96 protein-coding genes and 3 tRNA genes (2 of these 99 running past the window's edge) are annotated in these 115,343 nt (G+C 51.3%); 41 read left to right on the forward strand and 58 right to left on the reverse strand.

Annotated elements, in window-relative coordinates:
- The 4 genes from dapB to greA form a co-directional block, all read left to right on the forward strand.
- Positions 1–318, forward strand: the 3' end of a protein-coding gene (dapB, locus tag AGRI_RS15215) for a 4-hydroxy-tetrahydrodipicolinate reductase (RefSeq protein WP_008985766.1). The gene continues 492 nt to the left of window position 1, outside the view; only the last 318 of its 810 coding nucleotides appear in the window; its start codon lies off the left edge, out of view; its stop codon occupies positions 316–318.
- Positions 319–568: 250 nt separating this feature from the next.
- Positions 569–1,693: a glutamine-hydrolyzing carbamoyl-phosphate synthase small subunit gene (gene carA / locus AGRI_RS15220; RefSeq protein ID WP_008985767.1), complete on the forward strand. Its 1,125-nt coding sequence runs from the start codon at positions 569–571 to the stop codon at positions 1,691–1,693.
- Between the two features lie 30 nt (positions 1,694–1,723).
- Positions 1,724–4,945 carry a carbamoyl-phosphate synthase large subunit gene (carB, locus tag AGRI_RS15225; RefSeq protein ID WP_008985768.1) on the forward strand — a complete coding sequence of 1,074 codons (3,222 nt, stop codon included), beginning with the start codon at positions 1,724–1,726 and terminating at the stop codon, positions 4,943–4,945.
- Positions 4,942–5,418: a transcription elongation factor GreA gene (gene greA / locus AGRI_RS15230; protein WP_008608787.1), complete on the forward strand. Its 477-nt coding sequence runs from the start codon at positions 4,942–4,944 to the stop codon at positions 5,416–5,418. Before carB ends, greA begins: the two co-directional genes overlap by 4 nt.
- Positions 5,419–5,465: 47 nt before the next feature.
- Here greA and AGRI_RS15235 read toward each other — a convergent pair whose 3' ends face one another.
- The 6 genes from AGRI_RS15235 to radD all read right to left on the reverse strand — a co-directional run bounded on the left by AGRI_RS15235 (position 5,466) and on the right by radD (position 12,274).
- Entirely contained in the window at positions 5,466–6,599 is a 1,134-nt protein-coding gene (locus tag AGRI_RS15235) for an RNA polymerase sigma factor (protein ID WP_008985769.1), read from the reverse strand.
- 7 nt (positions 6,600–6,606) lie between these two features.
- Positions 6,607–7,557, reverse strand: coding sequence for an alpha/beta fold hydrolase (locus AGRI_RS15240; protein ID WP_008985770.1), 951 nt, complete (start codon positions 7,555–7,557; stop codon positions 6,607–6,609).
- 331 nt (positions 7,558–7,888) lie between these two features.
- A complete protein-coding gene (locus AGRI_RS15245; protein ID WP_008985771.1) occupies positions 7,889–9,040 on the reverse strand; it encodes a site-2 protease family protein in 1,152 nt (383 codons plus the stop codon).
- Positions 9,041–9,136: 96 nt separating this feature from the next.
- Positions 9,137–9,210: transfer RNA gene (locus AGRI_RS15250), tRNA-Gly, on the reverse strand.
- Positions 9,211–9,262: 52 nt separating this feature from the next.
- Positions 9,263–10,474: an FIST signal transduction protein gene (locus AGRI_RS15255; protein ID WP_008985772.1), complete on the reverse strand. Its 1,212-nt coding sequence runs from the start codon at positions 10,472–10,474 to the stop codon at positions 9,263–9,265.
- Between the two features lie 66 nt (positions 10,475–10,540).
- The gene (radD, locus tag AGRI_RS15260; RefSeq protein ID WP_008985773.1) at positions 10,541–12,274 is read right to left on the reverse strand and encodes a DNA repair helicase RadD; all 1,734 of its coding nucleotides are present in this window, start codon (positions 12,272–12,274) and stop codon (positions 10,541–10,543) included.
- Positions 12,275–12,362: 88 nt separating this feature from the next.
- Here radD and AGRI_RS15265 point away from each other — a divergent pair, with 88 nt between their 5' ends.
- The gene (locus AGRI_RS15265; protein WP_008608770.1) at positions 12,363–12,758 is read left to right on the forward strand and encodes a hypothetical protein; all 396 of its coding nucleotides are present in this window, start codon (positions 12,363–12,365) and stop codon (positions 12,756–12,758) included.
- Between the two features lie 5 nt (positions 12,759–12,763).
- On the opposite strand, the gene yhbY is transcribed toward AGRI_RS15265, so the two are convergent.
- Positions 12,764–13,060 carry a ribosome assembly RNA-binding protein YhbY gene (gene yhbY / locus AGRI_RS15270; RefSeq protein ID WP_008985774.1) on the reverse strand — a complete coding sequence of 99 codons (297 nt, stop codon included), beginning with the start codon at positions 13,058–13,060 and terminating at the stop codon, positions 12,764–12,766.
- 81 nt (positions 13,061–13,141) lie between these two features.
- Here yhbY and rlmE point away from each other — a divergent pair, with 81 nt between their 5' ends.
- The 17 genes from rlmE to AGRI_RS15355 all read left to right on the forward strand — a co-directional run bounded on the left by rlmE (position 13,142) and on the right by AGRI_RS15355 (position 30,554).
- Positions 13,142–13,771: a 23S rRNA (uridine(2552)-2'-O)-methyltransferase RlmE gene (gene rlmE, locus AGRI_RS15275; protein WP_008985775.1), complete on the forward strand. Its 630-nt coding sequence runs from the start codon at positions 13,142–13,144 to the stop codon at positions 13,769–13,771.
- Between the two features lie 57 nt (positions 13,772–13,828).
- A complete protein-coding gene (gene ftsH, locus AGRI_RS15280; RefSeq protein ID WP_040292087.1) occupies positions 13,829–15,751 on the forward strand; it encodes an ATP-dependent zinc metalloprotease FtsH in 1,923 nt (640 codons plus the stop codon).
- A gap of 82 nt (positions 15,752–15,833) precedes the next feature.
- Entirely contained in the window at positions 15,834–16,667 is an 834-nt protein-coding gene (gene folP / locus AGRI_RS15285; protein ID WP_008985777.1) for a dihydropteroate synthase, read from the forward strand.
- A gap of 3 nt (positions 16,668–16,670) precedes the next feature.
- Positions 16,671–18,005, forward strand: a complete 1,335-nt coding sequence (gene glmM, locus AGRI_RS15290; RefSeq protein WP_008985778.1) for a phosphoglucosamine mutase — start codon at positions 16,671–16,673, stop codon at positions 18,003–18,005.
- A gap of 102 nt (positions 18,006–18,107) precedes the next feature.
- Positions 18,108–18,845, forward strand: coding sequence for a triose-phosphate isomerase (gene tpiA / locus AGRI_RS15295; protein ID WP_008985779.1), 738 nt, complete (start codon positions 18,108–18,110; stop codon positions 18,843–18,845).
- A gap of 2 nt (positions 18,846–18,847) precedes the next feature.
- Positions 18,848–19,183, forward strand: coding sequence for a preprotein translocase subunit SecG (gene secG, locus AGRI_RS15300; RefSeq protein ID WP_008608759.1), 336 nt, complete (start codon positions 18,848–18,850; stop codon positions 19,181–19,183).
- A 7-nt stretch (positions 19,184–19,190) separates the two neighbouring features.
- Positions 19,191–19,275 (forward strand) — tRNA-Leu (locus AGRI_RS15305).
- 63 nt (positions 19,276–19,338) lie between these two features.
- Positions 19,339–19,415: transfer RNA gene (locus AGRI_RS15310), tRNA-Met, on the forward strand.
- A gap of 236 nt (positions 19,416–19,651) precedes the next feature.
- Positions 19,652–20,107, forward strand: coding sequence for a ribosome maturation factor RimP (gene rimP / locus AGRI_RS15315; RefSeq protein WP_008985780.1), 456 nt, complete (start codon positions 19,652–19,654; stop codon positions 20,105–20,107).
- A 34-nt stretch (positions 20,108–20,141) separates the two neighbouring features.
- Positions 20,142–21,638, forward strand: coding sequence for a transcription termination factor NusA (gene nusA, locus AGRI_RS15320; RefSeq protein ID WP_008985781.1), 1,497 nt, complete (start codon positions 20,142–20,144; stop codon positions 21,636–21,638).
- 25 nt (positions 21,639–21,663) lie between these two features.
- Positions 21,664–24,351 (forward strand): translation initiation factor IF-2, encoded by a 2,688-nt coding sequence (gene infB, locus AGRI_RS15325; protein WP_008985782.1) that lies wholly within the window; start codon positions 21,664–21,666, stop codon positions 24,349–24,351.
- Between the two features lie 93 nt (positions 24,352–24,444).
- On the forward strand, positions 24,445–24,855 hold the full coding sequence (gene rbfA, locus AGRI_RS15330; RefSeq protein ID WP_197408368.1) for a 30S ribosome-binding factor RbfA: 411 nt from the start codon (positions 24,445–24,447) through the stop codon (positions 24,853–24,855).
- Positions 24,855–25,805 carry a tRNA pseudouridine(55) synthase TruB gene (gene truB, locus AGRI_RS15335; RefSeq protein WP_008985783.1) on the forward strand — a complete coding sequence of 317 codons (951 nt, stop codon included), beginning with the start codon at positions 24,855–24,857 and terminating at the stop codon, positions 25,803–25,805. Before rbfA ends, truB begins: the two co-directional genes overlap by 1 nt.
- A gap of 99 nt (positions 25,806–25,904) precedes the next feature.
- Positions 25,905–26,174, forward strand: coding sequence for a 30S ribosomal protein S15 (gene rpsO, locus AGRI_RS15340; RefSeq protein ID WP_008608749.1), 270 nt, complete (start codon positions 25,905–25,907; stop codon positions 26,172–26,174).
- Positions 26,175–26,343: 169 nt separating this feature from the next.
- Positions 26,344–28,464 (forward strand): polyribonucleotide nucleotidyltransferase, encoded by a 2,121-nt coding sequence (gene pnp / locus AGRI_RS15345; protein WP_008985784.1) that lies wholly within the window; start codon positions 26,344–26,346, stop codon positions 28,462–28,464.
- Between the two features lie 43 nt (positions 28,465–28,507).
- A complete protein-coding gene (nlpI, locus tag AGRI_RS15350; RefSeq protein ID WP_231728886.1) occupies positions 28,508–29,359 on the forward strand; it encodes a lipoprotein NlpI in 852 nt (283 codons plus the stop codon).
- Positions 29,337–30,554: a hypothetical protein gene (locus AGRI_RS15355; RefSeq protein ID WP_008985786.1), complete on the forward strand. Its 1,218-nt coding sequence runs from the start codon at positions 29,337–29,339 to the stop codon at positions 30,552–30,554. Before nlpI ends, AGRI_RS15355 begins: the two co-directional genes overlap by 23 nt.
- A gap of 13 nt (positions 30,555–30,567) precedes the next feature.
- Here AGRI_RS15355 and AGRI_RS15360 read toward each other — a convergent pair whose 3' ends face one another.
- The 14 genes from AGRI_RS15360 to leuS all read right to left on the reverse strand — a co-directional run bounded on the left by AGRI_RS15360 (position 30,568) and on the right by leuS (position 43,668).
- Positions 30,568–30,927 carry a PilZ domain-containing protein gene (locus AGRI_RS15360; protein WP_008985787.1) on the reverse strand — a complete coding sequence of 120 codons (360 nt, stop codon included), beginning with the start codon at positions 30,925–30,927 and terminating at the stop codon, positions 30,568–30,570.
- Between the two features lie 26 nt (positions 30,928–30,953).
- Positions 30,954–31,919 (reverse strand): lipoyl synthase, encoded by a 966-nt coding sequence (gene lipA, locus AGRI_RS15365; RefSeq protein WP_008985788.1) that lies wholly within the window; start codon positions 31,917–31,919, stop codon positions 30,954–30,956.
- Position 31,920: 1 nt separating this feature from the next.
- Positions 31,921–32,586: a lipoyl(octanoyl) transferase LipB gene (gene lipB, locus AGRI_RS15370; protein WP_008985789.1), complete on the reverse strand. Its 666-nt coding sequence runs from the start codon at positions 32,584–32,586 to the stop codon at positions 31,921–31,923.
- A 65-nt stretch (positions 32,587–32,651) separates the two neighbouring features.
- Positions 32,652–32,933, reverse strand: a complete 282-nt coding sequence (gene ybeD / locus AGRI_RS15375) for a DUF493 family protein YbeD (RefSeq protein ID WP_008985790.1) — start codon at positions 32,931–32,933, stop codon at positions 32,652–32,654.
- A gap of 74 nt (positions 32,934–33,007) precedes the next feature.
- Positions 33,008–34,171: a D-alanyl-D-alanine carboxypeptidase family protein gene (locus AGRI_RS15380; protein ID WP_008985791.1), complete on the reverse strand. Its 1,164-nt coding sequence runs from the start codon at positions 34,169–34,171 to the stop codon at positions 33,008–33,010.
- 35 nt (positions 34,172–34,206) lie between these two features.
- Positions 34,207–35,094 carry a septal ring lytic transglycosylase RlpA family protein gene (locus AGRI_RS15385; protein ID WP_008985792.1) on the reverse strand — a complete coding sequence of 296 codons (888 nt, stop codon included), beginning with the start codon at positions 35,092–35,094 and terminating at the stop codon, positions 34,207–34,209.
- 1 nt (position 35,095) lies between these two features.
- Positions 35,096–36,217, reverse strand: coding sequence for a rod shape-determining protein RodA (gene rodA / locus AGRI_RS15390; RefSeq protein ID WP_008985793.1), 1,122 nt, complete (start codon positions 36,215–36,217; stop codon positions 35,096–35,098).
- A complete protein-coding gene (gene mrdA / locus AGRI_RS15395; RefSeq protein WP_193353442.1) occupies positions 36,210–38,078 on the reverse strand; it encodes a penicillin-binding protein 2 in 1,869 nt (622 codons plus the stop codon). The genes rodA and mrdA overlap by 8 nt, the downstream gene beginning before the upstream one ends.
- A 2-nt stretch (positions 38,079–38,080) precedes the next feature.
- Positions 38,081–38,551 (reverse strand): 23S rRNA (pseudouridine(1915)-N(3))-methyltransferase RlmH, encoded by a 471-nt coding sequence (gene rlmH / locus AGRI_RS15400; RefSeq protein WP_008985795.1) that lies wholly within the window; start codon positions 38,549–38,551, stop codon positions 38,081–38,083.
- A gap of 6 nt (positions 38,552–38,557) precedes the next feature.
- Positions 38,558–38,878: a ribosome silencing factor gene (gene rsfS / locus AGRI_RS15405; RefSeq protein ID WP_008949876.1), complete on the reverse strand. Its 321-nt coding sequence runs from the start codon at positions 38,876–38,878 to the stop codon at positions 38,558–38,560.
- A 37-nt stretch (positions 38,879–38,915) separates the two neighbouring features.
- Entirely contained in the window at positions 38,916–39,575 is a 660-nt protein-coding gene (nadD, locus tag AGRI_RS15410) for a nicotinate-nucleotide adenylyltransferase (RefSeq protein WP_008985796.1), read from the reverse strand.
- Positions 39,562–40,605 (reverse strand): DNA polymerase III subunit delta, encoded by a 1,044-nt coding sequence (gene holA / locus AGRI_RS15415; protein WP_008985797.1) that lies wholly within the window; start codon positions 40,603–40,605, stop codon positions 39,562–39,564. Before holA ends, nadD begins: the two co-directional genes overlap by 14 nt.
- On the reverse strand, positions 40,605–41,081 hold the full coding sequence (locus AGRI_RS15420) for an LPS-assembly lipoprotein LptE (protein WP_008949873.1): 477 nt from the start codon (positions 41,079–41,081) through the stop codon (positions 40,605–40,607). The genes holA and AGRI_RS15420 overlap by 1 nt, the downstream gene beginning before the upstream one ends.
- A gap of 1 nt (position 41,082) precedes the next feature.
- Positions 41,083–43,668, reverse strand: coding sequence for a leucine--tRNA ligase (gene leuS / locus AGRI_RS15425; protein ID WP_008985798.1), 2,586 nt, complete (start codon positions 43,666–43,668; stop codon positions 41,083–41,085).
- Between the two features lie 160 nt (positions 43,669–43,828).
- Between leuS and AGRI_RS15430 the strand changes: the two genes are divergently transcribed.
- The 4 genes from AGRI_RS15430 (at position 43,829) to AGRI_RS15445 (ending at position 47,415) form a co-directional block, all read left to right on the forward strand.
- Complete coding sequence (locus AGRI_RS15430; protein ID WP_008985799.1) at positions 43,829–44,293, forward strand: zinc ribbon-containing protein; 465 nt, start codon at positions 43,829–43,831, stop codon at positions 44,291–44,293.
- Between the two features lie 393 nt (positions 44,294–44,686).
- Complete coding sequence (locus AGRI_RS15435) at positions 44,687–46,171, forward strand: SulP family inorganic anion transporter (RefSeq protein WP_008985800.1); 1,485 nt, start codon at positions 44,687–44,689, stop codon at positions 46,169–46,171.
- Between the two features lie 2 nt (positions 46,172–46,173).
- Entirely contained in the window at positions 46,174–47,028 is an 855-nt protein-coding gene (locus tag AGRI_RS15440) for a universal stress protein (protein ID WP_008985801.1), read from the forward strand.
- 36 nt (positions 47,029–47,064) lie between these two features.
- Positions 47,065–47,415 carry a putative quinol monooxygenase gene (locus AGRI_RS15445; protein ID WP_008985802.1) on the forward strand — a complete coding sequence of 117 codons (351 nt, stop codon included), beginning with the start codon at positions 47,065–47,067 and terminating at the stop codon, positions 47,413–47,415.
- Between the two features lie 36 nt (positions 47,416–47,451).
- On the opposite strand, the gene AGRI_RS15450 is transcribed toward AGRI_RS15445, so the two are convergent.
- The 6 genes from AGRI_RS15450 to AGRI_RS15475 all read right to left on the reverse strand — a co-directional run bounded on the left by AGRI_RS15450 (position 47,452) and on the right by AGRI_RS15475 (position 51,887).
- Complete coding sequence (locus AGRI_RS15450; RefSeq protein WP_008985803.1) at positions 47,452–48,408, reverse strand: methylenetetrahydrofolate reductase; 957 nt, start codon at positions 48,406–48,408, stop codon at positions 47,452–47,454.
- A 139-nt stretch (positions 48,409–48,547) separates the two neighbouring features.
- Positions 48,548–49,303: an HvfC family RiPP maturation protein gene (locus tag AGRI_RS15455; RefSeq protein ID WP_008985804.1), complete on the reverse strand. Its 756-nt coding sequence runs from the start codon at positions 49,301–49,303 to the stop codon at positions 48,548–48,550.
- Positions 49,300–50,148 carry an HvfB family MNIO-type RiPP peptide maturase gene (locus AGRI_RS15460; RefSeq protein ID WP_008985805.1) on the reverse strand — a complete coding sequence of 283 codons (849 nt, stop codon included), beginning with the start codon at positions 50,146–50,148 and terminating at the stop codon, positions 49,300–49,302. The genes AGRI_RS15455 and AGRI_RS15460 overlap by 4 nt, the downstream gene beginning before the upstream one ends.
- 6 nt (positions 50,149–50,154) lie before the next feature.
- Complete coding sequence (locus AGRI_RS15465) at positions 50,155–50,631, reverse strand: HvfA family oxazolone/thioamide-modified RiPP metallophore (protein ID WP_008985806.1); 477 nt, start codon at positions 50,629–50,631, stop codon at positions 50,155–50,157.
- A 114-nt stretch (positions 50,632–50,745) separates the two neighbouring features.
- Positions 50,746–51,471, reverse strand: a complete 726-nt coding sequence (locus AGRI_RS15470) for a cytochrome c biogenesis CcdA family protein (protein WP_008985807.1) — start codon at positions 51,469–51,471, stop codon at positions 50,746–50,748.
- Positions 51,472–51,482: 11 nt separating this feature from the next.
- Entirely contained in the window at positions 51,483–51,887 is a 405-nt protein-coding gene (locus AGRI_RS15475; RefSeq protein WP_008985808.1) for a thioredoxin family protein, read from the reverse strand.
- Positions 51,888–52,078: 191 nt separating this feature from the next.
- Between AGRI_RS15475 and AGRI_RS15480 the strand changes: the two genes are divergently transcribed.
- Together AGRI_RS15480 and AGRI_RS15485 are read left to right on the forward strand one after the other, a co-directional pair.
- A complete protein-coding gene (locus AGRI_RS15480; protein ID WP_008985809.1) occupies positions 52,079–52,618 on the forward strand; it encodes an RNA polymerase sigma factor in 540 nt (179 codons plus the stop codon).
- Positions 52,615–53,244 (forward strand): NrsF family protein, encoded by a 630-nt coding sequence (locus AGRI_RS15485; RefSeq protein WP_008985810.1) that lies wholly within the window; start codon positions 52,615–52,617, stop codon positions 53,242–53,244. Before AGRI_RS15480 ends, AGRI_RS15485 begins: the two co-directional genes overlap by 4 nt.
- 17 nt (positions 53,245–53,261) lie before the next feature.
- On the opposite strand, the gene AGRI_RS15490 is transcribed toward AGRI_RS15485, so the two are convergent.
- Complete coding sequence (locus AGRI_RS15490; RefSeq protein ID WP_008985811.1) at positions 53,262–53,537, reverse strand: hypothetical protein; 276 nt, start codon at positions 53,535–53,537, stop codon at positions 53,262–53,264.
- A gap of 134 nt (positions 53,538–53,671) precedes the next feature.
- Between AGRI_RS15490 and AGRI_RS15495 the strand changes: the two genes are divergently transcribed.
- A complete protein-coding gene (locus AGRI_RS15495) occupies positions 53,672–56,071 on the forward strand; it encodes a Lon protease family protein (protein WP_008985812.1) in 2,400 nt (799 codons plus the stop codon).
- 59 nt (positions 56,072–56,130) lie between these two features.
- Here the strand turns inward: AGRI_RS15495 and AGRI_RS15500 are convergent, their stop codons facing one another.
- The 11 genes from AGRI_RS15500 to AGRI_RS15550 all read right to left on the reverse strand — a co-directional run bounded on the left by AGRI_RS15500 (position 56,131) and on the right by AGRI_RS15550 (position 71,660).
- Entirely contained in the window at positions 56,131–57,777 is a 1,647-nt protein-coding gene (locus AGRI_RS15500; RefSeq protein WP_008985813.1) for a S8 family serine peptidase, read from the reverse strand.
- A 185-nt stretch (positions 57,778–57,962) separates the two neighbouring features.
- On the reverse strand, positions 57,963–59,459 hold the full coding sequence (gene lnt, locus AGRI_RS15505) for an apolipoprotein N-acyltransferase (protein ID WP_008985814.1): 1,497 nt from the start codon (positions 59,457–59,459) through the stop codon (positions 57,963–57,965).
- A gap of 47 nt (positions 59,460–59,506) precedes the next feature.
- Entirely contained in the window at positions 59,507–60,376 is an 870-nt protein-coding gene (locus AGRI_RS15510; protein ID WP_008985815.1) for an HlyC/CorC family transporter, read from the reverse strand.
- Between the two features lie 52 nt (positions 60,377–60,428).
- Complete coding sequence (gene ybeY / locus AGRI_RS15515) at positions 60,429–60,890, reverse strand: rRNA maturation RNase YbeY (protein ID WP_008985816.1); 462 nt, start codon at positions 60,888–60,890, stop codon at positions 60,429–60,431.
- Entirely contained in the window at positions 60,887–61,909 is a 1,023-nt protein-coding gene (locus AGRI_RS15520) for a PhoH family protein (protein ID WP_008985817.1), read from the reverse strand. Before AGRI_RS15520 ends, ybeY begins: the two co-directional genes overlap by 4 nt.
- A 32-nt stretch (positions 61,910–61,941) precedes the next feature.
- Positions 61,942–63,366 (reverse strand): tRNA (N6-isopentenyl adenosine(37)-C2)-methylthiotransferase MiaB, encoded by a 1,425-nt coding sequence (miaB, locus tag AGRI_RS15525; RefSeq protein WP_008985818.1) that lies wholly within the window; start codon positions 63,364–63,366, stop codon positions 61,942–61,944.
- Between the two features lie 92 nt (positions 63,367–63,458).
- Complete coding sequence (locus AGRI_RS15530; RefSeq protein ID WP_008985819.1) at positions 63,459–64,307, reverse strand: DMT family transporter; 849 nt, start codon at positions 64,305–64,307, stop codon at positions 63,459–63,461.
- A gap of 78 nt (positions 64,308–64,385) precedes the next feature.
- The gene (locus AGRI_RS15535; protein WP_008985820.1) at positions 64,386–68,900 is read right to left on the reverse strand and encodes an EAL domain-containing protein; all 4,515 of its coding nucleotides are present in this window, start codon (positions 68,898–68,900) and stop codon (positions 64,386–64,388) included.
- A gap of 113 nt (positions 68,901–69,013) precedes the next feature.
- Entirely contained in the window at positions 69,014–69,952 is a 939-nt protein-coding gene (locus AGRI_RS15540; protein ID WP_008985821.1) for a cobalamin biosynthesis protein CobD/CbiB, read from the reverse strand.
- A 6-nt stretch (positions 69,953–69,958) separates the two neighbouring features.
- On the reverse strand, positions 69,959–70,669 hold the full coding sequence (mtnN, locus tag AGRI_RS15545; protein ID WP_008985822.1) for a 5'-methylthioadenosine/S-adenosylhomocysteine nucleosidase: 711 nt from the start codon (positions 70,667–70,669) through the stop codon (positions 69,959–69,961).
- 118 nt (positions 70,670–70,787) lie between these two features.
- Complete coding sequence (locus AGRI_RS15550) at positions 70,788–71,660, reverse strand: pirin family protein (protein ID WP_008985823.1); 873 nt, start codon at positions 71,658–71,660, stop codon at positions 70,788–70,790.
- 197 nt (positions 71,661–71,857) lie between these two features.
- On the opposite strand from AGRI_RS15550, the gene AGRI_RS15555 reads away from it, so the two are divergent.
- The 3 genes from AGRI_RS15555 to AGRI_RS15565 all read left to right on the forward strand — a co-directional run bounded on the left by AGRI_RS15555 (position 71,858) and on the right by AGRI_RS15565 (position 74,515).
- Positions 71,858–72,394 (forward strand): membrane protein, encoded by a 537-nt coding sequence (locus AGRI_RS15555; RefSeq protein WP_008985824.1) that lies wholly within the window; start codon positions 71,858–71,860, stop codon positions 72,392–72,394.
- A gap of 147 nt (positions 72,395–72,541) precedes the next feature.
- Complete coding sequence (locus AGRI_RS15560; RefSeq protein ID WP_008985825.1) at positions 72,542–72,886, forward strand: HopJ type III effector protein; 345 nt, start codon at positions 72,542–72,544, stop codon at positions 72,884–72,886.
- Positions 72,887–72,958: 72 nt separating this feature from the next.
- Complete coding sequence (locus AGRI_RS15565; RefSeq protein WP_008985826.1) at positions 72,959–74,515, forward strand: methyl-accepting chemotaxis protein; 1,557 nt, start codon at positions 72,959–72,961, stop codon at positions 74,513–74,515.
- A 52-nt stretch (positions 74,516–74,567) separates the two neighbouring features.
- Here AGRI_RS15565 and AGRI_RS15570 read toward each other — a convergent pair whose 3' ends face one another.
- A complete protein-coding gene (locus AGRI_RS15570; RefSeq protein WP_008985827.1) occupies positions 74,568–74,762 on the reverse strand; it encodes a hypothetical protein in 195 nt (64 codons plus the stop codon).
- Positions 74,763–74,919: 157 nt separating this feature from the next.
- Positions 74,920–75,579 (reverse strand): DUF2726 domain-containing protein, encoded by a 660-nt coding sequence (locus AGRI_RS15575; protein ID WP_008985828.1) that lies wholly within the window; start codon positions 75,577–75,579, stop codon positions 74,920–74,922.
- Positions 75,580–75,781: 202 nt separating this feature from the next.
- On the opposite strand from AGRI_RS15575, the gene aceB reads away from it, so the two are divergent.
- A complete protein-coding gene (gene aceB / locus AGRI_RS15580; RefSeq protein ID WP_008985829.1) occupies positions 75,782–77,386 on the forward strand; it encodes a malate synthase A in 1,605 nt (534 codons plus the stop codon).
- 80 nt (positions 77,387–77,466) lie between these two features.
- Here the strand turns inward: aceB and AGRI_RS15585 are convergent, their stop codons facing one another.
- Positions 77,467–78,405: a LysR family transcriptional regulator gene (locus AGRI_RS15585; protein WP_008608671.1), complete on the reverse strand. Its 939-nt coding sequence runs from the start codon at positions 78,403–78,405 to the stop codon at positions 77,467–77,469.
- A gap of 194 nt (positions 78,406–78,599) precedes the next feature.
- Here AGRI_RS15585 and AGRI_RS15590 point away from each other — a divergent pair, with 194 nt between their 5' ends.
- From AGRI_RS15590 to AGRI_RS15605, 3 genes are all read left to right on the forward strand, one after another.
- The gene (locus AGRI_RS15590; RefSeq protein WP_008985830.1) at positions 78,600–80,192 is read left to right on the forward strand and encodes an isocitrate lyase; all 1,593 of its coding nucleotides are present in this window, start codon (positions 78,600–78,602) and stop codon (positions 80,190–80,192) included.
- A 221-nt stretch (positions 80,193–80,413) separates the two neighbouring features.
- Positions 80,414–81,340, forward strand: a complete 927-nt coding sequence (locus AGRI_RS15600; RefSeq protein ID WP_008985832.1) for a type 2 periplasmic-binding domain-containing protein — start codon at positions 80,414–80,416, stop codon at positions 81,338–81,340.
- A 7-nt stretch (positions 81,341–81,347) separates the two neighbouring features.
- Positions 81,348–83,774: a putative bifunctional diguanylate cyclase/phosphodiesterase gene (locus AGRI_RS15605; protein WP_008985833.1), complete on the forward strand. Its 2,427-nt coding sequence runs from the start codon at positions 81,348–81,350 to the stop codon at positions 83,772–83,774.
- Here AGRI_RS15605 and AGRI_RS15610 read toward each other — a convergent pair.
- The gene (locus tag AGRI_RS15610) at positions 83,742–84,446 is read right to left on the reverse strand and encodes a tRNA-uridine aminocarboxypropyltransferase (protein WP_008985834.1); all 705 of its coding nucleotides are present in this window, start codon (positions 84,444–84,446) and stop codon (positions 83,742–83,744) included. The two genes, AGRI_RS15605 and AGRI_RS15610, sit on opposite strands and share 33 nt — an antisense overlap.
- A gap of 106 nt (positions 84,447–84,552) precedes the next feature.
- On the opposite strand from AGRI_RS15610, the gene AGRI_RS15615 reads away from it, so the two are divergent.
- On the forward strand, positions 84,553–85,437 hold the full coding sequence (locus tag AGRI_RS15615) for a pseudouridine synthase (RefSeq protein WP_008985835.1): 885 nt from the start codon (positions 84,553–84,555) through the stop codon (positions 85,435–85,437).
- A gap of 13 nt (positions 85,438–85,450) precedes the next feature.
- Here AGRI_RS15615 and AGRI_RS15620 read toward each other — a convergent pair whose 3' ends face one another.
- From AGRI_RS15620 to AGRI_RS15635, 4 genes are all read right to left on the reverse strand, one after another.
- Positions 85,451–85,903 carry a YaiI/YqxD family protein gene (locus tag AGRI_RS15620; protein WP_008985836.1) on the reverse strand — a complete coding sequence of 151 codons (453 nt, stop codon included), beginning with the start codon at positions 85,901–85,903 and terminating at the stop codon, positions 85,451–85,453.
- 4 nt (positions 85,904–85,907) lie between these two features.
- Positions 85,908–87,656: a bifunctional isocitrate dehydrogenase kinase/phosphatase gene (gene aceK / locus AGRI_RS15625; RefSeq protein WP_008985837.1), complete on the reverse strand. Its 1,749-nt coding sequence runs from the start codon at positions 87,654–87,656 to the stop codon at positions 85,908–85,910.
- A 39-nt stretch (positions 87,657–87,695) separates the two neighbouring features.
- Positions 87,696–88,283, reverse strand: a complete 588-nt coding sequence (locus AGRI_RS15630) for a CAP domain-containing protein (protein ID WP_008985838.1) — start codon at positions 88,281–88,283, stop codon at positions 87,696–87,698.
- A 147-nt stretch (positions 88,284–88,430) separates the two neighbouring features.
- Positions 88,431–89,879, reverse strand: coding sequence for a YfcC family protein (locus AGRI_RS15635; RefSeq protein ID WP_008985839.1), 1,449 nt, complete (start codon positions 89,877–89,879; stop codon positions 88,431–88,433).
- A gap of 315 nt (positions 89,880–90,194) precedes the next feature.
- Here AGRI_RS15635 and AGRI_RS15640 point away from each other — a divergent pair, with 315 nt between their 5' ends.
- The gene (locus AGRI_RS15640; protein ID WP_008985840.1) at positions 90,195–92,213 is read left to right on the forward strand and encodes a spermidine synthase; all 2,019 of its coding nucleotides are present in this window, start codon (positions 90,195–90,197) and stop codon (positions 92,211–92,213) included.
- Between the two features lie 81 nt (positions 92,214–92,294).
- On the opposite strand, the gene AGRI_RS15645 is transcribed toward AGRI_RS15640, so the two are convergent.
- The 6 genes from AGRI_RS15645 to gltB all read right to left on the reverse strand — a co-directional run bounded on the left by AGRI_RS15645 (position 92,295) and on the right by gltB (position 106,310).
- The gene (locus AGRI_RS15645; RefSeq protein ID WP_008985841.1) at positions 92,295–94,247 is read right to left on the reverse strand and encodes a cyanophycinase; all 1,953 of its coding nucleotides are present in this window, start codon (positions 94,245–94,247) and stop codon (positions 92,295–92,297) included.
- Positions 94,248–95,453, reverse strand: coding sequence for a beta-aspartyl-peptidase (gene iadA / locus AGRI_RS15650; RefSeq protein WP_008985842.1), 1,206 nt, complete (start codon positions 95,451–95,453; stop codon positions 94,248–94,250).
- Positions 95,454–95,463: 10 nt separating this feature from the next.
- On the reverse strand, positions 95,464–96,948 hold the full coding sequence (gene yfcC, locus AGRI_RS15655; RefSeq protein ID WP_008985843.1) for a putative basic amino acid antiporter YfcC: 1,485 nt from the start codon (positions 96,946–96,948) through the stop codon (positions 95,464–95,466).
- A 50-nt stretch (positions 96,949–96,998) separates the two neighbouring features.
- The gene (locus tag AGRI_RS15660; protein WP_008985844.1) at positions 96,999–99,968 is read right to left on the reverse strand and encodes a TonB-dependent receptor domain-containing protein; all 2,970 of its coding nucleotides are present in this window, start codon (positions 99,966–99,968) and stop codon (positions 96,999–97,001) included.
- 455 nt (positions 99,969–100,423) lie between these two features.
- Positions 100,424–101,836: an FAD-dependent oxidoreductase gene (locus tag AGRI_RS15665; RefSeq protein ID WP_008985845.1), complete on the reverse strand. Its 1,413-nt coding sequence runs from the start codon at positions 101,834–101,836 to the stop codon at positions 100,424–100,426.
- A 10-nt stretch (positions 101,837–101,846) separates the two neighbouring features.
- Positions 101,847–106,310: a glutamate synthase large subunit gene (gene gltB / locus AGRI_RS15670; RefSeq protein ID WP_008985846.1), complete on the reverse strand. Its 4,464-nt coding sequence runs from the start codon at positions 106,308–106,310 to the stop codon at positions 101,847–101,849.
- A gap of 536 nt (positions 106,311–106,846) precedes the next feature.
- Here gltB and AGRI_RS15675 point away from each other — a divergent pair.
- Positions 106,847–109,141, forward strand: coding sequence for an ATP-binding protein (locus AGRI_RS15675; protein ID WP_008985847.1), 2,295 nt, complete (start codon positions 106,847–106,849; stop codon positions 109,139–109,141).
- Here the strand turns inward: AGRI_RS15675 and arcA are convergent, their stop codons facing one another.
- Together arcA and AGRI_RS15685 are read right to left on the reverse strand one after the other, a co-directional pair.
- Positions 109,142–109,849 carry a two-component system response regulator ArcA gene (arcA, locus tag AGRI_RS15680; protein WP_008985848.1) on the reverse strand — a complete coding sequence of 236 codons (708 nt, stop codon included), beginning with the start codon at positions 109,847–109,849 and terminating at the stop codon, positions 109,142–109,144.
- A gap of 179 nt (positions 109,850–110,028) precedes the next feature.
- The gene (locus AGRI_RS15685) at positions 110,029–111,675 is read right to left on the reverse strand and encodes a sensor histidine kinase (protein ID WP_040292104.1); all 1,647 of its coding nucleotides are present in this window, start codon (positions 111,673–111,675) and stop codon (positions 110,029–110,031) included.
- A 193-nt stretch (positions 111,676–111,868) separates the two neighbouring features.
- Here AGRI_RS15685 and AGRI_RS15690 point away from each other — a divergent pair, with 193 nt between their 5' ends.
- Positions 111,869–112,210, forward strand: a complete 342-nt coding sequence (locus tag AGRI_RS15690) for a DUF3293 domain-containing protein (protein ID WP_237713105.1) — start codon at positions 111,869–111,871, stop codon at positions 112,208–112,210.
- 5 nt (positions 112,211–112,215) lie between these two features.
- Here the strand turns inward: AGRI_RS15690 and AGRI_RS15695 are convergent, their stop codons facing one another.
- Genes AGRI_RS15695 through trmB form a run of 3 tightly spaced genes read right to left on the reverse strand, consistent with a single transcriptional unit; the run spans position 112,216 to position 114,279 of the window.
- The gene (locus AGRI_RS15695; RefSeq protein ID WP_008985851.1) at positions 112,216–112,536 is read right to left on the reverse strand and encodes a hypothetical protein; all 321 of its coding nucleotides are present in this window, start codon (positions 112,534–112,536) and stop codon (positions 112,216–112,218) included.
- Position 112,537: 1 nt separating this feature from the next.
- Positions 112,538–113,545, reverse strand: a complete 1,008-nt coding sequence (locus AGRI_RS15700; RefSeq protein ID WP_008985852.1) for a class I SAM-dependent methyltransferase — start codon at positions 113,543–113,545, stop codon at positions 112,538–112,540.
- Positions 113,545–114,279 (reverse strand): tRNA (guanosine(46)-N7)-methyltransferase TrmB, encoded by a 735-nt coding sequence (trmB, locus tag AGRI_RS15705; protein WP_008985853.1) that lies wholly within the window; start codon positions 114,277–114,279, stop codon positions 113,545–113,547. Before trmB ends, AGRI_RS15700 begins: the two co-directional genes overlap by 1 nt.
- A 109-nt stretch (positions 114,280–114,388) precedes the next feature.
- Here trmB and mutY point away from each other — a divergent pair, with 109 nt between their 5' ends.
- Positions 114,389–115,343 carry the 5' portion of an A/G-specific adenine glycosylase gene (gene mutY, locus AGRI_RS15710; RefSeq protein ID WP_008985854.1) on the forward strand. Its footprint extends 116 nt past the window's final position, so the window shows 955 of its 1,071 coding nt (coding positions 1–955); the start codon lies at positions 114,389–114,391; its stop codon lies beyond the right edge, outside the window.

Raw genomic sequence — 115,343 nt, forward strand, 5'->3', positions numbered from 1 at the left:
ACCGCAATGGCAATAGGTGCCAGCATTGCCCGTAGCCTTGGCCGTAACCTGAACGAGGTTGCCGTCTATGGTCGCGAAGGCATGATTGGTGAGCGGCCGCAACAAACTATCGGCTTTGCTACAGTAAGGGGCGGCGACATTATTGGCGATCATACCGCGCTGTTTGCAGATCTTGGTGAAAGACTGGAAATTACCCATAAAGCATCAAGCCGTAACACCTTTGCGCAAGGCGCACTGCGCGCTGCTTTATGGTTGCAAAATAAGCAGCCAGGACTTTATACCATGCAACAAGTGCTGGGTTTGCCAAAGTTAGATTAAACTTTTGCGGCATTTAACAAAAAAACGTGTTAAAGCCGCTATTTTTGTAAAAACAAAAAATAGTCATAGCCAAATTAGCGCTTATCACCTAAAATAAGCAGGTTTGCCCGTACGCTGGAAGATGTCCTGGTTTTGTTATCATTACCGGGAACTGTTAGCGCACGGTAAATACGGGTATCAGAATTTTAGGTCAAAACGGGTTGTAAAACGCCACTGGTTTTCGCCCGTTTTTTGCTGTTTGGAGGTTATTTTGACTAAGTCCGCCCTGCTCGTACTGGAAGACGGCACCGTATTTCGCGGTACAGCCATTGGCGCCGAAGGAGTTTCTGTTGGTGAGGTAGTATTTAACACCTCGATGACCGGGTATCAGGAAATTTTAACTGACCCCTCATACGCAGAACAAATTGTGACTCTTACCTATCCTCATATTGGCAATACCGGAACCAATGAGGAAGATGAGGAATCCGGCAAGATTTGGGCGAAAGGCCTAATCATCCGTGACCTCCCGCTGTTAGCCAGCAATTTCCGCAACCAACTCTCTCTTAGTCAATATCTTAAAAATAACCATATTCTCGGCATCGCCGATATCGATACCCGCAAATTAACCCGGATCCTGCGTGAAAAAGGCGCCCAGAACGGCTGTATTATGGCCGGTGATAACCTGGATGAAGCTAAAGCACTGCAACTCGCCAAAGGCTTTCCGGGTTTATCGGGGATGGATTTGGCAAAAGAAGTCACTGTCAGCGCACCTTATCAGTGGACCGAAGGTAGTTGGCAGCTGGGCGTGGGCCATCAGGCCGCTGCCGCCGAGCGCTTCCATGTCGTAGCGTATGACTTTGGTGTGAAACGCAATATCCTGCGGATGTTAGCGGACCGCGGCTGTAAACTGACCGTAGTACCGGCGCAAACCCCTGCCGCTGACGTACTGGCCTTAAACCCGGATGGTATTTTCTTATCTAATGGTCCGGGTGATCCAGCACCTTGTACCTATGCTATCGAAGCCATTAAAGCCTTTTTAGAGACCGATATTCCGATCTTTGGTATCTGCTTAGGTCACCAGTTACTGGCACTAGCCAGCGGCGCCAAAACGGTAAAAATGGCGTTAGGCCATCATGGTGGTAACCACCCGGTACAAAACCTTGATAGCAAGCGGGTACTGATTACTGCGCAAAACCATGGTTTTGCGGTAGAAGAAGCCAGTTTACCGGCCAATTTACGCGCTACCCATAAATCGTTATTCGACGGCACCCTGCAAGGGATCCACCGTACTGATAAACCGGCATTCAGTTTTCAAGGCCACCCGGAAGCGAGCCCAGGCCCGCACGAAGCCTCAGAGCTGTTCGACCACTTTATCGCGCTGATGCAAAAAGCCTAAGCAAAGAAAGAATTACGGAGATCTACTGCAATGCCAAAACGTACCGACCTAAAAAGTATTCTGATCTTAGGCGCTGGCCCTATCGTGATCGGCCAGGCCTGTGAGTTCGACTATTCAGGCGCTCAAGCCTGTAAAGCATTAAAAGAAGAAGGCTACCGCGTTATTCTGGTGAACTCTAACCCGGCCACCATTATGACCGATCCGGAAATGGCCGACGCCACCTATATCGAGCCAATCCACTGGCAGGTAGTAGAAAAGATTATCGAAAAAGAGCGCCCGTGCGCTGTACTGCCGACCATGGGTGGCCAGACAGCACTGAACTGCGCGCTGGATTTAGAGCGTCACGGTGTACTGGCGAAATACAACGTCGAAATGATCGGCGCCACGGCGGATGCCATTGATAAAGCTGAAGATCGCAGCCGCTTCGATAAAGCCATGCGCTCTATCGGTTTAGCCTGTCCACGCGCTGGTTTAGCCCACTCGATGGAAGAAGCCTATCAGGTACTGGAAACGATCGGTTTCCCTTGTATTATCCGCCCGTCATTCACCATGGGTGGCTCAGGTGGCGGTATTGCCTATAACCGTGAAGAATTTGAAGAAATCTGTACCCGTGGTCTGGATCTGTCGCCGACCAAAGAGCTGCTGATTGACGAGTCGTTAATCGGTTGGAAAGAGTACGAGATGGAAGTGGTGCGCGACAAGAACGATAACTGCATTATCGTCTGTTCGATTGAAAACTTCGATCCGATGGGCGTTCACACCGGTGACTCGATCACCGTAGCGCCGGCGCAAACCCTGACTGACAAAGAATACCAGATTATGCGTAATGCCTCGTTGGCGGTATTGCGTGAAATCGGCGTAGAAACCGGTGGCTCAAACGTACAGTTTGGTATTAACCCGGTTGATGGCCGGATGGTCATTATCGAAATGAACCCGCGGGTATCGCGCTCATCAGCACTGGCCTCAAAAGCTACTGGCTTCCCAATCGCCAAAGTAGCCGCCAAGCTGGCGGTAGGTTATACCCTGGATGAACTGGCCAACGATATTACCGGTGGTGTTACCCCTGCGTCTTTCGAGCCGAGCATCGACTATGTGGTTACCAAGGTGCCGCGCTTTAACTTTGAAAAATTTGCCGGTGCTAACGATCGCTTAACTACCCAGATGAAATCAGTAGGTGAGGTAATGGCCATCGGCCGTAACCAGCAGGAATCGCTGCAAAAAGCCCTGCGTGGTTTAGAGATTGGTGTCTCGGGTTTAGATCCGATCATTGATATCAATGCCTCGGAAGCCAAAGAAAAGATTATCCGTGAACTGCGGGAGCCGGGCGCGCACCGTATTTGGTATATCGCCGATGCTTTCCGCTTTGGCATGAGTATGGACGAGATCTTTACCCTGACCAAGATCGACCCCTGGTTCCTGATACAAATTGAAGATCTGGTAAAAGAAGAACAGGCGCTGAGTGTCGACGGCTTCGCCGCGCTCGACGAAACCCGGATTGCCCGCTTAAAACGCAAAGGCTTTGCCGACAAGCGCATTGCAGAGGTGCTTGGCGTCAGTGAAACTGAAGTGCGCAAAAAGCGCTACAGCTACAATATTCACCCGGTTTATAAGCGGGTTGATACCTGTGCCGCTGAATTTGCCTCTAACACCGCTTATATGTACAGCACTTACGATGAAGAGTGTGAAGCAGCACCGAGCAACCGCGATAAGATTATGATTATCGGTGGCGGCCCGAACCGTATCGGCCAGGGTATCGAGTTTGACTATTGTTGTGTGCACGCGGCGTTAGCGCTTCGCGAAGACGGTTATGAAACCATTATGGTGAACTGTAACCCGGAAACGGTTTCTACTGATTACGACACTTCAGATCGTTTGTATTTCGAGCCGATTACGCTGGAAGATGTGCTGGAAATTGTGCGCAAAGAACAGCCGAAGGGTGTCATAGTGCAATACGGTGGCCAAACGCCACTGAAGTTAGCTCGTGCTTTAGAAGCGAACGGCGTGCCAATTATTGGTACATCACCGGATGCGATTGACCGCGCCGAAGACCGTGAGCGCTTCCAGCAAGCGGTGAATCGTTTAGGCTTAAAGCAGCCGAAAAACGTCACCGTTACCAGCTTTGATGAAGCCTTGGCTAAAGCGCCGGAAATCGGCTACCCGATGGTGGTGCGCCCATCTTATGTATTGGGCGGCCGGGCAATGGAAATCGTTTATGACGAGCAAGACCTGCGCCGTTATATGAACGAAGCGGTAAGCGTGTCGAATGACTCGCCGGTATTGCTGGATAACTTCCTGGATGATGCTATTGAAGTTGATATCGATGCCATCTGTGACGGTAAAGAGGTCGTGATCGGCGGCATTATGGAACATATCGAACAAGCCGGTGTGCATTCAGGTGACTCGGCTTGTACGCTGCCACCACATAGCTTGTCGCAGCAAATTCAGGATCTGATGCGTGAGCAGGTGCGTAAACTGGCACTGGAGCTGGGCGTAGTTGGCCTGATGAATACCCAGTTCGCAGTTAAAGATGGCGAAGTATACTTAATTGAAGTCAACCCGCGTGCTGCCCGCACCGTGCCGTTCGTCTCGAAAGCCACCGGTGTCGCCGTAGCCAAAGTCGGTGCCCGCTGCATGGCAGGCCGTTCGCTGGCAGAGCAGGGCATTACCAAAGAGATTATCCCGCCGTACTTCTCGGTAAAAGAGGTGGTTATTCCGTTTAACAAGTTCCCGGGCGTTGACCCGATCCTTGGCCCGGAAATGCGTTCTACCGGTGAAGTAATGGGTGTCGGCGATACCTTTGAGGAGGCCTTTGCCAAAGCGGAACTGGGCTGTGGCATTGTGATCCCGACCGGTGGCCGTGCCTTGCTTTCTGTACGCGACAGCGATAAAGTGCGCGTGGTTGAGTTAGCTAAACGTATGGTGGAATCTGGTTTTGAACTGGATGCCAGTGGCGGTACGGCGACAGCGTTAAAAGCAGCCGGTATTGAGTGCCGTGTAGTTAATAAAGTGTTCGAAGGTCGTCCGAATATGCTGGACCGGATTAAAAACGGTGAATATAGCTATGTGGTGAATACCACCGAAGGACGCCAGGCCATTGAAGACTCCAAAATGCTGCGCCGTGGCGCCTTACAGCATAAGGTTAACTACACGACAACACTGAATGCCGCTTTTGCTACGGTCAAAGCCAATGCGGCCAGTGCTTTTGCTAATGTCGTATCTGTACAGGAATTGCATAAGAGAGTTAACGGATGAGTTTAATCCCGATGACAGTTCAGGGCGCAGAAGCACTGCGCGCTGAGCTGAACGAGCTAAAAACGGTAAAGCGCCCGGCGGTGATCCTGGCGATTGCCGAAGCGCGTGCGCATGGCGATTTAAAAGAAAACGCCGAGTATCATGCCGCCCGCGAACAGCAGGGTTTTATTGAAGGCCGCATTCAGGATATTGAAGCCAAGTTGTCCAATGCGCAAATCATTGATGTGACCAAGCTGCCAAATAGTGGCAAGGTGATCTTTGGCGCTACCGTCACCATTCTGAATCTGGATACGGATGAAGAAGTGACCTACCGGATTGTCGGTGATGACGAAGCGGATATTAAAAATAATCTGATTTCGGTGAATTCGCCGATCGCCCGCGGCCTGATTGGCAAAACAGCAGATGAAGTGGTTAATATTACGACGCCCAAAGGCGTGGTGGAATATGAAATCACGGACGTTCAGTATCTGTAAGTCTTGAATGCTGAATTAAAAACGCCGGCGCTGATGCCGGCGTTTTTTTACCCCCAAAACCAGCGGCCGTTTTTAACCAGCCCCGCTATCAAGCCAGCAAAGCCGGCTGTCGCACCACCGAGCATCCCAAACCAACACCAGAGCAGATTATTGCGATACTGCCGTTTTGCTGCTGCACTCTGTGCGGCTTTTGCCAATAAGCGCGGTTTAATCGTTTGCCATACCCGAAGTTGCAGATAAACCACACCGGTCATAAAAAGGCCAAAGGCCAGCAGCGGTGCCATAGCGCCGGCGGTAAACTCGTATGCGGCAGCCAGCAGTAAGCCTGAGAGGCCAACCCAAGCCAAAGCCTGATTGCGATAACGCAATAAGCGACTGCGCTCGTGATCACTGGCGGCATTTTTCAGTGGCGCGCGCATCCCCAGTACCACACCGAGCATACCGCCGAGCGCGCCAAGTAGCGCCCCACTAAATAGCCAGCCAAATTTTGCCAGGCCACTGCTCTGTGCTGCCATCGCACTGGCAGTTGCGGCAGCGGCAGGTGGACTACCGACTAATAAAGCGCTAAGCACAGCACTGCTCAGGCCAACACCCGGTGCCGTGCTTAAAATCAGCTTGCCGTATCTGGCTAATAGCTGCTCTTTTAGTAATTCCCTAACCCGCTGCAGTTTTTTCCGGACATTGGCTTCAGTCAGCCCTAATAAACTGGCAACCTGTTGGCTGTTTTGTTCTTCACGGTAAAACAGCAGTACGATTTCCCGGCTCTCAGGCGGCAGCTCATCCAGCAGATTGCGGATCAGCATGGCTTGTTCGCTGCGCAGTAATTCGTCTGTCGGGCTGCTGTCGCTGGCAAAAGTCTCCAGCAAGGCTTCAGCGTCAGTACCACGCTCGGTTTGTGCATCCCGTTGTTCGCGCAGATAGCTATAGGCGCGATAACGGGTGATCTGGCGCAGCCACGGCAAAAAGCTGGCCGGATTCTGCAGGCTGTTCAGTTGCTGCCAGGCAGCAATAAATACCTGCTGACAGACCTCTTCACTGGCATCTAAATCTTTCACAATCGCCAGCGCAATACTGCTGATACCATTTTGGCAGCGCTGTACCAGGCGGCTAAAGGCCTGCATATCGCCGGCGATGGCAGCGGTAACATCGGGTTGTAATTGTTGTTCTATGCTAACCGACATAATCAGCTTACTCCTGTAACGCCTGACGCAGCGTACTGACAAACCACTCTGGCTCATCCAGCATCATAAAATGGCGACTATCAGTATTCATCAGTAGGGTAGCATTAGCAATGCCGGCAATTTGCTGCTGATAAAGGGCGGCGGCTTGTTGCTGTTGCGCAGCGGGCAGGGCACCACTGGCGCCCAACAGCCAGACTTTACTGGTAATAACGGCAACCTCAGGGCGTAAGTCCGTGGTGAGCAGTTCGTACATCGCCTGACCAACGCTATTTGCATCGGAAGCGGCAGCCATTTCCAGTACCAGTTGCTGATGCTCCGGCGCCCTGGCCTGAATAAAAATGCCCTGTGCCGCACCGGCTTTAAGTTGTTCGCCATTCAGTTGCTGATAATAAGCTTTAATTTGCAAAGCTTGTTGCTGCATATCGGCAACCTGGGTCGCCGGATTGCGGCTAAAAATTGGCGCAATATAGGGCAAGCCATCGACCGCGACTACAGTGCCAATTTGCTCAGGAGCGCTACTCGCCAGTGAGAACGCCAGAAAAGCTCCCAGGCTATGACCAACAATAGCCGGCTGCTGCAGTTGTTGCGTTGCAATATATTGCAATAAATCCTGTTTTAACCGCGGTAACAGTTCGCCCGCAATGGCCGGTGCACCGGCAAAGCCAGCCACGCTAATCAGGTGCAACTGATAATCCTGCTTTAGAGCTGCAGCAGTGTGCTGCCATACCCGGCTATCAGACATTAAACCGGGGATCAGTAATACCGGTTTGCCTTCACCTATTACCTCGACCTGAAAACTGGGGACGGTTTCGACTTCAGCGGCTTTTAATTGCGGTGCTATTACGCCGCCGAAAATGGACATAAAAATGGCGAAAAAAAACCAAAAGCCAGGTTTGGTTTTGGCGGCTTTGTTATCAACAAGGGAGCTTTTTGGGGCTGGCTGCTTAGGGTTTGTCATGACGGTATCCTTGGTTAAGTAGGGGTTACCTTAACAAGTCGCCGCAGCTCGCTTGGGTGTGACAAAAAATTTTAATTATTATTGGAAAATAAAATGGCGCTGAAAATAGTGCACATAAAAACAGCGTATTTCTGTTATACCCGTCGATTTCGACGGGTATAAAGTAACAACGTTTTGCCTGTGAAAGTACTTGAAGTGACTGCTTAAGCATTGCCAATAGAAACAGTATATTACTTTTAACCCCATCGAATTCGATGGGGTTAAGCTTACCGCGTGTTGCAGGCTAAAGTCCTCGAATTCGATGACTTTTGCAGTGCGCCGATGTGGCTCCTTAGCTGGAGATAAAAATCAGTGGCAAGTTAGTACCTGGAATACCGCTGTCTGCCATTAATACTGAAAGCCAAAGCAAAATGGCCAACAAGCCGCAGTAGGCCAGAATAGTGACTAAAATACCGGTGTCGGTCATGGGCTGCAGGGCTTTATCGCGTTCGTTGGCGTCACTTAATAAGTCGAAAGTGCCGAGGATGCCAAACAGCATTAACAGGTAAAAGCCAAAATACCAGGCGGCGCAAGACAGGCCGCCGGTTATCAGCAGTAAACCTATTTTCGCGGCTTTACCTTTTCTGCTATAGGCGGCAGCTTGCACGATCCGGCCACCATCTAGCGGCACCATGGGTAATAAATTAAACAGGTTAAGCAATAAACTGATCGCAGCAAATAGCGCCAGTGTTGGCTGCCCGGTTTCCAGCCAGAGCCAGTAGGCAACGAGTGCCCCTGCAGTACCAAAAGCTGGCCCGGCTATGGCAATTTTAAAATCCTGCCAACGGCTTACCGCGCGTTCACTGACGGCAACGCCACCAATAAAGGGTAGCAGGTAAATGCCCTTTACTTTTAAACCCGAGCGCTTCATCGCATAAACATGCCCATATTCATGGATCAATAAAGCCAGAATCAAACTGATCGCAAATTCAAGATTAAATAACCAGGCCCAGCCGGCCAGGGCAGTGCCGGCGAGTGCGGCTTTAATAGCGCCCGCACTTTTTGACAACTTTAACAGCAATATGCCAAGCACCAGTAAGGGTCTAAACCAGTTACGATCGCTTTTATTATTTATCGTTGCGACAGGTTGAGCAGTGGCTAGTGGTTCAGTGACGTCAACAGCCGGCTGCTCTGGCTCGGGTGAAAGTTTCTGTTCTAATTTACCCAGCCATTTTGGTGGTATGGCCTTGGCTTTACCCTCGCAGAGTAAGGCTGCACTAGTCTCCAAGCGGTAGCTTACTTCAGCAGTTTTTAACGACACTTTAAAGTACAACCGCATTGGCCCATGGGTCGGGCATAAAAAACGGTGATCATTGCTGGTACTAAAAAAAGCCCGTCCCTCAGAGACCAACTGACCATTGCGGAATACTTGCTCTTTACCGAAGTTATTCGCTTTTACCTGATATAAAACCTGGTCGTGATAAAACTCAAATAGCGTTTGCATAAGAACGAACTGGAACTGAAAAAATGAATAACGCAGTTTAACAAATTTAACACTTAAGTTAACGCGCAAAGGGAAAAAGATAAAGAATTGACAAGATGGAGCGGGTGACGGGAATCGAACCCGTATCTCGAGCTTGGGAAGCTGGCATTCTACCACTGAACTACACCCGCAACGCAAAGCGCTAAGATACGGATTGCGCTGCAGGTCGTCAAGCATCATGCACTAACGGCAAAGCAGAATTAGCACTGCGCTCCAATCCAGACTGCGACTATGCAGGCCTATGGGCGCAATTTCAACGCCGCAGTAAATCCCCAGCAGTGGGATATTCGCTGCGGTTAAGCGTTGCTGCACGAGCTTTGCTTCTGGGGTGCCACTGTGAAGTCGTCCTGCACAATCAAAATACAAGGCAGCGACTGCGGTGCTTTGCTCGATTTGCATTTGAGTTAGCACTGCGTCCAATTGTCGCTGGGTTGCTGTGACAATACTGGCACTGCTGCGCTGCATCAGTTGCACTTTACTGCCTTCCACCAAATCAGGCTCAAACAGGATAATGCCTTCATCATTCGGCAGTATGCCGTTTATTAGCCGTGTAACATAAGGCGTGCTATAGCGACTATTGCTCTGTTGCGGGTAGCGTACACCCAGTGCGAAATCGCTAACCGGTTTCTGATTGCGCCATTGCCGGTTACCAATGATCTCGTCCAGCAGTCTGCATACCGGTTGTTGATCCAATTCGTAGATAAATTGGCCGAAACTGCGGCTAATAGTGAAGTGCCGCGCAGTAAAAGGCTCACAACCATGCATCGCTACAATATAAGGTTTGAGGTTGCCGCTTAATTGCAGTGCGACGGCCGAGTCAGTTATGGCTTGTTGTTGATAAAATTGTTGAGTGCTACCAAACACCTGATCGGCCAAAAGCCCGGCGCCGGCAATAATAGCAGGTAAAGGCGCCAGATGTTTGCGAAGCCCCAATAGCAACGGCGGCGACGGATTAAGTACTGCCGGCTGCAGCCCATTCCCGGCATAGCGCACCGAGTCGTAAAACAATAATAGTAATTTTGCAGATATTGATGAGGGTAAAGCCTGGGCCAACGCTTTACCTGCAACATAAGGGTCGCGGCTTAGCTGTTCTGCCACAGCAGCTTGAAACTGAACATCGGTAGCAGAAATAGCCATAGCCACAGCCGGCTGCCCGGTACTAACGATATGTTGATTGGTAATAACGCCTACGGCAGAGCCGCCGATAATAATGGTGTTGCCGCCACAATATTGCCGCGCACCATCCAGCAGGCGCTGATAGTCGGTCGTGGCACTGCAAAATAGCAGTAATACGGCAACTTCGGCAATATTAGCCTGCGTTGCGGCGTCCCGGGCTAGTTGAAACCCGGCCGCAAAGGGCACTTTGGCATCGCAGTAAGCCACTCCGGCTTGCATAGTAAAATCCTTTTTAGCAAAGTGCTGCTATTTTAATCTTGTATAGTGCTTTTTGTAACTTTATTTTTATATTTTATCCCGATGCAGAAAACGCCCCTGATAATCAAAAAATGCCTCGACCAGCTGCCAGTGCTTTTGCTGCTTCTGCAACAATAAAAGCTGGGGTGGCCGAAAACAGGCCGCCAGTGCAGCCAGCTCAGTCGCGTTGGTGAATGCGGGCAGCGGTAAGCCAGGTGCTTTACTGTGTGGCTTGATAAAAACAGCGTAAAGCGCCCGGCGCTGAGCCGCAGTGTCCAGTTTAAACCAGCGATAAAACGGCGTGCCATCCACATCATAATAGGTAACTTTTAGCTGACCTTCTTCGGCACTAAGTTGCATAGCGTCACAGCGAAATAGATGATGATGTTGCTGACTTAACACCTCACGCAGTCGTTTGTCGGGATCAACCAGAACTGATTGGCATTGTCCACAACTGCGGGCCGCGATGTCGTTCTCGGCACCACAATCCGGGCATTGGCGGCTGCGAAAGCGAAAGTCGCACTGTTGTTGGCTGTCGGCAATTAAACCCTGACAACGGCGGCCGTAGTGTTCGATAATATCGCCATCCTGGTCAGTCAGACCCCAGAATAAGTTAGCAAACCCACAACTGGGGCAGGGCACCTGTACCGGTTTTGCTTTACTATGCGGCTTCGGCGCCCCGACTTCCGGAAAAAAAATATCATAGCCATTCGCAGCATAGTCAATGATCAAACATTCGTCTTTACCGGGCGAGAGCCGTAAGCCACGTCCTACCATCTGCTGAAATAAACTGACTGAGGCGGTTGGTCTTAATATCGCAATAAAATCGACATGCGGTGCGTCAAAGCCAGTGGTCAGTACAGCAACGTTTACCAGAAACTTCAGTTGTTGTTGTTTAAACGCCTCTATCAACGCATCCCGCTCTGGATCCGGAGTATCGGCGGTAAGGATGGCGGCGGATTCATCAGCTAACAGTGTCATTATTTCTTTGGCGTGCTTAACGGTAGCCGCGAAAATAATCACTCCGCGGCGGTTAGCGCCTAAGTCGCGGATTTGTTTTACAATTAAGGTGGTGGCACGGCCCATTTTTCCGAGCAGAGAATCGACAGCAGTTGCTGAATAATCGCCATCCGGTGCCGGTGATAAGGCACTGAAATCGTACTGCGCGCTTAGCCCATCTAATAAACGCGGTGGTGTTAAGTACCCTTGTTTGATCAGTGGTCGTAATGGGTAATCAAACACACAGTGTTCAAATGCCGGATTGTCGGTATTACCGATTTTTCCAAAATAGTGGCTACGATAGATCCAGCCACTACCCAGCCGGTAGGGGGTGGCAGTGAGTCCCAGCAGTTTCAGCTGTGGATTAACGTTTTTCAGATGGCTAAGTAATTGTTGATACTGACTGTTTTCGCTAAGGCTAACCCGATGACATTCGTCGATAATCACCAGTGAAAAAGGCTGGTTGAACAATGTTTTGTTGGGTGTCGCAGACTGGACACTCGCAACCACGGTTTTTCCGGTGGGATCTCGCTGTTGTAAGCCCGCAGAAAAAATACTGGCGCTCTGACCCAGCTGAGCAACCTTGTCTGCATTTTGTGCCACCAGTTCTTTAACATGGGTTAGCACCAATACCCTGCCACGCGCCTGGCGGGCTAACTCGGCAATCACCAGACTTTTACCAGCGCCGGTTGGCAATACAATAACTGCAGACTCATCACGTTGTTTAAAGTGTGAGATGGCTGCCTGTACCGCTTGTTGTTGATAGTCTCGAAGTTTAATCATGGGGTTGTGATGTTCTACTCGGACCAGGTAACACTATATTTCTTGAACATTCCGGTTATAGTAACAAGACGTTCCACCGGAGGTGTACATGTTATCTAAAAAACCTTTTGCGCTTAAACTGGAGCAGCGAGTTTTATGGGTTTCTGCGCAAGGTCTTTGGACCACTGCCAATGCCGAGCAGTATGTGCAGGAATTTCGGAACCTGGTCAAACCCATAGTCGCAGCGCCATGGGCATTGGTGCTCGATATTCGCCAGTGGCAGATTTGCCCGGCAGATGTACTCAAGCTTTGTGTGGAAAATACCGAGTGGTGCTACCGGCACCGATTGGCACATGTTGAAACTATTTATGCTGACAACACTATGGTGCTATGGCAGTTTGCTAAGGCAACCGCAGCCAGTAAACCAGAACAGTTGGTTAGCCAGGCTGCTGCAGATGAACAAAGCGCGCGTCAGGCACTGCAGCGTGCTGGCTTTCTTCAGTAAGCCGCCTAGCCGCGAGGCAGCTGAATTTTCTTATCTTCTGACTGCCGGTAAAGCACCAGAATTTTACCAATGACTTGTACTTTTTCGGCTTTGCTCTCGCGGATAATCGCATCCATTATCAGGACTTTTTGCTCGCGATCTTCACCTGGAACTTTGATTTTAATCAGTTCATGAAAGTTTAGCGCGCTGTCGATTTCCGCCATTACGCCTTCCGTAAGCCCGTTAGCACCGAGCAAAATAACCGGCTTTAAATCATGGGCTTTGCTTTTTAAGAACTGTTTTTGTTTATTGGTTAAACTCATAAGGTTAGAATATCCGGTAAAATCTTGAATTATGCCTATTGTAGCGCCATCTAGGGCATAAGACTATTTAAGAGTGGTAACATGACCAAGAAAAAACGCTCCGCCAGTTCAACCCGCTGGTTGAAAGAGCATTTTGATGACCATTTTGTGCAAAAAGCGCAAAAGCTTGGTCTAAGATCGCGGGCCTCCTTTAAGTTGGAGGAGATCCAACAGCAGGATAAGTTAATTCGCCCCGGTATGAACGTGGTGGATCTGGGTTCAGCACCAGGTAGTTGGTCGCAGTATGTCGCAGGCATCGTCGGGCAACAGGGTACTGTTATTGCGTGTGATATTTTGCCAATGGACCCGTTAGCAGGTGTCGCGTTTTTACAGGGCGATTTTCGGGAGGAAGCGGTTTTAAATGCGCTACTGAGCCGGATCGGCGGTAAAAACGTAGATGTGGTACTATCAGACATGGCGCCGAATATGAGTGGTAATGATACCACTGACCAGGCGCGTTCGATTTATCTTGTCGAGCTGGCGCTGGATATGTGTCACAAAGTGTTGAAGCAAAATGGCAGTTTTGTGGTCAAAGTGTTTCAGGGCGATGGCTTTGAGCAGTACCTGAAAGACGTAAGAGCAGTGTTTAATACGGTAAAAATACGTAAGCCCGAGTCGTCACGTGCCCGTTCGCGTGAGACATATATCGTGGCGACCGGCTTCAAACTTTAGTAAAGTGGGCCGATATTTCGATTTCTAGTAAATGATGAGGTTATAACCTTGAGCGACATGGCAAAAAATCTGATTGTCTGGTTAATTATCGCTGTGGTGCTGATGTCAGTATTTAACAGCTTTAGTCCAAATGAAAATGCGGACCGCCAGACCAGCTACACCCAATTCGTAAAGGAAGTAAACCAGGGGTTGGTCCGCGAAGTGAAGATTGAACGCACTGGGGTCATTTCCGGCGTTAAACGCAGTGGAGAACGTTTTGAAACCGTGATCCCGGGTGGCTATGATGAAAAGCTGCTGGATGACCTGATTCAGAATGACGTGCGCACTTTAGGTTCTAAACCTGAGGAAACCAGCTGGCTGGCCACGATCTTTATCTCCTGGTTCCCGATGCTGTTATTGATCGGCGTCTGGATTTTCTTTATGCGCCAAATGCAGGGCGGTGGTGGTAAGGGCGCGATGTCCTTTGGTAAAAGCAAAGCCCGCCTGATGAGCGAAGACCAGATCAAAACCACCTTTGCTGACGTTGCTGGTTGTGACGAAGCGAAGGAAGAAGTGTCGGAGTTGGTGGATTACCTGCGCGACCCTTCCCGTTTCCAAAAGCTGGGTGGCAAGATTCCGAAAGGTATTCTGATGGTTGGCCCACCAGGTACCGGTAAAACTTTGTTAGCCAAGGCGATTGCCGGTGAAGCCAAGGTGCCGTTCTTCACAATTTCGGGCTCAGACTTCGTAGAAATGTTTGTCGGTGTCGGTGCCTCACGGGTACGCGACATGTTCGAGCAAGCCAAAAAAGCGGCACCTTGCATTATCTTTATCGATGAGATTGACGCGGTAGGCCGGCAGCGTGGCGCCGGTTTAGGTGGTGGCCATGATGAGCGGGAGCAAACCTTAAACCAGATGCTGGTTGAGATGGACGGCTTCGATGGTAATGAAGGTATTATTATTATCGCCGCCACCAACCGTCCGGATGTATTGGATGCTGCCTTATTACGTCCAGGTCGCTTCGACCGTCAGGTCGTCGTTGGCTTGCCAGATGTGCGTGGCCGTGAGCAAATTCTGAAAGTCCATATGCGTAAAGTGCCGATTGCCGATGATGTGAAAGCCAGTGTCATTGCTCGCGGTACACCAGGCTTTTCCGGTGCAGATTTAGCCAACCTGGTTAACGAAGCCGCACTCTTTGCTGCCCGTGGTAACCGCCGCGTGGTTAGTATGGAAGAGTTTGAGCGCGCTAAAGATAAGATTATGATGGGGGCGGAACGCCGTTCTATGGTAATGACGGATGCCGAGAAAGAGATGACGGCCTACCATGAAGCTGGCCATGCCATCATTGGTTGTCTGGTACCAGAGCATGATCCCGTGCATAAAGTGACCATAATTCCGCGGGGCCGGGCGCTGGGTGTTACCTTCTTCCTGCCAGAACAGGATGCGATCAGTGTCAGTCGCCGCAAGCTGGAGAGCAAGATTTCCGTAGCATACGGCGGTCGCCTGGCAGAAGAAATGATCTATGGCACTGATGCGGTATCAACGGGTGCGTCACAAGATATTAAGTACGCCACCTCGATTGCCCGCAATATGGTAACGCAGTGGGGCTTCTCAGAGAAACTAGGCCCGCTGTTGTATGCAGACGAGGAAGGCGAAGTATTCCTGGGTCGCAGTATGGCTAAGGCCAAGCATATGTCAGACGAGACAGCTTCCATTATCGACTCTGAGATTAAAGCCATTATCGATCGCAACTATAATCGCGCCAAAGAGTTGTTGGAGCAGAACATGGATATTCTGCACTCGATGAAAGACGCGCTGATGCTTTACGAAACCATTGATTCACGGCAAATTAAAGAGTTGATGGAGCGTCGTCCGGTAAGCCAGCCAGAAAACTGGGAACCGCGCGACAAAGGCTCCAAAGGCGATGGTGATACTGAAGCTAAAGCAGAAAAACCTGCACCTTCAGTTGCCGACAAACCCTCTGAAGGCAACGTGCACTAAGCACTGCTGTTATAGTATCTCAGGCCCCGGTGTAAACCGGGGTTTGTCTTTTCAAATAACAATTCATATTTAGGAAGCTGCAATGCGTTTAGCATTACCCCGCCAGCGAGAGCTGGATCTCAGCCGCCCGCAGGTAATGGGCATTTTAAATGTTACCCCGGACTCCTTTTCTGATGGTGGCAAGCATCAACAGTTATCTCAGGCTTTACGCAGTGCCGAACAGATGTTGGCAGACGGTGCCACCATTTTAGACATCGGCGGTGAATCCACCCGCCCGGGTGCCGCCGAGGTCAGTGTAGAGGACGAGCTCAACCGGGTGGTGCCACTGGTTAGTGCGATTCGCAGTCGGTTTGATTGCGTGATCTCGGTCGATACCAGTAAAGCGGCGGTGATGTCAGCGGCGGTTCAGGCCGGTGCCGATATCATTAATGATGTGCGGGCGCTACAGGAGCCAGCGGCGCTGGAAACGGCGGCTGCTTTGCAAGTACCGGTTTGTATTATGCATATGCAGGGCGCGCCTCGCACTATGCAACAAGCACCCGATTATCAGGATGTAGTGCAACAGGTTTACGATTACCTGCTACAGCGCGCTGTCGAATGTCAGCAAGCGGGTATCGCAGCGGCACAAATAATACTGGATCCGGGCTTTGGCTTCGGTAAGAATCTGTCTCACAATTATCAGCTATTAGCCGCACTAGATAAGTTTGTGCAAAGCGGTTATCCGCTGCTGGCCGGCATGTCACGTAAGTCGATGATCGGCCAACTATTAGATATACCAGTGAGCGAGCGCCTGGCGGGCAGTTTGGCCTGTGCTACGTTGGCAGCCTATGCCGGGGCGCAAATTATCCGGGTGCATGACGTTAAAGAAACTGTGCAGGCTGTGCGGGTGGCCGCAGCGGCACGATACGGAGTTTAAGGAATGAGCAGAAAATATTTTGGTACTGATGGTGTGCGCGGACGAGTTGGGGATTTTCCGATTACCCCGGAGTTTGCGATGAAACTAGGCTGGGCAGCCGGGCGGGTGTTATCTGAGCGAGGTACCCGTAAGGTATTGATTGGTAAAGATACCCGCATTTCAGGTTATTTACTGGAGACCGCTTTAGAGGCTGGCCTGATTGCCGCGGGAATCGATGTACGACTGTTAGGCCCGATGCCAACACCGGCAGTGGCCTATTTAACCCGTACTTTTCGTGCTGAAGCGGGCATTGTGATCAGTGCATCACATAACCCTTATTACGACAACGGCATTAAGTTTTTCTCAGCCGACGGCACCAAACTACCCGATGAGGTTGAGCTGGCCATTGAGCATGAGCTGGAACAGCCGATGCTGTGTGAGCCATCCGAAAAGCTGGGTAAGGCAATCCGGATTAATGACGCGGCCGGTCGTTATATTGAATTTTGCAAAAGCCATTTGAGTAACCATTTATCTTTAAACGGATTAAAACTGGTAGTTGATTGTGCCCATGGTGCTACCTACCATATTGCGCCGGCAGTGTTTAAAGAGTTAGGGGCAGAGGTTATTGCTATTGGGTGTAAACCAGATGGTCTGAATATTAACGATCAATGTGGTGCAACCCATACCGACTTACTGCGTGAAACTGTGTTAGCACAGGGCGCAGACCTGGGGATTGCTTACGATGGTGACGGTGACCGGGTAATGATGGTCGATAATTCTGGGCGGGTGCTGGATGGCGATGAAATTGTATACATTATTGCCCGCGCAGCGAAAGAAGCCGGCACCTTACAAGGTGGCGTAGTCGGCACTCTGATGAGCAATATGGGGTTAGAGTTAGCCCTGGCCCGTCTCGACATACCTTTTGTACGCAGTAATGTTGGCGATCGTTACGTGATGGAATTGTTGCGTGAGAAAAACTGGCGTATCGGCGGTGAAAACTCGGGCCATGTGCTGAATCTGGATCACACCTGCACTGGTGATGGCATTATCGCTTCACTGCAGGTGTTAAATGCTATGTTGGGTAGTGGTAAGTCGCTGGCGGCACTTTGTGCTGATATGCGCAAACTCCCGCAGGTTCTGGTCAATGTGAAGTTTGCTAAAGGTTCGGCACCGCTGGATAAGTTGAATGTGCAGCAAAGTATTCGTGAGGTTGAACAAGCGCTGGCGGGTACTGGCCGGGTGTTAATTCGTAAGTCCGGTACCGAGCCCCTGATCCGGGTGATGGTTGAGGGTGAAGATGAAACGCTGGTGCGGCAATACGCTGAGCAAATTGCTGCCGCGGTTAAAATCGCCAGCTAACCAGTTAAAAAATGTGCAACCAAGCGCCATTATGACCGAAAAGCTTGTTCTAATAGACAAGCTTGGTTACTATCAGCCCGTTTTAGTAATGGATAACCATCAATGGCGCTTAAACCTCTGATTGCAGCCAACTGGAAGATGAATGGCAACCGTGAGCTGGTTAGCACGGTAACAGAGGCTGTCGCCTCGCTTTCGTCTGCGGTAGATGTGTTGGTATGTCCGCCAGCTACCTTGCTGCCGGCGTTTAAGGTGCAACGAAACTTTGCGTTAGGTGGGCAGGATGTTAGCGCAGCGCAAGCAGGTGCTTATACCGGTCAGTTAAGCGTTGCGTTGTTAAAAGAGGCATCAGCCAGCTATTGCCTGGTTGGTCACTCAGAGCGGCGGCAATATCAGTTTGAAAGCGATAGCTTGATTGCCCAGAAAGTGGCTGCGGCTATTGCCGGTGGCATTACACCGGTGCTCTGTATCGGTGAAACGCTGGCCGAGCGGCAGCAAGAAAAAACTGAGCAGGTTCTTGCGAAACAACTAGCTGCAGTGTATGCTTCGCAGCCCGAATTACTGAGCAAATCGGTAATTGCCTATGAGCCAATTTGGGCCATTGGTACCGGCGAGTCGGCAACACCGGAGCAGGCGCAGCTAACACATGCGTTTATCCGGGCGGAATTAAGCCGTTATGATGCCGAAGCGGCAACGCAGTTACGAATTTTATATGGCGGCAGTGTCAATGCAGCGAACAGCGCAGCACTTTTTGCACAGCCAGACATAAATGGTGCTTTGGTTGGCGGAGCCAGCTTAAAGCCTGATGAGTTTGTACAAATTTGCCTGAGCGCAAAGGACTAAGTATGTACGAGATTTTTATTGCTTTATATTTGTTAATTTCACTGGCTCTGATTGGCCTGGTACTGATTCAGCACGGTAAAGGCGCCAGCATGGGCGCAGCGTTCGGTGCAGGCGCTTCGGCAACAGTATTTGGTTCTTCAGGTACCGGTAATTTCCTGACCAAGACTACTACAGTACTGGCGACTTTGTTTTTTGTGCTGAGTATTGTGCTGGGTAACTTTACTGCTAAGCAAAGCAAGCCAGATGATGGCAGCGATTTCTTTCAGTCTGTCCCGGTAACGACCGAGCAGGCCCCTGCCAAAAAAGATGACGTCAACGACATTCCGGTAGGCAATTAAGTTTTACGCCGAGATGGTGAAATTGGTAGACACGCTATCTTGAGGGGGTAGTGTCTTCGGACGTGCGGGTTCAAGTCCCGCTCTCGGCACCAAATTAACGCAAGCATGCCTTGCGGACACAGTTCAGGCACGTTATAATGTGCGCCAGTTACGGACGCGGGATGGAGCAGCCTGGTAGCTCGTCGGGCTCATAACCCGAAGGTCGTCGGTTCAAATCCGGCTCCCGCAACCAACTTAATTGGAATACCAGGTTATAGATAACAGCCCTCGGGCTCCTCTCTATAACCGCGGGGCGAAGGTCGAAATCCGGCTCCCGCAACCAATCAAAACCACTAATCATTGGCGATATGATTAGTGTCTGGATTCTGATTCGCCCCGCTAGTTCGGGGCGTTTTCGCATCTGGAGTCCAAGTTTTAAGTAGTAATGGGCGCTTCGCCCATTTTTTATTTGTGTTTCGGAGGTCTTTTTTGGCTAAACAAGAACAGCAACTAACTGAGCTGCTGACGCCGACTGTGGAAGCAGCCGGTTATCAACTATGGGGTATCGAGCTGCTGCGTGCTGGCCGTCATACCACCTTGCGGATCTTTATCGATAAAGACGATGGCATCACTGTTGATGATTGTGCCGTGGTCAGTCGTGAAGTTAGTGCTCTGCTGGATGTTGAAGATCCTATCCCAACGGAATATACGCTGGAAGTCTCGTCTCCCGGCCTGGATCGCCCATTATTTACCGAAGCACAATTCGCACGCTACGTTGGCCAGAAAATCGAGGTTAAATTGACTGTACCTCAGGATGGCCGGCGCAAATTTAAAGGCACACTAACGGCGCTTGATGGCGATATGTTGGTAATGGAAGTAGATGGCAAACCCTTTAGTTTGCTTGTCGATAACATTGATAAAGCAAACGTGGTGCCGGTATTTTAACCGGCCCGGGTAGCATCAGAACGAGGCATAGACCATGGCAAAAGAAATATTATTAGTTGTTGATGCGGTGTCGAACGAAAAATCCGTGCCGCGGGAAAAGATTTTCCAGGCGCTGGAATTCGCATTAGCCGCTGCCACTAAAAAGAAAAACGAAGGCGATATCGAAGTTCGCGTTAGCATTGATCGTAAGACGGGCTCTTATGAGACCTTTCGCCGTTGGGAAGTCGTTGCCGATGATGCGGTGATGGAGCATCCGTACCGTGAAATCACGCTATCTGCCGCACAATATGACGAACCCAATCTGAAAATTGGCGATTTTGTTGAAGAACAAATTCCATCTATTGAATTTGACCGCATCACCACGCAAATGGCGAAGCAGGTTATCGTGCAAAAAGTCCGCGAAGCTGAACGGTCTCAAGTGGTTGAAGCCTATCTGGATCAAGTGGGTGAGTTAGTCACTGGCGTGGTGAAAAAAGTTAACCGCGACAGCATTATTGTTGATCTGGGTAACAATGCTGAAGCCATGTTACCGCGCGAAGAGATGTTACCACGCGAAACTTACCGGCCGGGCGATCGCTTACGTGCCTTACTGTTTGATGTAAAACCAGAAGCTCGGGGTGCACAGTTATTTTTAAGCCGTGCCAAGCCAGAAATGCTGATGGAACTGTTCCGCATTGAAGTGCCGGAAATTGGCGAGGAAATGATTGAACTGCGTGGTGCAGCCCGCGACCCGGGTTCACGGGCGAAGATTGCCGTGAAGAGCAATGACCGCCGCATCGACCCTGTGGGTGCTTGTGTTGGTATGCGTGGTTCACGGGTGCAGGCTGTCTCTAATGAACTGGGTGGCGAGCGGGTTGATATCGTGTTGTATGACGACAACGATGCCCAGTTTGTAATCAACGCCATGGCACCGGCCGAAGTGGCGTCAATCATCGTGGATGAAGATGCCCATTCAATGGATATTGCGGTTGAGGATTCTAACCTGGCGATGGCAATTGGCCGTAACGGTCAGAACGTGCGTCTTGCCAGTCAGTTAACCGGTTGGGAACTGAACGTGATGTCAGTTTCTGATATGAAGAAAAAGCACCAGGAAGAGACCGAGAAAGTGCGCCAGCAGTTTATGGATGCGCTGGAAATTGACGAAGACTTTGCTGAAGTGCTGGTTGACGAAGGTTTCTCAACGCTGGAAGAAATTGCTTATGTACCGATCAGCGAATTACTGTCAATTGATGGTTTAGACGAAGACACCGTCGAGGTGTTACGTAGCCGTGCCAAAGATGTATTAACCACTCGCGCGCTGGCTAATGAGGAATCTCTGGAGGGCGCCAAGCCGTCAGAAGCACTGTTAGCGCTGGAAGGATTAGATACCCATACTGCTTATGTCATCGCCAGCAAAGGTGTTATCACGCTGGATGATCTGGCAGAACTAGGAACCGACGATTTGTTAGAAATTGTAGAAATGCCTGAAGAAAAAGCCGCAGCCCTGATTATGGCTGCCCGTAATATCGTCTGGTTTAATGAAAGTAACTAAGTAGTCAACGGAGGTAACAACACAAATGGCAGAAGTCACCATAGAAAAACTGGCCAGTGATGTCGGTACTACTGTTGATCGGTTAGTGCAACAATTTGCTGATGCAGGCATTACCAAGGCCCAGGGCCAAACGGTAAGCGAAGACGAGAAAAAAGCACTGCTTGAGCATTTGAGCAAGCAGCATGGCGGTAAACCGGCAGAGCCGGCAAAGCTGACCTTAAAGCGCAAAGAGAAAACCACCCTGAGTGTCGCCGGTGGCGCAGGTCGCAATCGTGAAATTCAGGTAGAAGTGCGTAAGCAAAAAACCTATATCAAAAAGCCAATGCTGGATGAAGCTACGCTAAAAGCGCAGGAAGAAGCTCGCCTGGCTGAAGAAAAAGCCCGTGCTGACGCTGAGGCCGCCCGGTTAGAGGCTGAGCGTGTTGCCCGTGAACAGGCGCAACAGCGTGCGAAAGAGGAAGCTGAGCGTAAAGCAGCTGAAGCCCGTAAGCGCGAAGAAGCGAAAAACGCCCAGCTAGCCAAAGACGATCCGGAAGAAGCGGCACGTCGTGCAGCGAAAGAAGAAGCCCGTAAAGAAGCTGAGCGCATTCGCCAGCAACAGGAAGCAGAAGCGCTGCGCAAACTTGAAGAAGAAGCCCGGCGTCAGGCAGAAGAAGCCCGTCGTTTAGCGGAAGAAAACAGTGAGCGTTGGGCGCAGGAAGAAAAAACCAAACCTACCGATAATGATGATTATCACCTGACTAGCAACCAGTTTGCCAAGCAGGCTGAAGACGAAGTTGACGCTAAAGAAGAGCGTGCAGGTCGTCGCGGCGTAGGTAAAAAAGCGCCGGTGGCCAAAGGTAAAAAGACCAAAGACGATGTTAACGATAAAGAAGCCTTTAATCGTGCTAACCGTCATGCCAAGAAAAAGAAAACCCCAACCAGTATGCAGCATGGCTTTAACAAGCCTGCCCAGCCGGTAGAGCGGGAAGTCAAAATTGGTGAAACCATTACTGTTGCCGAATTGGCAGCGAAAATGGCAGTTAAAGCCTCTGAAGTGATCAAGGCGATGATGAAAATGGGCGCGATGGCGACCATTAACCAGGTGATTGATCAGGAAACAGCGGCCATTGTCTGTGAAGAAATGGGCCATAAGTTTATTCTGACCAAAGAAAACGAGCTGGAAGAAGCGGTGATGTCAGACCGTGAAGGTCAGGGCGAGCTGGAGCCACGCGCACCTGTGGTGACCGTTATGGGTCACGTTGACCACGGTAAGACTTCATTACTGGACTATATCCGTAAAGCCAAGGTTGCCGCCGGCGAAGCCGGTGGTATTACCCAGCATATCGGTGCTTACCATGTAGAAACGCCACGCGGTATGGTGACCTTCCTGGATACACCGGGTCACGCGGCCTTTACTTCAATGCGGGCTCGTGGTGCCAAAGCGACGGATATCGTTATTCTGGTCGTGGCGGCTGATGATGGCGTGATGCCACAAACTAAAGAAGCGATCCAGCATGCTAAAGCCGGTAACGTGCCGTTAGTGGTTGCGGTGAACAAAATTGATAAACCGACCGCGGATGCCGATCGGGTGCGTAACGAACTGTCGCAGTACGGCGTAATTTCTGAAGAGTGGGGCGGCGATACTCAGTTTGTACCGGTATCTGCGAAGACCGGTCAGGGCATCGACGACCTGCTGGAAGCCATTCTGAACCAGGCTGAATTGCTGGAGTTAAAAGCGGTTCATAAAGGTCTGGCACGGGGTGTGGTGATTGAATCCCGTTTAGATAAAGGCCGTGGTCCGGTCGCCTCTATCCTGGTACAGGAAGGCACCCTGACTCAGGGCGATGTGGTGCTGTGTGGCTTTGAGTACGGCCGTGTGCGGGCAATGCGTGACGAAAACGGTAAAGAAGTTAAAATTGCCGGCCCGTCAATTCCGGTTGAGATTTTAGGTCTGTCCGGTGTACCGCAAGCCGGTGACGAAGTGACAGTGGTGAAAGACGAGCGCAAAGCCCGTGAAGTTGCACTGTATCGTCAGGGCAAGTTCCGCGATGTGAAACTGGCACGGCAACAGAAAGCTAAGCTGGAGAACATGTTCGCTAACATGTCTGAAGGCGATGTGTCTGAGCTGAATATCGTGCTGAAAGCAGACGTACAAGGTTCGGTGGAAGCGATCACTGAATCTCTGATGAAGCTGTCGACGGATGAAGTAAAAGTGAAGATTGTCGGCTCAGGCGTAGGTGGTATTACTGAAACTGACGTCTCGCTGGCTGCGGCTTCTTCTGCGATCATTATCGGCTTTAACGTCCGTGCAGATGGTTCGGCTCGTAAACTGGTCGAGGACGAAGGTCTGGATCTGCGTTACTACAGCATCATTTATGAGCTGTTAGACGAAGTGAAACAGGCAATGACCGGTATGTTGGCGCCAGAGTTTAAGCAACAGATCATCGGTCTGGCCCAGGTACGCGATGTGTTCCGCTCACCGAAGTTTGGCGCTATCGCCGGCTGTATGGTTACCGAAGGTATCATCAAGCGCAATGCGCCAATCCGCGTACTGCGTGATAACGTGGTGATTTACGAAGGTGAACTGGAGTCACTGCGTCGCTTTAAAGATGACGTTAGCGAAGTACGTCAGGGCTTTGAATGTGGTATCGGTGTGAAGAACTACAACGATGTGCGCGAAGGCGACCAGATCGAAGTGTTTGAAACGATCCAGGTAGAACGTACGCTATAATAGCAACGGCTTACCGATAAACAGGGGCACAGGTTGCCCCTGTTGTGTTTAAGTCTCGGCAGCGCTGCGCTGCAGCATGAGACTAAGGATAAGATAATGAAAGAGTTTTCCCGTGTTGATCGTCTGTCACAACAGATGAAAAAAGAAATGGCAGTGATCCTGCAGCGCGAAATTAAAGATCCCCGGCTGCACACCATGATCACCGTGTCCGATGTTGAGGTATCGCGCGACTTATCGCATGCCAAGGTGTTTGTCACCTTCCTCGGTATGGATGATAGTAAGGTGGAAGATAACCTGAAGATCCTGAATGAAGCTTCTGGTTTTATTCGCAGTTTAATCGGTAAAAGGATCCAAACCCGCATTGTGCCGCATATTCGCTTTGCCTTTGATCAGTCGCTGAATGAGGGTATTCGGATGGCCAATCTGGTAGATACAGTTCGTAAGGATGACGAGCGTAAGCGTCAGCAAGCAGGCCCTAATCCGGAAGCGGAAGAACTGGAATAATGCGCGCCCGTAAAAATGCCCGGCCGGTACATGGCATCTTGCTGCTGGACAAGCCGCTAGAGGTCAGTAGTAACGGTATTTTGCAACGGGTGCGTTGGCTCTATCAGGCGCAAAAAGCCGGCCATACTGGTGCCCTGGATCCGATGGCATCGGGATTGCTGCCTATTTGTTTTGGCGAAGCGACTAAGTTTAGCCAATTTTTGCTGGATACTGATAAAACCTATCAGGTGACCGCTACCTTTGGTATTCGTACCACTACCAGTGATGCCGAGGGCGAGGTCGTTAGTGAAAAAGCAGTCAGTTTTAGCGAGCCTGAGCTGACCGCAGCGATGCTGCAACTGAGCGGTGATATTTTACAGGTGCCGACGATGTTCTCGGCGTTGAAGTATCAGGGCCAGCCCCTGTACAAATATGCCCGCCAGGGCATTGAGGTGCCACGCGAAGCTCGGCCGATCAGTATCTATCGCTTTGAGCTGCTGTCGCGCACGGCACAGACCGCAGATTTTATTGTGCATTGCTCCAAAGGCACCTATATCCGTACCCTGATTGACGATCTGGGCGAACTACTGGGCTGTGGTGCCCATGTCAGCCGGTTGCACCGGGTGCAGGTAGGGCCTTTTCAGGCGGCGCAAATGGTCACACCGCAACAGCTGGAAGCGCTGAATGAACAGCAGGACTGGGCGGCGTTGGATGCATTACTGTTACCGATGGATGCCGGGTTACAGGGCTTACCCAGCCAGGTTCTGGATGCTGTGCAGCAAAAAGCCATTATGCATGGCCAAAGTTGTCAGGTGGCTGCGGCGGATGTCGAAGTAGTGAAACTCTATGCCGAATCAGGTCAGTTGTTGGGTATTGGTCAAATTGTGTCTGGTGAACTGAGTAGCCGGCGGCTGATTAATCTGGCGGCGTTAGCACCGACAGTTGCCGACGACAGCAGTTTACTTGCTTAAAACAGGCTGGCCCTGTACAATGCGCCGGCAGTTTTGCTGCCGCTGGATGAGTGATCGGCGGTTAGCGTATTTTAGCTCACTCACATTTGGAGACATACCATGTCATTAAGCGCTGCTCAAAAAGCACAAATCGTTGCTGAATACGCTGTTAAAGCGGGCGACACCGGTTCACCAGAAGTACAGGTTGCCCTGTTAACTGCTTCTATCAACCACCTGCAAGGCCACTTTGCCGAGCACAAGCATGACTTCCACTCACGTCGTGGTCTGCTGCGCATGGTTAGCCAGCGCCGTAAACTGTTAGACTACCTGAAAGGCAAAGATCTGGCGCGTTACAGCAGCCTGATCGAGCGTTTAGGCTTACGTCGTTAATCGACGTCAGTAAAAGAAGAGGCTTTCGGGCCTCTTTTTTTATGGCCAAAATTTTTTCTGGCAAAAGAACGGAACTATCTTTTGTTACAGCTTACAGAGTATACTAAGCAAGCAAATAAAACAGAGCAACACATCGCAATTCGGCGATTAAGACAAAGGAAAACACCACGTGACTCCCATCGTAAAATCATTCCAGTTCGGCCAACACACCTTTACTTTAGAAACCGGCGTTATCGCCCGTCAGGCAGATGCCGCAGTGCTGGCCAGTCTGGGAGATACTGCTGTTTTAGTAACAGTAGTGGGCAAAAAAGAAGCTAAGCCTGGTCAGGACTTCTTTCCGTTAACCGTAAACTACCAGGAAAAAATGTACGCAGCTGGCCGGATCCCGGGTGGCTTTTTCAAACGTGAAGGCCGGCCGAGCGAAGGCGAGACGTTAACCTCACGTTTAATCGACCGGCCAATTCGCCCACTGTTCCCGGAAGGCTTCACTAACGAAGTACAGGTTGTTGCCACTGTGGTGTCAGTGCAGCCAGAAATTCAACCGGATATCGTGGCGTTGATTGGTACTTCTGCTGCTTTAGCCATCTCTGGTATTCCGTTCAGTGGCCCTATCGGTGCGGCCCGTGTTGGTTATATCAATAACCAGTACGTGTTAAACCCGTCAGAAGAAGAACTGAAAACCTCCAAGCTGGACTTAGTGGTTGCCGGTACTCAGAATGCAGTATTAATGGTGGAATCAGAAGCCGGTATCCTGTCAGAAGAGGTGATGCTGGGTGCAGTCATGTACGGTCACCAGCAAATGCAAACTGCGATCAATGCCATCGTTGAATTTGCCGGCGAAGCTGCTAAGCCTGCCTGGAACTGGGTTGCCCCTGCGAAGAACGACGCACTGATCGCAAAAATCGCCGAGCTGGCGACTGCCGATTTGGGTGATGCTTACCGCATCACCGAAAAAGCCAAACGCTATGAGCGGATTGGTGAGATCAAAGCTGCTCTGATTGAGAAATTATCCGCTGAGCTGGCAGAAGGTGAAGCGCTGAATCTGACGGAAGTTGGCGAAATTTTCCACAATTTAGAATCGAAAGTGGTGCGTGGCCGCATTACCAAAGGTGAACCGCGTATCGATGGCCGTGATCCGGAAATGATCCGTGGTTTAAGCGTGATGACCGGTGTTCTGCCACGTACTCACGGTTCAGCCCTGTTCACCCGTGGTGAAACTCAGGCGCTGGTGACGGCGACCTTAGGTACTGCCCGCGATGCCCAAAGTGTTGACGATTTACTGAGTGCGAAAAACGATACCTTTATGCTGCACTACAACTTCCCTCCGTACTCAGTGGGTGAAACCGGCATGATGGGCTCACCGAAGCGTCGTGAAATCGGCCACGGTCGTCTGGCTAAGCGTGGTGTGCAGGCGGTAATGCCGTCGTTTGATGAGTTCCCGTACACGGTGCGTGTGGTATCAGAAATTACTGAATCGAACGGTTCAAGCTCAATGGCCTCAGTCTGTGGTTCGTCACTGGCGCTGATGGATGCTGGTGTACCAATCAAAGCCTCAGTAGCCGGTATTGCCATGGGTCTGGTTAAAGAAGGTGAAGACTTCGTCGTGCTGTCTGACATTCTGGGCGATGAAGATCACCTGGGCGATATGGACTTTAAAGTGGCCGGTACAGCTGAAGGTATCACCGCGCTGCAGATGGATATCAAGATCGATGGTATCACTCAGGAAATTATGCAAATCGCGCTGAAGCAAGCGAAAGCGGCCCGTCTGCATATTCTGAATGTAATGGATCAGGCGATTAGCTCGCACCGCTCAGAGATGTCTGAGTATGCACCGCGCATCTACACCATGAAGATTAATCCGGAGAAAATCCGTGAAGTTATCGGTAAAGGCGGCGCCGTAATCCGCCAGATCACTGAAGAGTCCGGTACCACTATCGAGCTGGAAGATGATGGCAGCATCAAGATCGCTGCCACGACTGCGAAGGCAGCCCAAATCGCTATCGATAAGATCAACGCTATTACGGCAGAGATCGAAGTCGGTACTATCTATCAGGGTGAAGTAGTGCGGATCGTTGATTTCGGTGCTTTCGTTAATGTACTGCCAGGTAAAGATGGTCTGGTGCATATTTCACAAATCTCAGATGAGCGCGTAGCGAATGTTGCCGATCACCTGCAGGTTGGCCAGAAAGTGGCAGTGAAAGTACTGGAAGTGGATAAGCAAGGCCGTGTGCGTCTGAGCATCAAAGAAGCGACGGCTAAACCAGCTGCAGAAGCGGCTACAGAAGCTTAATGTGAGCAAAACGCGGTACAAGCTAGCCCTGCTTGCAGGGCTTATGATATTGGCAGGCTGCGCTCAGCAGCCTGCAACCAAAGCAGAGGCCTGGTTAACTCCGGAGCCGCTGCAAGTGCCTTACCGCAATGAGCTGGCGATTGCCCGCTTATCGGAGATTCTGCAACGCGCTGAGCTGACCGAAGCGCAAAGTGCCCAGTTGTTTTACGACCGTGGCGTGATGTACGACAGTGTTGGCTTACGCTCGCTGGCCCGGCTCGATTTTATGCGCGCCCTGCGCCTAAAGCCGGATATGCCGGAAGTCTATAATCTTTTAGGTATCCATTACACCTTAAGTGGCAACTTCAGCGAAGCCTATGAGGCTTTTGATTCGACGCTGGAATTGGCACCCGATTATGACTTTGCCTATTTGAATCGTGCCATTGCGTTTTATTATGCCGGTCGTTTTGACTTGGCAGAGGCCGATTTTGATACCTTCTATCAGGTAAAACCCAGCGATCCGTATCGGGTGCTGTGGCGCTATATCGGTTTTGCTGAGCGGGATGCCAAGCAGGCGCAAGCCGTTCTGCAACAACATTTGCTCGCCCTGGATGCTGACGATTGGGCAACTAATCTGGTGCGGTTTTATGCCGGTGAGCTTAGCGAAAAAGCACTGTTAGAGTCGATTCTGGTGGGGCTGAATAATCCGCGGCAGTTGGCCGAGCGCTTGTGTGAAGCCTATTTTTATCTGGCGAAGTGGCATCAGGCGCGGGGCGATGCTAATCAGGCGCTGATTTATTATCACAAAACCCTGGCGACCAATGTTTACGAGTTTGTCGAACACCGTTATGCGCGGATGGAAATGGCCAAATTGCGCGGTGATGAGCTGAGCAATGAACAGCACGACTTTGAGTAAGCCAGGCCGTTTTCGTTTTAAAAGCCGGCTTGCTGGCTTTTTTCTTTTTTTATGTTTGCTGTCCTGTCAGGAGCCGCCAACCGAAGAGCAGCGGCTGTTACAGCGAGCGGCCACCGACGGCAATGCGGCCAGCGAGCTGGCAAGACGACGTTTGGCGGCTGACGATCTACCAAGTGCATTAGACTGGTGGCGCGCCGCAGCAGTACTTAACGCTGAAGGCGCATTACAGCATGCCCTGATTCTGCAACAACGCCTTGAGGGTAAGCGCTCAACTGCGCAGTGGCTTGCCGCTCAGGTGCAGGTGGATGCCAGTATGCTACAGCCGCTGCCGGCGGCTTTATTAGCTGAGTTGGGTTTTTGGCAGCACAGTGTCTTAGCTGTTCAGCCAGAGCCGCAGCAATGCCAACTCAAGATTCAGCCAGTGGTTGCCACAGCCGCAGCTGAACGCAGCTATCGGAAACTGCACCAACACTGGCAACAGGATCCGCAATTAGCGTCGTTACCCGTCTGTTTTTTACCTGTGTTGCGGATCCACGCCGCGGTGCTAAATTGCAGCGAACAGCCGGGGCAGCGTATTCAGTGTGACTACCGTCGTTTAGGTCATAGGGTACAGCAAGGGCAATTTCAGCAGTTGCTGATTATCGGTGGCCGCGGCGTTGCCAGCTTTAATAACGGTATTATGCAATTACCAGAACAGGCCGATTTAGCTTTGCTGCGGCACGAGTTCTTACATATTGCCGGTTTTCTGGATGAGTATGCGTTAGCGCCGGTGGCGGCGCGGATGGTATGTAAAGCCGGGCGAATCGCTCCCAATTTGTTAGTAGGTGACGACAACAGCACGCTGCAGCGCTATCTGCAGCGTTATCCAGCTGCTGCCGCGACTTTAGAGCTGACGCCGGTCGATACCTGTCAGGCAGTCGGTATTCCGGCCTACCGGCCAATAGCGACACTAAACAGTATGCGCCACTACGAGGCGGACTTACCGCCGCTGTATCTGACGTTATTGCAGCAGGAGTTAACGCAAAGTGAGCGCCTGATGCCGGTGCAATACTATTTTGCTTATCTGGCCCGGCAAAACGAGGCGTGGCAGCAGTGGTACAGCTACATGCAGCTTGCCGCTGACTTTGGTTATCCGCCAGCAATTCAGGCTCTGGCTAGCTTAGCGCCAGAGCAGCCGACTGAAAGCGGTGATTAGTTGCGCGTACTGGTTAATCCGCTCCCGACAATTCAGCCAGTTCGCGCTCTAATAAAGCGGCATCGCCTAAATTCAATTCTAGCAAGCGGCGTAAGTGGCTAATACTGTCGATATCAATTTTCAGGCAATGTAAGCCGAGGTAGTCCTGGTGGTGATGGGCGATTTCGACCAGCATATTCAGCTCATCGCCGGCATCGTCTAACTGCAGCCGTAAGCGCAACGGTAAGTCAGTAGCGGGCAGGGCTGGGGCGGGTTTGCGCACCAGTGCCCCTTTTAATGATAAGTCCAGCACTTCGGTGGGATAGCTATGGCCTGCAACATCCAGATGTGCTTTACTAAAAAACCGCACTCTTTGATAGTGTCGTTGCTCCATCGCATCCCCCTTTGTTTTGGATTAGCTTAGCAGATATCTTCACCTGCTGCCTGACGGTCTGCATGATAGCTGGAGCGGACAAAGGGTCCGCAGGCAGCATGTTTAAAGCCAATCTCATCGGCGTAGGTTTTGATTTCCGCAAACTCAGCTGGTGGCATATAACGCTTTACCGGCAGGTGGTGTTTGCTCGGTTGCAGGTACTGGCCCACTGTTAGCATATCGACCTGATGCTCGCGTAAATCACGCAGCACCTCTAATAATTCATCAGTGGTTTCGCCTAAGCCAACCATCAAGCCGGATTTGGTGGCAACCTGCGGATGCAGTTCTTTAAAGCGCTTGAGCAGTGTCAATGACCACTTATAATCCGCTCCCGGACGTGCCAATTTGTATAAGCGTGGTGCGGTTTCCAGGTTATGGTTAAACACATCGGGCGGGTTCTTACTCAGGATCTCTAATGCCACATCCATCCGACCGCGGAAGTCCGGCACCAGCACTTCAATTTTTATCTCCGGACTATATTTACGGATAGCGGCAATACAATCGGCAAAATGCTGAGCGCCACCATCACGCAGATCGTCACGGTCAACCGAGGTAATGACCACATATTTCAGTTTCATGTCGCGGATAGTCAGTGCCAGCTTTTCCGGCTCTTCGGCGCTGGGTGGCAGCGGACGACCATGGGCGACATCACAAAACGGGCAACGACGGGTACAAATTGCACCCAAAATCATAAAGGTCGCCGTACCGTGGGTAAAACATTCTGACAGGTTAGGGCAGGAAGCTTCTTCACAGACCGAATGCAGGCCGTGCTTGCGTAAAGCGCCTTTGATTTCATCAATCCGCTCGGTACTTTTCGGCAGTTTGATCTTCAGCCATTCCGGTTTGCGAAGCATTTCTTCGCGCTCGGTAGGCAATACCTTAACCGGAATGAGCGCCATCTTTTCGGCATCGCGCAGCTTAACGCCAGGCTCCATACGTGCTGTTTTGGTCATCTTAGTTTTCTAACCCTGTTTTAAACACCGGGCGGCTAATCGCCAGATGTTGTTGGAAAAGTTCAGCCAGCTCCGCCGCTGCCACTGAGACCTGTTGTGGCCCGCCCAGCTCGCTGCTTTGTACCATTTGCATGCCGGCATAACCGCACGGATTGATCCGGCTAAATGGCTCCATATTCATATTGACGTTTAACGCCAGACCATGAAAGGTACAGCCTTTGCGAACTCTGAGCCCGAGCGAGGCAATCTTAGCGCCATTAACATAAACACCCGGTGCGTCCGGGCGCGCATTGGCTGCAATGCCGTGACCAGCCAGTAGTTGAATCAGGATCTGTTCCAACATGGTCACCAGTTGCCGTACACCCAGATTGCGTCTTTTGATATCCAGCAGCACATACGCCACCAGCTGACCCGGACCGTGGTAGGTTACCTGACCGCCGCGGTCAACCTGAACTACCGGGATCTCGCCCGGGAATAGCAAATGCTCAGCTTTACCCGCCTGGCCCTGGGTAAATACCGGTGAGTGCTCCAGCAACCAGATTTCATCGACGCTATCACTGTTACGTTGGTCGGTGAATTGCTGCATCGCCTGCCAGATCCGGGTGTAGTCTTGTAAACCCAGGTAGCGGATCACCAGTTGCTCTGTTATTGCCAAGATAAACTCCATCCTGAAACTGCCGGCATTATACTGGATGCACAGCAGATTTCGAGTACCCCTTGCGGAGCAGTCTGTTATAACACGTAACGGACCAGCTCGATTTTGCCAAGCTCAGTGTACAGTAATTCGATATGATCTTTACTGGTCACCGTCACCTGGACCGTGACCGAGTGATAGGTGCCTTTACCGCTCGGCTTGACTGTCGGGCTGTAATCAGCCGCTTCAGCATGCTGGCGGATCACCGCCATAATGTCATCTACCAGCTGCTCCTGGGCTAAACCCAGTACTTTAAAATTAAACTGGCACGGGAATTCCAGGAATTCATCAAAACGGGTGTTTTTTACTTCAGTAACCATCTGTTGTCTCGCTTTAGCTGGTAACTAACAAAAAGTCCCGGACGGGCCGGGACTTCGTCAGCACAAGCCGGGAATTATTCAAACTTCATCTTAATTGCATCAATTAAGCGGCTGAAAAAGCCTGCCTGCTCGATGCTCTCTAACGCAACCAGCGGATATTCGGCCAGCTGCTCATTGTTTAACTTTAGCACGACCTTACCCACTACATCGCCCTTATTAATGGGGGCGATTAGCTGTTGATCCAAGCTAACATCAGCCTGTATATTTTTGCTCTGGCCACGCTGCAGTGTCAGAGTCGCGTCGTTAGCCAGGCCCAGGTTAATGGTCTCCTTGGCGCCTTTCCATAAACGTTGCTCTGCCAATTTAGCGCCGGCCTTATGCGTGGTCAGGGTTTCAAAAAAACGGAAGCCATAGGTCAGCAGCTTTTTGTTTTCAGCTGCCCGCGCGCGCTCATTGGCAGTACCCATGACCACCGATACCAAACGCATACCCTCCCGGCTGGCCGAGGTAATTAAGCTGTAACCGGCTTCTTTGGTATAGCCGGTTTTAATACCATCGACTTCCAGACTGCGGTCCCAGAGTAACGAGTTACGGTTATGTTGAGTGATATTGTTATAGGTGTACTGACGCTCAGAATAGAGTGCGTATAAGTCAGGCACGTCGCGGATCAGGGCGCGTGACAGCACTGACATATCACGTGGTGTGGTGTATTGATCTTCCAGGTGTAAACCATGGCTGTTAGCGAAACGGGTATTCAGCATGCCCAGTCGTTCAGCATGGGCGTTCATCAAATCAACAAAGGCGCTCTCGGTGCCAGCGATGTGCTCAGCCATGGCGACACAGGCGTCATTACCTGATTGAATCATGATACCGCGCGCCAAATCAGCAACCTTGACCTGAGTGCCGACTTCAATAAACATCAGCGATGAACCCGGGAAATTTTTCGACCAGGCGCGCTCGCTGACAGTGACCATGTCGTCCATGGTAATGTTGCCTTGCTTTAGCTCCATACCAATCACGTAGATGGTCATCATCTTGGTTAAACTGGCCGGTGCCAGCGACATATCGGCATTTTCTTCCGACAAGACGGCGCCGGTATCATAGTCCACCAGGATATGGCCTTTGGCGGCAACTTGCGGTGGCTGCGGCATAACGCTTTGGGCACTGGCTGTGCTAATCAGAAATGCGCTGCTTACGGCAAGGGTCGCGGCCCCAAGTACGTGATAATAACTGTTCATAGCACCTTACTTCGTTAAATTAAAATTCTGGCAGATCAGCCACACTGATTGCCGTCGACAAAAAACGCTTGCGGATAACTTCCGGTGCGGAACTGATTCAGCCATTGTTGCGCCAGTTGCGTGTCCGCGGTTGGGCCAATCAATAAGCGATGCAAGCCATTGACGGAGCGAATTTCGGTTGGCACGGACCACTGACTGGCGATTTGTTGCTGCAATTGCCGGGCCCGGTTGTTATCGCTAATCGCAAATAATTGAATATAACATTGTCTGGCCAGTCGTGAACTGGTACTGAGCTCTGGCGCCCGCTGCATCGGGATCACTTGCTGCTGTTGCGCCAGCATCGCCGGCGATTTTAGCAGCTCAACCTTAACCCTGGCTGTACCGCGTTGCAACATGCCGATTTTATAAGCGGCAGAATAAGATAAATCAATCACCCGATCCTGATGGAACGGACCGCGGTCGTTAACCCGGACTATGGCATTCTGGTTGGTATCCAGATTGGTTACCCGCACATAAGACGGCAGTGGCAGGGTTTTGTGTGCTGCGGTCATGCCAAACATATTGTAGGTTTCACCGTTTGAAGTCAGGTGGCCATGGAACTTGTTACCATACCAGGAGGCGATACCGATCTCCTCGTGTTCAGTCAGATGCGACAGCGGCAGGTAATCCTGGCCGAAAATATTGTAAGGATTGTTACCACCACGACTCAGCGCCTCAGCCTTAGGCGTGGGATCCGTCATTTCCAACAGAGTGGGTAAGCGGCTGGGCTTGCTATCGTGCTCTTGCTGATACCGACCATCATTGGGTGACACCCGCCTGGCTGGCTCGGCTGTGCCTGGTGCATCAGAGGTGGGTTTGCTGCTACAAGCACTGAATAACAGTACTACTGCGAATGCGAACAGACTAATTAAAGGTTTTTTCATATCAGGTTTTGGCCATACTGCGTTTATGAGTGCTTACCGACATAATAATGCCAAAGGCGGCCATCATCGTCACCATCGAGGTTCCGCCGTAACTGACTAAAGGAAGCGGAACCCCAACTACGGGTAGTAATCCGGATACCATACCAATATTAACAAAAACATAGACAAAAAAGGTCAGGGTAAAGCTACCTGCCACCAGTTTGGCATAATTATCCTGTGCGCGGCTGGCGATAAGCAAGCCCCGGCCGATAATAAACAGGTAAATCGCCAGTAAAATCAATACACCGATTAAACCAAATTCTTCACTTAACACCGAGAAGATAAAGTCGGTATGGCGCTCAGGTAAAAACTCCAGCTGCGATTGGGTACCCTGCATCCAGCCTTTGCCATCCACTCCGCCGGAGCCGATCGCGATTTTCGACTGGATAATGTGGTAACCGGATCCCAGAGGGTCACTCTCCGGATTGATAAACGTCAGTACCCGGCGCCGCTGATAATCATGCATGCCAAACAGCCACAGCACGGGGGCAAAAGCGGAAATTAAGGCGGCAATCAGCCCGATAAGCTTCCAACTCATGCCGGCCAGAAATAGCACAAAAATACCGGCACCCGCGATCAAAATCGAGGTACCCAGATCAGGTTGTTTCGCAATCAGTAAAGTTGGAATCATACACATCAGAAAGCCGATGGTGAGATGACGCTTTTTCGGTGGTAGGTTGTGGGAGGAAATAAACCAGGCAATGGCCATCGGCACCGCCAGTTTCATTATCTCCGAAGGCTGGAATTTCATAAAGCCAAGATCCAGCCAGCGCTGCGCGCCCTTACCGATATGGCCGAACAACAGTACCGCTACCAGTAATAAGGTGCCGACAATAAACAGCGGTAATGACCAACGGCGAATGGTTAGTGGGCTGATTTGTGCCATACCAATCATCACCGCAAAAGCGACACCTAAGCGAATAATTTGTGCTTCGACCATCCGCTCACTCTGGCCAGAGGCGCTATACAATACCAGCAAGCCATAACCGACCAGCGCTAACAGGCCCAGTAACAACGGCGTATCGATATGAAAAAACGCTAACCGGCTGTTACTATGGCGCGAATTAACCAGACTATCATTCATCGTTATTGACTCCGGCGCTAAAGTAATAGTCCAGCATTTGGCGGGCAATCGGTGCGGCTGTACTGCCGCCGCCGCCAATGTTTTCAACCGTTACTGCTATGATTATGCTCGGGTTTTCTGCCGGGGCATAGCCAACATACATCGCATTGTCACGCAGGCGTTCATCCAGGGCATTGGCATCATACTTGGCGTCCTGCGCGATGCTAACCAGTTGTGCAGTACCGGTTTTACCGCCAGAGGTGTAGCTGGCGTTGCGAAAGGCATTAAAAGCCGTGCCTTTTGGCGTGTTTACGGTTTGCAGCATCGCATCGCGGATCACTTGCCAGTTACGGGTATTTACCACATTAACCGTGGGTTGTAGCGCGGTGCTGACTTGCTCGCTGCCGGCATCATTGGTCAGGGTTTTCGCCATATGGGGCGTGGGTCTTAAGCCATCATTGAGTAATACCGCGGTGGTGGTTAATAGCTGCATTGGCGAGGATGTCCAGTAGCCCTGGCCGATACTGACCGCGACGGTATCGCCATGATACCAGGGCTGGTTATGCCGTGCGCGTTTCCAGCCGCGAGATGGCATATTGGTATTGGATTCCTCCAGAATATCAATACCGGATTTCTCGCCAAAACCCAGTTTTTGCATATAGTCGGAAATCCGGTCAATACCCAGTTTAACGCCCATATCATAGAAAAAGGTATCACAACTCTCGACAATAGCGCTGTACACATCAACCCAGCCATGGCCCCAACGTTTCCAGTCGCGGTAACGATGTTCTACCCCTGGCAACTGAAAGAAACCAGGATCCCAGATCCGGGTACTCGGGGTGATGGTATTGGTCTCCAAACCCAGTAAGGCTAAATGCGGTTTAATAGTAGACGCTGGCGGATAAATGCCCTGAGTTACCCGGTTGATCAGAGGGCGATCCGGTGAATTCAGTAATTCGTTATAATTGCTGCTACTAATGCCATGGACAAACAGATTAGGATCGTAGCTGGGGTTACTGTAAAACGCCAGTACGGCGCCGTCCCGTGGGTCCATGGCGACGATAGCCCCACGTTTTTCCAGCAAAATTTGCTGCGCGGTTAGCTGTAGACCAACATCCAGATTGAGCTGAATATTCTTGCCTGATTGTGCCGGAACCGAACGCAGCACGCGGATCAGCCGGCCGCGGTTATTCACTTCAACTTCCTGGTAACCCATGGTGCCATGGAGCTCAGTTTCGTAATAACGCTCTAAACCAATCTTACCGATATCCCGGGTGGCGGCATAGTTGGCCAGTTGATCATTGTCTTCCAAGCGCTTCAAATCATTAGTGTTGATGCGGCCGATATAACCCAGGGCATGGGTAAATAAATTACCGAAGGGGTAGTGGCGGCTAAGACGGGCTTCGACGGTGACGCCGGGAAAACGATGTTGGTTGACGGCGATAATCGCCACTTCTTCGTCATTCAACTGCTCTTTTAGCGCGATACTATTAAAGCGCCGTTGTTGACGCACTTCTTTTAGAAAACTTTGCTGTTGCTCTTCGCTAATCGAAATTAAAGACGCCAGTTCCGCCAGTGTCGCCGTCATATCTTCGACTTGTTCAGGCACCAGCTCCAGCGAAAACACCGGTCGGTTTTCCGCCAGCAAAATACCATTGCGATCAGTAATTAAGCCGCGATTCGGTGCCAAAGGTACAACTTTAATGCGGTTGCCTTCGGAGCGGGTTTGGTATACCTGATAGGACTCTACCTGCAGGTGATACATATTGATTATGATCACGCCAAAAGCCAGCATCACTAACAGCATAGCCACCAGCGCCCGCTGGCTAAATAAGCGGGCTTCTGCCTCGACATCTTGCATGGCAATACGTTTTCTTAGCATGCTTACTCGCGATGGTAGGGATGGTTGGTACTAATGCTCCAGGCGCGGTACAGGGCTTCTGCCATCACCACCCTGACCATTGGATGGGGCAGCGTTAGTGCTGAAAGTGACCATTTGGCTTCGCTGGCGGCAATACAGGCTGGCGCTAAGCCTTCCGGGCCACCTACCAGTAAGCAGACATCACGACCATCCTGCTGCCATTCCTGTAACTTGCCGGCCAGCTGCGGGCTGGTCCAGTTTTGCCCCAGTACTTCTAATGTCACAATTCGGCTGCCTTTGGGCACCGCCGCCAGCATTTTTTCGCCTTCTTGCTCTAAAATGCGTTTGATATCTGCATTTTTACCGCGCTTACCGGCGGCAATTTCAATCAGTTCAAATGGCAGATCACGTGGAAAGCGACGGGTATATTCCTCAAAGCCGGTTTGTACCCAGGCAGGCATCTTGGTACCTACGGCAATCAGGATCAACTTCATAACTACTTAACCGCCCCAGAGCTTTTCCAACTGATAAAAATGCCGGCTTTCTTCCTGCATCACATGCACGACCACACTGTCCAGATCCAGTAATACCCATTCACCCGAGGCTTCACCTTCGATGCCCAGTGGTTGGACGCCTTGTTTCTTCACTTCTTGCGCCAGGTACCCGGCAATAGACTTCGCGTGGCGGCTGGAAGTTCCGGAGCAGATCACCATAAATTCGGTGACGCTGGATTTACCCCGAACATCTAAGGTCACGATATCGCGGGCTTTCATGTCATCAACTTTGTCTACGACAAAGGCGACCAGTTCGTTTGTTTGCACCCTTATTCCTCATGCAAGCTAAAAGGGCGCTATTTTATCACACTTTGGCAGCGGAAACAGCGCAACCATAGAGCCCGTGTTGCTGAATATAACTAAGCACCGCAGGCGGTAGCATAGCCTGCACGGCAGGATTAACGGCTAACTGCTCACGGACAAAGGTTGCGCTTTGTGGAAAATCCGGATTATCCAACAGCAGGATGCCACCGGCTGGCTGTGTGCTGAGCTCGGGCAGGCTGATGCCGTATTGGGTGAGTAGCGCTGGGGCGTCGCCATCCTGTGCGCTATAGCCGGGGCGCTTAAGTACAATCAGATGGGCCAATGTCAGGATCTGCTGCCACTGATGCCAGCTGCGAAAATACTGCAGTGAGTCCATGCCAATAATAAAACACAAGTGCGCAGCAGGATCTTGCTGCTTTAGCAGCGTCAGACTATTTACCGTGTAAGACGGTTGTTGCAGGCTCAGTTCCAGCGGTTCGAGCTGCAGCTTTGGCTCTGCGCTGATGGCCAGCTCGACCATCCGGGCCCGCTCGGCACTGTTGACACCCGGGCTGGCACGGTGCGGCGGCAGATGGCAGGGCATCAGCTTGATACTATCCAAAGCGCAGTGCGTCAGCACATAACGTGCTACCGCCAGATGGCCAAGATGGATCGGATCGAAGGTGCCGCCAAAAATCCCTACTAGTTTAGTCTGCGTCATACTGTTGCAAAGCAAAGGTTTTGGCGACCGGATGACAGAATAAGGTCACCAGATGCAATAACGCCAGCGTGGTGTTAGTCAGCTGGCCGGCTTTAAATAAGCGATCAAAGGCCGCCAGCTCCTGTAACAGATAGTTTTGCCAACCCCGGCTAAGTCGCTGCAAGGCTTGTTGATATAACGGCTGGCGTTTCGGCCAGATCGCCAATTGCTTAAACTGTGCGCTCAGTTGGCCTTGCTGCTCCGCCTGGGCCAGCTGTTGCAGGATGCTCAGCTCTTTATGTAATTGCCAGGCGATAATCACCGGCTCAGTGTCCTGTTCCAGTAAGCGTTGCAGCCGGTGTGCGGCTTCGGCACTATGCCCGGCCAATACCGAATCGGTCAGTTGAAACACGTTGTAGCTGGAATGATCGGCTAAAAAGCGGCTAAAGGTATCGGCGTCAACGCGGCTATTCGGATGGGTCAGTGCCAGCTTTTCCAGCTCCTGCCGCGCGGCCAGCAGGTTGCCGGCACAGTGTTGCTGCAGCAAATTCAGCGCATCAGAGCTTAGCTGCAACTGCAACTGGCGGGCGCGTTGCTGCAGCCATTGCAGTTGTTGCCGTTCATCCAGTGGGTAAATGGCCACTTGCACAGCCTGCTCTGCCAGTTGTTTAAACCAGGCCAGTTTGCTGACTTCACTAAAGCTGCGACTGCCATGCAGCACCAGCACGATATCGGGATGCAGTTTGGCAGCCAGTTGCTTCAGTTGTTCGTTGACGGCAGCCGGCGGTTTGGCTTGTGCCAGTTCCAGTTCGATCAGCCGCCGCTCGGCAAACAAGGACATGGCACTGAGTTCGTTATCCAGCTGTTGCCAGTCGAACTGGGCATCAGCGCTAAAACTCAGCCGTTCCAAAAAGCCTTGTGACTTGGCCGCGTGCCGGATCGCTTCGATAGCTTCCAGTTTTTGCAGTGGCTCTTCGCCAAAAATCAGATAACCGGGCGCCAGCCCCTGTTGCAGCTGGGCTGGCAATTGATTGGCGTAGAGCTTCTGCATCAGCCCAGGCGTGCCAGTTGGCGGATAATCCGGTTGGCAGCCTGCTGGCGTAATTCGCTTAACAGCAGCTCCAGTTCCTGGGCTTTCGCCAGGGCCTGATTCGGATCATCCTGATAATCGCGGTACAACTCGAACTGATAAAACTGTTCCTGCTCGCCGGGTAATTGGATCCGATACTCGACTTTGTAAATCAGCTCATATTCGGCGACCTGGCCATTGGCAAACAGCGACAGGGTGCGCCGCTCCAGCGTGTCGCGCACCAGCTGCAGCGCCGGTCTGTCTTGCTGGTAACTGCCCAGTAACTCGACCTGATTCTGACTAAAGCGCTGTTTTAACAGCGCGGCCAGCTCAGAGTGCGCTTCGCTTTGCACATAGATGGCCGGAAACTGACTGAGCGGCAGATTGCCGCGCAGGTGAAAGCCGCAGCTGCTCAGCAGACTGAGCAGCAGCGCCAGCAGTGTCAGGCGCCAGGCCATCTTAGCCTACCACCAGATTCAGCAGTTTACCCGGTACGTAAATCACCTTTTTCATGGCGACGCCGTCCAGATAACGCCGCACATTCTCATCCAGTTTGGCAATAGCCAGTACCGCATCCTGCTCTGCAGCCGCCGGCACGGTAATTTTAGCGCGCACCTTACCGTTGATTTGCACCACCACCAGTTTCTCGTCTTCGACCAGGGCGCTCTCGTCGACGCCAGGCCAGGCGACATGTTCAATCAGGCTGTTGTTACCCAGTTCGGCCCACAGATACTGCGCCACATGTGGCACGATCGGGTTTAATAACTGCAGCAGCGCATTACAGGCCTCGTGCATCACCGCACGGTCCAGCGGCGTGGCCAGACTGGCTTTTTGCAGCTTGTTACTCAGCTCCATTACCGCCGCGATAGCAGTATTAAAGGTATAGCGCCGACCGATATCGTCGGTAACCTTAGCAATGGTTTTATGGAGCTCGCGGCGCAGGGTTTTCTGCTCGTCATTTAGCGCGTCTAGCTGCAGTTCGCCTGGCGCACCCGCTGCCAGCACATCATGGATCAGCGTATAGATCCGCTTGATAAAGCGGTGCGCGCCCTCAACCGCGGAATCAGACCATTCCAGCGTTTGCTCTGGCGGCGCAGTAAACATCATAAACAAGCGCACGGTATCGGCACCGTACAGATCGATAACTTTTTGCGGGTCGATACCGTTGTTTTTCGATTTCGACATCTTGCTCATGCCGGCAGATAACACCGGCTGGCCGTCGGTTTTCAGGATGGCCTGGGTAATGCGGCCCTTCTCATCGCGCTCAACCTGTACGTCCTGCGGCGAGAACCATTCTTTGCCGCCATTTTCGGTTTCGCGGTAGAAAGTTTCGGCCAATACCATGCCCTGACATAACAAGCGTTTAAACGGTTCGTCGCTTTGCACCAGACCGACATCGCGTAACAGTTTATGGAAAAAGCGGGCATACAGCAGGTGCAGTATGGCGTGTTCAATGCCACCGATATACTGATCAACCGGTAACCAGTAGTTGGCTTTCTCCGGATCCAGCATCGCCTGATCATAATCCGGGCTGCAGTAGCGGGCATAGTACCAGCTCGATTCCATAAAGGTGTCGAAGGTATCGGTTTCATGGAAAGCGGCTGCGCCCTGATATTGGGTTTTCGCCCATTCCGGATCGGCTTTAATCGGCGAAGTCACGCCGTTCATCACCACATCTTCCGGTAAACGCACCGGCAGCTGCTCGGCCGGAACCGGCACCACGCTGCCATCTGCCAGATTTAACATTGGGATCGGCGTACCCCAGTAGCGTTGGCGTGATACCCCCCAATCGCGTAAGCGGTAGTTCACTTTAACTTCGCCCTTGCCCAGCTGTTGCAGCTTGGCTGCAATGGCGGTAAAGGCGGCGGCAAAGTCCAGGCCGTTAAATTCGGCTGAGTTAATCAGCAGACCTTTTTCGGTATAAGCTGCGTGCTCCAGTGTGACACTGCTGCCATCCGCTGCGGTAACCACTTGCTTAATCGGCAACTGGTACTTGGTGGCAAACTCGTAATCACGTTGGTCGTGGCCTGGCACCGCCATCACGGCACCTGAACCGTAGTCCATCAGTACAAAGTTGGCGACCCAAATCGGGACCTGCTCGCCGGTCAGCGGATGAATGGCGTACAGGCCGGTGGCACAGCCTTTTTTCTCCATGGTCGCCATTTCCGCTTCGCTGACCTTGCTGCCTTTAATATCTTCGATAAAGGCGGCCAGGGTGCTGTTACTCATTGCCGCTTGCTGCGCCAGCGGGTGCTGGGCGGCTACCGCGACATAGGTCACACCATACAGCGTGTCCGGACGGGTAGTATAGACTTCCAGCTCAGTGTCACTGTCAGCGACGCCAAAACGGATATTGACGCCCTCGGAGCGGCCAATCCAGTTTTTCTGCATCGTGCGGACTTGTTCCGGCCACTCGGTTAGCTGCTCCAGATCCGCTAATAACTCTTCGGCATACTGGGTAATACGAATAAACCACTGTGCCAGCTCGCGCTGCTCAACTAAGGCGCCGGAGCGCCAGCCACGGCCATCAATAACTTGTTCGTTCGCCAGTACGCACTGATCCACCGGGTCCCAGTTTACCGTTGCCATCTTTTTATAAACCAGGCCTTTTTCATACAGCTTGGTGAAGAACCATTGTTCCCAGCGATAATAATCCGGTTTGCAGGTGGCAATTTCCCGATCCCAGTCGTAACCAAAACCCAGCCGTTTCAGCTGTGTTTTCATATAATCGATATTGGCGTAGGTCCACTTAGCCGGCGCGGTCTTGTTATTAATCGCAGCATTTTCAGCCGGTAAACCAAAGGCATCCCAACCCATAGGCTGCAGCACATTTTTACCCTGCATCCGCTGAAAGCGGCTGATCACATCACCGATGGTGTAATTGCGCACATGGCCCATATGCAGGCGGCCACTTGGATACGGGAACATCGATAAACAGTAAAATTTCTCTTTGTTTGGATCTTCAGTTACTTTAAAAACATTCTGATCCTGCCACTGCTGCTGCAGGGCGGTTTCAATCTGCTGCGGGTTATATTGCTGTTGCATTGAGCTCTTCCAGAAAAGTCGGGGACGACCCGGCCTCAGCCTCAGGCTGAAATGGGTAAAAAAAAGTGGCTATAGCATACCTTAGCCGCGGTTTGACAACAATAAGCTACCCTTTGTCTATACTCAGAATAGCGTGGCTAAATTACCAGTGGAGTACAAGATGGCAGACTTTAACGCGAAATACCGCAACTGGCTTAAAGACCTGAGTCAGACACTGCAACAGGCAGGGCAAGAACAGCTGCAAAGTATGCTGGATGTTGCCGACACCCTAAAAGCTTATCTGAAAGCTGGCAAGGAACTCAGTGCCTATGAGACGCAACTGTTTCTGGAAACGCTGAAAAGTCAGTGGCAGCAAGGGGCTGCCGAGGAGCAGCAACCTTCAATGTGGACTGAGGAGCTGTGGGAGCAACTCAGTCAAATCACTGATAAAACCCAGGTCGAGTGGGCCGAGCTATTAGAGGATTTCCGGCATCAGGGTGTCTATTATCAGGGTGAATATGTCGGCATGGGCCGCTATCGCTGCAGTCAATGTCAGCAAAGTATCGATTATACCCATCCGGCAGAACTGTTATGCTGCAGCCATTGTGGTGGCGTACAATTTTTCCGCGATGGCTTGCCGGTATAGCAGACTGGTAGCACGCTTAATCGCTACAAAGAAGATAATTGGCTGCGGCCTAGATTTGCCACGCTTTAATTAGCTAACGGCATGTTTTATTCGTTTTTAGTCGTTAAAACTGCTAAAATCTGCTGCACTTTCTTGCTGTCCGATCAGAGCTGCATCAGAAAAATCCGTTCTAATTAATTGAAATACAACGAGGGTTGGCCGGTGTAAATAACGCAATATCTGGATAATTTGCCTGGTGCAGTTATTTTTTATGTCTGTTACGCACTAAAGCGAAAAAGCTGTTGTTCGCTGGTCGCTACCGGCAGCCATTTCTGTGGTAACAGTAAAGTCACTGCCGACAGGCAACTGCCATTTTGTTGTTATCGATACTGTCAGACTCTTGTTGGATGCTCTATGTTAAATTCCTTACGCCAAACCTGGTTCTCTAATGTACGCGGCGATGTGCTATCCGCACTGGTGGTCGCGCTGGCCTTAATTCCTGAAGCGATCGCCTTTTCGATTATTGCTGGCGTTGATCCTAAGGTCGGCCTGTATGCCTCTTTTTGTATCGCGGTGATTACCGCCTTTGCCGGTGGGCGGCCGGCGATGATTTCGGCGGCGACTGGCGCCATGGCGCTGCTGATGATTACGCTGGTGCGGGAACATGGCCTGGAATATTTATTAGCCGCAACTTTATTAACCGGGTTACTACAAATCCTGTTTGGTGTATTAAAGCTGGGCGAGCTGATGCGTTTTGTGTCACGCTCTGTGGTTACCGGCTTTGTGAATGCGCTGGCGATCCTGATTTTTATGGCGCAGTTACCTGAATTAACCGGGCAACACGGTACCTTGCTGGTGTATGGCATGACCGCGGCGGGCCTGGCCATTATCTATTTGTTTCCTTATGTCACCAAAACTATTCCATCCCCTCTGGTGTGTATAGTGGTGTTAACCGCTATCGCCGTTTATTTCCAGCTCGATCTGCGTACTGTCGCCGATATGGGTGAGCTGCCTGATAGCTTACCAGTCTTTTTATGGCCTGATGTGCCGCTGAATGTTGCAACGCTGCAAATCATCTTCCCTTATGCGTTGGCGCTAGCCGTGGTGGGCTTACTCGAGTCACTGATGACCGCCACCATTGTTGATGATTTGACCGATACCAGCAGCGATAAGAATCGGGAATGTGTTGGGCAGGGGATTGCCAATATTGGCTCTGGTCTACTCGGCGGTATGGCAGGTTGTGCCATGATCGGGCAGTCGGTGATTAACGTGAAATCCGGTGGCCGCACCCGCCTCTCGACCCTACTGGCCGGTATTTTCTTGCTGCTGTTTATTGTCTTTTTAAGTGACTATGTCGGCATGATCCCGATGGCAGCGCTGGTGGCAGTGATGGTGATGGTGTCAATTGGTACCTTTAGCTGGAGTTCGGTACGGGACTTACGTAAAAATCCGCTAAGTTCCAGTATCGTGATGGTCGCGACAGTCGTTGTCGTGGTCTTTACACACAATCTGGCCTATGGTGTACTGCTGGGAGTGTTACTCAGTGCCTTGTTTTTCGCCAATAAAGTGGGCCAGATCCTTTACATCAGTTCTAGCCTGCAAGCCGGTGGCCGCGAGCGGCGTTATCAGGTGGTAGGGCAGGTATTTTTTACCTCGGCTGAGCAATTTGTTACTGCCTTTGACTTTAAAGAGGCACTGGATAAGGTGCAGATCGATCTGAGCCGGGCACATTTTTGGGATATTACTGCGGTAAGCTCACTAGATAAGGTGGTACTAAAGTTTCGCCGTGAAGGTACCATGGTGGAGCTACTGGGGCTGAATGAAGCCAGCGCCACCCTGGTGGATAAATTTGCTGTGCATCAACAACCTGACGCAGTCGAAAAATTGATGGGACACTAACGATGACAAAGCATGTCTACGCCTGTATTGATGCCTCACCCTATGCTGAGGCGGTTTGTGATGGTGCGATCTGGGCCGCTAAGGCGCTGACGGCGCCCCTTGGTCTGGTGCATGTGATTGACCGGGCGCAGCATACCCAAACTCCGGATTTAAGTGGCAGTATTGGCTTGGGCTCGCAGGAAGTGTTACTGCAACAACTGGCAGAGCTGGATGAACAACACAGCAAGCTGGCATTGCAGCGTGGCCATCATATTCTGGATGCGGCACATGCCCGGGCGGCGGCCGCCGCAGTCGCTGAGATCAGCGAAGTGATGCGGCACGGTCCGTTACTGGAATCATTAAAGGCACTGCAGGAGGAAACCCGGTTATTGGTATTGGGTAAGCGTGGCTTAAGCAGTACCGATGCGCATGGGCAACTGGGGATGCATATTGAGATGATTATCCGCAGTATGCAAAAGCCTATTTTACTGACGCAGCAGCGTTTTCACGCGCCAAAGCGGGTGATGCTGGCCTATGATGGCAGTGCTACCGCGCAAAAGAGTCTGGAAATGCTGGCTGCCAGCCCGCTGTGTCGTGGCCTACCGGTGCATCTGGTGATGGCCGCAGTACGCAGTGAACAAGCCGAAAAACAGCTTGCTGAAGCCGCCAGTGTGCTAACGCTGGCCGGTTTTGATACCCGTACCGCGATAGTGGCCGGTGAGCCGGACGAGGCTTTGCATCAGTATCAGCAGGAACAGGTTATTGATCTGCTGGTGATGGGCGCCTACGGCCATTCGCGGATCCGGCAGTTTATTCTGGGTAGCACCACCACGGCGATGCTGAGTAAAGCCCGCTGCTCAATGTTAGTGTTACGGTAATTACTGGCTATTGCCATAAAGATAAAGAGTAGCGTGATGTCGAAGAAAGTCTATTGTGTAGCACAGTTTCTGCCAAAAGCCGGTAAAGAAGCAGAGCTATTTAAAGTGTTGCAAAGCTTAGAACCTAATACGTTGCGGGAAGACGGCTGTTTGCAGTATGTGGTGACCCGGCAGATCCAGAGTCCTTTTGCTGATGGTGAGAGTTTCCCGATTGCTTTTAATGAAATCTGGGCTGATTTAGCCAGCTTTGAAGCGCATTGCCAACGCGCCGAAATTAAAGCCTTTTTTGAACAATATTGTCTGGCGGAAAATGGGCTGGCGGCACGGTGGAATGTCTGTATTTATACGGACGAGCCAGCCAACTACGATGCACCTAAACTGAATTAAGCGTTAAGCTTAGTTTTTTCGGACACGACAGGTCGCTTAAGCGACCTGCTTTTCCGCCAGATGTAATTCCATTAGAGCCTTTAACAACCGGAACAAACGGATCGAGGCATCGATTTCTTCCTTACGGTTAGTCAGACTTTCCACGTTTAAGCCCAGTGGCACCTCTAGATCTGCACAGTGGGTTAAGATTTGCGTCAGATTGTCGCGACATATCTTAATCGATTCATTTAGCGGGTTTTCCGCATCCAAAATCCGGTAACGTGAAGCCTGGGGCACTGAGATGCCCAGCCACTGCATAAAATCTAATGTTTGTTCGCTGCCACACGGGGTAAAAGTCAGGATCAACCGCTTTGGTGTTAAGCCCTGCTGTTTGCAGCTGCGGGCATAGCTGGTAATCAAATCAATGGTCGCCTGGGCATTGTATACGGCTTGTGAGATAAAAAACTCACAACCCTGCTTGGCTTTCTCAATCAAGCGCAGATGCTCATCGCCTTTTTTGGCATGACGTTCAGCAATAGCCACACCGCCGAGGAAGTAAGATGCCGGATGCGCGGCCAGCTGCTGGTAAGCTTGCGGTAAACTTAGTTTGATCTTGCCATGAGAAGAAGGGCTACCCACCAGCACCAGATTCTTTAGCTGATAACTAGCAGCGGTTTCGGTTAACCAGTGCTGTAGCTCGCTGGCGTCCCGCTGCGCCACGCTTTTATAGGTAATGACGTCCAGCGAAGAGAGTTCATGGAGTAACTGGCTATATTGACGTGGATCCAGGGTACTGTGAAACGGAAAAGGGCGCTCGGCCTTTACCCGGCTGCTTTCATCCTGAATATCGTAAATAATCAGGCCGTCATATTCGACTTCCTGTAGCCGTGCCAGCAGCTTACGGGCAATACGCCGTGTTTTATCGCTATCAGTACCGGCTTTCGGTGGTGTGGTACCAATCAGGTAGACGCCCTGACTGGGGATACTGATTTTGTCTGCTAATGATAACGCCATAATCGGGTGACTCCAAAACATGATGCTCTAAGTATACAGCTATTTAGACGTCTGGCTATCTAAATTGGGTGAAATATTTGCCGATTACGACAAAATAATGCCGATTACAGTAGATTTCAGTTAATGGTTCAGCAGTACGTTAGCTCGCGGCTTGCAGCGCACCGGCGCTTGCCAGTTCACTGAACAGCGGCAAGGCAAAGTCAGCCAGCTGCGCAGCTGTATAGGTCGGTAGATGCGTTGTCAGTTGCTGGCATAGTTGTGTCAACGTCTGACCAGGCTGTTCTGCCAGTTGATGCAAGAGCAGCAAACTGGCCTGATTAAGTTGCAGAAAAATCACTTCATCCTGGTAATCGCGATAGATAAAAAATGCCTGCGCATTGCTGGGCTCAGTCGGCTGAAATGCCGGACTTATCTGCTCTACCGGATACTGATATACCGTCAGCAGGCTGGCTGCGGTAAGTTTCAGAGCCACACTTTGTAACTGACCGGCATTGATTGCTGGCGCCGGTTCGGCAGGAAGAGTGCCAACATAAAGTTCCGCCCACTCATAATGTGCCAGCTCGGCCAGAAAGGGCGGATCGGCGGCAGCGGGCTGATATTGCTGCAGAAAATCGACAAATTGCTGGGCAATATGCAAGAAATAGGGCGAGTGACAGCGATAATCGGCAAAAAAGCGTTGTTTCAGGCTTAACCAGGCATCGGGCTGATACAGGGTGCTGAGTACCGGGAAGGCATTATCGATAAAGCCGCTGACGTTATTAAAAAACAGCTGCTGATAGATTTGCAGGCGTGCTGTCGGCACCGTCTGCTCCGCATAGGGCTCTTGGGGATGGCGAATGGCCCGGGCGAACGCCAGTTGGGTTTGCTGTAAGTTAGGGGTTGTAGGCTCAGTCATACTGCTGCTGGTCTCGGGCTGGCAACTTGCTGCAACTGCTTAATCTGCGACAGTTCCTGGCAAAGGTCGGCCAGCGGCGGGATATTAAAGTCCCGCTCGTATAAGGTTGGTTTCACACCATGCTGCTGATAGCTAAGACGCAACAATTGCCAGACCGGATCAGGAATGGCAGCGCCATGGGTATCAATCAGTAAGTCGGCCGCTTGCTGGTAATGTCCGGCGATATGGTAGTAGGCAATGCGCTCGCTTGGCATGGCTGCTAAAAAGGCACCGGCATCGTAGCCATGGTTGATGGAATTGACATAGATATTATTGACGTCCAGCAGCAGCGGGCAGTCAGCTTCCGTAAGTACCGCCAACAGAAATTCCAGCTCGCTTAATTGCTGTGCCGGCGCGGCATAGTAGGAGACATTCTCGATAATCAATGGCCGCTCCAGGATCTGCTGCACCTGTTTAATCCGTGCCGCCACATAATGTACCGCTTCCTCAGTAAAGGGGATCGGCATCAGGTCATACAGATGGCCGTCGGCAGCACAATAACTCAGATGTTCGCTATAGCGCAGGATCTGATGCTGGTCGAGAAAGTGTTTTAACTGCTGCAAGAAATCCAGATCCAACGGATCCGGCCCACCAATATTTAACGACAGGCCATGACAAAAAAACGCATAGCGTTCGGTCAGTTGCCGGAAGTCTTTCGCCAGTTTACCGCCATAAGGTAACCAGTTCTCCGGTGCAACCTCAAAGAAATCGATGATAGCCGGCTTATCTGCTAACAGTTCTGGCAGCAATTCGCGGCGCAGGCCAAGGCCTGCGCTGCTGTTACTAAAGTGAGCGAGTGGTTTCATTTGGCGTTAGAGAGAGCCGCATTTACCTTCGCCACACTTCATTTCTTTGGCTTTATCACTGGCTTTTTTCTTGGCATCAGCGGCTTTTTCCTGACCGGCAGCTTTAGCTTCAGCAGCCTTGGCTTTGGCATCGGCTTTATGCATTTCGGCACCGCACTTGCCTTCACCGCATTTACCTTCGCCACATTTCATTTCTTTGGCTTTGTCGGCAGCCTGCTTTTTGGCATCCGCCATTTTTTGCTGCATTTCGGCGCCGCATTTGCCTTCGCCACACTTGCCTTCACCGCATTTCATTTCTTTGGCTTTATCGGTGGCTTGCTCTTTTACCTTAACCTTAACCCCGGTATTGTCCTGGGTGGTCACTTGATAGGCCATACTCAGTTGCTGCGCCTGAAACGGGTTGCTATCCGCCAGGGCATTACCTGAGCCCAGTGCAAGGGCGCCCAGCGCCAGAGTTAATTGCGTTTTGGTTAATGTATTCATCACGTTTTCCTCTTTTGTTCAACTGGCCAGCATTTCCGCTGGCCATCATCAGAAAATAAAAGTCTGTTCACTGCCCGGTAATACAGTACGGCTTAGTTTGCAGTTACGACCTAGTTAATAACGGGTAATCAGTTCCAACCAACTCGCCGGCAAATTTTCAGTGGCGAGCACCAATAGGGTTTGATCAAGGTTCGTTAAGATTAACAACGCCACCAAAATTAAACTATAACCCAAAATCTGGCGGCCGCGCTCTCCTTTGGCAGCAAACTTGGGTAAAAAGCGATGTGCTGAGCCTGCCATCAGATAAGCAACGATAATCAGCGGCAGTGCCGCACCTAAGCCAAAGACAAACATCTGTAGCGTCGCGCTTACTATCGATGTCGAGGTGTTAGTAAAACTTAATGCTGCACCTAACACGGGTCCGGCACAGGGGCTCCAGATGGCACCTAACAACAACCCCAACCACAAGGCGCCACCGGGCTTTTGTTCCAGGCGGCTTGCCAGGTTATCCGCTCTTGCCGCTAATGGCGCCAGTAGTGAAGAGGAGCCGCTTTTAAATGCCGGCACCACCAGCATCACACCCAGCAATAAGATAATAATGGCAAAGACAGGTCTGCTTTGCGCAATGCTTATATCGAGTAATTGGAGTACGCCGTTAAGCATTGCCCCCATTAACGCAAAACCAATCGCTAAACCCAGTCCGGTTAATACTGGTGCATAACGGTGTTTAGCTAACCCTGACGCCGCCATTACAGGCAGCACCGGCAGAATACAAGGGGACAGTGTAATCAGCATGCCAGCCAAAAACAGCAAAGGTAAAACGGAGACGTCAGGTAACATGGTGCCTCCGCTTACAGCGCTTTCATCAGTTCAGTTTTGATCGCATCAGCCTCGGTCAGCCCCCGGGTTCTTGATACTTCAACCCCGTCCCGATACACAATAATGGTGCTCTGGCCGGTTACACCGAAGCGTTTGTTCAATGCTTTTTCGGTAACCTGGTTATATTGCAGTACGGTAAGATTAGCGAACTCGGGCAGTTGCAGCGTGCTTTCGATGACTGGAATTTGTTTGCTACACACCGGACAGCCTGGCTTGGTCGCAACCAGCACGAAACTGCCTTTTGCTTCAGCCAGCTGAAAACTGTCTGCGGAATAAGCGGGTAAACTCAGAGTGCCAGCGTATGCAGCAGGCAACTGAGCGAATGTCAGAGTGATGGCGGTGCTGATTAAAGCCGCGGTCAGTAACGAAGTCTTCATACGATGTTCCTTTTAGAAAGTCAGATTAAATGTGCCAGAACACGCTCTGGTCGCTGGTTATTGCCTGACGCTAAGTAAAAGGTTACAAAAAAAAGCGAAAATTATTTTATGCGGGTCTGTAACCTTTTGCTGTTTACCGGTCAATACTCAGATACAGGCAGATATGCCACGGGAATGAATCGAGAAATCTGATGGATGAGTGGTCGACTTTGCTAGTTAGAGCACAACAAGGGGATAACGCAGCCTATGAGCGTTTTTTGCGCCAGGCAGTCCCCTTTATCAAGCGTCGTGGGCGACGTTATGTGAATAACGATCAACTTGACGACCTGGTCCAGGAAAGCTTGTTAACGATTCATAAGGTATTACACAGCTATCAGCCGGGTTTGCCGGTTGAACCCTGGATTAGCGGCATTTTACGGCATAAATTTTATGAAAACCGGCGCCAGCAGATCCGCCAGCAAGCAGAAACTTACCCGGAGGATGACTCCTGGCATCCAACAGTCGTGGCAGATCACGAGGATCAGGCTGAGGCATTGCAGCGATTATTATCACCGCTGACGGATCTGCAAGCAGAGGTACTGTACGCAACCAAGGTCGAGGAAATGTCAGTGGCGGAAACGGCAAATATGATGCAGCGCAGTGTGGCATGGGTAAAAGTCAATGTGCACCGTGCGTTAGTGTTGCTTCGCAACGAAATTGTAGCCGGCAACGTGGGGGGCGAGCGCAGATGAAGGATAGAACAGAGCAATTAATTAGTCAGTTACTGGCGCAACATAGTGCAGTAGTACCGATGATCAGCAACAAGCTGATAGTGATAGGATTGGTACTGTCTCTTTTTGTGGCAATGGTACTGTTAGCGCCTTTGGGTTTGAGGGAGCAGTGGTCATTGTTAGCGCTGTTAAAAACGGTTGCGCTTTTTTCGTTCACTTTCGCGCTGTTTAGATGCACTCAATTAAACTGTCAACCAGCGGTGCAGCCTCTGCGACACTATCAAGGTGTTGTACTGAGCCTGTTATCCGGGGCGGTTGCTTTAGCGGCTATCGGTTGGCTGGCACCACCACTTTCGCTTGCTGCTGCCCTTGCCGAGTCATCATTTTGGGGCTGTGTGGCCTGGATTGGTATTGTTGCGACGTTTTGCCTGCTGGGTTTGTTCCGTTTACTACGCCGGGCTAAACCACTTTATCGTTGGCGTTTGGTGCTGAGTTCTAGCGGTTTAGCGGGTTTTCTGGCCGCCACGGTTTACTCTTTACATTGTCCGGTGGATGCGCTGGCTTACCTCGGTACAGCCTATGTACTGGCTATGCTGCTGGTCGTTGCAGTTGGCTATGTCTTAAGCCGACGACTTTGGCATTGGTAGTACATTAATGCATATGTTTAATGCACCCGGTAATAACGACAGAAGTAATCCACAATGGCTGAGGCATCCAGGCGCTGAAATTTCAGCTGATGCCGCTCCATCAGGGCTTTACCAAGGGTGCGCAGCGTATGATCCAGCGGTGCACCTGCTGGTCGTTCCAACTGATGTTCTTTAAATAAGAAATCCAGCGCTACCGAAGTATAGGATTTGCCCGGCTGCGGTCTGGCCAGCTCCAGCTCCTGCAGGCGTACCCCCAGGTTACGGATTTTTTGCAGGCAATCACGCTCGTTCATCTGTTACTCCGATCTTAAAATTGTTTCGCTTTTAAACTTATCGGCGCAATCACGGAAAACTTTAACCGGCAGCAGCACAGGTTGATGCTTTTTGTTACTATACCGGCAGATTGATTTGACCCTTAAGGCAATAGATGACGCAACTTGAGCAACAGCTGGCACTGGTGCCGGCACAACTTGGCCCACAACTCGATACTGCATTAGTAACCGGCATTTTAGCGCAGCCGATTTTGCCTGCTGCTTTTATTGGTCAGGACCGCGCCCGTACCGCCCTGGAATTTGCGATTGGTATGGATATGCCGGGCTACAACCTCTATGTAATGGGGGAGCCGGCATTGGGACGATTTACGTTGGTGCAGGAAATTTTGCAGTTGGCCGCCAGTGAAAAAGCTACCCCGGAAGAATGGTGTTACCTGAATAATTTTGACGATGAGCGGGTGCCGAACACGCTACGCTTATTGCCGGGTGAAGGGCGTGTGCTGGTTAAGAAGTTGGAGGCCCTGATTGATGACTTGCTGGATACCTTTCCGGCAGCCTTTGATAACCCGGGCTATCAACGTAAGAAGAAAGCGATTCACCGCGCCTTTGATGAGCGCTATGAGCAGGCGATCGAGCAGGTAGAGAAGAAAGCGCTGGAAAAGCAGGTGGTGCTTTACGAAGAAAACGGTGCGGTAAGCTTTTCACCGATCATTGACGGCAAACCCTTGGATGATCAGGAGTTTTCAAAGTTAACCGAAGAGCAGCGTCAGTATTTCTATGACTTGGTGTCAGAGCTAGAAACCATTCTCAATGAGCAGCTGCTGGAATTACCGCAGTGGAAACGTGAATTATCCGAAAATCTGCGGGCCTTGCGAAAAGATACCATCGAGCAGGCGATTAAGCCGATGCTGAAAAAATTAGAGCACCACTATAATGCGGAATTAGGGGTGTTAAAGTATCTGCGCGAAATGCGTCCGGAACTGGTTAAGGCCGTGATGGAGTTGTTACCGGACGAATCTGAGGCTGATAAAAACGATAAAGGTGAAGAGCCGGTTAGCCGTGAAATCTTTATTGAAGAGTTTGTGCCTAATGTGCTGGTACACCATGAAACGATGTCGGGTGCGCCGATCATTTTTGAACCTAACCCCAGTTATGGCAATTTGTTTGGCCGGGTTGAATACAGTTCAGCCGGCGGTTCACTCTATACCAACTATCGGATGATCCGTCCCGGCGCTTTGCATAAAGCCAATGGCGGTTATCTGATCCTGGATGCGGATCGGTTATTGAGCCAGCCGGCAGTTTGGGATGCGCTGAAACTGGCGCTAAAGGCGGGTGAAGTGGTGATTGATACGCTCAGTGACCATGCCGTCACTAACTCTACTATTATCACACCTCGGGCTATTCCGTTAAATGTAAAAGTTGTATTGCTGGGATCGCGCGATCTGTACTATCTGGTGCAGGATTTTGATGAAGAGTTCAACGAGTTGTTTCGGGTATTGGCGGATTTTGAACACTATTTACCCTTTTTGCCGCAAACACTGACCGATATGACGGCGCAAGTTCTGCTGCAATTGCAGGAAATGGGCTTACAAAAATTGAGCAACTGTGGTTTGCAACAGCTACTGCTGTTCAGCTTTCGCCAGGCGGAGCATCAACGCAAATTATCAGCGCGCTTTGCTGACGTGTTGGAGTTGGTGCGTGAGGCCTGTTTTTATGCCAGACAGCAGCAAGCCGATGAACTGACCAGTGCGCATGTCCGTCAAGCCTTGGCAGGCAAAAAATATCGTACCGGCCGGATCAGTGAAGCCTTTTTAGAGGATATCCAGGAAGGTCATATTCTTATTGATACCGATGGACTGGCGGTGGGGAAAATTAACGGTCTGACAGTGTTGGAAATTGGCGATACGGCGTTTGGCACGCCAGCACGGATCAGCGCCACCGTATTCGCCGGCTCCAGCGGGGTCGTCGATATTGAACGTGAAGTGGAGCTGGGTAAAGCGATCCACTCGAAAGGGGTGCTGTTATTAACCGGTTATTTAGGGGCGAAATATGCCCGTGATTTCCCGCTGACGTTAAGCGCGAATATCGCGATGGAACAATCTTATGGCCATATTGATGGCGACAGCGCCTCATTGGCCGAAGTGTGCGCTCTGATCTCGGCGATTACCGAAATTCCAATTAAGCAAAGCCTGGCGGTAACCGGCTCGATTAACCAATATGGTCAGGTACAGGCAATAGGCGGCGTGAATGAAAAAATTGAAGGTTACTTCCGGCTTTGTCAGTCGCGTGGTCTGACTGGTGAGCAAGGGGTGATTATTCCGGCTAGCAATCAGTTGAATCTGGTGTTGGATCAGGATGTGGTGACTGCTGTTGCCGCCGGGCAGTTCCATATTTACACCGTCAAAACCGTGGATCAGGCGTTGGAGCTGTTGACCGGTGAAGTCGCTGGTGAGCGGAATAGCCGTGGTCAGTATCCGAAAAAGTCAGTTAATGGCCGGGCGTTGTTGCGTTTGGCGGAGATTGCCGAGCTGGTGAATGGTAGTAGCGAAGAATAATAGTTAAAAACAGAAAGCCGCGATATCGCGGCTTTCTTAGCTCATCATTAGTTCAAAGATCAGCTACACTTTTTACCTTTACAGGTACTACCACCACCGCCAGTATCACCGCCGCCAGAACCTGCGCCGGCACAACCGTAGGTAGTCAGGTAATCATGCGCAGCTTTCACCTTAACAATACCTTTACCGAACTTCACCACATCGCCATTTGCCGGGCGAACCGCGGTCGCTTTTAAGGCGTTACGGATTTGGGTGCCGGTACATTGTGGGAAACTCGACCATAAGCGCGCGGCCAGACCTGCTACTGCCGGCGTTGCCATTGAAGTCCCACTCATATAACCGTAGTCTGACGCGCCAATACTGATACTCGCCGAGGTTGCCGCTAACAGAGCACTACGATCTTCTAACGCAGCACCCACAGCCGGAATGCTGGTTTGGTTGCTGGTACCCAGAGTACCGTACAACATACCCGGTTCATTGTTGATCAAAATCGCGCCAATACCGCCGGACAATTCGCAGTTACGTACTTTATCGTAGAAGGAAATGGTACCGCGGTCGATCACACAGATTTTACCGGCAGCCGCGCTGTTCGTGCTGGTTGCCAGCCCCATAAAGTAGGTATTGCCTGCGGCATCGCCGGTATTTTCCATAGCCGAAGCAGCATAGCCGGTGTTGTTTGCGGTTAAGGCTGCAAAAGCGGCACCACCTGCCGGATAAGTCGACAATGTATCGACACCACCGGCGGTAACTTCAACACACAGACCTTCGTTAGTCGTCTGTTGTCTGCCGGTACCAGAGGTACAGGATGGGTATTGTGAGAAGGTGGCAATTTGATCGTTGGCATCATTAGCGCCAATCATCATCACAGAGGTATAACCGGCCGGGTAGGAGCGGGTCGTGTTGCCGCTGTTACCTGCTGCCGCCAGCACCAAACCACCATTATTGGTAAAATTAATGAAGGCGTTTTCTTCGGTGCTATTGGCGCGACCGCCACCCAGACTCATATTAATTACCTTGGCACCATTTTGTGCACACAGATTTGCGGCATGGGCTAAGTCAGACGAGTAGCCCCAGCCACTATCATTAAAGACTTTAATAATGTGCATCGGTGTGCCTGGTGCCATACCGATCACGCCAAAACCATTATCTGCCGCACCGATAGTACCGGCCACGTGGGTGCCATGCGGGCCGCCATCGCGGAACCAGTCACCGGTACCTGAGTTACTGGTACCACTGATGCTACCCCAATCAAAATCAGCATTGTAACCACCGGTCTCACCGCTATCGCGGGCGATACCTGAGTCAATTACGCACACTTTTGGCGACGTGCCCAGGTTAAACGGCGTTTGGTGCGCTTGTGATTGAAAATAAGCGTAAGGCGTTAACTGCTGTGTCGTCGGATCGCCAGCGGTATCATTATATAAGGCCAACGGGTAGCGTTTGGCATCTTCTTCAATCAGTTTGATATGCGGATTACGCAGCAGGCCTTTAACCTCTGCCAGATCTTTACCGCTGAAGGTAGCAGCAATAAAGCCATCAGAGTCGACGTTAATTTCGCCGCCCAGTTGCACCGCCAGTGCCTTCACTATGCCTTTCTTATCATTATCAACCTGAATAACATAACGATCTGAAGCGACCGCCTGACCGGTTAAGCCCAGCGCAACCAGCGTTGCCAACGCCAGGGGAGTAAGGTGGTTTTTTTTCATGAGAGTTCCTTCACTGCTGTGGTATTGGTCAAAGACCTTATAATTTTTATCGCGCTTATTGTGCGCTTTATCGCAAAATAGCTTGCAGGACTAGTTTTGACACGAATAGCTAGAAAAAGCAATCAGCAAAGCAGGTACAAGATAAAAAATAGCTGGAGTAGCAGTATAGTGAGGCTGAGCCTAGTTTAACGGTTAATGCGCCAGTGGCGGAACAGGGCGAAAACGAGTAGCAAAGTACTAAAGCTAAATAACGGCAGATTACCTAACTGACTATAGAGCGTCTTAGCCTGCGTCAATTGTAGGGTGTCGCTTAGCACCGCTTCGGTAAACTGTGGTGCGCGCGCTCTGATGCGGCCATCGGCATCAATGGTGGCGGTAATGCCGTTATTAGTAGCGCGCAATAGTGGCAAACCGAACTCCAGCGCCCGCATCCGGGCGATTTGCAAGTGCTGGTGTGGGCCTATACTGTCACCGAACCAGGCATCATTACTCACCGTGAGCAATAGCTGCGTTTCGCCGGTCAGATTGGCACGGATTTGTGATGGGAAGGCGATCTCAAAACAAATTGCTGGCAATAACTCAATGCCATTGGCTTCAAGGTTTGGCTGCACATAACTGCCGCGGTTAAAAGAACTCATCGGCAAATCAAAGATCGGCGCTAATTGCCGTAAAAAGCTTTCAAAGGGTACAAACTCGCCAATGGGGAGCAAATGATGTTTACTAAAGCGGTTTGCATGACCATGAAAGTAATGGCCACTATCGGCATCCGGCGTTTGTTTACCCAGCACGATTAAATTGTTCCAGGCTTCCTGGGTACGCAGGTTGTAGTCGATTATGCCGGTAATGATGGCGGTATCACTATAAAATGCAGATTTATCAAGATTTTCCAGAAAATCATCGGCCAGCGGCTCAATGCGGGGCACCGCGGCCTCCGGCCAAATCACCAACTGATGTGAACTCAGGTGTGGCCGGGTCAGATCCAAATATTTCAACATGGTCGGCCATTCTTGTTCCGGTACCCAGCGAAGTTCCTGCTGCACATTACCTTGTACCAGTAATACACTTAGCTGCTGGTTACCGTACTGCCAGCCTTTGACGGCACTGAGCCAGGGGGCAGCAAACAGTAAAATGGCGCTGAGCAGTAAAGGCACGAGTCGGTTGAGCTTGGACGCCGGCGCCAGTACATTCGCGATACTGGCCGCCACCCAGATTAGGATGGCGCTGATACCAATTTCACCGATTAAAGGTGCATAGTGTTGTAACCAGGAATCGGTTTGACTATAACCAAGTGATAACCAGGGGAAGCCGGTGAGCAAGAAACTACGCAGCCACTCGCTAAAGGTCCAACTGGCCAGCAGTAGCAGGGGCAAGGGTAAGCTTCCGAGTAAACGACGGCTCAGCCAGGCAGCCAAAGCCGGGAACAATGCCAAATAAGACACCAGCAGGGCCATTAACCCCAGGCTGGCGATTAAGGGTAAGCCACCGAATTGGTCGATGCTGACATGAACCCAGCTAATACCGAGTCCGAACCAGCCGAGGCCGTAACAAAAACCATACCAGGCCGCTTGACGCGGGCTTGGACTGTTGGTAATCGCAAGGCTCAACCCGACCAGTGTTAAGAAAGGTAGCCACCACAAGGTATAGGGCGCAAATGCCAGAGTATTAAGTAACCCTAGTACCACCAGTATCGCGCCCTGCAGCCAGGGGTTTAAGTTCAGGCGCAGTATCTTCAGTTTCCTTCTGCTTCCGACTCGGCCGCGCGCACCACCTGTAATTGCATCAGTCGCCGGCTATTTGCTTTGCTGACTTTAAAAGTCAGGTTGCCAAGCGTAATGCTCTCGCCGCGGGTCGGCATATGGCCAAAGGCATGCAACACTATACCGCCAATGGTATCGGCATCTTCTTCATCGAAATTCGTGCCAAAGGTTTCGTTAAATTCGTCCAGCGGAGTTAAGGCACTGACCTGAAACACCCGTGACGCCATTTTCTTGATATCGTTCTCTTCTTCATCGTCGTGTTCATCTTCAATCTCACCAACGATTTGTTCCAGGATATCTTCAATCGTCAATAAGCCGGAAACACCACCATATTCATCCACCACTATCGCCATATGATAGCGTTTTTGCCGGAACTCGCGCAGTAGTGCATCCACCCGCTTACTCTCCGGAATAATTACCGCAGGCCGCACTAAATCTCGCCACTGCCAGTCTGCGCTATTCGGATCCAGCGCATATTGCAGCAGATCTTTAACGATCAAAATGCCTTCAATATGATCTTTGTCTTCGTTGACGACCGGATAACGGCTATGATTATTTTCTAACAGGATGGGCAATAACTCTGCCAGCGGTTGCTCGATGTCCAGGGTAGCCATTTGCGAGCGCGGGATCATAATGTCTCTGGCGCGCATCGTTGACACGTCCAGCACGCCTTGCAGCATATTTTTGGTATCAGTATCTATTAGCTCGCGGATGGCAGCTTCACTGATAATATCTTCCAGATCAGAAATATCCTGAGGCTCTGCGCTGAAAATACTGGCGATACGTTCTAACCAGCTACGCGGCGCAGAACCGCGACTAGAGTGGGGATTGTCGTCACTCATTAGTGAACTTTAACTCCGTAAAGAATTGAACATCGGATGTGCTCTGCCAAGATCAGATATCATCCAGTAAATAAGGGTTGCTGATGCCAAGCTGTTGCAGGATTTGAATTTCCTCTGCTTCCATCTGTTCAGCATCAGCGTCATTTATATGGTCAAATCCCAATAAATGCAAGCAGCCGTGCACGACCATATGTGCCCAATGTGCTGCTAATGGTTTATTTTGCTCAGCGGCTTCAGCACGGACCACGCCGGCACAAATCACCAAGTCACCCAGTAACGGCAGCTCTATGCCCGGTGGACACTGAAAGGGAAAACTCAAGACATTAGTGGCTTTGTCTTTGCCACGGTATTGCAGATTAAGTTGCTGACTTTCCTGCTCATCGACGATCCGGATAGTGACTTCAGCTTCATCCTGAAACGGCAGAATAGCCGCTTGCAGCCAGCGTTGAAATTGTGTGACGTCAGGCAGATCACTGGCACTGCTGGCCAGTTGCAAATCCAGGATGATGCTCATCGCCGACTCCCGTTCCGGGTTGGCTCATCGGTTTTTGGATGGGCCGCTTCGTAGGCCTCATAGGCCATCACAATACGTTGTACTATCGGGTGGCGTACCACATCTTTGGCATTAAAGAAGTTAAAACTGATTTCCGGCACCGCACTAAGCACATCAATCGCATGTTTCAGGCCTGAATACTGACCGCGGGGCAAGTCGACCTGCGTCACATCACCGGTGATCACGGCTTTAGCGCTAAAACCGATGCGGGTTAGAAACATCTTCATCTGCTCGATGGTGGTATTCTGGCTTTCATCCAGAATAATAAAGGCATCATTTAGCGTACGGCCGCGCATATAGGCCAGCGGCGCAATCTCAATCACGCCACGTTCCAGATACTTTTCAACTTTTTCAAAACCCAGCATTTCAAACAGCGCATCGTACAGCGGGCGTAAATAGGGGTCGACTTTCTGCGCCAGGTCACCGGGTAAAAAACCCAGTTTTTCGCCCGCTTCAACCGCCGGGCGGGTTAACACTATGCGTTTGACCTGACCACTCTCCAGCGCATCCACCGCACAGGCGACTGCCAGGTAGGTTTTACCGGTACCAGCCGGGCCTATGCCAAAGCTGACGTCATGCTGCAATACGTTGGCAACATAAGCCGCCTGATTAGGGTTACGGGGTTTGATCAAGCCTTTTTTGGTTTTTAACGCGAATTCGCGCTGCGTGCCTTCCTGCCCCTGATACTGAATATCAAAGTGTTCGCTAATCGTCAGGTGTACTTGCTCCGGACTAATAGCTTGCGGCTGTTGCTGGGCATTTAGCGTTAATTGATAGAGTTCACGAATAATCAGTGCGGCAGCGTCAATGTTGGGCTCAGGTCCTTCAATCCGGACCAGATTGGCGCGGTGACTGATTTGCACCAGTAACCGGCGTTCCAGGTGCTGCAGGTTGTCGTCGTAAGGACCACAGAGTAGGGTGAGCCGCCGGTGGTCGGCAGGCTCAAGTTGTAATTCAATACTGCTACTGTCGCTATTCAAACTGGTTCTCTCTGTAGACTCAGGCAATCATCTTAGGGAACATAAGCTGTCACACCCAGCTCGTCTGTTTTTGGCTGTCGTGCCAGAATTTGCGCCGGTGCGGTCTGGCGGCGCAGGCCCATCTCCTGCTCGGTACGCAACAAGGTGCCACGCAGTGAGTTGCTAAATACATCGGTAATCAGCACGTCAACAAACTGACCAATCATCTGTGGCGAACCTTCGAAGTTAACGACTCTGTTGTTCTCAGTGCGACCGGTCAACTCCATAATATTTTTCTTCGATGGGCCTTCCACCAGAATACGTTGCTCGGTGCCTAACATACCCCGGGCAATTTTCAGGGCTTGCTGGTTAATGCGATCTTGCAGGATATACAGCCGCTGTTTTTTGGCGTCTTCGCTAACATCATCCGGTAAATCGGCGGCAGGGGTGCCGGGACGGGCGCTATAGATAAAACTAAAGCTCATGTCGAAACCAATTGCCTGGATCAAATCCATCGTCGCCTGGAAATCTTCATCGGTTTCACCCGGGAAGCCGATAATAAAATCCGATGACATACTTAAATTCGGACGGATTTTCTTCAACTTACGGATCTGGGCTTTATATTCCAGTGCGGTGTGACCGCGTTTCATCAGGTTTAACACCCGATCGGAACCTGATTGTACCGGCAAATGTAAATGGTCGACCAACTCCGGCACATCGCGATACACCTCAATAATATCGTCGGTAAATTCCACCGGATGCGAGGTGGTATAACGAATACGGTCAATACCGTCGATGGCGGCAACCAAGCGCAGTAATTCGGAGAAATGACAAATACCGCCATCATGGGTGGCACCACGATAGGCATTAACGTTCTGCCCCAGCAGGTTGACTTCACGTACCCCTTGTTGGGCCAGTTGGGCAATTTCAAATAACACATCATCCAGTGGCCGGCTGACTTCTTCACCACGGGTATAGGGCACCACGCAGAAGGTACAGTATTTCGAGCAGCCTTCCATAATGGAGACAAAAGCAGTTGGACCTTCGGCCTTTGGCTCTGGCAGACGGTCAAATTTCTCGATTTCCGGGAAGGAAACATCGACCACAGGCGAACGATCACCGCGCACGGCATTGATCATCTCTGGCAGGCGGTGCAGGGTTTGCGGGCCAAATACGATATCGACAAAGGGCGCCCGCTCACGGATGGCGCTACCTTCCTGTGATGCCACGCAGCCGCCGACACCGATAATCAGCTCCGGATTCTTCTCTTTCAGTGGCCGCCAACGCCCCAACTGATGAAACACCTTTTCCTGAGCCTTTTCACGAATCGAACAGGTATTCAGCAAGATCACATCAGCTTCTTCTGCCTCTTCGGTCAGCGTGTAGCCATGTGTGGCATCCAGCAGGTCTGCCATTTTCGATGAATCGTATTCGTTCATCTGGCAGCCCCAGGTTTTAATATGCAGCTTCTTACCCATTATTCTTGCCTGTGTTGTCGCCTGTAAAAAAGGGAGCGTATTTTAGCCTGTCTTATCACGCAGTACCAGAGCAGTGCACGAAAGTATTCCATTCAGAGTAAGCGCTGCCGTGTCGTAATATAACCGGCGTAGAAAATCACCAGCACCCCGGCAGCCCAGCTCATGGTGATGGGCTCCTGCCAGAACAGGTAACCAAAGGCGCCGGCAAAGATCACACTGCTATAAGTCCACATGCCAATATCACTGGCCGGTGCTATGGCATAGGCGCGGGTCATCGCCAGTTGCCCAATGGCCGCCAGTACACCCATACCCAAAAAAGCCAGCCAGACGCTGCCGTTAAGTGGTTGCCAGTAAAAGGGCACGGGGATTGCTGACAGTACTGCAGTGAGTAGAGAAAAATAAAATACAATGCGTACCGCCGGTTCGGTATCAGACATATAGCGAATAGTGGTTTTGGTCACAGCGACCAGAATGGCTGAGGCCAGAGCCACCAATAAAATGATATTCAGGTTGGGGTCTGGGGTAGGCAGCGCCAGCACCACGCCGGCAAAACCAAGCACAATGCCGGCTAGCGTGATGCGCGACGGTCGCTCTTTTAGCCAGAAGCGGGCGATAATTGGCACCACAAAAGGCGACAGTAATAACACCAACATACCTTGTGCCAGTGGCAAGCGGGCCAGCACATAGAAAAAACAGTACATTGAAATAATGCCGGTTAGTGCCCGGCTGGCGTGCAGATACCAACGCTTTGTTTTCAGCAGGCTAAAACCGTGTTTAAACAAAAACGGCAGCATCAGCAGCAACGCAAAGAAATTCCTGAAGAACACCACCTGAGCTTCAGTGGCGGTCGCGCTGGTAAATTTGACGATAGCGCCAATGCCGGCAAAGCAAGCTTCAGCCAGTAATAACAGCAGGGCGCCTTTAACGAGATGCGGAGTCATGTGGAGTCCGGAATGATCAGAGCCCGCTATTATAAAACGATTGTCAGCAAAAAGCTTAAGGCTGCGGCAACCGGTGACTTATACCTGCCAGTTGTCATTATCGCGGTTTGACGTAGGCGCAAATTGCTCTGATTGTAATAACGCCAGCAGCTCAGCCGCCGGTAAGGGTTTGCTGAATAAGAATCCCTGAATTAAATAACAGTCGCGTTTATTAAAAAACGCCAGCTGTTGCTCGGTTTCTACCCCTTCCGCGACGCAATACATGCCGAGACTGCCTGCCATACCCAGCATGGCATCGATAATGGTCTCATCATTATGGTCAATACCAATATCCTGCACAAAGCTACGGTCAATTTTGATGGCGTCCAGCGGTAACTCTTTTAAATATTTCAAAGACGAATATCCGGTACCAAAGTCATCCAGTGCCAGTTTAATGCCGGCATCGCTCAATGCTTGCATAGTACGAATCGCGCTTTGTTGATCACGCATTAGCGCACTTTCGGTAATTTCAAAGCGTAAGGCGACAGTCGGGAGCTGATACTTATCTAACAAAGCCAACACGCTTTCTGCTAACGCGGGTTGTTCTAAATGCTGGGTCGTCAGGTTAACTGACAGGTACAGGTTCATGCCGGCCCTGCGCCATTGCTGCATATCGTAGAGGGCGCGTTCCAGCAGCTGTTGCGTCATCTCGACAATCAACCGTAACTCTTCGGCCAGCGGGATAAATTCCGCCGGGGAAATCATACCGTCGCTGCTTTGCCAGCGTAATAGTACCTCGACCCCGACAATACTTTGTTCGCGACTGTCGATAATCGGCTGGTAGTAGTTGATAAACTCCTGGCGCTGTATCGCCTTGCGTAAGCGGGTTTCTCTGGCCAGCTGCATATGAGCTTTTTCATTCATCTCTTTGATAAAGAACTGGAAGTTATTACGGCCGGCTTCTTTAGCATGGTACATAGCGACATCGGCGTGTTTCATTAACTCGGTGCCGTTTAACGCATCGTCCGGATAGATCGCAATGCCGATACTGGGCGAGACCGCAACGCTGTCGGAGCCTAACTGCATCGGCTCGCTAATAGTGGCGAGCATCTTTCGCGCCACATGGCTGATATTGTCGTTATTCTTATAGCCTTCGAGTAAAACAACAAACTCATCACCACCCAGCCGGGCTACTGTATCACTGTCCCGCAACGTCAATTTTAAGCGTCTGGCTACTTCTTTTAGCATCAGGTCGCCAATGTCATGCCCCAGTGAATCATTGATATGCTTAAATTTATCCAGATCGATAAAGCAAAGCGCCAGCGAGCGCTTTTCCCGTTTGGCTTTTTCAATACCATGTAAGATCCGGTCCATTAATAAGGCGCGGTTTGGTAAGCCGGTCAGCGCATCATAATTTGCCAGATAACGCAGCTCATCTTCTGCCACTTTTTGTGCTGTAATGTCAGTGAATACCAGCACATAAAAGCTGACACCTTGCTCACCGACGGCGCTGACATTAATCAGCGTTGGCCGTTCGCGGCCATCCGGCGTAATCACTTGCTCTTCGCCTTGCCAATGATCGCCTTTGACCATGGTTTTCAGCAGTTGGGTGTAGAAGCGGCGTCTTACCAGACTAATCCCCAGGTGATGTACCCGCGGGCTGTCTAAATAGGGTTCTATGCCACCAAAAGCCTGACAAAAGGACTGGTTAGCAGCCAGGACGCGTTGCCGGGTATCCAGAATAACCACCCAGTCCCGTGTCTGCTGAAAGGCTTCGCCAAATAGCCGCGCTTTCTCTTCATTGGCTTTGGTTTCAGTAATATTGCTGTAAGTGCCAAGCAACTTCAGTGCTTGTTGCTCCGCACTAAACTCCGTCACCCGACCGCGGTCACGGAACCAGAGCCAGCGCCCATCCTGATGGCGCATCCGGTAGGTGACATCCAACATCTGGCCGGGTTGTTCCAGGACTTTCTGCCATTGCAGTTCAAAGTTTGCGATATCGTCCGGATGAATTAACGAACAATGCTGCTGATAAGTAATACGTTGCATCAGCTCTGACGTGCCCAACATCCGCGGTAAACGACTGGACTCCAACGTATTGCTGCTAGCCAGCCACTCAAAGGCGCCGCTGTTAACTGAGGATAATGCCTGGTTTAGCCGCTGCTCGCTAATGCTGACCTGTTGATGAGCCTGCTGCAGCACCGCGTGTTGCTGCCTGCGGCGGCGTAAGAACCAGGCGAGTAACAGGGCGCTCAAAACAGTGTAAATTAGTAAAGCCGGTACACTGCGCCAGAGCGGAGGCTGAATTGTCAGGTACAGGCTGGCGGGTTCACTTTGCGCGCCGGTAAGGGGTGAGATTGCCACCACATTAAACTGATAGCGGCCCGGCGACAGTTGCGGGAATAATACCTGGCTGTCCGATTGCTCCGGGTAACTGCTTTGTGATTGCCCATTTAACCAATAGCGATAGCGCAGCTTATGGTTTTGATGAAAACTCATGGCGCTGAAGTTGATCCGCAGGCCGGTATCTTTGGCACTGAGGTTGAAGACCCGGTCATTCAGGTAACCATGTAACTCTTGTTGTTCCCCTGCCAGCACCGCAAAGTCGGTAATAACCACCCGTAACGGTGGTTGAGTGCGCTGTAGCCGGCTGGTGTCGACTAATACCACGCCCTGCTTGCCGCCAAAGGCCAGTCTGCCGTCCGTTAACTGCGTTACGGCCTGTGGGTTAAAGTCATCAAAGGCCAGGCCATCGGCCCGGTTGAAATACTCCACTTGCAAGTCAGCAATTTTGACCCGGGCCAGCCCTTGCCGGGAGGAAAACCAAAGATCACCGTAAGGATCAGTAATCAGTGCCAGAATTTCATCGCTACGTAGCTTGTTCTGAACGGATAAGTGGTACCGCTGCTCCAGTGTTTGCGGATCGAAAGCAAAGAGGCCGGCACCTTTAATCCCAAGCCAGAGTAAGCCAGACGGTGCCAGGTGCATCACGGTCGCATACCGATTGAGCTGTGGCTGATAATCCGGGTGCTGATAAATCAGCTCGACCTGCTCGCTAGCGGGCGTGTAACGCCAGAGTTGATCGGCGGTACTTAGCAACAGGCTTTCGCCATTATCGGCGCTACCAAGAAACTCGCCAAAAAAATCCATCGGTAACGTCTGGGTTAGCTGGCTAAGTTCCTGAAGTTTACCTTGCTCAGGCCAGTAGCGGTAGAGCTGCTTACGCTGCACAAAGAGTAGCGATTGTTGAAACTGCACTAAGGAATGTGCACCACGACCTAAAATATCCTGTATTTCAACCGGCAACGGCAGTAACTCACCGCTGCGGCTGTTCAGCCCCTGGATCCCTTCGGCTGTTTCCAGCCATAAGATATCGTTCAGCGCTATCACGCGGCGCACTCTGCCCTGACGCAAATTTTGTGTTGGGTTTGGGTTCGCCAACAAAGGGATGACTGTGCCGGTATCCGGATGCAATTGGTTTAAACCGTTCTCAGTTCCCAGCCACAGTGTGTTGGCCGTACTGAGCAGGCTATTTACACTGTCATGACTCAAAGCATAGCCATTACGGTTCGACCAGCTGGCGAAAGCCTCGGTTTGTGGATGCCAGTAATAAGCCCCGTCACTGCGATTGCCCAGCCAGAAGCCGCCATTATTATCGGTTGCCACATCAATAATAGTATTGTCGCTGACCGTCTGATTACTGGTACTAAAGCACAAGATCAGTTGGGGTGCTTGCATCCCGGCTTGGTAGCGATAGAGTCCCTGATCGGTGGCGATATAGAGTTCGTCTAGCAGTTGGCGTAGTTGCCAGATATTGCGCTCAGCAAAAACGGTGTGTGCCTGGTAGGGCGTGCCATGCTGCAGGAAGCGTTGCAAAGCCTGACGTTCGATCGCATATAAACCACTGACGGTGCCGACATACAGATGTGTCTCTGTCAGCAGTAAATTCTTAGTATGCTGTTGTTCTGCGCTCGGTGCTGTGATCTCGGCTGGCAAATGCGGCAGATACTGGTGCACACCGCTGTTAAGATCGAGGTGAATAACGCCGTTAAAAGCTGCGATAAACAGCTGTTGCTGCTGCAACATTAAATGCCGGATCCAGCCCGCAGGGTAGCCCAGCGTCTCTAAGTCGAAAATTTTTGTCAGATTTTTATCGCTGATCTTAAGCCGATAGATAGCTTGATTGACGACAAACAGCAGATGATCGGGATCCTGTTCAATCAAGGTCAAAATAGTCGATTCAACCGGATGGCCGGGCTCACGTGGTGCGGCAACAAATAATTCGAAGGTGCCGGCCTCGGCATTGTAAAGGTAGAGCCCGGTATGATCGGCACTTAGCCAGAGTCGGCCCAGCGAGTCTTCTAAAATATCATTAAAGGCAATTTCAGACAGGCGATGCGTTTGCGCATGCAGCTCAGTGAGTTTATTGCCATCGAAGCGATTGATACCTCCGGCGGTCGCGATCCATAAAAAGCCGTGCCGATCGACTAATAAATCTTTAACGGTACGGTGCGACAAACCTTGCTCAGGCGTCAGCGGCAATAACGTTGTCTGCGCCTGCAGCGTAAAGGGGCTACAGCACAGTAATAGCAAGATGACGAACAATTTTACCACTGCACGATCCTATGACTGGTAGCTTAGCTTTTATCGTTGGTGCTACACCTTGTTATAAGGTATTGCAACATATACCGGCCGGGCGTGTTTTGTCCAGTCTGCTGTTAGGCGGCTCAGATAGAAGTGATGAGTAAAGTCAGCCCGGCCAGCAGAAACAGCTGGATATAGAGCTGGTAGTCGAGCAACTGCAGTAGGCGGCTAACATCTGCGGCTGTTGGTTCATAATGCTGCTGTATGCGGTGACGACGTACGGTACCGTGACCGTATTGTGCCGGCCCTCCGAGGCTGACTCTCAGGGTATGACTTAGCCATCGTAATAACTGATGCTTGGCATAGTTAAAAGGCTCGCCATCGGCTCGAATCGTGGCTGCTGTTGCCCGGCGTAGCCCTTGCAGCCAGAACAAGGCCGCACCAAGCAAATAAGCCGGAGCATTAAAAAAGGCGGCTAAGCGCGCAGCCGCCTGACCAAAATGCTGGTTAGGCGGCAGTTTTGTTGACCATTGCTGGCTGGCAACCTGGCTCAACCGGCAAACCAATACCCCTGGCGCGCCAGCCAGCAGATACCAGAAGATGATCGAGGTGAATTGCTGCTGAAACCGCATGGCTAACGACTCTAGCAAGGCCTTAGCCAGCCCCATCGCAGACAATGCCTGAGTATCGCGCAGCAACACTAACTGTGCCTGACTGCGTGCCAGACTTAATTGTTGTTTATGCAGGCTATGGCTGACTTTTTGTGCCAGCTTGCGACAGGCTGGCCAGCTGAAACAGCACAGGATCACAATCGCATCCAGTAACAGTGGCCAGGCAGACATCAGGTAAAGCCCGTACCAGCAGCACAATGGCAGTGCCAGTACCAACAGTAAGGCCAGTAAACCGGATAGTCTTTGTTGCTTGGCTGGGCGGCTGAGGTCCGGGTGAACCTTCAGCGCCAGTTTACGACAAAATGCCGCAAAGAAACTCAGCGGATGATATGCCAAAGGCCAGGGCAGCAATAAACCTGTGACTAACGAAGCCAGTGCCAAAGCCGCGGGATATAGCAGATATTCTGCCATCGCGGCTTACAGAGTCAAATCGCCAATGGCTGTCAGCAACTCTTGCACCATCGCAGAGCTGTTACGTGATGCCACCTCCAGGTAAGCCTCAAAGGATTCTGGTGATTCTTTGCCGGCGATGTCGCTAAGACTGCGGATCACCACAAAAGGCGTGTGCAACATATAGCAGCTTTGCGCAATAGCGGCACCCTCCATTTCTACGGCCAGCATGGCCGGAAATTGGCTGCGGGTTTTGGCAATCCGCTCCGGATCACACATAAAGCTGTCGCCGGTTGCGATTAAGCCTTTCTTGGTTTTACAAAATCCCAGCGCAGCGATACTTTGCTCGGCTGCTCTTACCAAAGCCGGATGAGCGAGAAAGGCGGGAGGCATTTGTGGTACCTGGCCCATTTCATAACCAAAGGCGGTGACGTCAACGTCGTGGTGTCTGACCTCAGTACTGATTACCACATCACCGACACTCAGTTCCGGATCGAAACCGCCGGCAGAGCCGGTATTGATGATGCAGTCTGGTTTAAATTGACAAATCATCAGAGTCGTTGCCACGGCCGCAGCAACTTTACCAATGCCTGATTGCACCAGCACAACCTGTTTCCCAGCCAGTTCGCCCAGCAAGAAGGTATAACCGCCCAGCTGTTCAGTGCGGCCATTGCTGATTTGTTGTTTTAAAAGAGCAACTTCTGGTTCCATTGCTCCGATAATACCGATTAATTGCATCAGTAAATCCAGTTCGATTGAAAAGCCGCATTGTATACCCAAACAGGGCGCCGATGCGAGCTGAAGCCAGCTGGCAGGCACAAAAAAACGGGGCCTTTCGACCCCGGTAGCAAGAATTTTACTGATGTAGCTGAATGGTTTCAGCGGCTTTACCTGAGGTTAAACGCCCGGTCTGATAATCGCGGATTGCCTGTTCGATTTCGCCAACCGTATTCATCACAAAGGGACCGTATTGTACTACCGGCTCGCCGATGGGTTTAGCAGCGAGCAAGAGCACCCGGCTGGCAGTAATAGCGGTTAACTCAACTGTACCACTGGTTTCCAATATAGCGGCGTGATGTTCTTTTACCTTGCTGCCCGCTACGCTAATCTCTCCGGCGAAGGGATAAAGTAACGCATTATGTCCGTCGGGTACCGGAATGCTCAGGCTTTTACCGGCTTCCAGCGTTAAATCGAAATACAGTGGCGCAGTGCTTAACCCCTGAATAGGGCCAGCCCATTGCTGCGCTGCTTGTTGTAACACGCCGGCGATAACTTTTGCGCTGATGCCTGGGGCAAGCTCTGCCACAGGGATCTGTTCGGGTGCGATATCGACATAGGCGGCCTCTTTCATTTTCTCTGCCGCTGGCAAGTTTAGCCAAAGTTGAAAACCGCGCATCAGGCCGGATTCCTGTTGTGGCATTTCGGAGTGAATAATACCGCGCCCTGCCGTCATCCACTGTACGCCGCCACTTTTCAGGTGACCTTTGTTACCCAGATGATCCTCATGCAGCATATGGCCATCCAACATATAAGTCACCGTTTCAAAACCACGATGCGGGTGGGCCGGAAAACCGGCGATATAGTCATTTGCTTGTTCAGAGCCGAAACAGTCCAGCATCAAAAAAGGATCAAGCCGCAGTTGCTGGCTTTGACCCAAGCTACGTTTAATCTTTACGCCGGCACCGTCAGATACCGTCGCGGCGGCAATAAGTTGTTTAATTTTACGCATGGCATACTCCGGTCTAGGTCAGTCTTGTTATTTAAACCGATATTGATTCGAATGATAAGCGCAAAACTTGGCCTGATAAGTTCAATTTTATCGAATATTAGGGCGAGCTGGCATGATTCAGAGTTGGTTCAGCCATCGGGTTTAAACTTGTGCCGCGAGTTGCAGCAGGCCAGCTGCGTTGAACAAGGAGTAAGATTATGAATAAATTACTGATCGCCGTCGCCACAGCACTGACGGTTGCGAGCTTACCGGCGACCGCAGATATTCGTTGGAACTATATTGGCGCAGGCTATACTGATGCTGCCGGCGATGGTCCTTATATTGAGGGCTCGGTGCAAATTGCGCCGGCCTGGGTGTTGCGGGCGGATTATAGCCGGCAATCGGTGGGACGTTTCGATTTTAACGTGATCGATGTAGGAGTCCGCTATTTAACGGGCTTTAAGCTCGACTTTTCGCCACAAAGCCAAACCTACCTGTTAGCGGGCCTGGATTCATACTCGGGCGATGCTGATGAAACGGGCGCCTATTTTGGTGCCGGTGTTAAGCATGCGTTAAGCCCGCAAGCCGAACTGTTTACGGAAGCAAGCTATCATACGATTGCTGATAATTATAGCAGTCTGGCTGGTGGTATCGCTTTCTATCTCAGTCCGGATTGGGCAGTGCGTAGTAGTTTGGCGTTAAACAGTGGCGACACGAAGAACGAATTCCGCTTTGGTGTTTCTTACCAGTTTTAGACCCTTGCAACGCAAAACTGACGCTCGCCCCAGTTAGGCGTCAGTTTTTGTTACATTTTTATTCAACAACAGTTGCGGCAAGGCATTGCAGTTGCTCGCTCAGGCTTCTAAGATACGCATTCTGCCACTCATGTTGGGGGTTTGTTAATGCTGGATGATTTTTTTATTCAAATAAGTACCGAGCCGGATAGCCTGAGCTTTGCGCAAACTATCGCTGTCATTGATCAGCACTACGATTTTACGCCGGTAGCATTTCAAAATGGTGAACTGCAAAACCAGGCAGGTGAAAATACCGGTTCCTGCAAAATTCTGGCTTTTGCCCAATTACATCAGTTATCAGAAGCCCAAACACTGCAACTTTTCGGCGAGTACTATCGCCAGGTGATGGATACGCCCAGCGGCACCGATCATCAGAATATCCGCAATTTCCAGCGCAGTGGCTGGGACGGGGTAAAGTTTAACGCTGCAGCACTGCACCTGAAAAATAATTAATTTTTAATCTGAGTGGCGAAGTGTTAACTGCTTGCTAAGCTGAAATAAGACTCAGTAGCAAGCAGGAAGCCTATGCGTATTAACCAACCCGTTACCCAGCAAGAACGCACCTTTAGCCCCGATGTTAAATTAATCTCTACCACCGATTTACGCGGCATTATTCAGCATTGCAATGATGATTTTGTGAAGATCAGTGGCTTCACCCGTGATGAGCTGATCGGTCAACCCCATAATATCGTGCGGCACCCGGATATGCCGCCGCTGGCATATAAGATTATGTGGGAGCACTTGAAGGCGGGGCGTCCGTGGATGGGGTTGGTAAAAAATCGCAGTAAAAATGGCGATTATTATTGGGTTGATGCCTATGTCACGCCGGTAACTGAACATGGCAAGGTAATTGGTTATGAATCGGTTCGTTCCTGCCCCAGCCGGCAAAATGTGGAACGGGCCGATAAGCTTTACCAAGCCATTAACGCCGGCAAATATACCAGCCGTCACTGGCACTTTAATGCTGAAAAAGCCTTTTTACTGCTTGCCGCACTGGCTCTGGTGCTGGGTTACTGGCTGCTGCCCCCGAGCGCTCTCTGTGCGTTGTTGTTACTACTATTAATCAGCCAGATCGTACTAGCCCACTTTAGCCGCAAAAGTACGCTGCATAGTTTAGAAGTCTTATTGAAGAATGCCTTTAAACATGAATTGGCGGTGTTAACCTTTACTGATGATGAGCTGGATCTCGGGGCGTTGAAAGTCAGTATTATGAGTTCGGAAGCGCATCTTGGCGCAGTATTAACACGGATTGAAGATGCAGCTAAAGCCGTTTCTCAGCAAGCAGAGCTGGGGCAGCAGCAAGCGAATGCCAGCCGGCAAAAAATTCATCTGCAGCAGCAAGAAACAGATCAAACCGCCGCCGCGATGCATCAAATGACCACCACTATTAATGAAGTCTCTGGCCATGTGCAGGAAACGGCGGGCCGGGCAGAGCACGCTAACGAACTGGCCGTATTGGGGCGGGATGCCGCTCGGACGACCCGAAAAGCGATCGAGGCGTTGCGGCAAACGGTTGCCGAGATCGCGAATTCGGTAACAGAGGTGTCTGAGCAAACACAGAAAATAGCCACGGTAGCGCAGATGATTGAACAAATTGCCGAGCAAACCAATTTGTTGGCACTAAATGCCGCTATTGAAGCGGCACGCGCAGGAGAGCAAGGCCGCGGCTTTGCCGTAGTAGCGGATGAAGTGCGTAACTTAGCTCAACGCACTCAAGGTTCTACTAAAGAAATTCATACGATTATCCACGAGCTGGGAAGTCGGGCACAGCATGCGGTTAAAGTGGCGGCGGCGGGGACAGAGGGCGCCGAAAGCGGTTTGCAACAAGTGCGGCAAACTGCCGAGATGTTAAACGGTATATCGGAAGCGGTGGAAGCTATTACGCAAATGGCGTTACAGATGGCGACGGCGGTAGAGCAGCAAGCCCATGTTGCTGAAAGTGTAAATCAGCAGGTGGTCAATATTGCGGATTTATCGACGCAAAGTTTGCATCAAGCCGATGCATCGGCAGCAACTACCCAACAAATGCAACGTATTGCACATGAGCTGCATGAGTTAGTCGTAAGATTTAAACGGCAATAACAAAAGGGCGGCAGCAATAACCTGAGCTATTGCTGCCGACACCAGCCGGTGATTACACCGTGATATTAATGTTCTGGCCAATATTCCCCACCGGCTGTGCCGCTGAGGTTTGCTCTACAGTTTGCATAGCACTTTGTACCAACATGTTGGTCATTTGTGCTTGCTGATTCTGTTGTTTCTTGGCCATAACAGCGCCCAATACTTCGAAAGCCTGGGCAGACGCCAGAGCGCCAACGGATTGACTCATTTTTCCTCCTGTTAGCAACACGTCATCAGCTTATCGGCCTCAGCGACAATAACTTTAGCGAAAAAACACTATTTAAGCTTTCAGGAAAGGGTGAATGCCGCCTGTTGCAGCAGGCGGCATTCGATCTTAGCGCGGAGTGACTCATTTCTCCTGTGCGTTAAGAAGCCTGGATCAGTGCGGTCGATTGCGCTCTGATTTGGGAGTGAGACAAGGCCGGAGTTGGCAAACGGTTAACCGGCGCTGGCATTGTTGTTTTGCTTAGTTGTGGCTTTAGCGAACGAATCGGCCGGGTCGGGCCTTTTTTCACTAAGCCTTTTAACATCGGTTCGGCTTTTGGTGCTGGCTTACCTAACTTAGCCGCCAGCGCTGCTTGTAAATCCGTCACAGTATAGCCGGCTTTAATCGCAATTCGCAGATAAGGAATGCCGGCTGTCTCCAGGGCACCACTGACGAACCAGTCCGGCACAGCTTTATGCCCTTCGCGGTGTTTGGCATTGACTAAATCGATTACGGCTATGGCTTTCATCGTTTCAGGCTCACAAAGCAAAAAGTCCAGATATTTGGCATTCAGCTTGAGCAGGATACTGCGTCTGGCTTTCTCTGTTGCGCTATCCCGCACATCTAACACATCAGCCAGTTTGACCCGGTTAATAATTTTGTAATCGGATGCTACGGCTTTCTCTAGTAAGCTTAAAAATGAACGTTCAACCGGGCTAAATAAGGCCGCTTTGGGCGCAACCTGAAAGGGGTTGCTATTGTCAATAAAACGGCTGGCGACCAGGGCAACCAGCACCACCAGCAAAACTAATAACAGCATGACAAATTCCATGCATCCTCCGACGAAAAATTGACAAGACCACTAAGGTAGTAATTTCTAAGCATAAGCTGTGCCACAATTATGGTTGCTTCCGCTATTTTGATATTTTCTGTAAGAATGCTTGTCATAGTCGCCATTAATGGCTTTTATGAAGAAATCCGGCTTATAGTAACTTCATCTGAAACAGTACAGAGGCAGCAACATGACAACAGCGATTACCCGTGGCGGTTTAACCATTAAAGCGCCGATCAGCGATGCCTATCAGCAAATCCTGACTGAACCGGCCTGTCAATTTGTCAGCGAGCTGGTACAGCTATTCCGGCCCCGGTTAAAAGCCCTGTTAGCAGCTCGGGCAGAGCGGCAGGCGCAATTTGATGCCGGTGCCTTACCTGATTTTCTGCCTGAGACCCAAGCCATCCGCGACGGCGCCTGGCAGGTCGCGCCTCTACCAGCCGATTTGCTGGATCGCCGGGTGGAAATTACCGGTCCGGTCGATCGCAAGATGATCATCAACGCCCTGAATGCCGATGTCAAAGTCTTTATGGCGGACTTTGAGGACTCGCAAACGCCGAGCTGGGATGGTGTGATTGAAGGTCAGATCAACCTGCGCGATGCTAACCTTGGCACTATCAGCTATACCGATCCACAAAGAGGTAAACACTATGCGTTAAAAGACAAGCCGGCGTTGTTAATTGCCCGGGTCCGCGGTTTGCACTTATGGGAAAAGCATATTGAGCTGGATGGTGAGCAAATTCCGGGCAGCATTTTGGATTTTGCGCTGTATTTTTACCATAACTATCAGACCCGCCTGGCGAAAGGTACTGGCGTGTACTATTACCTGCCGAAATTACAAAGCCATCTGGAAGCGAAATGGTGGGATGATATCTTCCATTTTACCGAGCGTAAGTTCGCTGTGGCGACTGGTACCATCCGCGCCACTATCCTGATCGAAACCTTGCCAGCCGTATTCGAGATGGACGAGATCCTGTATATGATGAAAGACCATATCGCCGCACTGAACTGTGGGCGTTGGGATTACATTTTTAGCTACATCAAGACCTTAAATAACCATCCGGATCGGGTATTACCAGATCGGCAGGTCGTGACCATGAATAAGCCGTTTTTAAGTGCTTACTCGCGACTGCTGATCAAAACCTGTCATAAGCGCGGTGCGCTGGCGATGGGCGGTATGGCAGCCTTTATTCCGGCTAAGGATCCGGCGGCTAATGCTGCGATTTTAGAGCGTGTGACAGCCGATAAAACGCTGGAAGCCAGTAATGGCCATGACGGTACCTGGGTTGCTCATCCGGGGCTGGCTGCTACCGCCAATGCAGTTTTTGACCAGGTGTTAACTGGCGGCAAAACCAATCAACTGCATGTGCTACGCGAGCAGGATGCGCCAGTCACAGCCGCTGAGTTATTGGCGCCTTGTGATGGTGAACGCACCGAGCAGGGGATGCGCACCAATATCCGTGTGGCGCTGCAATATCTTGCCGCCTGGATCAGCGGCAAGGGTTGTGTGCCGATCTATGGTTTGATGGAGGATGCTGCGACGGCGGAGATTTCCAGAACCTCGATCTGGCAGTGGATCAAACATGGTAAGCAGCTGAGTAATGGTCAGCTGGTCACCAAAGCATTTTTTGCTACCTTACTGGAGCAAGAAGCCGAAGTAGTGTTCGCCGAGGTCGGCGCCGAGGTCTGGCATAGCCAGAATTTTGAGCGCGCCAAAGCCTTATTGCTGGACATTACCACAGCAGATGAACTGGTGGACTTCCTGACCCTGCCAGCTTATCAACTGCTGGATTGATGTAACAAGACCTGAAAAAACCTGATGTGCAAGGCGCCCCTGTGGCGCCTTTTTCGATTTTATGTCTAATCCAGTTCAGGTCAGTTCAGTTCATCTGCCGTTTCGGTGATCAGGCGGCGAAACCAGATATGGCTGGCATCCTGATGCAGCAGAGGGCTCCAGATCATTTTCAGTTCAATTGACGGAATGGCAAAAGGTGGATCCATAATCGCCATCGTCGGATCTTTTTCGTATAAACGGGCGGCGCGGCTGGGCAGCGTCGCAATCAGGTCAATACCTACCGCCAGATGCATCGCCACATGGTAGTTACGGGTAAAGACGGTGATATTGCGTTGTTTGCCCAGTTTGGCCAGGGCTTCGTCTACCCAGCCGAGCTTTTGCACATCTTTCGGATCCATACCGACGCCGACACCAAAGCCGGTTTTACTGACCCAAATATGCTGCGCTTTCAGATAGCTATCCAGATTAAAGTGCGAGAGAACCGGGTTTTGCCGGTTTAGCAGGCAGGAAAAACTATCGCGCCAGACGGTTTTCTGATGAAACGACTGCGGTAATTGATCAAAGCGGTTAATCGCCATATCGACCTTGCCATTTTCCACATCATGAAAGGTCACATCGGACGGGGTCATAATATCCAGACTGGTATAGGGCGCCTGTACCCGCAATTTTTTTAATAGCGCTGGGATCAGCGTCGAGGCCGCATAATCGCTGGCCATGATCCGGAACACGCGCCGGCTTTGTGACGGCTCAAAATCTTTGTTCGGTTGTAAGGTTTCTTCCAGGGTTAGCAAAACACCGCGTACCACAGGGGCTAATTCGCGGGCCCGCTCGGTGGGCACCATCCCCTCAGATGTGCGCACCAGGATCGGATCGTTGAGTAAATCCCGCAGTCGTTTTAAGCCGTTACTCATCGCCGGCTGGGTGATATTCAGCTGGTTGGCGGCACGGGTCACATTCTTCTCCCGCAGCAGCACATCCAGGTAAACCAGCAGGTTGAGGTCCATTTTATTGATATTCATATCTGAAATGCTCAGCTGTCAGTACATTATTGCGCTGAATCATAGCATTGCTGCAAAGCGAACCCAATAGCCGCTTTTGTCATTCATCTAAAAAATGATGAGCATCATGAAAATCAGCTTTATGAATTTTTGTTTTGTTAACTATATTGAAAGCACACCACAGCGGTTACAGTTAAAACCAAGAGGAAACTACCATGACAGCTTATCAAGATCAGATCGCCGCGTTAGAGCAAGTTGTTGGCAGCAACCAGGGCTGGAATGCTATCAGTCCTGAGTATGCGGCGCGGATGCGCTTACAAAACCGTTTTAATACCGGTTTAGATATCGCGAAATATACCGCTAAGGTGATGCGCGCCGATATGGCCGCTTATGACGCCGACAGCAGCCAGTACACGCAGTCATTAGGTTGCTGGCATGGCTTTATCGGCCAGCAAAAGCTGATTGCGATTAAAAAGCACTTTGGTACCACCAAGCGTAAATACCTGTATCTGTCTGGCTGGATGATTGCCGCACTGCGCTCTGAGTTTGGCCCACTGCCGGATCAATCTATGCACGAGAAAACCTCAGTGCCGGCATTAATCGCTGAGTTATACACCTTTTTAAAACAAGCCGATGCCCGCGAGCTGGGTGGGCTGTTCCGCGAACTGGATGCAGCCCGAGCTGCCGGAGACAGCGCCAAAGCTGCAGCGGTACAGAGCAAGATTGATAACTTTGAAACCCACGTGGTGCCGATTATTGCCGATATTGATGCTGGCTTTGGTAATGAAGAAGCCACCTACTTACTGGCGAAGAAAATGATTGAAGCCGGTGCCTGTGCGATTCAGATTGAAAACCAGGTCTCGGATGAGAAGCAGTGTGGTCACCAGGATGGTAAGGTCACAGTACCGCATGCTGATTTCCTGGCGAAAATTAACGCCGTGCGTTACGCCTTCCTGGAGCTGGGCGTCGATGATGGCGTTATTGTTGCCCGTACTGACTCTTTAGGTGCGGGTTTAACCAAGCAAATCGCGGTAACCAAAGCGCCGGGCGATTTAGGCGATAAATATAACAGCTTCCTGGATGGCGATTACATTAGCAGTGCCGATGATATTGCCAATGGTGACGTGGTAGTAAAAGCCAATGGTAAGCTGTTAAAGCCTAAGCGTTTAGCCAGTGGTTTGTTCCAGTTCAAACAGGGCAGTGGTGTCGACCGGGTGGTATTGGATTGTATTACCTCATTACAAAACGGTGCTGACTTACTGTGGATTGAGACCGAGAAGCCACATATCGGTCAGATCAAAGAGATGGTTGACCGGATCCGTGAGGTGGTGCCGGGTGCCAAGCTGGTTTATAACAACAGCCCATCCTTTAACTGGACGCTGAATTTCCGCCAGCAAGTATTTGATGCCTGGAAAGCGGCGGGTAAAGATGTGTCTGCTTACGATCGTGCTGCCTTAATGAGCGCCGAGTATGATACGACAGAGCTGGCGCTGGAAGCCGATAAGCGGATTCAGACCTTCCAGGCTGATGCGGCGCGTGAGGCGGGGATTTTCCACCACCTGATCACCCTGCCGACTTATCATACCGCTGCCCTGTCTACTGACAATCTGGCCAAGGAATACTTTGGCGCCGCAGGCATGCTGGGTTATGTGGCTGGCGTGCAGCGCAAGGAAATCCGGCAGGGCATCGCCTGTGTTAAGCATCAGAACATGTCGGGTTCAGATATCGGCGATGATCACAAAGAGTATTTCTCTGGTGAAGCGGCACTGAAAGCCGGTGGTGCTCATAACACCATGAATCAGTTCTAAGTTTTCGCAACGTGGTCAGGTAACTGACAGTTGGGCAGCTTCGGCTGCCCTTTTTTTTGCTAACACCTTTCCTGCCAGGGCCTTTTCGCGTAAGAATAGACTGATTAAGTAATAACTGAATTGATCGGGCGCATCAAAGTGGTTGATGTAATTTGGTGTCTGGTAAGGGCTGTGCTGCAATATTTGATAATCGGAATCCGGCATTTAAACGGAAAATAGCCATGCGGATACTCTTTCTTGTAGCTTTTATACTGTTAGCCGGCTGTCAGCCGGCGCAGCCTCCAGTTAATCTGGCCGGGAATACCTGGCTGGGTTATCAGCCGCTGTATCTGCTGTTGGCGGAGCGGGAATGCCCGGATTGCGTACTGAAGCTTGGCGACAAACACCAGCTCCAGATCACTATGTTGCCCTCGACCACTCAGGTGCTGCGACTCTTTAGTGCTGGTCAGCTGGACGCGGCAATGCTAACCCTGGATGAAGCGCTGACGTTTCAAAGTCAGACGGCAATGAATATATGTATTGCTGCAGTACTCAGTTATTCCAATGGCGCCGACGCTGTGATGGCTCTGCCTGATTTTAACCCGGCACAACCTTTTCGAATTGGTTATGAAGAAACCGCATTGGGTGGCTATATGTTGCGGCGGGTCGTTGAGTTATCTGGTTGGTCCGAATCGCAGTTTGAGCAGCGTTTAATTGTTCCGCGCCGCCATGTTTCTGCTTTATTACAGCGTGAAGTGGATGTGGTTATTACCTACGAGCCCTATGTCAGTCAGCTTAGCAAAGCTGGTGCGCAGCGGTTACTGGATAGCCGGCAACTGCCGGGCGAAATAATTGATATATTGGTAGTGCAAACCGAAGTTTGGCAACGGCAGGCTGCGTTATTTTCAGACTTACTATCTGGCTATTGGTCACAAGGCGTGGCGCGGGTGCAGCAGTTGGATGCCTCAGCACTGACGATACTGGCACAGAACACTGAACTTAGTGCGGAAGAGTTGCAGCAAGCTTTGGCAGGAATGGCGTTCCCGCCTTATCAGCAGGATCGGCAACAACTGGCCGCGCAGTTAGCGCCGGTGATCGCCAGAACCAGCAAGTATTTGCTGCAGAGCGAGCATATTAGCCAAGCCCCAACACTTGAAGTCTGCAGGTGAGCACCGGATGATTGCGCAGTTGTTAAAAACTAATCTTTACAGCATCCGGGTAAGGCTATCCTTGATTCTGTTTGCCGTCTTTGTGTTACTGGCGCTGATCGCTGTTATTGCCATTATCAATGAACAACAACGTCAGGCCCTGCACAGCAGCGAGCAGGAGCTGAGGACTATCGGTAGCTTGAGCCAGGCCTCGTTTAACCGGGCTTTGCGGCTGGAGATGCCAGAAGTGATGGAGGAGTTGAAAACCGAATTGCAAGCACATCGCCGTATTCAGCGGGTATTGCGGGTTTCAGAACAGGGGCAAGTGCTGGGCGCCTATAACAACCGGTACCTGGGGCAGCATGCCAGTACAGTGATTAACCATTTTAATGCTGAGTTATTTACCAGCACTGCGACAAGCGGCTTATTGGCATTTCAGTTTATTCCAGGGCAACAAATTTTTGTGTTGTATCTGCCGTTGTTAGCGCCGGGAGAGGATTATAGCCGACCAGCCCGGCAGATGCTGTTACTGGAATACCGGCATGAAAGTAGTTGGCTGACGGCACTATTAAGTCGTTGGCAAGCTCTGCTGATTGCGTTAATTATTCTATCTGGCACTTCAGCTCTGCTTTGGCGCTATTTGCAGCGGACTCTGGCCGACCCGGTAGCACAATTAGTGCGGGCATTAGCGGAAGTGAGTACTGGTAAGTCACTGCAGTTGCCGCCGGGTGAACGACGTTCCGAAATCGGACAATTAACTCAGGCAATTGAAAGCATGGTCAGGCAACGGCAGGCCGATGAAGCAGAGCTCAGAAAACTCTCTGCAGCGGTCGAGCAAAGCAAAGATGGTATTCTGATCACAAACCAACAACAGCAGATTGTCTATGTTAACGCTTCTTTACTAGAGTTAACCGGGTATGGTCGGGCTGAACTGATAGGTCAAAACCCTGGCATGCTTGGCAGCGGTAAAACTCCCGATACGGTCTACCAGCAAATGTGGCAGGCGCTGAACCAGGATCAGGCCTGGACCGGCGAGTTTATTAACCGGCGCAAAGATGGCTCAGAATATACTGAGCTGCAAACTATTACGCCGCTGAAAGACCGTCATGGCCAGATCAGCCACTATTTAAGTATTAAACGTGATATCTCTGAACAAAAAGCGGCACAGCTGCGGCTAAGTTTTCTGGCGTTCTACGATGTCTTAACCCATTTACCTAACCGGATGTCTTTGCTGGAGCATTTGCGCCAACAGGATACCGGCGTCAGTCTGGTATTTCTGAATATTGATCGGATGAAATTTATCAATGATGCCAGAGGTTTTGAATACGGTAATCAGGTGTTATTGGGCATGGCTAAGCATTTACAGCGCTATAAAGCCTTGTATTTAAGCCATTTGGGAGCCGATAATTTTTGCCTGGTGCTGCCACCAGCAGCCTTTCCTAAACTTGCAGATGCGGAGCGATTGGCAGGCACCTTACTAGCCGAATTACAAAACCCACTTAGTATTGACGGTGAACTCCTGGTGTTGTCGATTAGTATCGGCATTAGCCAGGCTACTGAGCTGATCCCGCCGGAGCAATTGATTCAGCAAGCTGATACTGCGATGCATGTTGCGAAGAATCTGGGGGGGAATCGCTATGCCTGCTACCGGCAAACAGATAGCCAAAGTGCCTTACAAGCCTTCCAAATAGAGAAGGCTTTGCGCCAGGCTCTGGAGAAAGATGAGTTAAAACTCTATTTACAAAGCCAGTGTGATCAACATGGTGTGCTGGCCGGTGCTGAGGCACTGGTGCGTTGGCAGCATCCGGAGCAGGGGCTGATTTCACCGGCACTCTTTATCCCGGTGGCAGAACGATCGGATCTGATTATTGCGCTGGATAATTGGGTTTTGGCGAAAGCCGGTGAACTGCTCGCTAATTGGCGAAGTCAGGGGCTGAGTTATACCTTGTCAGTAAATATCAGCCCGCGTCATGTCCGGCATGCCAGCTTTGTTGAAGATGTAAAGGCAGTGTTGGCACGTTACCAGTTTGTGCCCTCTGCGCTGGTGCTGGAAGTGACAGAAGGGCTGTTAGTCGACGATTTAGAAGGCAGTATCGCGAAAATGCTGCAGTTGACTGCGCTTGGCATCACCTTTGCCATTGATGATTTCGGTACCGGCTACTCATCACTGTCTTATATCCGCAATTTACCGGTACAGGAACTAAAGATTGACCAGAGCTTTATCAAAGGTATTCCGAACCAACAAAATGATGTGGTGATGGTCGAAACCATTATTGCCGTGGCAAGGCAGCTACATTTAAGAGTGGTTGCTGAGGGCGTTGAGACCGCAGATCAAGCGGTATTCTGTCAGCAACAAGGCTTATGGTCGCAAGGTTACTATATCGACAAACCGCTACCGATAGCAGATTGGCAGACGCGTTGGTTAAATCTGCTCAGTAGCCCCGCCAGGCAATGACAAATGCGGCTTACCCTTTAGATAGGCATTGCGAAATACCTGAAAGTACTCCGCTAACTGCTCTGCAGCCGGTTGATCGGCCGCCAGCCGCAGCACTTCAATCGCCACTTCCGCGGTACAAAGTTGATGCAAGTGTGCTGCTTCGCGCAGCAGATAATCACTTTGTTGCGTTGGCTGGATCCCCAGCACCGGCAGTTTAGCCAGATAAGGGCTTTTAAACATTTTCTTCGCCTCGCGCCAGGTGCCATCCAGCATCACAAACAGCGGCGTGCGCCCGGCGCTGGCCTGCTGTAGCGCAGCCGCATCGGCCAGACAACGTTCTGCTTCGGCATATTGGGTTGGAAAAACTACGATGGGCGCATAGCGTGGGTCGGCCAGCAGCGCCAGTAACGCCGGATCCGGCCTGGTGCGATCCCAGACAAAGGCATGGCTATCAGCAGCAATATCGCAGATCAGGCGCCCGGTATTACTTGGCTTATAGCATTCGCCGGTATACATAATAAAGCAAAACGCGGATTTTGCCTGCGGCACTGGGGTGGCTGCACAGATACAGTCAGTTTGGGGCAGCAAACAGTGCTCACAGCGGCGCACCTTGCTACCCCTGGCATTAAAAACGCGGGTGGCTTTTTGCAATTCGCGCTGTCGTAGCGCCAGAATAGCATTGCGATGCATAGGCAGGAGTTCCGGGCGTTGGCTGTTTGGGCGCGTATTCTAGCGGCTTTTATGCTAAGCTGCCGCCACTTTTTTGCTGCTTTGTTGGCTTAAGCCAAACGTCGTGATGTTAATTACTGCCAAACAGCCTTCTGAAATTACCTTGCCGGCGCATAATCAGGGCTGGCCGACGGTACTGGCATTTTTGTGTGCCCATTTTCCGCGCATTCCGGCTGAGAATTGGCAGCAGCGGATCCGCGACGGCAAGGTCTATTGGTATCAGGGTGAGGCGATCACTGAGCAGACGCCGTTTTTGCCCAGTCGCCGGCTCTGTTATTTTCGCGAAGTCGCGGCCGAGCCGAAAATTCCGTTTTTGCATCAGATCCTGTATCAGGATGCGCACCTGCTGGTCGCCGATAAACCGCATTTTTTACCGGTTACGCCGGGCGGAGACTTTGTTAACGAATGCCTGTTGCAGCGGCTGAAAGAGGATACCGGCATCAGCGATTTAGCGCCGCTGCACCGGCTGGATCGCGATACCGCCGGCTTAGTGTTGTTTAGCTGTAATAGCCAAAGCCGGCCATATTATTACCAGTTATTTCAGCAGGGGCAGCTGGCAAAGCGCTATCAGGCCCGGGCCCGCTTAAGCGCCAACCTGCAGCCGCCGCTAAGCTGGCAGTTGAGTAACCGGATTGAAAAAGCCCAGCCGCGATTTATTAATCAGATCGTACCGGGTGAGGCCAATGCGCACTCTATTATCGAGCTGGTCGGCGTTGAGGGGGATATCGGCCAGTTTCAGCTGCAGCCGCTGACGGGGAAAACCCATCAGCTCAGGCTGCATATGCTGAGTCTTGGCATGCCGATCTTAAATGATGCTTACTATCCTGAGTTGTTACCGAAGAATACCAGCGATTTCAGCCGCCCCCTGCAGCTACTCGCGCAGCAGCTGAGTTTTATCGATCCGCTTAGTCAACGTCAGCAGCATTTTGTCTCGCAGCAGAGGTTATTTTAGCCTGGCAGTTGTTCTAGCGTAGCTGTTGTAATAGCCGGTCTAACTGATTAGCAAAGGCCTGACGGTCGGCCTGGCTAAAAGCGGCCGGGCCGCCACTTTGTACCCCACTGGCGCGTAGCGTCTCCATAAAATCCCGCATCGTCAGTTTCTGGCGGATGGTATCGCGATCATAGCGCTCACCGCGCGGATTAATCGCTTCCGCACCCTTGGCCAGCACCTCAGCCGCCAGCGGGATATCACCGGTAATCACCAGATCACCCTGGTGACAACGGCGCACAATCTCATTATCGGCTTCATCAAAACCCTTACTGACGGTCAGGCTGCTGATAAAGGGCGAGGGTGGGGTACGTAGTGGCTGATTTGCTACCAGCACCAGCGGCAGTTGCTTGCGCTCTGCGGCGCGGTACAGGATCTCTTTAATGACGGCCGGGCAGGCATCGGCATCGACCCAGATAGTAAAAGGCATAGCGTCATTCCGGATAAAGGTGACAAAAGCGCATGGCTTGCGGATAAGGGAAAATATCTTCCACCAGGCCCTGGCGGATCCGATACTGCTTTTGTCGCCAGTAGCCGGCATCCAACAGTTCCGGATGTTTACTAAATAACATATCGCGGATCTCGGCACCCGGTGTGACAAAGGTCGCCATCTGCTCCGGAAACACATCACCGGGTGCGGCCCAGCAATTTGCCTCTGCTTCCAGTGCTGCTTCAAAGCTATCGACCTTGGGCAGGCTGCGGAAATTCACATCCAGCAGATATTGCACCTCGTCATAATCATAGAACACCACTCGTTTATGCCGGGTGACACCAAAGTTTTTCAATAGCATATCGCCGGGGAAAATATTGGCAGCAATCATTTCTTTAATGGCGGTGCCGTAGTCATCCATAATGCTGGCTTTATCGGCAGTTGAGGCCTGTTCCAGATAGAGGTTGAGTGGTGTCATCCGCCGTTCAATATACAGATGTTTAATTACCACCAGCTCATCCTCAATTTGCAGCGAACCGGCAATACTGTCCTGTAGCTCCTGCAATAACTCGGGCGTAAAGCGCGCCTTCGGCAAGGCAACATCGGAATATTCCAGCGTATCGGCCATCCGGCCGACCCGGTCATGCTGTTTCACCAGTTGATAGCGGGCCTTTACCGTGGCGCGGTCAAATTGTTTGGTTTCGCTAAAGGTATCGCGAATCACTTTAAACACATAAGGAAAAGAGGGCAGGGTAAACACCATCATCACCATGCCCCGGATCCCTGGCGCGGCAACAAAGCGATCCCTTGAGCGCTCAAGATGGGTCAAAAGTTCGCGATAAAATTCGGTTTTACCCTGTTTATGCAGACCTATGGCGGCATACAGCTCGGCCAGGGTTTTATGCGGCAGCAATTCGCGTAAAAAATGCACCAGTGCCGAGGGGACCGGGCATTGCACCATAAAGTAGGCGCGCGAGAAGCCAAAGATAATACTCATTTGCTCCGGATCGGTAAGCAGCGTATCCAGATACAGACCTTTACCTTCAGCGTGCAGCAACGGAATGATAAACGGTTGCTGGCCTTGCGGTGTCACCACCCGGCCAACCAGATAGGCGGCTTTATTGCGAAAAAACGGGGTGTGCAGAATATCTAACCGCAGCAGATGCACCGGAAAAGCGCCATGACTGGACTGACTGATAAAGCTGCGTAGCACACAGCGGATATCATGTTCCAAGTCGATAAAGGGCGTATTAAAACCAAAGGCGGCAATAATATTGCGGATCGATTGCTTTAAACCATCCTGTGCCGGGAAATAACTTTGGTACACCGAGGCAATAGGTGCCGGCAGGTGTTGCTTATCCAAAGTCGATTCGACAAAGATATTCTGGTTATGAAAGTACTTGCGGGCAAATAACCGGCAAAACACCGAGTTATAGAAGGTTTCTGCCAGTTCTGCCTGCGGGTGAAACAGCAGATACTCCAGATAGTGTTGCTTAACCTGCTGCCACAGCGGTTCATTTAAACATTCGGCGGGTAATTGCTGGCGTAGCAGGCTGATGGTTTCATTAACCCGCAAATCATAAAACTGGATCCGCTCGGAGCTGTCTTGTTGATAGGCCTGCCAGTCGGCTTGCTCAAAGCGCTGCCGGGCACGAGCCGTGACCTGCTGAAATAAGCGAAAGTGTTTGCGAAAGCCTTTTAAAATAATCTCGGCAATTTGCCGTGCCTGGTTAGCGGAAGTTTTTAGTGCCATGTTAGCTGCTACGCTGCATAAGTTTGTTCAGAGTACGGCTTAGTCTGGAGCAACACAACCGATATCCAGACAGAGCTGTTTTGGATCATCGGCTCTGGCTTCCCGGGCGATATAGACCACCCAATATTCCAGATGGGGCGAATGCCATTTATAGTAAAAACCGACGCCAAGGTGATTTTGTTCGGCAAAAAATGCGGTTTCCCCCAACAGATGGCTGCGGTGCCGGCTGGAGCTTTTAAAGGCTTCCCATACTTCTGCTGCCGAGGTGTAACCACCCGCGACGGCTTCGACACTATTGCCGGTAATACTGCTGTAGTAGGGTGGAAGCTGGTACCCCAGCGCTCTGAGACGTTGGTTCGCTCCAATCCCGCCAACGAAATGGTCGACTCTGCCATGTTCTGCCATCTGTTTGGCTTTGTCTGCGGCGGCTTGCGCCAGAATACTATGACAGCTTAGCTGCAGGCGTTGCTGTAACGGATCCTCAATAATCAGACGAGCCAGCTGCTGAGCTCTGGGATCCAGACCACATTCTGCTGAGTACTGTTTTTCCGCAACGTTTTGCGGCTGTCCGTAATGCCGGATATCTGAATAGGGTGCCAGCAACGACAAAATTAGGATAAATATCAAGACTGTATCTTAGTTGCACGTTTTTTACAGCATACCCCTTACATCAGGTTTTGACCAGAACCTATACCAAAACCGTCGCGACGATAGTGATAAACAATAAAAAGGGCCCATCAGGGCCCTTAACTGCGAGAGATGATCGCTAAAGAATTAATTTGGCTGAACTGATTCAGCAACAGACACTGCAGATTGCAATGGCAGATCGGCAGGTTGTACATCTGCGCCATAGTTAAATAGCACCGCCAATACCAGTACGACTGAGGAGGCCAGCATCAGTTTGACCATCAGTGGTAAACAGAAGCGGAACCAGTGGCCGTAAGGGATACCGGCAATACCGATAATGCCCATTAAGATCGCATTGGTTGGGATAATCATATTAGAGAAACCATCACCAAACTGATACGCCAATACGGCTACCTGCCGCGGAATTTCCAGCAAATCACTGAGCGGTACCATTAGTGGCATAGTGACATAGGCCTGACCACTACCAGACGGGATAAAGAAGTTCAGGAAGGTCTGGATAAACAGCATGCCCACCGCTGCCACCTCAGAGCCGACATAAGATAACGGCATTGACATACCATGCACCAGCGAATGCAGGATCTGGCCATCTTCTAAAATCAGTGAAATCCCGCGTGCGACACCGATTAATACCGCGGTGGTGGTGAGCTCCATCGCGCCCTCGATAAATTTTTTCGCAGCGGTATCGGTACTGATATTGCCAACCAATACCACAAATAAGCCCCAGGCGATAAAGGCGGCACCCAGCTCATACAGATACCAGCCATTCATCCGGATATTGTAGGCTACCACACCGATAGTCAGCACAAAGCTGCCCAGGATCAGGCGATGCCGCCAGTTTAAGTTGGGATAATCGACCGCATGCTTATCACCCAGGGGGCAGGGCAGATCTTTTACCATCGATTGGTTGGGGTCTTGCGCGACCTTTTTGGCATAACTCCAGACATGGTGAAAACCAATTAACACAAAAGGCAGAAAAATCGCCGCCCGCAGCTCCCAACCGGATAAAATCGGAATATCGGCGATTTGCTGGGCAATCACCAGCGTAAATGGATTGACCGCAGAAATGCCGTAGCCAATACCATAGCCGGCCACCGTCATACCGACCGCCGTCATCGCATCCAGCCGCATGGCTTTACACAGCGCCACCAGAATTAATACGAAGGGTATATATTCACCGGCGGTACCAATAAAACTGGATGCCATCGCAAAGCAGAAGATCACCATAAAGATCAGCATCTGAGGCCGGGAGCCAAAACGCTCCAGTAAGCGGCCAATCAGCGCATCCACAGTGCCGGTTGCGCGGGCCACTGCCAGCACGCCGCCTAAAATCATCACAAAGAAAATCACATCCTGGGCGGAGGCAAAAGCCCTTGGAATGGCGGTTAATAATTGCCAGGGCGTCAGATAACTGCGTTCTTCAACCAGACTAAAAGTACCCGGCACAACCACAGCCCGGCCGTTGGCCATGGTCTCGGTAGCAAAGAAACCCTGGGGAACTATCCAGGTGGCGATCATCGCAATCACCATCATGCTAAACAGTAGCGTGAGAGTGTGCGGAACTTTAAACTTTCCCATAAATAAACCTTAGCAGCGCGCCGGGGCGCGATAGAGAGTGTTGTTATAGTAATATTGGGCTGAAAGCCAGGTTGTCAGGGCTTAACAGGTTAGCGATACCGCCACTGCTACCGGCCAGCGCGCTGCAAGTCTAACCTATGACGCGCGGTTCGACAAATCAGACAAGGCTGCTGCGCCGAGACGAGCAAAATTCACTCCTCAAACCTCAACACAGCGCTGCGTTATTTACCGTAAGCAGCATACAGCGCGGCGGATACCCCTTGCTGGCAGAGAGTACTTTGGGTAGGCTGACGCCTTTTAAGCGGAGTAGACCCCTTGTTATTTGCTCTGACCGTGCTGCTCAGCGCCAGTCTGGTGTTTTTGGTACAACCTATGCTGGCGCGCCTGCTATTGCCATACTTTGGTGGTGGCGCTCAGATCTGGACCGCCGCATTATTGTTTTTCCAAACGGCGCTGCTTGGCGGCTATTTGTATGCGCACCTGCTAAGCCGCTATGCTAACCTGACGCAGCAGCGTTTCTGGCATAGCGGTTTACTGCTGCTGGCGGTAGCCAGTTTGTTACTGCTGGATGCGAAACCCGATCCGCAAGCTGCACCCTTGTCGGGTATTCTAAGCTATCTTGCACTGGCGATCGGCTTACCCTATCTGCTGTTAAGCGCCACTGCGCCTTTGGTGCAGAACTGGTTTGCCGCCCGTTATCCGCAACAGAGTCCGTACCGGCTTTATGCATTATCGAATCTGGGCTCTTTTGCGGCCTTACTCAGTTATCCGTTTTTAGTCGAGCCCTATCTGGCGCTACCGCAGCAGCAAGCTTACTGGACTGGCGGTTTTATCCTGTTTAGCGGCTGTATCCTGGTGCTGCTGTGGCAGTCACTGGCGCAGAGCAAGCTGCTGCCCGCGGCACCACTGACTTTGCGGCGCGGCCATAGCGGTCGTTATCTGGCGTTATCTGCCGCCGGAGTGGTGCTGTTGTTGGCAGTAACCCAGCAATTAACGCAAAATGTGCCGCCGGTGCCCTTTCTCTGGGTAGTACCGCTGGCACTTTACTTACTCAGTTTTACTCTGGTGTTTAACCGCGATAGCTGGTATCAGCGCGCCATCTGGTTGTATTTATTTGCCATCTGCTTAGTTGTTGCACTACTGCTGTTTTATCTGGGACGGCAGTTTGATTGGCTGTCACAGCTGCTGCTGTATCTGATGTTGCTGTTTAGTGGTTGTATGCTCTGTCATGGCGAGCTGGCACGCAGCAAGCCGTCCCGTGAGCAGTTAACGGCATTCTATCTGTTGTTGGCTGCCGGTGGGGTGCTGGGCGGCCTGTTGGTTAATCTACTGGCGCCGTTGCTGTTTAGTCGTTACTGGGAGTTTCCGCTGGTGCTACTGGCGATCCTCTGGCTGGTGACGCTGCATAATTGGCGCCGGCAGGCGGTGTGGCAGACGGCAACGGCGTTATTGGCAGGTGGGATCTTTATTGGCAGTTTTTTACTGATCGAACAGCAACTGGGGCGCCAGGATATCAGCAGCAGCCGGAATTTTTACGGGAGTCTGATAGTGCGCGATGTCGAGTTAAACGGGCAACGGCAGCGCCAACTGATAGATGGCACCACCAGCCACGGTGCGCAGTATCTGGACGAGCGCAAAGCCATGCAACCGCTGAGTTACTATCGGCCTGGTACTGGGGTCGCATTGGCAATAGCACACTTTTTACCGGCTGATCCGGCACGCAGTAGCAGCCAGCTGAGCCAGCGTCATCTGGGGTTGGTTGGCCTGGGCGCCGGCGCTTTGGCGGCCTATGGCCGCAGCGGCGACCTATTACAGTTTTATGAAATTAATCCGGCGGTGATCGAGGCGGCCCAGCAGCATTTTAGTTATCTGGCGCAGAGCGAGGCTCAGATCCGCTTGCAGCTGGGCGATGCCAGACAGCTGCTGCAGCAGCAACTGGCAGAACAGGGCAGTCAGCAGTTTGATCTGCTGGTGTTAGATGCCTTTAGCAGTGATGCCATTCCGCAGCATCTGTTAACGACTGAGGCGCTGGCATTGTATTGGCAGCACTTGCTGCCGGATGGTGTGCTGGCTGTGCATATTTCGAATAACTATCTGGATCTCAGTAGTGTGTTACGTAATCAGGCTTTGGCGCTGGGGCTGGATGCGGTCTTTATCCCGACGCCAGCCGATGCCGATAATCCGGCGGCGACCGAGTGGGTACTGCTAAGTCGCAATCAGCGTTTTTTACAACAAGACAGCATCCGGCAAGCCAGTCGGCCCTGGCCAAGACCCTTACGACCCGAAGTGCGCTGGACCGATCAACACAGTAACCTGTTTCAAGTGTTGAAGTAGCTGCTGAAGTCGCTGTTGAATGAAGAGAGCGGAGCTAGTCGCCCTGCGCTAAAGGCAGCAGGGCAACCGGTTCGGTGGCGGTTATTCTTCCGGACTGATAATGCGTAGCTGCTGGCGATAACTGAGGTTACCTTCGGCGTCGGCACTGCAAGCGCCGTCTTTACTCAGCCGGATCAGATAAGGTGGCTCACTGACGGTGGCACTGTGAAAGTTGCTGCGGCACAACGAGCGGCTAAGGCTACGGTAGTGATCGCGGCTAAATAGCGGGCTCTTGCTATGCAGCGGCTCGGCCTGCTCGGTCAGCGGCGTTTTAGCGGCGGCGGGCACCAGCGTTAGTGTTACCTGTTGGGGCACATTCTCTGCCTGGGGCGAGGACTCAGCCGGGGTTAAAGTCTCAGCCTGGGGCAAGGTCTCTGCTTGCCAGACTAACGTATCGCCTGCTGTCAGGGTGTAGGTGTGCGCCAGTAACTGCGTTTTGCTCGACTCTGACTGTAACTCGCTGACATAGACCTCACCGGCGCCGCGGGCAGCCATTTGCACCAGCCCTGTGGCATAGTGGCCCAGATCGACCAGCATGGCACTGGCTTCATCGACACCAAAAGCCAGTCTGGTTTGCGTTGCCTGCTGTAGCACTAAGAGCCGGGCCTGACGGCCGCGCTCGGCAAAATGGGTATCCAGCACACCGAGCGGGAATAATCCCAGGCCACCGGCCGCGGTATAGGTAAGCTGGCGCTCACTTAAATTATCCGGGCAGCGGTTTTCTTTGCGACAACCCGGCCAGGGCGCAGGGCCCGCTACCGCGCCATATTGTAAGGCATGATAGCTGTCGCCGTTGGAAATCATCGGTACCGCTGCCAGCTGAGGTGCCAGCCACTGATTGCCGCTCATCACTGCTGTACCAGCGCTGGTGCCACCAACCAGCAGCTGCTTGTTGGCAACGGCACCGAAAATCGCGGTTAGCTCCGGGCTGGCAGAGCCGTCCGCAAAGCGCAGCGCCTGATAGGTCAGACTTTGATCACCGCCATTAAAGAAAATGCCATCAGCCGCAGCAATTTTTGCAACCAGGGCTTTACTGCCTGCCTGACAGGCCTGCAGCTTAAGTGCGTAAAGATCCGCATAAACCTGTTCACGGCGGTAGCTACCATGGATGTCCGCCAAAAATTGCGGCAGCGCCTGACAATTTTGCGCCTGCATCGCCGCCTGCAAGGCAGCGGTTAGCGGTAGCCACTCTACCTCTGCGCCAGCCTGGCGAAAGGCATCCAGATAAAAATCCACCGCAGCAAAGGGATCCCGTGATGAGGCGGTCACCATGAGCAGTTTTGGCGCACTGCGCCCTTTATTGCTGGCTTTCGTTGCCGCCAGACGCACAAACTCACGGTACAGTTCAGCCGAGTGCTGATCCGAAGTCTGTGCTAAATCAACGTGTTCAGTTAAGCGGTACTTGCCATCACTGCTCAGGGTCGGCACTTCCAGATAATCAAAGACGACATTTAACTCACGGTCAGACAGCTGTTGCCACAGGGTTTCACCATCCGGCGCTTGCTCTGTGGCCGGAGCCGCCCGCCACAGCTCGACCAACTGTTGTTCGGTTAGCGGAGCAGTATGTTCAGCAGCAAGTCGATTAAACAGCTGCACCAGCTGTTGCTGCAATGTTTTACGTTCAGCGCTGAAAACTTCCGCGGTAGCGAAATTTTGCAGCAGGCTCTGTTGCAACCAATACAAATTACCGGTTTTTGCCAGGGCGCTGAACTGAGTTTGTTCCAGGCAACTGCGGTTTGACATTGAGCTACAGGTGGCAAGACCGCCGCCCATTAACATCAGATCGTATTCAGGCTGCGGTAGGACTTGCGTCGGCGTGCTGGCGATATCCAGAATGCTGGGTTCAGGCTCAACAGCCGGCGTCGGTTCATCGGCGGCAGCCAACGGCTGTTCTGTCTGAGCGGGTTCCGGCTGCGGCTCAACCGCCAGTGCGCCCGGTACTGCCAGGCCAACCAGGCTGCTAACAAGCAGCAGCTTTATGCAGGAAAGACGCATCTAACCTCCTGTTGCGAATTGCTGCGGTTTTTCGAAGGTGCCATACACCCGTGGCCGTCCGTCCTTTACCAGGCAGCGGCCTTTGGCGATCACGGTGTCGATACTCAGATCATGGCTATTGAGCAGCAGCATATCAGCATCTTTGCCAACTGCAAGCTGGCCTTTTTGTTTTAGGCCTAAAACCTGCGCTGGTGCCTGAGTTACCGTGGTCAGGGCGGCACTCAGTGGCACCTGAAACTCCAGCACGGCGCTTTGCAGTGCCTGATGCAGGCTACGCACTGCACCCACTTCCAAACCGAGTAAACGACCATCCGGGCTAAAAATCGGCAGACTGGCATTGCCATCCGAGCTCATGGTTAACTGCGTTGGGCTAATACCGGCAGCCAGGGCCCGGGCGACGGCGGCGGCGGCGGCCACTTCGCCATGCTGCAAATCGTAGGCGGTGGTGCTGGTGGTAAAATCAATCACGCCGCCCGCACGCGCGAATTCCAGGCCTGCATTAAACAAGGCTTCGTTGCGGTTGATATGGGTCGGGTAAAATTGGCTTAAGCTTAACTCGGTGCCGGCTACCGCATCAAACAGCGGTTGCAGTAAGCTGTTGCCGCTGCCGACATGCACACTGACCACGCCGCCTTTGCCGGCCAGCATACCGCCAACCCGGGCGGCAGCGGCAACCTTGCGGATTTCGCTGATCGTTGGTTGTGACGAGCGGTGGTCGCTAATGGCAATTTCACCGACACCGATAATTTTATCAATCAGGATCAGATCATCGGTAATGTTGCCGGTTAGCGTCCGGCACGGGATTTCATAAGAGCCGGTATGGCAATAGGTACTGATACCCTCGATGTCTAACGCATGCGCCTTCGCCAGCAAGTTGCTGAGGGTTCGGGTAGTGGCATCGGTACCCAACACGCCAATGGCGGTAGTCACGCCGGCTAGAGTGGCATCGGTCAGCTGCATTTCCGGGGTCCGGGTAGCAAAGCCACCCTCACCACCGCCGCCGATATAATGTACCAGAGAGTCAACAAAGCCGGGTACCAGTAACTTGCCGCTGCCATCGATCACTGTGATCGGTAAGTTGGTATCATTAAGCATTAAATTATCGGCAATCGCCGCTATGGTATTACCGGCCAGCAGCAGATCCTTAGTGCCAAGCGCAGTAGGGGCATAGAGTTGTGCGCCCTTAATCAGAATAATCTGTTCCAAGATAACCTCATTATTGGTAATTAATCGCCACCGCCAGCAGCATAAAAGCCGACGCCAGCGCAAATAGCCACAGTTGTAATTTCCAGGCAAATCTCAGCCAGACACTCCAGTCCACTCTGACGACACCCAGGCAGCCAATTAAGGCGGCGGAGGTGGGGATAATGCAGTTGGTCAGGCCATCACCGAGCTGAAATGCCAGTACGGCGATTTGGCGTGATAAGCCAAGCATATCGGAGAGCGGGGCAATCAGTGGCATGGTTAGCGCGGCCTGGCCGGAGCCGGAAGCGACAAAGAAATTAAAAATAGATTGTAAAACCAGCATCAACCAGGCAGATAACCAGGCCGGAAAATCGCCCAGTGCCTGCCCGGAGTAAAACAACAGCGTATTGAGTACTGAAGGTTGCTCGGCATTATCACCACCGAGGATCAGCACTATACCCTTAGCCATGCCAACAATCAGTGCTGCCGGCAGCAATTCGGCCGCACCTTGTTTAAAGCCATCGGCTACTTCGTTTACGCGCATTCTGTTACCCAGTACCGCCACCATGCCAATGACCACCCCTATGGTGAAAAACTGACTGGCGATCTCCGGAATATAGTACTCGCGCTGCGTCACACCCCAGATAATCCAGCACAGTCCGGCAAAAAACAGCAACAGGATCAGGCTGTCCAGACCGTTATAGCGGTGTTGCACGCTGCTACTTTGCTGCTGCCGTAACCGCTGATCAGTATGAAAACTCAATGAGCTTTCCGGTGTGGCTTTAATGCGGGCGGCATAGCGCATGGTATAAACGATGCCAAACAGTGTAAATACCGCCCACATGCCATAGCGTAACTCAGCGCCTGATAACAGCGGGATCTCGGCAATACCCTGCGCGATGGCGACATTAAAGGGGTTCATCCAAGAGGTAGCAAAACCGATCTGGGTTGCGACATAGGTCACCAGCACGGTCGTGATCGCATCATAGCCCAGTGCCAGCATCAACGGCAGCAGGATGATACAAAAGGCGATAGCTTCTTCCCCCATGCCAAAGACCGCGCCGCCGAGCGAGAACAGTGCGAACATCAATGGGATAAACAAAAACTCGGTACGCCGGGTTTTTTCGATCAGCGCCACTATGCCATTATGGATAGCACCGGTTTTCATAATGATGCCAAAGGCACCACCGGTTAACAGAATAAAGGCCACTACCCCGACGGCAGAGCCCCATTTATTGCCGGAAACCAGGCCTTCAAAGGCATAGTTAAAAAAGCCGATACCGCCGCCTTCAGCAAACAGCGGTACACCTTGTTGCTGCTCGGATGCAAACTGAAAACTTTGCGGGTCGAGTTTGCCTTTGGCTTTTATAGCGCCTTCGGTTGCTGCTGGCAATTCCGTCAGGCTAAAGCTGCCTGCCGGGATCAGATAAGATGCCAGTGCTGCCAAAATCATCACGAAAAACAGAATGACAAAGGCATCCGGCATCTGTGCCGGTTGTTTGGTTGATGGTGTCATACAACTAACCTGTGTGCACAGGCTGCCGGCGGTGGCCGGCAGCCCTGAGTTTAGAAGAAGTAGCTAAAGGATAACCGATAGTTACGGCCCAGTGCATTGTGATTGATGGAATCGAAGCCCCGGCTTGAACCATAAACCCGTGGCGGGTCGCGGTCGAACAGGTTGTCGATATTAAAGCTGACAGTGGCATTTTTAAAGTCATAGCCAATATAACCGCGTACTGTGGTCCATGAGCTCACTTGCCGTTCACCATCAGGATTCAACACGCCAAGTTGCTCCATTTCCTCCAATTCACGCAGTCGCAGCCGGCTGATATCATCAGCATAGGACGCGGTATAACTTACACCTAAACCGCTAAAGAAGTCTTCGGCCCGCCACGACAGCCGCAGATTAGCGATATTGCGCGGATAGCGATAAGTGCCTACCAGCGACTCAATCTCGTCTGAGCCGGCTTTATTACGTTCAAAAGACAAATAGTGCGTCCAATCGATATCCACCCCAAGTTTACCCTGACCCAGGTCAAAACTATGGCTGAGTCGGGTGTCGATACCTTTTACCTGCTGACGGCCTACGTTATCTAACAAAATCACATGATCCCGGAACAGCGGCAAGCTGGTGACCCGCGCCGGGGTGCTATTCACCCACTCGGTCAGAATTTGCTGCATATTGGCATTAGGATCAGTCAGGTTACGGCCTGCGCTATCCAGCACCTCGCAAATGTTAAAGCGGTCACGGCCGACGGCCAGATCCGGATTGAGTGAAATACCAGTGGCTCCTTCCGGCACCAGGCCACAATGACGTTGTGTCACATCGGTAATACTGCGCGCCAGCGCAGCGGTCATATCGGTATCAACCAGTTTTTTGTGATCAAATTGCCAGTAGTCGACGGTCACCGTAGTGTTGCGGCCCGGGCTCCAGCCAAAACCAACGCTAACCGATTCTGAGGTCTCCGCCTGTAACTCCGGGTTGCCCAGCTCCAACACGTTCAAACTGCCAGTACCGCCCTGACCGCCGCAGTAAAACTGGTTTACTACCTCGTTGGCCGAACAATCATAACGGGCAGTAGTGGTACGCAGCTTGACACCCGCCTGAGTTAAAGAGGGCGCGCGGAACGAGCTGGCCCAAGAGGCGCGCAGTACCAGCTCATCGGTAGGCCGGTAAGTAAAGCCGATTTTCGGATTAAAGGTGCCACCAAAGTCGTTGTAGTGGTCGTAACGGCCGGCTGCCAGCATTTCTAACTGGCTGGTCAGAGGCACATAGAACTCACCAAACACCGCTGCCTGATTGCGACTGGCGCTGGATAAGCTGGAGCCAAAACCAAAGACATCGACCAGATAGCCATTATCGAAGCGGGCCTGGGCGTTTTCGGATGGCTCGTCGGTGATTTTTTCGCGTCTTAGTTCAGCACCAAAGGCTGCCCTGACAAAACTGTCCCTGAATTCGAACAGATCGCCGCTAATCCGCGCATCCCAACCATAAAGGGTACTTAAACCATCACGGGTTGGCACTTCTTGTGCCAGCGCCAGTCTGGCGTCATTCGTGGCATCATTTTGTAAAAACGGATTATAAAAACCGACCAGATTAGTGCCAGTGGCACAGCTAAGCGTATTGCCGCTGCGGCTGGCGATACTGCCATCTGAGCAGAGCTCACCGGCGATAGCGGCATGATATTTATAGCGATTATAAATACCGGCTACGGCTTCCTGAGTCGACTTAGAGCGCGACACCAGCACGGCGCTTTCCCAATCCCAGTCGCGGTAAGTACCGGATAAGGCTGATACCAGTCGCAGTGCTTCAGTGGTAACCTCTACAGTGCGCGGCTCGGTAAAGCGGGCGTCAAACTGAAAGCCCCAAAGCCGCTGGCCGGTCGGGGAGAAAAACGGATCAATATAGATTTCGTCGTCACCAAAATAGATAAAACTATTATCACGGGTGGTGCCGGGAAAGATATCCAGCGCATTTTCCGGTACCCAGGCACCTTCGGCATCGTTTAGCTGGTTAATCGGCGCCGGGCTGGAGACAGCAGTAGATTTGGTGCGGGTATAAAACACATCGGTCTGCCAGTTCAGGTTAGTGTTTAAATCTTTATTAAACATTAAACCGGCTGACGCGCTTTTAATGGGGCTGCGCAGTACATCATCTTCGTTCGGATAATAGGCGCAGATCTGCTCGCCAAACTCAGTGGTTACCAGTGGTGTCGGACAGCCCGGCGTTGCTATTTCATTGCCGCTACGGGTCGAAAAGTAATAGATATTTGGCGTGCCTTTTGGCAGGTAAGAATAATTACTTTGTAAAATTGGCGTGCGGGTAAAGTCGCGATCTGTGGCGCGCAAGTCTTTGCGGTCGAACAAATCGGCAAATACCGTCAGATTGCCGCCTGCAACCTGCTGCCCCCAGATTAGGTTAAGGTTAGCCGTGCCTTCATCACTAGAGGCGGTGCTATTGGCATAGGACAGATTGACTTCGGCCTTGTCATAATCTTTTTTCAGAATGTAGTTTATTACGCCAGCTACCGCATCGGCACCATAAATAGCCGAGGCACCGGTGGCCAGAATTTCAATGCGCTCAATCGCAGCAATCGGAATACTGTTAATGTCGACAAAGTTTTGCGTACCGGCCGCAAAAGAGGAGGCGGCAACACGACGGCCGTTAATCAAGGTCAGGGTTGAAGCCGGGCCTAAGCCACGTAATGAGGCGGCTGACTGGCCGGCTGGCGTTGCGGTTGAGGTGGCACCACTTTCTGAGGTAGAGAAGGTGCCGTTACCGCCCCGGAGCTGACCAAGATCCTTCAGTAATTCATAGAGTGAGCCGGCGCCGGAGTTTTTAATATCTTCGGCCGACAAAACCACCAGCGGCTGCGCCCCTTCAAGGTCAACGCCTTTAATGCGCGAGCCGGTGACAGCAATCCGTTCCAGGCTTTTTGCTTCGTCAGTTGCTTCAGTGCTTTGTTGGGCAACAGCCGGTACTGCCATAGCTAAAGCGGTAGCAATAGCCAGTGAGAGAGGAGCATAGTGTTTCATGGTTACACCTTTTTGGATAAGCAGGCAGCCGCACAGCCCTATGCATCAAAGTATGCATAGCAAAACGCTGTGAAGCCGCCAGGGGCTTCATTTTTGCTTTATGATTGTTATTTGGTTTTTTGGGTCAAACAAATAGAAAAGCAGGTACCACCACACTGACGATAGTCAGTGTCAGGTCAACCTGTTGCGTTTCTACTCGTTAAACCACTCAGAGAGGTAGTATGACGAGTAGTGATATGAGCTTAGCTTTACGGCTTTTTTTAACATATCGCTACTTTTAACTAAAAGGATTAAAAAGTCAGTGAACCACCTTTATTCGATGGCTCCTTAAGTTATATGCCAGCTGTCTGATCCTGTCAAGCCGCTGTTGCAGATTTTTCGTTGCCTGCGGCGGCTGGTATTAGAATAAAAAATGCCCGCGAGTGACGGGCATTTATTATTACAGCTTTGATAAATCAGACTTGCAGATAATCCAGGATCCCTTCAGCTGCTTTGCGGCCCTGGGCGATAGCCGTGACCACCAGATCAGAGCCTAATACCATATCGCCACCAGCAAAGATTTTTTGCTGATTGGTTTGTAGTGCATAGGGGCTTTGCTCGCTGGCTAAGACCCGGCCTTTGCTATCCAACGCTACACCCTGGTCGATTAACCATTTTGGTGGACTGGGCTGAAAACCAAAGGCGATAATCACCGCATCCGCCGGCAATACCTGCTCTGATCCCGGCACAGGCTGTGGGCTGCGCCGCCCTTTGGCATCAGGTGCCCCCAGTTCGGTAGTCACTACCCGTACGCCGCAGACCTGGCCGGCATCGTTTAATTCAATCCCCAGTGGCTGCAGATTAAACAGAAACTCAACGCCTTCTTCGCGGGCATTTTGCACTTCTTTGCGCGAGCCTGGCATATTGGCTTCATCGCGGCGGTATGCGCAGCTGACTTTAGCCGCACCCTGACGAATAGAGGTTCGGACACAGTCCATAGCCGTATCGCCCCCCCCTAATACCACCACGGTTTTATCTGCCATGCTGACAAAGGGGTGTTCGGTCTGCCAGCCCATCAGGTTATTGACGTTGCCAATTAAAAACGGCAAGGCTTCGTAAACACCGGGCGCCTCTTCATTCACCAGGCCACCTTTCATCGGCGTATAGGTACCCAGCGCCAGAAAGACGGCATCATACTCTTCCAACAGACTGTCGAAGCTAACATCGACACCGACGGTGGTATTTAGTCTGAATTCGATGCCCATTTCGCTGAAAATCTGCCGGCGCAGTTTTAACACATCCTTTTCCAGTTTAAACGGAGGAATACCGAAGGTGAGCAAGCCACCGATTTCCGGATAACGGTCAAACACCACAGGGGTAACGCCGTTACGTACCAGCACATCGGCGCAGGCTAAGCCAGCCGGACCGGCGCCGACCACCGCGACCTTGCGGTCAGTTTTAACCACAGCGGATAAGTCAGGCCGCCAGCCCATTTCAAAGGCTTTGTCGGTGATATATTTTTCGATACTGCCGATGGTAACAGCGCCGAAGCCTTCGTTCAGGGTACAGGCGCCTTCACAGAGCCGGTCTTGTGGGCAAACCCGACCGCACACCTCCGGCAGGCTATTGGTTTTGTGGGACAGTTCTGCCGCTTCGACAATACGGCCCTCATTCGCCAGCTTGAGCCACTGGGGAATATAGTTATGTACCGGACATTTCCACTCACAGTAGGGGTTACCACAATCCAGACAGCGGTCGGCCTGACCAGCTGCCTGGGTGGCACTTAATGGCTGATAAATTTCAACAAACTCGATAGTTCTCTCGGTTAGTGAGCGTTTTGGCGGATCAATCCGTTTTACGTCAATAAACTGGTATACATTCTGTGCCATAACGCCTCCCTTACATCGCTTGCACGCGCAGCTCGGCAGACGAGCGGGCGCGGTGACCAAGCAAGGTATTTACATCGCTGGTTTTTGGTTTTACCAGCTTAAATTTGCTTAAATAGTTGTGGAAATCATTCAGGATCCGCTGAGCTTTTTCACTGCCGGTTTCTTCGACATGCTGGTGCAGCAGACTGCGTAAATGTTCCTGCAGAATGGGCATTTCCACATCCAGCGCTTCCACCAGCTCGCCATTTAAGCGCAGTGCTAAATCATCCTGCTCATCCAGCAGGTAAGCAAAGCCACCGGTCATACCGGCGCCAAAGTTCACCCCGGTACAGCCCAGCACCACGACCACACCGCCGGTCATATATTCACAGCAGTTATCACCGGTACCTTCTACCACGGCGACGGCGCCGGAGTTACGCACCGCAAAACGTTCGCCGACCTGGCCTGCCGCAAACAAGCGGCCGCCGGTGGCGCCGTAAAGACAGGTATTACCGGCAATGGTAAAGCCATTTTTGGCAAAGCTGGCGCCTTTAGCCGGGTAAATTGCGATCTGGCCACCGGTCATGCCTTTACCAACATAGTCGTTGGCATCACCCTGCAGCGACAGATAGAGACCACCGGCATTCCAGACGCCAAAGCTCTGGCCGGCAGTACCGGTAAACTTAATGCGGATAGGATCGGTTGCCATACCCTGATTACCATGCTGGCGGGCAATAAAGCCGGACAACGCCGCGCCAACCGAGCGATCGGTATTGCGGATCTGCAGATTATGTTGGCCACCGGCTTTTTTCAGTACCGCCTGCTCGCATTTTTGCAGTAATAATTGGTTTAAGGCGCCCGGATCGAAAGGCGTATTATTTTGTACGCAGTACAAAGGTTTATCCGAGTGCACGCCGGAAGCTTGCAAAATAGGCGTCAAATCCAGTTTGCCCTGTTTTTGCGTTTGCGCACTGCGATAATCCAACAGATCAGTACGGCCAATCAGTTGAGTTAATTCGGTCACGCCCAGCTCTGCCATTAGCTCGCGCACTTCGCGCGCCAGGAAGCTGAAATAGTTCATCACCATTTCCGGCAGGCCATTAAAGTGGTCGCGGCGTAAGGTGGCATCCTGGGTTGCGACACCGGTTGCACAGTTATTCAGATGGCAAATCCGTAGGAATTTACACCCCAGTGCGACCATCGGGCCGGTGCCAAAACCAAAGCTTTCGGCACCCAGAATGGCGGCTTTCACCACATCAAGGCCGGTTTTCAGACCGCCGTCGACCTGCAGCCGCACCCGATCACGCAGCCCGTTTTCCACCAAAGCCTGATGTACTTCAGCTAAGCCCAGCTCCCAAGGGCTACCGGCGTATTTTACCGACGTCAGTGGGCTGGCGCCGGTACCACCGTCATAGCCTGATACGGTGATTAGGTCAGCGTAAGCTTTGGCGACACCGGTCGCGATAGTACCGATACCCGGCTCTGATACCAGTTTGACTGAGATCAGCGCCTGTGGATTAACCTGCTTTAAATCGAAAATCAGCTGCGCCAAATCTTCAATCGAGTAGATATCGTGGTGTGGCGGCGGTGAAATCAGCGTCACGCCCGGCACTGAATAGCGCAGCCTGGCAATTTCAGCGGTGACTTTCTCACCGGGTAACTGACCACCTTCGCCGGGCTTAGCACCTTGTGCTACCTTGATCTGAATCACTTCGGCGTTGACCAGATAATGCGGCGTAACTCCGAAACGGCCGGAGGCGACCTGTTTGATTTTCGAGTTTTTCTCGGTACCAAAGCGCCGCGGATCTTCGCCGCCCTCACCGGAGTTGGAGCGACCACCGAGGCGGTTCATCGCAATGGCCAGCGCTTCGTGTGCTTCTGGACTTAAGGCGCCGATAGACATCGCTGCGCTGTCAAAGCGCGGATAGAGCTGCTCTGCCGGTTCGACCTGCTCCACTTCTACCGCTTGCGTACCCGCTTTTAACTGGAACAGATCGCGGATATGTGCCACCGGCCGCTCGTTTACAAAGCGGCTATAGTCCTTGTAGTCTTCATAGTTGCCGCTGCGTACCGCTTTTTGCAGGCTTTGCACCACATCGGGGTTATAGGCATGGTACTCGCCATCGTGCACATATTTTAACAGACCACCATGATTTAGCGGTTTGCGCTTTAACCAGGCCACATTAGCCAGTTGCTGCAGATCCTGCTGGAAATCGGCAAAGTTAGCGCCGCTTAGCCGTGACGGCACATCGCTAAAACACTGCGCCATCACATCAGGGTGGATACCGACCGCTTCAAACAGGTTGGAGCAACGGTAGCTGGCGACCGTCGAGATCCCCATCTTTGACATGATTTTATACAGGCCTTTATTGATGCCTTTGCGGTAATTCAGCACGGCCTGACGCGCGGTCAGGGCGATATTGCCTTTTTCGACCAGTTGTTCGACCGTTTCATAAACCAGGAACGGGTAAATCGCCGTGGCACCCAGGCCAATCAACACTGCGAAATGATGCGGATCGCGGGCGGCAGCGGTTTCAATAATGATGTTCGAATCACAGCGCAGCTGGGCATTAACCAGTGCTTGCTGTACGGCGCCGACAGCCATAGCCGCAGGAATGGGTAATAACCCCTGAGCAATGCGCCGGTCGGTCAGGATCACCAGTACGACTTTGTCATCTCTTACCGCACTCACCACTTGCTGGCAAAGAGTGCTGACGGCTTGTTGCAGATCCTGCTGTGCCGGATCAAAATTCAGCGAGAAGATCTGGTGCTTATAGTATTTCTCATCCGCCTGTTTCAGTTGTTTTAAGTCTGAATACATCAGTACCGGGGATTCAAACTGGATCCGCCGCGCATAGCCGGCGGTCTCTTTAAAGACGTTATGCTCGCGGCCAATACTGGTTGCCAGCGACATCACATGAGCTTCACGCAGCGGATCAATAGGTGGGTTGGTGACCTGGGCAAATTGCTGGCGGAAATAATCAAACAGGGTGCGCGGCTTACGCGACAGCACGGCCATCGGCGTATCGTCACCCATAGAGCCAACGGCTTCCTGCGCATCTTTTGCCAGGACAGTCACCACCTGCTCAATTTCCTCATAGCTGTAATTAAACAGCTTATGCAGTACTAACATTTCGTCGTCGGTAAAAACGCGTTTACCAATCAGATCGGTTTCATACTTTTCATAAGGTACCAGCCGCTGCACGTTTTCATTTAGCCAGCTGCGATACGGGTGACGCTGCATTAAATCCTGATCGATTTCATCTGAACGCCAGATCTTGCCGCTGGTGGTATCAATCGCCAGCATTTCGCCGGGGCCAACCCGGCCTTTTTCAACCACTTCGTCCGGGGTGTAGTCCCAGATCCCGACCTCAGAGGCCAGGGTAATCAATTTGTCGCGGGTAATGACAAAGCGGGCAGGGCGCAAACCATTGCGATCCAGATTACAGGCCACATGCTGGCCGTTGGTCAGTACGATACCCGCCGGACCATCCCATGGCTCCATATGCATGGAGTTAAACTCGTAAAAGGCTTTCAGGTTATCGTCCATCACCTTATTGCCCTGCCATGCAGGCGGTACCAGTAAACGCATGGCACGGAACAGATCCATACCGCCGGCCAGCAGCAATTCCAACTGGTTATCTAAAGAGCTGGAGTCAGAGCCGGTTTGACCAACAAAGGGTGCGGCATCCTGCAAATCCGGTAGTAAAGGTGAGGCAAATTTATACTGACGGGCGCGGGCCCACTGCCGGTTGCCGGTAATGGTATTAATTTCACCGTTATGAGCTAAAAAGCGGAACGGCTGAGCCAGTTTCCAGCGTGGCATCGTATTGGTCGAAAAACGCTGGTGGAACACGCAAATGGCGGTTTCCATCCGGATATCGGCCAGATCCAGATAATAACCGGGTAAGTCCGCCGGCATCATTAGGCCTTTAAATACGGTAACTAAGGATGAAAAACTGGGAATATAAAAATCCTCATCCGCTGTCAGCTGTTGCTCAACACGGCGGCGTACCATATAAAGGCGGCGTTCCAGGTCGTGATCGCCCCAGCCATGTGGGGCGTTGACCAGTACCTGCTCGATATGCGGCATTGAGTTCAGGGCCAGCGGTCCCAGTACGCCAGCGTCGATTGGTACTTTACGCCAGGCGACCAGAGTCAGGGTTTCGCGAGCAATTTCCTGATTAATAATGTCTTTTGCCAGGGCAGCCTTAACCGGATCCTGACTTAAAAAAATCATCCCGACGCCATATTTTTTCGCCAGGTTCCAGCCATGCTCCTCGGCCAGCGCGCGGAAAAAGCTATCCGGTTTTTGCATTAATAAACCACAACCATCACCGGTTTTACCATCGGCAGAAATACCGCCGCGATGTTGCATCCGGTCTAAACCATTGATTGCGGTTCTGACTATGCGGTGACTGGCGACCCCTTCCAGGTGCGCAATCAGCCCAAAGCCACAGTTCTCTCTTGCCTGACTATGCTGATACAACGCCATGACACGCCTCCAAACTTATCCTGAAATAAATAATTATATAAATATTTTGAATTATTATTCTTGTTGTTGTCTGTGCTACTGCTGAAAGAATTTGTCGGGTTGTCTCTCAGAGGTCAACGCGTTGCGGTCTTTAACTCGGAAGTTTTAGCCGTCTATACTTTTAGAGGTTAACAGGTATACCGACATTTAAAGCAAAAATCAAGCAGCTTGTCGCAGAGCGAAGCAGCGATTCTGCTGATTTTTTACCTAACTTAGCAAAATTGGTGTTTATGCCAGATATCTACGCTAAACGGCATGCCCGCTAGCAGCGATACTGCGGCTATCGCACCATCAGCTTGCTGAATAGCGCCGATATTTTTTAATAATTATGCTATGTCATCTGCCGGCATTTACGACCACTGCCAAGGCTGAGATTGGCAAAACAACAGTTAACCGTTAATCTAGTTTGGTTTTTTATTTCAGGCTGCGGTATCAAGTGTAGATGCTAATACCGGAGCTGGCGAATCAGGCTTACTAACAGCGGGATCTCTAACCTTATGCAAAATCCAGTACACCCACAGGTGAAAGCCTTTGCTGTCAGGATTCGGCAATGGGGTAGTTGGCAGCTGGGTGCCGTGCTGGTGTTGTTGATGGCAGCACTGGTCTTGCTGAGTTATTTGGGTTATACCGCGGTACTTAATCGCGAGCTGGTGCTCCACGAGCTGCAGTTATTGCTGGCTTATACCGTGCCGGCCTTTGCCGTTGCTGTAATGTTAGTGTTTTATCTGATCTTAAAGTTGGATGCCGCCTTGGCATTTTTGCAGGACTCAGCGCAGTCGGAGCGTCAACTGAACCAGTCAATGCAGGAAAGTATCCGCCAGCTTAATTTTGAGATTGAAGAGCGTAAGCGCGCGTTTCAGGCAAAACGGCGGGCGATAGAAGAACTGCGGAAAGAAATTGCCGAACGCCGCAAGACGGAACAAGAGCTGGCTGAGCAGAGTTTGCTGATCCGCTCTATTGTCGATAGCTCTCCGGATTTATTTTATTACCGCGATGAGCGTGGCTTACTGGCCAGCTGTAATAAAATGTTTGAGAGTATCATGGAGCGGCCGATGTCGGCGTTGCTTGGTCAGGATCTGACCCGACTCTATGATGCCAACAGCCGGCAAGCTGCAATTTTATCTGAGTATGGGCTGGCAGCGCCTGAAACGGAGTTAACCCTAGATGTACAGTTTAAAAAGCTGGACGGCAGTGTGCTGTGGTTTGAAATGCGCCATTTGCCATTTTATGACCGTCAGGGCAGCTACATTGGTCTGTTGGGGTTTGGCCGCGATATTACTTCGCGCAAGTTAGCCGAGCAGGCACTGGAAAAAGCCTATCAGGATAAAGGCCAGTTTATTGCCACCCTAAGTCATGAATTGCGTACGCCTTTAAATGGTATTGTCGGTTTAAGCCGCCGTTTGCTTAGCAGTGAACTGGGGCCAGAGCAGTCCAGTTGGGCGAATACGATTTTTACCAGTGCTGAAACCTTGGGTAATATATTCAATGATATTATTGATTTAGATAAGATTGACCGGCATCAACTTGATATCGTGTATCAAAGTGTCAACTTGCAGCACTTTTTGCAGGATATTGCCAACTTTGCCCACTTGATCTGTCAGCAGAAGGGACTGCAGTTTGAATTAAAACCGGAAGGTTTGATCGATAGCTATCTGCTACTGGATACCACACGATTACGCCAGGTGTTGTGGAATCTGCTGAGTAACGCGGTAAAGTTTACCCGTCAGGGCCAGGTGCGGTTACGTTGTTTACTGCAGGCAGAACAGTTACTGCTCGAGGTGTCGGATACCGGTATTGGTATCGCCCAACATGATCTGCCCCGTATATTTGATTTGTACTACAAATCTAAAGATGGGCAACGCCTCAGTATTGTTGGCTCGGGTATCGGTCTGTCGGTCTCCCGCTCGCTGGTTGAAGCCATGTCTGGTCATATACAGGTCACCAGTACTGTGGGAGAAGGCAGTACCTTTAGTATCCGCTTGCCTGTCGTGTTTGCGCAAGCGCCTGAGCAACTGCCACCAATAAGTTGCCCACCCTTGACCATTCTGCTGATCGAAGATGTACCACTCAATGCTGATATTGCCATTACCTTGCTGGAACAGCGTGGTCATACCGTGATCCATGCTGAAACCGGAGAAGACGCACTGGCGCTTCTGGAAACCGAGGATGATTTAGATTTGGTACTGCTGGACATGCAGTTACCCGATATGGATGGTGCAGATATCGCCCGTTATATTCGCTCTGATCAACGGTTAGCCGTGCTACCTACTGTAATGTTGAGTGCCAATGTGCGCAAGGCGCAGGAGTCGCTGGGTGACATTAAGCTGGATGGTGTGCTGGCTAAACCGTTGAATACCGACAAACTTGATCAATTATTGGCTGAGCTATTCTCACCCAGTGCACTAAGATTGCAACAGTCATCGAGTCAGGAGCCAGACTCTGGCAGTACTAATCATCCGGCATTAGATGAAACGGTGTTGCAGGGATACCTGCAAAGTCTTGGGAAAGGAGCAATGCAGCGTAGTGCCCAGCTGTTTGCACAGCTATTGCCGGGTTACATCAATAAATTACTGGAAGCTGCAGTACAGCAACAAACCAAAGAGCTGCAAAGTGTGGCGCATAAATTAAAAGGTGCAGCAGCAGCAGTGGGGTTAGCCTGGGTGATGCAGCAAGCCAGAGCTTTAGAAGAGCAGGAGCCGGATTGGCAGGGATTACAGCGACAGTTATTAGAACTGCATTTTACTGCAGAGCAGCACCTGGCTACTCTGCAGCAATATATCGAGCAGTATTAATTACTTCTCAAGTTTACCAACAAAGCGGTAACCTTCACCGTGGATAGTGCTGATCAGCTCCGGGCTGTCAATATCCGATTCAAAGTGCTTGCGGATGCGGCGGATGGTGACATCAACAGTCCGGTCATTTGGCCTTAACTCGCGCCCTGTCATATGACGGATCAGTTGTTCACGGGTAAAAATTTTACCTGGTGTATCCAGCATTAAACGCAGGGCACGGTATTCACCTTTTGGCAGGCGACGGGCAACGCCGGTGGGCGATGTCAGATTGCGGCTGTTTTCATCCAGGGTCCAGCCATTAAAGCGCACCACGCTCTTATGTTCTTCCACCACAGGCTGCGCCACAGTGCGATTCAGCAGGTTGCGGGCGCGAATGGTTAGTTCCCGTGAGTTGAAAGGCTTGGTCAGATAATCATCGGCACCGATCTCCAGACCCAGGATCCGGTCAACATCGTTATCACGGCCGGTCAGGAAAATCAGACCAATATTCTGCTTCTGCCGTAACTCGCGAGCCAGAATTAAACCATTTTTCCCTGGCAGATTAATATCCATTACAATTAAATTAACCGGATTTTCTTCCAGTTTTTGATACATTTCCTCGCCATTGACCGCTTCAATAACGTGGTAGCCCTCTCCCTGGAACAGATTGACCAGATTTAATCTGGTTACTTCTTCATCTTCGACGACCAGAATCACGGGTGTTTGCATTGGAGTAAAACCTTTTTTGGGAGTTGTAAGAAGTTCGTTCTTTAACTGTAGACAAATTGACGGATGAATTGTCAAATTAGCTGCAATTATAATCTACCGGACTAATTGTTAACAAGAATTTTGTTAACAATTAGCTTTACCTAATGTAGTTTAATTAAAAGTTGTTTAGAGTCATTATGTTAGGAGTTAAGCTTGCTTGGGCTTAGGTTGCCCACTGGAAAGTCGATATCAATTTGAATGCCGGCACCTAAAGCACTCTCTAATTTAATCTTGCCATTTAGGGCTTGGGTAACCAGGTTATAAACCAGATGCATACCTAAACCACTACCACCTTCGCCTCTTTTGGTTGTGACAAAAGGATCAAAAATTCTCTTGCGGATGTGCTCTGGCACACCCCGGCCATTGTCGGCATAGTGGATAAAGCAGCGATGTTGCTGCAGGGTGACCCGGATCGTAATTTCGCCCGCTTGCCCCTCATCAAAAGCATGTAGCAAGCTATTCATAATTAAATTAATTAAAATTTGGTTGATTGGTCCAGGCTTGCTATTCACTATCAAATCGGGCGGGCATTCGATCCGTAACTGGTGCGCGGTTTTTTTGAGATTAGGCCGCAGCGATAACATCACCTCGTTAATCAACTGCGCCATATTAAATTGCCGTTGATTTTCATTAGATTGATCGACGGCGACTTGTTTAAAGCTGCTGATTAAGCCAGCAGCACGCTCCAAGTTGCGATAAATAATGCCCAGATTTTCTTTGCTATCGTTCAGAAAACGCGCCAGTTGACTTGAGGTTAGCGTTTTTTGCTGAAACGCCTGCTCAATTTCCTGAACCTTATCCTGTAGCAAAGTTGAGGCTGTAACACCGAGGCCAATAGGTGTATTCACCTCATGCGCGATACCCGCCACCATTTGACCCAGACTAGCCATTTTTTCGGTTTCAACAATTTGATTTTGGTATTGATGCAGGGTGGCAAGGGTATTGAGTAACTCTTGATTTGACTCACGTAACGCATTGGTCCGTTCGGCGATTTTTTGTTCCAGACTCTGGTTAAGTTGTTTAATTTCCAGTTCGGCCTGTTCCCGCTTGCGCAATTGACCTTCAATCCGATCCATCATGGTATTAAACGCCCGGCTAAGTTGGTTTAACTCATCGAGGTTGGCAGTAGGGGCGCGTACACAATAGTCTCTTTCTTTTGCGACCTTATTTACCAGTTCTAACAGCACATGCAATGGCAGAGTGAAGCGCCGCTGTAGCTTAAGCGCCAGTAACAGCGCTAGCCCCAGCGCCAATAATGCGATAACTATGGTGATAAGATTCTGATTCCGCTGCGATTGCTGCAATTGATCCGAACCGGCTCGCAGATACACATAGCCCAGCAATTGGCCGTCAACTTCGACCTGGCGACCCAATTCCAGCTGATCCGCACTGCTAAGGGGGAGAGGCTGCTCGCTGAGGCTTTGAATCCGCTCGGTTTGTGGTGGCCAGGGACCGATGTCAGAGCGGTTATAACTGGCAAAAAATTTTAGTTGCTGATTAGTTTGATCAAATTGATAGATATGTACATTTTTAATCGTCGGTATCGCAGTTAATGCCTTTAGCCGGGTTTCTTCGCGATGTCGGTTATTGGTGAGTAGAGTTGATTGTGTATTAATGGCAATGATGTCCGCCAACGCCAGAACCTGCTGCTGCAGCTGTTGTTCCTGGCGCTGAAAATCCAGATAATTGCTGAAAAAGAGTGCGATAGTCAGGGTTAAACTGCAAATTAACATCACCAGCCAGATCAGCGCGCTTTTCATCGATGTGGTGCGGGTTGGGCTGGACATAAATATTCTGCAAATCCCGAATGTAATGTTGTACTTGTTAGATGCTAAACAGAATAGTGCTTTTTAGCAAAGGGAGAGTGGAAATTTTATCCAGCGCGTTTATAGTAATTGCAGGCAATGATAGCTGAGATCAGCCATGAACCTATGGCAACTTTATAAAAGCAGTATTTTTTTATCTCACCAAACACTTTCCATGGCGATTAATTTTGCCATTATCAGCGGCCAGAACCCTGCCGGTAACGCGGAAAACCCACTTTATAATCAGCTACTCGATAAGAAGCTACAAGCACGTTTGCAACAGTTGGGAGTGCCTTATCGCTCTGTAATTGGCGCGGCTCCCGATCTGAGCTTCCAGGAGAAAAGTTGGGTCGTGCTCTGCGACAAGCAGCAGGCAATAACGCTGGCACTTGAATTTACTCAAAATGCCATTTATTGGGTGGAGCAGGGGCAGCTTTACCTGGTGCCAGTATTGCTGCCAGAACAAGAAGAGTGCCTGGGCCAATTTCAACAACGCCTGGTGTTGTTACCAGCTTAGAGCTTCTAGGGCGCGCGGCGAAGGATCTCCAGTATGGGTTCGACGTCTTGTTGCAAATGCTCGGTTAGCTGCTGTTTGCGGCGAAACTGTGCCAGACGCTCGGTCGCATCTGCTGGTGTAGTCAAAAGCTGCGCAAAGTCAGTGACACAGATACAGGTCAAAGCCGGTTTGCTCATGCCGGCTAATTGCACAGCCCGATACAACTTATGCGGGCAAGCTTTTACCCGCTCAGGCGCCTGTAAACAATTGGCTGGATTGGCTTTCGCCGGAAGGCTACATAGCCCGCCCAGTAACAATGCTACTGAAATCAGCGCCCGTGCTGGCATATTATTTTTTCACCGCCTGATAAATCACAAAACCATTGGCTTTGGCCAGAATATTCACCTTACCAAAGGCTTGCTCCAGCAGTTGTTGGTAGGCGAGATGATTATTGGCGACCAGGGTTAAGGTACCACCAGATTGTAGCCGCGCCGCGCTCTGGGCAATAAAGGCTTCACTGATACTGTAGTCGGTTTTAATGCCGGTATGAAAGGGTGGATTGCTGACAATATGCTTAAACAGCTGCGGCTGTGCTGGCAAACCATCAGCGGCAATAACCTGACCACTCAGTTGATTAGCCTGTAAGGTCGCGTTAGTCGCAGCGGTTGCCAAAGCGCTGATATCGGAGCAATACAGCTCAATGCCTGGCGCCTGCTGTTTTAGTGCGGCGCCGATAATGCCGGCGCCGCAGGCGAAATCCAGCACCTTGCCATCCTGGATATGCCCCAGGTGCTGCAGTAACAGCGCCGTACCGGTATCCAGCTTGCCATGATTAAATACCCCGGGCAGCGAACAGATTGTCAGGTTATGACCCTTATGCTGAATGTTAAACTGACTTATGGCGCCGGGTTTGAGCTGACTGAGATCGCCTGTGAGCGAAAACCAGAGGCAGTGTTTGGCGTTATCCAGTTTATGCGCATGTAACCCCAGCTTCTCGGCGTGATTAACCAGGCTTTTAATCCCGCCTTTATTATCACCTACCACATAGAGCTGGGCATCAGGCTGCAGTGCACTGGCAATACGGGCCAGATTATCGGCCAGTAATTCTTTACTCTTGGGATAAAACAACACTGCGGTGGCAAACTGCTGGCTAAAGGCTGGCGTAGCGCTAAAGTAAACCTCGGCACCGGCTTGCTGCCACTGCTGTTTAACGGCGGCATCGGTGGTAAAGCAGCTGATTTGCCCCAGGGCCGGTAACTGGCGGGCCAGTTGGTCGGCTTCTGGCTCGACAAATAATACCGGACCCTGTAAATCGTCCAGGTTGCGTAAAATCAGCTGACTGCTGTTAGCAAGCATTAACTTATCCTTTTAAACATCAGATCCCAGACACCATGGCCCAAGCGCTGGCCGCGTTGTTCGAATTTGGTCAAAGGCCGGTGTTCCGGACGTTCGACATAGGTGTTGTCGGCAGATAAGTTCTGAAAACCCTCGGCAGCTTGCATTACTTCCAGCATATGCTCGGCGTAGTTTTCCCAGTCGGTCGCCATATGAAAGACACCACCGATTTTTAATTTACTGCGCAGTGCCTGCACAAAGTCTGGCTGCACGATCCGTCTTTTATGATGGCGCTTTTTGTGCCAGGGATCCGGGAAAAACAGTTGCACTGTATCCAGGCTTTGCTCTGGGATCATCTCGGCTAACACTTCAACCGCATCATGTTCAAACACTTTCAGATTGTTTACGCCCTGAGCAACGGCTTCGGATAAGCAGGCGCCAACCCCAGGCTTATGCACTTCAATGCCGATAAAGTCTTGTGCCGGAGCGGCCTTAGCCATCGCAACCAGTGATTTGCCCATGCCAAAGCCAATTTCCAGTACCCGCGGGGCGCTGCGACCAAATAACAGGTCCAGATCCAGTAGTGCTGGCTGATAATCCACGCCATAGCCTGACCAGTGATTTTCCAGCGCCAGTTGTTGGCCCTTGGTTAAGCGGCCTTCACGCAACACGAAAGAGCGGATGCGCCGTAAATAAGGTTGCGTACTGGCATCATCCGGCTGATGGTCGTTTGGCGGTGTGGCCTGGTTGGTCATGCAAAGCTCCAATCTGAAAAATTAGTCGGCTATTATCCTTGGAAACGGTAGCAAGCTCAACCTCGGGCTCTGTTACAATTGGTGCTTTTCAATGGCAGGAGTCGTATTTTTGCAAACTGATACCTGGTTTAGTGAGCAGTTGGTCGCTTGGTACCAGCAACATGGCCGCAAAGATTTACCCTGGCAGCAACAGCCAAGCCCTTATAAAACCTGGCTGTCGGAAGTGATGCTGCAGCAAACGCAGGTAGCAACGGTGATACCTTATTTTCAGCGTTTTGTGGCGCGCTTTCCGGATGTAAAAACCCTGGCTGCGGCCGAAACCGACGAGGTGCTGCATTACTGGACCGGTCTTGGCTATTATGCGCGGGCGCGCAATCTGCATCAGGCTGCACGGCAGATCGTCGAACAGCATCAGGGCGAATTTCCAACTGAATTTGCACAAGTACTGGCGCTGCCTGGTGTTGGCCGCTCGACCGCCGGCGCAATTCTGTCGTTGTCGCTGGGGCTGCACTATCCGATTTTGGATGGTAACTGCAAGCGGGTACTCAGCCGTTTTGCTGCTGTAAGCGGTTGGCCGGGGGAGAAAAAAGTCGAACAGCAGCTATGGCAATTAGCAGAGCGCTATACACCCAAGGCGACAGTACAGCAGTTTAATCAGGCGATGATGGATTTGGGCGCTTCGCTGTGCAGCCGCAGTAAGCCGCGCTGTGCCGAGTGTCCGCTGGCCCGGCATTGTCAGGCGGCGCTGCAGGGCGAGCAGCAACGTTATCCCAGCAAAAAACCGAAAAAAGCCTTACCGGAGCAACAAAGTTTTTGGCTACTGTTAACCACAGCCGAACAAGTTTTGTTAAAACAGCGCCCGGCAAAAGGCTTATGGGGCGGCTTATATGGTTTTCTGGAATTTAGCAGCGCCAAAGAGCGCGAGCAATTTGTTGCGCTGCAGGGCCTGGCGGTGCAACAACAAACGGAACTGGCGACCTTTCGGCATACCTTTAGCCATTTTCATTTATGGATCAATCCGCTTTGGCTGCAACTTTCCAGCTTGCCGGCGCGGGTAGAGGAGC

This window comes from Alishewanella agri BL06, assembly GCF_000272005.1.
Taxonomy (GTDB): Bacteria; Pseudomonadota; Gammaproteobacteria; order Enterobacterales; family Alteromonadaceae; genus Alishewanella; species Alishewanella agri.

Bases quoted from the DNA above. Each gene is read 5' to 3' on its own strand.
- carB (WP_008985768.1), top strand. From the start codon at position 1,724: ATGCCAAAACGTACCGACCTAAAAAGTATTCTGATCTTAGGCGCTGGC.
- greA (WP_008608787.1), top strand. From the start codon at position 4,942: ATGAGTTTAATCCCGATGACAGTTCAGGGCGCAGAAGCACTGCGCGCT.
- AGRI_RS15235 (WP_008985769.1), bottom strand. From the start codon at position 6,599: ATGTCGGTTAGCATAGAACAACAATTACAACCCGATGTTACCGCTGCC.
- AGRI_RS15240 (WP_008985770.1), bottom strand. From the start codon at position 7,557: ATGACAAACCCTAAGCAGCCAGCCCCAAAAAGCTCCCTTGTTGATAAC.
- AGRI_RS15245 (WP_008985771.1), bottom strand. From the start codon at position 9,040: ATGCAAACGCTATTTGAGTTTTATCACGACCAGGTTTTATATCAGGTA.
- AGRI_RS15255 (WP_008985772.1), bottom strand. From the start codon at position 10,474: ATGCAAGCCGGAGTGGCTTACTGCGATGCCAAAGTGCCCTTTGCGGCC.
- radD (WP_008985773.1), bottom strand. From the start codon at position 12,274: ATGATTAAACTTCGAGACTATCAACAACAAGCGGTACAGGCAGCCATC.
- AGRI_RS15265 (WP_008608770.1), top strand. From the start codon at position 12,363: ATGTTATCTAAAAAACCTTTTGCGCTTAAACTGGAGCAGCGAGTTTTA.
- yhbY (WP_008985774.1), bottom strand. From the start codon at position 13,060: ATGAGTTTAACCAATAAACAAAAACAGTTCTTAAAAAGCAAAGCCCAT.
- rlmE (WP_008985775.1), top strand. From the start codon at position 13,142: ATGACCAAGAAAAAACGCTCCGCCAGTTCAACCCGCTGGTTGAAAGAG.
- ftsH (WP_040292087.1), top strand. From the start codon at position 13,829: ATGGCAAAAAATCTGATTGTCTGGTTAATTATCGCTGTGGTGCTGATG.
- folP (WP_008985777.1), top strand. From the start codon at position 15,834: ATGCGTTTAGCATTACCCCGCCAGCGAGAGCTGGATCTCAGCCGCCCG.
- glmM (WP_008985778.1), top strand. From the start codon at position 16,671: ATGAGCAGAAAATATTTTGGTACTGATGGTGTGCGCGGACGAGTTGGG.
- tpiA (WP_008985779.1), top strand. From the start codon at position 18,108: ATGGCGCTTAAACCTCTGATTGCAGCCAACTGGAAGATGAATGGCAAC.
- secG (WP_008608759.1), top strand. From the start codon at position 18,848: ATGTACGAGATTTTTATTGCTTTATATTTGTTAATTTCACTGGCTCTG.
- nusA (WP_008985781.1), top strand. From the start codon at position 20,142: ATGGCAAAAGAAATATTATTAGTTGTTGATGCGGTGTCGAACGAAAAA.
- infB (WP_008985782.1), top strand. From the start codon at position 21,664: ATGGCAGAAGTCACCATAGAAAAACTGGCCAGTGATGTCGGTACTACT.
- truB (WP_008985783.1), top strand. From the start codon at position 24,855: ATGCGCGCCCGTAAAAATGCCCGGCCGGTACATGGCATCTTGCTGCTG.
- rpsO (WP_008608749.1), top strand. From the start codon at position 25,905: ATGTCATTAAGCGCTGCTCAAAAAGCACAAATCGTTGCTGAATACGCT.
- nlpI (WP_231728886.1), top strand. From the start codon at position 28,508: ATGATATTGGCAGGCTGCGCTCAGCAGCCTGCAACCAAAGCAGAGGCC.
- AGRI_RS15355 (WP_008985786.1), top strand. From the start codon at position 29,337: ATGAACAGCACGACTTTGAGTAAGCCAGGCCGTTTTCGTTTTAAAAGC.
- AGRI_RS15360 (WP_008985787.1), bottom strand. From the start codon at position 30,927: ATGGAGCAACGACACTATCAAAGAGTGCGGTTTTTTAGTAAAGCACAT.
- lipA (WP_008985788.1), bottom strand. From the start codon at position 31,919: ATGACCAAAACAGCACGTATGGAGCCTGGCGTTAAGCTGCGCGATGCC.
- lipB (WP_008985789.1), bottom strand. From the start codon at position 32,586: ATGGAGTTTATCTTGGCAATAACAGAGCAACTGGTGATCCGCTACCTG.
- ybeD (WP_008985790.1), bottom strand. From the start codon at position 32,933: ATGGTTACTGAAGTAAAAAACACCCGTTTTGATGAATTCCTGGAATTC.
- AGRI_RS15380 (WP_008985791.1), bottom strand. From the start codon at position 34,171: ATGAACAGTTATTATCACGTACTTGGGGCCGCGACCCTTGCCGTAAGC.
- AGRI_RS15385 (WP_008985792.1), bottom strand. From the start codon at position 35,094: ATGAAAAAACCTTTAATTAGTCTGTTCGCATTCGCAGTAGTACTGTTA.
- rodA (WP_008985793.1), bottom strand. From the start codon at position 36,217: ATGAATGATAGTCTGGTTAATTCGCGCCATAGTAACAGCCGGTTAGCG.
- mrdA (WP_193353442.1), bottom strand. From the start codon at position 38,078: ATGCTAAGAAAACGTATTGCCATGCAAGATGTCGAGGCAGAAGCCCGC.
- rlmH (WP_008985795.1), bottom strand. From the start codon at position 38,551: ATGAAGTTGATCCTGATTGCCGTAGGTACCAAGATGCCTGCCTGGGTA.
- nadD (WP_008985796.1), bottom strand. From the start codon at position 39,575: ATGACGCAGACTAAACTAGTAGGGATTTTTGGCGGCACCTTCGATCCG.
- holA (WP_008985797.1), bottom strand. From the start codon at position 40,605: ATGCAGAAGCTCTACGCCAATCAATTGCCAGCCCAGCTGCAACAGGGG.
- AGRI_RS15420 (WP_008949873.1), bottom strand. From the start codon at position 41,081: ATGGCCTGGCGCCTGACACTGCTGGCGCTGCTGCTCAGTCTGCTGAGC.
- leuS (WP_008985798.1), bottom strand. From the start codon at position 43,668: ATGCAACAGCAATATAACCCGCAGCAGATTGAAACCGCCCTGCAGCAG.
- AGRI_RS15430 (WP_008985799.1), top strand. From the start codon at position 43,829: ATGGCAGACTTTAACGCGAAATACCGCAACTGGCTTAAAGACCTGAGT.
- AGRI_RS15435 (WP_008985800.1), top strand. From the start codon at position 44,687: ATGTTAAATTCCTTACGCCAAACCTGGTTCTCTAATGTACGCGGCGAT.
- AGRI_RS15440 (WP_008985801.1), top strand. From the start codon at position 46,174: ATGACAAAGCATGTCTACGCCTGTATTGATGCCTCACCCTATGCTGAG.
- AGRI_RS15445 (WP_008985802.1), top strand. From the start codon at position 47,065: ATGTCGAAGAAAGTCTATTGTGTAGCACAGTTTCTGCCAAAAGCCGGT.
- AGRI_RS15450 (WP_008985803.1), bottom strand. From the start codon at position 48,408: ATGGCGTTATCATTAGCAGACAAAATCAGTATCCCCAGTCAGGGCGTC.
- AGRI_RS15455 (WP_008985804.1), bottom strand. From the start codon at position 49,303: ATGACTGAGCCTACAACCCCTAACTTACAGCAAACCCAACTGGCGTTC.
- AGRI_RS15460 (WP_008985805.1), bottom strand. From the start codon at position 50,148: ATGAAACCACTCGCTCACTTTAGTAACAGCAGCGCAGGCCTTGGCCTG.
- AGRI_RS15465 (WP_008985806.1), bottom strand. From the start codon at position 50,631: ATGAATACATTAACCAAAACGCAATTAACTCTGGCGCTGGGCGCCCTT.
- AGRI_RS15470 (WP_008985807.1), bottom strand. From the start codon at position 51,471: ATGTTACCTGACGTCTCCGTTTTACCTTTGCTGTTTTTGGCTGGCATG.
- AGRI_RS15475 (WP_008985808.1), bottom strand. From the start codon at position 51,887: ATGAAGACTTCGTTACTGACCGCGGCTTTAATCAGCACCGCCATCACT.
- AGRI_RS15480 (WP_008985809.1), top strand. From the start codon at position 52,079: ATGGATGAGTGGTCGACTTTGCTAGTTAGAGCACAACAAGGGGATAAC.
- AGRI_RS15485 (WP_008985810.1), top strand. From the start codon at position 52,615: ATGAAGGATAGAACAGAGCAATTAATTAGTCAGTTACTGGCGCAACAT.
- AGRI_RS15490 (WP_008985811.1), bottom strand. From the start codon at position 53,537: ATGAACGAGCGTGATTGCCTGCAAAAAATCCGTAACCTGGGGGTACGC.
- AGRI_RS15495 (WP_008985812.1), top strand. From the start codon at position 53,672: ATGACGCAACTTGAGCAACAGCTGGCACTGGTGCCGGCACAACTTGGC.
- AGRI_RS15500 (WP_008985813.1), bottom strand. From the start codon at position 57,777: ATGAAAAAAAACCACCTTACTCCCCTGGCGTTGGCAACGCTGGTTGCG.
- AGRI_RS15510 (WP_008985815.1), bottom strand. From the start codon at position 60,376: ATGAGTGACGACAATCCCCACTCTAGTCGCGGTTCTGCGCCGCGTAGC.
- ybeY (WP_008985816.1), bottom strand. From the start codon at position 60,890: ATGAGCATCATCCTGGATTTGCAACTGGCCAGCAGTGCCAGTGATCTG.
- miaB (WP_008985818.1), bottom strand. From the start codon at position 63,366: ATGGGTAAGAAGCTGCATATTAAAACCTGGGGCTGCCAGATGAACGAA.
- AGRI_RS15530 (WP_008985819.1), bottom strand. From the start codon at position 64,307: ATGACTCCGCATCTCGTTAAAGGCGCCCTGCTGTTATTACTGGCTGAA.
- AGRI_RS15540 (WP_008985821.1), bottom strand. From the start codon at position 69,952: ATGGCAGAATATCTGCTATATCCCGCGGCTTTGGCACTGGCTTCGTTA.
- mtnN (WP_008985822.1), bottom strand. From the start codon at position 70,669: ATGCAATTAATCGGTATTATCGGAGCAATGGAACCAGAAGTTGCTCTT.
- AGRI_RS15550 (WP_008985823.1), bottom strand. From the start codon at position 71,660: ATGCGTAAAATTAAACAACTTATTGCCGCCGCGACGGTATCTGACGGT.
- AGRI_RS15555 (WP_008985824.1), top strand. From the start codon at position 71,858: ATGAATAAATTACTGATCGCCGTCGCCACAGCACTGACGGTTGCGAGC.
- AGRI_RS15560 (WP_008985825.1), top strand. From the start codon at position 72,542: ATGCTGGATGATTTTTTTATTCAAATAAGTACCGAGCCGGATAGCCTG.
- AGRI_RS15565 (WP_008985826.1), top strand. From the start codon at position 72,959: ATGCGTATTAACCAACCCGTTACCCAGCAAGAACGCACCTTTAGCCCC.
- AGRI_RS15570 (WP_008985827.1), bottom strand. From the start codon at position 74,762: ATGAGTCAATCCGTTGGCGCTCTGGCGTCTGCCCAGGCTTTCGAAGTA.
- AGRI_RS15575 (WP_008985828.1), bottom strand. From the start codon at position 75,579: ATGCTGTTATTAGTTTTGCTGGTGGTGCTGGTTGCCCTGGTCGCCAGC.
- aceB (WP_008985829.1), top strand. From the start codon at position 75,782: ATGACAACAGCGATTACCCGTGGCGGTTTAACCATTAAAGCGCCGATC.
- AGRI_RS15585 (WP_008608671.1), bottom strand. From the start codon at position 78,405: ATGAATATCAATAAAATGGACCTCAACCTGCTGGTTTACCTGGATGTG.
- AGRI_RS15590 (WP_008985830.1), top strand. From the start codon at position 78,600: ATGACAGCTTATCAAGATCAGATCGCCGCGTTAGAGCAAGTTGTTGGC.
- AGRI_RS15600 (WP_008985832.1), top strand. From the start codon at position 80,414: ATGCGGATACTCTTTCTTGTAGCTTTTATACTGTTAGCCGGCTGTCAG.
- AGRI_RS15605 (WP_008985833.1), top strand. From the start codon at position 81,348: ATGATTGCGCAGTTGTTAAAAACTAATCTTTACAGCATCCGGGTAAGG.
- AGRI_RS15610 (WP_008985834.1), bottom strand. From the start codon at position 84,446: ATGCATCGCAATGCTATTCTGGCGCTACGACAGCGCGAATTGCAAAAA.
- AGRI_RS15615 (WP_008985835.1), top strand. From the start codon at position 84,553: ATGTTAATTACTGCCAAACAGCCTTCTGAAATTACCTTGCCGGCGCAT.
- AGRI_RS15620 (WP_008985836.1), bottom strand. From the start codon at position 85,903: ATGCCTTTTACTATCTGGGTCGATGCCGATGCCTGCCCGGCCGTCATT.
- aceK (WP_008985837.1), bottom strand. From the start codon at position 87,656: ATGGCACTAAAAACTTCCGCTAACCAGGCACGGCAAATTGCCGAGATT.
- AGRI_RS15635 (WP_008985839.1), bottom strand. From the start codon at position 89,879: ATGGGAAAGTTTAAAGTTCCGCACACTCTCACGCTACTGTTTAGCATG.
- AGRI_RS15645 (WP_008985841.1), bottom strand. From the start codon at position 94,247: ATGCGTCTTTCCTGCATAAAGCTGCTGCTTGTTAGCAGCCTGGTTGGC.
- yfcC (WP_008985843.1), bottom strand. From the start codon at position 96,948: ATGACACCATCAACCAAACAACCGGCACAGATGCCGGATGCCTTTGTC.
- AGRI_RS15660 (WP_008985844.1), bottom strand. From the start codon at position 99,968: ATGAAACACTATGCTCCTCTCTCACTGGCTATTGCTACCGCTTTAGCT.
- AGRI_RS15665 (WP_008985845.1), bottom strand. From the start codon at position 101,836: ATGGCACAGAATGTATACCAGTTTATTGACGTAAAACGGATTGATCCG.
- gltB (WP_008985846.1), bottom strand. From the start codon at position 106,310: ATGGCGTTGTATCAGCATAGTCAGGCAAGAGAGAACTGTGGCTTTGGG.
- AGRI_RS15675 (WP_008985847.1), top strand. From the start codon at position 106,847: ATGCAAAATCCAGTACACCCACAGGTGAAAGCCTTTGCTGTCAGGATT.
- arcA (WP_008985848.1), bottom strand. From the start codon at position 109,849: ATGCAAACACCCGTGATTCTGGTCGTCGAAGATGAAGAAGTAACCAGA.
- AGRI_RS15685 (WP_040292104.1), bottom strand. From the start codon at position 111,675: ATGTCCAGCCCAACCCGCACCACATCGATGAAAAGCGCGCTGATCTGG.
- AGRI_RS15690 (WP_237713105.1), top strand. From the start codon at position 111,869: ATGGCGATTAATTTTGCCATTATCAGCGGCCAGAACCCTGCCGGTAAC.
- AGRI_RS15695 (WP_008985851.1), bottom strand. From the start codon at position 112,536: ATGCCAGCACGGGCGCTGATTTCAGTAGCATTGTTACTGGGCGGGCTA.
- AGRI_RS15700 (WP_008985852.1), bottom strand. From the start codon at position 113,545: ATGCTTGCTAACAGCAGTCAGCTGATTTTACGCAACCTGGACGATTTA.
- trmB (WP_008985853.1), bottom strand. From the start codon at position 114,279: ATGACCAACCAGGCCACACCGCCAAACGACCATCAGCCGGATGATGCC.